At 64.2% G+C, this 115343-nt stretch carries 103 protein-coding genes and 1 pseudogene (1 of these 104 only partly in view); 47 read left to right on the top strand and 57 right to left on the bottom strand.

The window, feature by feature from the left end; genetic code table 11:
* Window positions 1–1022, bottom strand: the 5' portion of a protein-coding gene (locus tag LDZ21_RS21360) for a 4-hydroxybutyrate dehydrogenase (protein WP_244795913.1). Its footprint begins 118 nt before the window's first position; 1022 of the gene's 1140 nt are visible here — the first part of the coding sequence; the start codon lies at window positions 1020–1022; the stop codon falls past the left edge of the window.
* A 95-nt stretch (window positions 1023–1117) separates the two neighbouring features.
* Here LDZ21_RS21360 and LDZ21_RS21355 point away from each other — a divergent pair, with 95 nt between their 5' ends.
* The 3 genes from LDZ21_RS21355 to LDZ21_RS21345 all read left to right on the top strand — a co-directional run bounded on the left by LDZ21_RS21355 (window position 1118) and on the right by LDZ21_RS21345 (window position 6176).
* On the top strand, window positions 1118–2056 hold the full coding sequence (locus tag LDZ21_RS21355) for a LysR family transcriptional regulator (RefSeq protein WP_244795912.1): 939 nt from the start codon (window positions 1118–1120) through the stop codon (window positions 2054–2056).
* A 205-nt stretch (window positions 2057–2261) separates the two neighbouring features.
* Entirely contained in the window at window positions 2262–3446 is a 1185-nt protein-coding gene (locus LDZ21_RS21350; RefSeq protein WP_244796671.1) for a GGDEF domain-containing protein, read from the top strand.
* Window positions 3447–3671: 225 nt separating this feature from the next.
* Window positions 3672–6176 (top strand): hybrid sensor histidine kinase/response regulator, encoded by a 2505-nt coding sequence (locus LDZ21_RS21345; RefSeq protein WP_244796669.1) that lies wholly within the window; start codon window positions 3672–3674, stop codon window positions 6174–6176.
* A gap of 6 nt (window positions 6177–6182) precedes the next feature.
* Here the strand turns inward: LDZ21_RS21345 and LDZ21_RS21340 are convergent, their stop codons facing one another.
* Complete coding sequence (locus tag LDZ21_RS21340; RefSeq protein ID WP_244796667.1) at window positions 6183–6956, bottom strand: DeoR/GlpR family DNA-binding transcription regulator; 774 nt, start codon at window positions 6954–6956, stop codon at window positions 6183–6185.
* Window positions 6957–7229: 273 nt separating this feature from the next.
* Between LDZ21_RS21340 and LDZ21_RS21335 the strand changes: the two genes are divergently transcribed.
* From LDZ21_RS21335 to LDZ21_RS21320, 4 genes are all read left to right on the top strand, one after another.
* On the top strand, window positions 7230–8237 hold the full coding sequence (locus tag LDZ21_RS21335) for a 2-keto-3-deoxygluconate permease (RefSeq protein ID WP_244796666.1): 1008 nt from the start codon (window positions 7230–7232) through the stop codon (window positions 8235–8237).
* Window positions 8234–9541, top strand: coding sequence for a four-carbon acid sugar kinase family protein (locus LDZ21_RS21330; protein ID WP_244796664.1), 1308 nt, complete (start codon window positions 8234–8236; stop codon window positions 9539–9541). The genes LDZ21_RS21335 and LDZ21_RS21330 overlap by 4 nt, the downstream gene beginning before the upstream one ends.
* Window positions 9542–9551: 10 nt before the next feature.
* Complete coding sequence (gene pdxA / locus LDZ21_RS21325; protein ID WP_035960091.1) at window positions 9552–10553, top strand: 4-hydroxythreonine-4-phosphate dehydrogenase PdxA; 1002 nt, start codon at window positions 9552–9554, stop codon at window positions 10551–10553.
* Between the two features lie 94 nt (window positions 10554–10647).
* Window positions 10648–12027 (top strand): CoA transferase, encoded by a 1380-nt coding sequence (locus LDZ21_RS21320; RefSeq protein WP_244796663.1) that lies wholly within the window; start codon window positions 10648–10650, stop codon window positions 12025–12027.
* Window positions 12028–12039: 12 nt separating this feature from the next.
* Here LDZ21_RS21320 and LDZ21_RS21315 read toward each other — a convergent pair whose 3' ends face one another.
* From LDZ21_RS21315 to LDZ21_RS21295, 5 genes are all read right to left on the bottom strand, one after another.
* Window positions 12040–12435: a DUF1801 domain-containing protein gene (locus tag LDZ21_RS21315; RefSeq protein ID WP_244796662.1), complete on the bottom strand. Its 396-nt coding sequence runs from the start codon at window positions 12433–12435 to the stop codon at window positions 12040–12042.
* On the bottom strand, window positions 12435–13544 hold the full coding sequence (gene alr / locus LDZ21_RS21310) for an alanine racemase (protein WP_244796660.1): 1110 nt from the start codon (window positions 13542–13544) through the stop codon (window positions 12435–12437). Before alr ends, LDZ21_RS21315 begins: the two co-directional genes overlap by 1 nt.
* A gap of 114 nt (window positions 13545–13658) precedes the next feature.
* Window positions 13659–15377 (bottom strand): PQQ-binding-like beta-propeller repeat protein, encoded by a 1719-nt coding sequence (locus LDZ21_RS21305; protein WP_404980711.1) that lies wholly within the window; start codon window positions 15375–15377, stop codon window positions 13659–13661.
* Between the two features lie 278 nt (window positions 15378–15655).
* Window positions 15656–15982 carry a hypothetical protein gene (locus LDZ21_RS21300; protein WP_244796659.1) on the bottom strand — a complete coding sequence of 109 codons (327 nt, stop codon included), beginning with the start codon at window positions 15980–15982 and terminating at the stop codon, window positions 15656–15658.
* A 64-nt stretch (window positions 15983–16046) separates the two neighbouring features.
* Complete coding sequence (locus LDZ21_RS21295) at window positions 16047–16295, bottom strand: hypothetical protein (RefSeq protein WP_035960399.1); 249 nt, start codon at window positions 16293–16295, stop codon at window positions 16047–16049.
* Window positions 16296–16419: 124 nt separating this feature from the next.
* Between LDZ21_RS21295 and LDZ21_RS21290 the strand changes: the two genes are divergently transcribed.
* Window positions 16420–16785: a hypothetical protein gene (locus LDZ21_RS21290; RefSeq protein ID WP_244796658.1), complete on the top strand. Its 366-nt coding sequence runs from the start codon at window positions 16420–16422 to the stop codon at window positions 16783–16785.
* Window positions 16786–16791: 6 nt separating this feature from the next.
* Here LDZ21_RS21290 and LDZ21_RS21285 read toward each other — a convergent pair whose 3' ends face one another.
* Together LDZ21_RS21285 and LDZ21_RS21280 are read right to left on the bottom strand one after the other, a co-directional pair.
* Window positions 16792–17988: an amino acid aminotransferase gene (locus LDZ21_RS21285; RefSeq protein WP_244796656.1), complete on the bottom strand. Its 1197-nt coding sequence runs from the start codon at window positions 17986–17988 to the stop codon at window positions 16792–16794.
* Window positions 17989–18017: 29 nt separating this feature from the next.
* Entirely contained in the window at window positions 18018–19421 is a 1404-nt protein-coding gene (locus LDZ21_RS21280) for an amino acid permease (protein ID WP_244796654.1), read from the bottom strand.
* 340 nt (window positions 19422–19761) lie between these two features.
* Here LDZ21_RS21280 and LDZ21_RS21275 point away from each other — a divergent pair, with 340 nt between their 5' ends.
* A complete protein-coding gene (locus tag LDZ21_RS21275) occupies window positions 19762–20013 on the top strand; it encodes a hypothetical protein (protein WP_244796653.1) in 252 nt (83 codons plus the stop codon).
* A 35-nt stretch (window positions 20014–20048) separates the two neighbouring features.
* A complete protein-coding gene (locus tag LDZ21_RS21270; RefSeq protein ID WP_244796652.1) occupies window positions 20049–20225 on the top strand; it encodes a hypothetical protein in 177 nt (58 codons plus the stop codon).
* 26 nt (window positions 20226–20251) lie between these two features.
* Here LDZ21_RS21270 and aroQ read toward each other — a convergent pair whose 3' ends face one another.
* The 8 genes from aroQ to LDZ21_RS21235 form a co-directional block, all read right to left on the bottom strand.
* Entirely contained in the window at window positions 20252–20689 is a 438-nt protein-coding gene (gene aroQ, locus LDZ21_RS21265; RefSeq protein WP_244796651.1) for a type II 3-dehydroquinate dehydratase, read from the bottom strand.
* Window positions 20690–20785: 96 nt separating this feature from the next.
* Window positions 20786–24079 (bottom strand): hybrid sensor histidine kinase/response regulator, encoded by a 3294-nt coding sequence (locus LDZ21_RS21260; protein WP_244796650.1) that lies wholly within the window; start codon window positions 24077–24079, stop codon window positions 20786–20788.
* Window positions 24079–24744, bottom strand: a complete 666-nt coding sequence (locus tag LDZ21_RS21255; RefSeq protein ID WP_244796649.1) for a response regulator — start codon at window positions 24742–24744, stop codon at window positions 24079–24081. The genes LDZ21_RS21260 and LDZ21_RS21255 overlap by 1 nt, the downstream gene beginning before the upstream one ends.
* A gap of 299 nt (window positions 24745–25043) precedes the next feature.
* Window positions 25044–25391: a hypothetical protein gene (locus tag LDZ21_RS21250; protein WP_244796648.1), complete on the bottom strand. Its 348-nt coding sequence runs from the start codon at window positions 25389–25391 to the stop codon at window positions 25044–25046.
* Window positions 25392–25809: 418 nt separating this feature from the next.
* Window positions 25810–28263, bottom strand: coding sequence for a ShlB/FhaC/HecB family hemolysin secretion/activation protein (locus LDZ21_RS21245; RefSeq protein ID WP_244796647.1), 2454 nt, complete (start codon window positions 28261–28263; stop codon window positions 25810–25812).
* A 260-nt stretch (window positions 28264–28523) separates the two neighbouring features.
* Window positions 28524–30413 (bottom strand): peptide transporter, encoded by a 1890-nt coding sequence (locus LDZ21_RS21240; RefSeq protein ID WP_244796646.1) that lies wholly within the window; start codon window positions 30411–30413, stop codon window positions 28524–28526.
* Window positions 30414–30688: 275 nt separating this feature from the next.
* Window positions 30689–32095 (bottom strand): hypothetical protein, encoded by a 1407-nt coding sequence (locus LDZ21_RS31330; protein WP_309775021.1) that lies wholly within the window; start codon window positions 32093–32095, stop codon window positions 30689–30691.
* Window positions 32096–32110: 15 nt separating this feature from the next.
* Window positions 32111–36097, bottom strand: coding sequence for a beta strand repeat-containing protein (locus LDZ21_RS21235; protein WP_309775023.1), 3987 nt, complete (start codon window positions 36095–36097; stop codon window positions 32111–32113).
* A 292-nt stretch (window positions 36098–36389) separates the two neighbouring features.
* On the opposite strand from LDZ21_RS21235, the gene yghU reads away from it, so the two are divergent.
* The gene (gene yghU, locus LDZ21_RS21230) at window positions 36390–37259 is read left to right on the top strand and encodes a glutathione-dependent disulfide-bond oxidoreductase (protein ID WP_244796645.1); all 870 of its coding nucleotides are present in this window, start codon (window positions 36390–36392) and stop codon (window positions 37257–37259) included.
* A 184-nt stretch (window positions 37260–37443) separates the two neighbouring features.
* Window positions 37444–39024 (top strand): catalase, encoded by a 1581-nt coding sequence (locus LDZ21_RS21225; protein ID WP_244796644.1) that lies wholly within the window; start codon window positions 37444–37446, stop codon window positions 39022–39024.
* A gap of 40 nt (window positions 39025–39064) precedes the next feature.
* Here the strand turns inward: LDZ21_RS21225 and LDZ21_RS21220 are convergent, their stop codons facing one another.
* Window positions 39065–39874 (bottom strand): DeoR/GlpR family DNA-binding transcription regulator, encoded by an 810-nt coding sequence (locus LDZ21_RS21220; protein WP_244796643.1) that lies wholly within the window; start codon window positions 39872–39874, stop codon window positions 39065–39067.
* A gap of 289 nt (window positions 39875–40163) precedes the next feature.
* Between LDZ21_RS21220 and otnK the strand changes: the two genes are divergently transcribed.
* Both otnK and otnC read left to right on the top strand, forming a co-directional pair.
* The gene (gene otnK, locus LDZ21_RS21215; RefSeq protein WP_244796642.1) at window positions 40164–41465 is read left to right on the top strand and encodes a 3-oxo-tetronate kinase; all 1302 of its coding nucleotides are present in this window, start codon (window positions 40164–40166) and stop codon (window positions 41463–41465) included.
* A complete protein-coding gene (otnC, locus tag LDZ21_RS21210) occupies window positions 41462–42121 on the top strand; it encodes a 3-oxo-tetronate 4-phosphate decarboxylase (RefSeq protein WP_244796641.1) in 660 nt (219 codons plus the stop codon). The genes otnK and otnC overlap by 4 nt, the downstream gene beginning before the upstream one ends.
* Window positions 42122–42223: 102 nt before the next feature.
* Here otnC and LDZ21_RS21205 read toward each other — a convergent pair whose 3' ends face one another.
* The 4 genes from LDZ21_RS21205 to glcC all read right to left on the bottom strand — a co-directional run bounded on the left by LDZ21_RS21205 (window position 42224) and on the right by glcC (window position 45794).
* Window positions 42224–42487 (bottom strand): DUF6723 family protein, encoded by a 264-nt coding sequence (locus LDZ21_RS21205; RefSeq protein ID WP_342346301.1) that lies wholly within the window; start codon window positions 42485–42487, stop codon window positions 42224–42226.
* A 591-nt stretch (window positions 42488–43078) separates the two neighbouring features.
* Complete coding sequence (locus LDZ21_RS21200) at window positions 43079–43873, bottom strand: enoyl-CoA hydratase/isomerase family protein (protein WP_244796640.1); 795 nt, start codon at window positions 43871–43873, stop codon at window positions 43079–43081.
* Between the two features lie 32 nt (window positions 43874–43905).
* Window positions 43906–44970 carry a tartrate dehydrogenase gene (locus LDZ21_RS21195; RefSeq protein ID WP_244796639.1) on the bottom strand — a complete coding sequence of 355 codons (1065 nt, stop codon included), beginning with the start codon at window positions 44968–44970 and terminating at the stop codon, window positions 43906–43908.
* A gap of 68 nt (window positions 44971–45038) precedes the next feature.
* On the bottom strand, window positions 45039–45794 hold the full coding sequence (glcC, locus tag LDZ21_RS21190; RefSeq protein ID WP_035970016.1) for a transcriptional regulator GlcC: 756 nt from the start codon (window positions 45792–45794) through the stop codon (window positions 45039–45041).
* 243 nt (window positions 45795–46037) lie between these two features.
* Here glcC and glcD point away from each other — a divergent pair, with 243 nt between their 5' ends.
* The 7 genes from glcD (at window position 46038) to LDZ21_RS21155 (ending at window position 54410) form a co-directional block, all read left to right on the top strand.
* Complete coding sequence (glcD, locus tag LDZ21_RS21185; protein WP_244796638.1) at window positions 46038–47537, top strand: glycolate oxidase subunit GlcD; 1500 nt, start codon at window positions 46038–46040, stop codon at window positions 47535–47537.
* Window positions 47537–48610: a glycolate oxidase subunit GlcE gene (glcE, locus tag LDZ21_RS21180; protein ID WP_244796637.1), complete on the top strand. Its 1074-nt coding sequence runs from the start codon at window positions 47537–47539 to the stop codon at window positions 48608–48610. The genes glcD and glcE overlap by 1 nt, the downstream gene beginning before the upstream one ends.
* 36 nt (window positions 48611–48646) lie before the next feature.
* Window positions 48647–49864: a glycolate oxidase subunit GlcF gene (gene glcF, locus LDZ21_RS21175; RefSeq protein WP_244796636.1), complete on the top strand. Its 1218-nt coding sequence runs from the start codon at window positions 48647–48649 to the stop codon at window positions 49862–49864.
* Between the two features lie 35 nt (window positions 49865–49899).
* Window positions 49900–51228 (top strand): MFS transporter, encoded by a 1329-nt coding sequence (locus LDZ21_RS21170; protein WP_404980712.1) that lies wholly within the window; start codon window positions 49900–49902, stop codon window positions 51226–51228.
* Window positions 51229–51304: 76 nt separating this feature from the next.
* A complete protein-coding gene (locus LDZ21_RS21165; RefSeq protein WP_244796635.1) occupies window positions 51305–51706 on the top strand; it encodes a heme-binding protein in 402 nt (133 codons plus the stop codon).
* A gap of 83 nt (window positions 51707–51789) precedes the next feature.
* On the top strand, window positions 51790–52995 hold the full coding sequence (locus LDZ21_RS21160) for a sensor histidine kinase (RefSeq protein WP_244796634.1): 1206 nt from the start codon (window positions 51790–51792) through the stop codon (window positions 52993–52995).
* 119 nt (window positions 52996–53114) lie between these two features.
* Complete coding sequence (locus tag LDZ21_RS21155) at window positions 53115–54410, top strand: sugar efflux transporter (protein ID WP_244796633.1); 1296 nt, start codon at window positions 53115–53117, stop codon at window positions 54408–54410.
* A 17-nt stretch (window positions 54411–54427) separates the two neighbouring features.
* Here LDZ21_RS21155 and LDZ21_RS21150 read toward each other — a convergent pair whose 3' ends face one another.
* Window positions 54428–54622 carry a hypothetical protein gene (locus tag LDZ21_RS21150; RefSeq protein ID WP_244796632.1) on the bottom strand — a complete coding sequence of 65 codons (195 nt, stop codon included), beginning with the start codon at window positions 54620–54622 and terminating at the stop codon, window positions 54428–54430.
* A gap of 199 nt (window positions 54623–54821) precedes the next feature.
* On the opposite strand from LDZ21_RS21150, the gene LDZ21_RS21145 reads away from it, so the two are divergent.
* Complete coding sequence (locus LDZ21_RS21145; RefSeq protein ID WP_244796631.1) at window positions 54822–55313, top strand: hypothetical protein; 492 nt, start codon at window positions 54822–54824, stop codon at window positions 55311–55313.
* A gap of 85 nt (window positions 55314–55398) precedes the next feature.
* Window positions 55399–55638: a DUF2934 domain-containing protein gene (locus LDZ21_RS21140; RefSeq protein WP_244796630.1), complete on the top strand. Its 240-nt coding sequence runs from the start codon at window positions 55399–55401 to the stop codon at window positions 55636–55638.
* Here the strand turns inward: LDZ21_RS21140 and LDZ21_RS21135 are convergent.
* The 3 genes from LDZ21_RS21135 to LDZ21_RS21125 form a co-directional block, all read right to left on the bottom strand.
* Window positions 55635–56843 carry a GGDEF domain-containing protein gene (locus tag LDZ21_RS21135; protein WP_244796629.1) on the bottom strand — a complete coding sequence of 403 codons (1209 nt, stop codon included), beginning with the start codon at window positions 56841–56843 and terminating at the stop codon, window positions 55635–55637. The two genes, LDZ21_RS21140 and LDZ21_RS21135, sit on opposite strands and share 4 nt — an antisense overlap.
* A gap of 99 nt (window positions 56844–56942) precedes the next feature.
* Entirely contained in the window at window positions 56943–58652 is a 1710-nt protein-coding gene (locus LDZ21_RS21130) for a dihydroxyacetone kinase family protein (protein WP_244796628.1), read from the bottom strand.
* A 42-nt stretch (window positions 58653–58694) separates the two neighbouring features.
* Window positions 58695–59402 (bottom strand): MgtC/SapB family protein, encoded by a 708-nt coding sequence (locus tag LDZ21_RS21125; protein ID WP_244796627.1) that lies wholly within the window; start codon window positions 59400–59402, stop codon window positions 58695–58697.
* 105 nt (window positions 59403–59507) lie between these two features.
* Here LDZ21_RS21125 and LDZ21_RS21120 point away from each other — a divergent pair, with 105 nt between their 5' ends.
* On the top strand, window positions 59508–61523 hold the full coding sequence (locus LDZ21_RS21120) for a protein-L-isoaspartate(D-aspartate) O-methyltransferase (protein ID WP_244796626.1): 2016 nt from the start codon (window positions 59508–59510) through the stop codon (window positions 61521–61523).
* A gap of 4 nt (window positions 61524–61527) precedes the next feature.
* Here LDZ21_RS21120 and LDZ21_RS21115 read toward each other — a convergent pair whose 3' ends face one another.
* The 4 genes from LDZ21_RS21115 to LDZ21_RS21100 form a co-directional block, all read right to left on the bottom strand.
* Window positions 61528–62661: an SMP-30/gluconolactonase/LRE family protein gene (locus LDZ21_RS21115; RefSeq protein WP_309775035.1), complete on the bottom strand. Its 1134-nt coding sequence runs from the start codon at window positions 62659–62661 to the stop codon at window positions 61528–61530.
* Window positions 62662–62692: 31 nt separating this feature from the next.
* Complete coding sequence (locus LDZ21_RS21110) at window positions 62693–63718, bottom strand: SDR family oxidoreductase (protein ID WP_244796625.1); 1026 nt, start codon at window positions 63716–63718, stop codon at window positions 62693–62695.
* Between the two features lie 74 nt (window positions 63719–63792).
* Window positions 63793–64206, bottom strand: a complete 414-nt coding sequence (locus tag LDZ21_RS21105) for an NUDIX hydrolase (RefSeq protein WP_244796624.1) — start codon at window positions 64204–64206, stop codon at window positions 63793–63795.
* A 157-nt stretch (window positions 64207–64363) separates the two neighbouring features.
* Window positions 64364–65338: a sugar-binding transcriptional regulator gene (locus LDZ21_RS21100; RefSeq protein WP_244796623.1), complete on the bottom strand. Its 975-nt coding sequence runs from the start codon at window positions 65336–65338 to the stop codon at window positions 64364–64366.
* 147 nt (window positions 65339–65485) lie between these two features.
* On the opposite strand from LDZ21_RS21100, the gene glpD reads away from it, so the two are divergent.
* On the top strand, window positions 65486–67027 hold the full coding sequence (glpD, locus tag LDZ21_RS21095; RefSeq protein WP_244796622.1) for a glycerol-3-phosphate dehydrogenase: 1542 nt from the start codon (window positions 65486–65488) through the stop codon (window positions 67025–67027).
* Between the two features lie 4 nt (window positions 67028–67031).
* Here glpD and LDZ21_RS21090 read toward each other — a convergent pair whose 3' ends face one another.
* Entirely contained in the window at window positions 67032–67493 is a 462-nt protein-coding gene (locus tag LDZ21_RS21090; RefSeq protein WP_244796621.1) for a hypothetical protein, read from the bottom strand.
* A 152-nt stretch (window positions 67494–67645) separates the two neighbouring features.
* Between LDZ21_RS21090 and LDZ21_RS21085 the strand changes: the two genes are divergently transcribed.
* The 3 genes from LDZ21_RS21085 (at window position 67646) to LDZ21_RS21075 (ending at window position 69639) form a co-directional block, all read left to right on the top strand.
* Window positions 67646–68152: a ferritin-like domain-containing protein gene (locus tag LDZ21_RS21085; protein WP_244796620.1), complete on the top strand. Its 507-nt coding sequence runs from the start codon at window positions 67646–67648 to the stop codon at window positions 68150–68152.
* 272 nt (window positions 68153–68424) lie between these two features.
* A complete protein-coding gene (locus tag LDZ21_RS21080) occupies window positions 68425–69294 on the top strand; it encodes a manganese catalase family protein (RefSeq protein ID WP_188885344.1) in 870 nt (289 codons plus the stop codon).
* Between the two features lie 90 nt (window positions 69295–69384).
* Window positions 69385–69639, top strand: a complete 255-nt coding sequence (locus LDZ21_RS21075) for a DUF378 domain-containing protein (protein ID WP_035968788.1) — start codon at window positions 69385–69387, stop codon at window positions 69637–69639.
* Between the two features lie 50 nt (window positions 69640–69689).
* Here LDZ21_RS21075 and LDZ21_RS21070 read toward each other — a convergent pair.
* Window positions 69690–70217 (bottom strand): annotated as a pseudogene (locus LDZ21_RS21070) (phosphatidylserine decarboxylase); the annotation flags it as partial.
* A gap of 41 nt (window positions 70218–70258) precedes the next feature.
* On the opposite strand from LDZ21_RS21070, the gene LDZ21_RS21065 reads away from it, so the two are divergent.
* From LDZ21_RS21065 to LDZ21_RS21055, 3 genes are read left to right on the top strand one after another with little or no spacing between them, the layout of a single operon-like run.
* Entirely contained in the window at window positions 70259–70552 is a 294-nt protein-coding gene (locus LDZ21_RS21065; RefSeq protein WP_244796619.1) for a hypothetical protein, read from the top strand.
* On the top strand, window positions 70549–71151 hold the full coding sequence (locus LDZ21_RS21060; protein WP_244796618.1) for a hypothetical protein: 603 nt from the start codon (window positions 70549–70551) through the stop codon (window positions 71149–71151). Before LDZ21_RS21065 ends, LDZ21_RS21060 begins: the two co-directional genes overlap by 4 nt.
* Window positions 71152–71204: 53 nt before the next feature.
* A complete protein-coding gene (locus LDZ21_RS21055) occupies window positions 71205–71789 on the top strand; it encodes a hemerythrin domain-containing protein (protein ID WP_244796697.1) in 585 nt (194 codons plus the stop codon).
* A 34-nt stretch (window positions 71790–71823) separates the two neighbouring features.
* Here LDZ21_RS21055 and LDZ21_RS21050 read toward each other — a convergent pair whose 3' ends face one another.
* The 4 genes from LDZ21_RS21050 to LDZ21_RS21035 all read right to left on the bottom strand — a co-directional run bounded on the left by LDZ21_RS21050 (window position 71824) and on the right by LDZ21_RS21035 (window position 76245).
* Window positions 71824–74142: an FdhF/YdeP family oxidoreductase gene (locus tag LDZ21_RS21050; protein WP_244796617.1), complete on the bottom strand. Its 2319-nt coding sequence runs from the start codon at window positions 74140–74142 to the stop codon at window positions 71824–71826.
* Between the two features lie 139 nt (window positions 74143–74281).
* Entirely contained in the window at window positions 74282–74779 is a 498-nt protein-coding gene (locus tag LDZ21_RS21045; protein WP_244796616.1) for a YciE/YciF ferroxidase family protein, read from the bottom strand.
* 83 nt (window positions 74780–74862) lie between these two features.
* Entirely contained in the window at window positions 74863–75708 is an 846-nt protein-coding gene (nadE, locus tag LDZ21_RS21040; RefSeq protein WP_404980713.1) for an NAD(+) synthase, read from the bottom strand.
* A gap of 36 nt (window positions 75709–75744) precedes the next feature.
* A complete protein-coding gene (locus LDZ21_RS21035) occupies window positions 75745–76245 on the bottom strand; it encodes a CinA family protein (RefSeq protein WP_035968810.1) in 501 nt (166 codons plus the stop codon).
* 170 nt (window positions 76246–76415) lie between these two features.
* Between LDZ21_RS21035 and coxB the strand changes: the two genes are divergently transcribed.
* Genes coxB through LDZ21_RS21005 form a run of 6 tightly spaced genes read left to right on the top strand, consistent with a single transcriptional unit; the run spans window position 76416 to window position 82567 of the window.
* Complete coding sequence (coxB, locus tag LDZ21_RS21030; RefSeq protein WP_404980714.1) at window positions 76416–77387, top strand: cytochrome c oxidase subunit II; 972 nt, start codon at window positions 76416–76418, stop codon at window positions 77385–77387.
* On the top strand, window positions 77384–79348 hold the full coding sequence (gene ctaD / locus LDZ21_RS21025) for a cytochrome c oxidase subunit I (RefSeq protein WP_244796614.1): 1965 nt from the start codon (window positions 77384–77386) through the stop codon (window positions 79346–79348). The genes coxB and ctaD overlap by 4 nt, the downstream gene beginning before the upstream one ends.
* Window positions 79345–79995, top strand: a complete 651-nt coding sequence (locus LDZ21_RS21020; protein WP_244796613.1) for a cytochrome c oxidase subunit 3 — start codon at window positions 79345–79347, stop codon at window positions 79993–79995. Before ctaD ends, LDZ21_RS21020 begins: the two co-directional genes overlap by 4 nt.
* Window positions 79996–80008: 13 nt before the next feature.
* The gene (locus tag LDZ21_RS21015; RefSeq protein WP_244796612.1) at window positions 80009–80335 is read left to right on the top strand and encodes a hypothetical protein; all 327 of its coding nucleotides are present in this window, start codon (window positions 80009–80011) and stop codon (window positions 80333–80335) included.
* Window positions 80314–81279, top strand: a complete 966-nt coding sequence (locus LDZ21_RS21010; protein WP_244796611.1) for a cytochrome c oxidase assembly protein — start codon at window positions 80314–80316, stop codon at window positions 81277–81279. Before LDZ21_RS21015 ends, LDZ21_RS21010 begins: the two co-directional genes overlap by 22 nt.
* 1 nt (window position 81280) lies before the next feature.
* On the top strand, window positions 81281–82567 hold the full coding sequence (locus LDZ21_RS21005) for a cytochrome c (RefSeq protein WP_244796610.1): 1287 nt from the start codon (window positions 81281–81283) through the stop codon (window positions 82565–82567).
* A gap of 22 nt (window positions 82568–82589) precedes the next feature.
* On the opposite strand, the gene LDZ21_RS21000 is transcribed toward LDZ21_RS21005, so the two are convergent.
* From LDZ21_RS21000 to LDZ21_RS20980, 5 genes are all read right to left on the bottom strand, one after another.
* A complete protein-coding gene (locus tag LDZ21_RS21000; RefSeq protein WP_244796693.1) occupies window positions 82590–83330 on the bottom strand; it encodes a ribonuclease activity regulator RraA in 741 nt (246 codons plus the stop codon).
* An 8-nt stretch (window positions 83331–83338) separates the two neighbouring features.
* Entirely contained in the window at window positions 83339–85084 is a 1746-nt protein-coding gene (araD, locus tag LDZ21_RS20995) for an L-arabinonate dehydratase (protein WP_244796609.1), read from the bottom strand.
* A 142-nt stretch (window positions 85085–85226) separates the two neighbouring features.
* Entirely contained in the window at window positions 85227–85694 is a 468-nt protein-coding gene (locus LDZ21_RS20990) for a G protein-coupled receptor family protein (RefSeq protein WP_244796608.1), read from the bottom strand.
* Window positions 85695–85725: 31 nt separating this feature from the next.
* Window positions 85726–87072 (bottom strand): glycosyltransferase family protein, encoded by a 1347-nt coding sequence (locus LDZ21_RS20985; RefSeq protein ID WP_244796607.1) that lies wholly within the window; start codon window positions 87070–87072, stop codon window positions 85726–85728.
* 184 nt (window positions 87073–87256) lie between these two features.
* The gene (locus LDZ21_RS20980; protein WP_244796606.1) at window positions 87257–88315 is read right to left on the bottom strand and encodes an NAD(P)-dependent alcohol dehydrogenase; all 1059 of its coding nucleotides are present in this window, start codon (window positions 88313–88315) and stop codon (window positions 87257–87259) included.
* 352 nt (window positions 88316–88667) lie between these two features.
* On the opposite strand from LDZ21_RS20980, the gene LDZ21_RS20975 reads away from it, so the two are divergent.
* The gene (locus LDZ21_RS20975; protein ID WP_244796605.1) at window positions 88668–88997 is read left to right on the top strand and encodes a hypothetical protein; all 330 of its coding nucleotides are present in this window, start codon (window positions 88668–88670) and stop codon (window positions 88995–88997) included.
* Here the strand turns inward: LDZ21_RS20975 and LDZ21_RS20970 are convergent.
* A complete protein-coding gene (locus LDZ21_RS20970) occupies window positions 88964–89284 on the bottom strand; it encodes an HNH endonuclease (RefSeq protein ID WP_244796604.1) in 321 nt (106 codons plus the stop codon). The genes LDZ21_RS20975 and LDZ21_RS20970 overlap by 34 nt on opposite strands.
* Before the next feature lie 125 nt (window positions 89285–89409).
* On the opposite strand from LDZ21_RS20970, the gene LDZ21_RS20965 reads away from it, so the two are divergent.
* A complete protein-coding gene (locus tag LDZ21_RS20965) occupies window positions 89410–89712 on the top strand; it encodes a hypothetical protein (RefSeq protein WP_040049062.1) in 303 nt (100 codons plus the stop codon).
* A 7-nt stretch (window positions 89713–89719) separates the two neighbouring features.
* On the opposite strand, the gene LDZ21_RS20960 is transcribed toward LDZ21_RS20965, so the two are convergent.
* The 14 genes from LDZ21_RS20960 to LDZ21_RS20895 form a co-directional block, all read right to left on the bottom strand.
* On the bottom strand, window positions 89720–90151 hold the full coding sequence (locus tag LDZ21_RS20960) for a hypothetical protein (RefSeq protein WP_244796603.1): 432 nt from the start codon (window positions 90149–90151) through the stop codon (window positions 89720–89722).
* 115 nt (window positions 90152–90266) lie between these two features.
* A complete protein-coding gene (locus LDZ21_RS20955; protein WP_244796602.1) occupies window positions 90267–90485 on the bottom strand; it encodes a DUF3079 domain-containing protein in 219 nt (72 codons plus the stop codon).
* 120 nt (window positions 90486–90605) lie between these two features.
* Window positions 90606–91814, bottom strand: a complete 1209-nt coding sequence (locus LDZ21_RS20950; protein ID WP_244796601.1) for an NAD(P)H-dependent flavin oxidoreductase — start codon at window positions 91812–91814, stop codon at window positions 90606–90608.
* Between the two features lie 50 nt (window positions 91815–91864).
* Window positions 91865–92554: a response regulator gene (locus LDZ21_RS20945; protein WP_244796600.1), complete on the bottom strand. Its 690-nt coding sequence runs from the start codon at window positions 92552–92554 to the stop codon at window positions 91865–91867.
* An 11-nt stretch (window positions 92555–92565) separates the two neighbouring features.
* A complete protein-coding gene (locus tag LDZ21_RS20940; RefSeq protein WP_244796599.1) occupies window positions 92566–94467 on the bottom strand; it encodes a type IV pili methyl-accepting chemotaxis transducer N-terminal domain-containing protein in 1902 nt (633 codons plus the stop codon).
* Window positions 94468–94469: 2 nt separating this feature from the next.
* A complete protein-coding gene (narI, locus tag LDZ21_RS20935) occupies window positions 94470–95144 on the bottom strand; it encodes a respiratory nitrate reductase subunit gamma (protein WP_244796598.1) in 675 nt (224 codons plus the stop codon).
* On the bottom strand, window positions 95141–95788 hold the full coding sequence (narJ, locus tag LDZ21_RS20930; protein WP_244796597.1) for a nitrate reductase molybdenum cofactor assembly chaperone: 648 nt from the start codon (window positions 95786–95788) through the stop codon (window positions 95141–95143). Before narJ ends, narI begins: the two co-directional genes overlap by 4 nt.
* A 13-nt stretch (window positions 95789–95801) precedes the next feature.
* Entirely contained in the window at window positions 95802–97346 is a 1545-nt protein-coding gene (gene narH, locus LDZ21_RS20925) for a nitrate reductase subunit beta (protein WP_244796596.1), read from the bottom strand.
* Window positions 97343–101035 carry a nitrate reductase subunit alpha gene (locus LDZ21_RS20920; RefSeq protein WP_244796595.1) on the bottom strand — a complete coding sequence of 1231 codons (3693 nt, stop codon included), beginning with the start codon at window positions 101033–101035 and terminating at the stop codon, window positions 97343–97345. The genes narH and LDZ21_RS20920 overlap by 4 nt, the downstream gene beginning before the upstream one ends.
* A gap of 179 nt (window positions 101036–101214) precedes the next feature.
* Window positions 101215–102600: a NarK family nitrate/nitrite MFS transporter gene (locus LDZ21_RS20915; protein WP_244796594.1), complete on the bottom strand. Its 1386-nt coding sequence runs from the start codon at window positions 102598–102600 to the stop codon at window positions 101215–101217.
* Between the two features lie 55 nt (window positions 102601–102655).
* Window positions 102656–103921: an MFS transporter gene (locus tag LDZ21_RS20910; protein ID WP_244796593.1), complete on the bottom strand. Its 1266-nt coding sequence runs from the start codon at window positions 103919–103921 to the stop codon at window positions 102656–102658.
* Between the two features lie 161 nt (window positions 103922–104082).
* Window positions 104083–104994: a DUF2167 domain-containing protein gene (locus tag LDZ21_RS20905; RefSeq protein WP_404980715.1), complete on the bottom strand. Its 912-nt coding sequence runs from the start codon at window positions 104992–104994 to the stop codon at window positions 104083–104085.
* Between the two features lie 242 nt (window positions 104995–105236).
* A complete protein-coding gene (locus LDZ21_RS20900; protein ID WP_244796591.1) occupies window positions 105237–105890 on the bottom strand; it encodes a PA3715 family protein in 654 nt (217 codons plus the stop codon).
* 280 nt (window positions 105891–106170) lie between these two features.
* Entirely contained in the window at window positions 106171–106431 is a 261-nt protein-coding gene (locus LDZ21_RS20895; RefSeq protein ID WP_244796758.1) for a hypothetical protein, read from the bottom strand.
* Here LDZ21_RS20895 and cyoA point away from each other — a divergent pair.
* The 8 genes from cyoA to LDZ21_RS20855 all read left to right on the top strand — a co-directional run bounded on the left by cyoA (window position 106398) and on the right by LDZ21_RS20855 (window position 113872).
* A complete protein-coding gene (gene cyoA, locus LDZ21_RS20890; protein ID WP_244796590.1) occupies window positions 106398–107285 on the top strand; it encodes a ubiquinol oxidase subunit II in 888 nt (295 codons plus the stop codon). The genes LDZ21_RS20895 and cyoA overlap by 34 nt on opposite strands.
* Before the next feature lie 3 nt (window positions 107286–107288).
* Window positions 107289–109298 (top strand): cytochrome o ubiquinol oxidase subunit I, encoded by a 2010-nt coding sequence (cyoB, locus tag LDZ21_RS20885; protein WP_244796589.1) that lies wholly within the window; start codon window positions 107289–107291, stop codon window positions 109296–109298.
* The gene (cyoC, locus tag LDZ21_RS20880; RefSeq protein ID WP_244796588.1) at window positions 109299–109904 is read left to right on the top strand and encodes a cytochrome o ubiquinol oxidase subunit III; all 606 of its coding nucleotides are present in this window, start codon (window positions 109299–109301) and stop codon (window positions 109902–109904) included. It abuts the gene before it with no gap.
* On the top strand, window positions 109904–110236 hold the full coding sequence (cyoD, locus tag LDZ21_RS20875; protein ID WP_244796587.1) for a cytochrome o ubiquinol oxidase subunit IV: 333 nt from the start codon (window positions 109904–109906) through the stop codon (window positions 110234–110236). Before cyoC ends, cyoD begins: the two co-directional genes overlap by 1 nt.
* A gap of 177 nt (window positions 110237–110413) precedes the next feature.
* Window positions 110414–110941, top strand: a complete 528-nt coding sequence (locus LDZ21_RS20870; RefSeq protein WP_035968793.1) for a 2,4'-dihydroxyacetophenone dioxygenase family protein — start codon at window positions 110414–110416, stop codon at window positions 110939–110941.
* Window positions 110942–111002: 61 nt separating this feature from the next.
* Window positions 111003–112304, top strand: a complete 1302-nt coding sequence (locus tag LDZ21_RS20865; RefSeq protein WP_244796586.1) for an MFS transporter — start codon at window positions 111003–111005, stop codon at window positions 112302–112304.
* 11 nt (window positions 112305–112315) lie between these two features.
* A complete protein-coding gene (locus tag LDZ21_RS20860; RefSeq protein ID WP_244796585.1) occupies window positions 112316–113041 on the top strand; it encodes an SDR family NAD(P)-dependent oxidoreductase in 726 nt (241 codons plus the stop codon).
* 30 nt (window positions 113042–113071) lie between these two features.
* On the top strand, window positions 113072–113872 hold the full coding sequence (locus tag LDZ21_RS20855) for an IclR family transcriptional regulator (protein ID WP_244796584.1): 801 nt from the start codon (window positions 113072–113074) through the stop codon (window positions 113870–113872).
* Here LDZ21_RS20855 and LDZ21_RS20850 read toward each other — a convergent pair.
* Window positions 113869–115296 (bottom strand): AarF/UbiB family protein, encoded by a 1428-nt coding sequence (locus LDZ21_RS20850; RefSeq protein ID WP_244796583.1) that lies wholly within the window; start codon window positions 115294–115296, stop codon window positions 113869–113871. The genes LDZ21_RS20855 and LDZ21_RS20850 overlap by 4 nt on opposite strands.
* Window positions 115297–115343 lie beyond the last annotated feature (47 nt).

The following is a 115343-nucleotide window of genomic DNA, read 5'->3' as shown; positions in this document are numbered from 1 at the left end:
ACGCCGAGTTCCGCGAGGCCGCGCGGCAAGCCGAGCGTCGCGGTCATCTTGCGGATGGCGTCGCCGACGTCATCGCCGGCAGCGAGGCCCATCGCCTGAGCGATGCGCGCGAGCTTGTCCTCATCGGCCATCGACGGGGCCGAGCTGTTGAACGCAATGACCGCCGGCAGGAAGATCGCGTTCAGCGTGCCGTGATGCAGCTCCGGATTGATGCCGCCCAGGGAATGGCTCAGGCTGTGCACGCAGCCGAGGCCCTTCTGGAACGCCAGTGCGCCCTGCATCGATGCGCTCATCATGTTCGAGCGCGCGGCGCGATCGGAACCGTCGCGCGTCGCCCGCTCGATGTGCCGCCACGCGCGCCACAAGCCGTCCAGCGCGATGCCGTCGGCGGGCGGGTTGAACGCGGGGGCCATGAACGTTTCGAGGCAATGCGCGATGGCGTCCATGCCGGTCGCGGCGGTGAGCATCGGCGGCAGGCCGAATGTGAGTTCCGGATCGCAAATCGCCACCTTCGGCACGACATATGGCGAGATCACGCCGACCTTGCGGCCATCGTCGAGAATCAGGATCGCGCCCCGGCCGACTTCGCTGCCGGTTCCGGCCGTCGTCGGAATGGCGATGACCGGCGCGGTCGCCGCCGTGATGCGCGCAAGCCCCCCTTCGATCACCGCGAAGCTAGCGAGCGGCCCTTCGTGCGTCGCGCAGACAGCGACGCCCTTCGCCAGATCAATCGACGAGCCGCCGCCCGCCGCGATCACGCCATCGCAATCATTCGCGCGATACAGCGCGACGGCCGCGCGCACTGCGGCTTCGTTCGGATTCGGCGGCGTCGCGTCGAAAACCGGTGCGGTGAATTGCGGGCCGAGCGCATCGACGACCTTGTCGAGCAAACCCGCCGCGCGGATGCCCGCATCGGTCACGATCAACGGACGGCGAATGCCGAAACGCTCGCACTCGCTGGCGAGCAGGCGCACCGCGCCGAAGTCGAACTGAATCTGCGTGATGTAATTGATCAGGGCCATGTGCAATGACGAAAGGTTATAGCGGTTGACCGAGTATACGGACGCCGTCGCCTCCGCGATACTGACGGCATGTGATACGGGTATAACTTTCCCTCATGACGCCATCGCTCAATTCCATTCTTTCGCGCCTGCACGTCAGGCAGTTGCGCCTGCTCATCGCGCTGGAAGAACGCGGCTCGCTGCTCGGCGCGGCGAAGCAGCTTGCGCTCACGCAGCCGGGCGCGAGCAAGGCGCTGCATGAAATAGAAACGACGTTCGGCACGCCGCTTTTCGTGCGGACGCATCGCGGGCTGGAGCCGAACGCGGTCGGGCATTGCGTGATCCGTTATGCGCGGCTGATTCATACGGATATCGCGCATCTGCGTGAAGAGATCGTCGGCATCATGCGCGGCTATGGCGGGCGCGTGTCCGTGGGCGTGATCATGGGCGCGGTGCCGCTCGTCACCGATGCGATCACCGCCGCGAGCGCGCGTCAGCCGGAGATGTCGGTCGAGATCGTCGAGGATACGAGTGCGAGCCTGCTCGGGCTCATCGACGCAGGACGGCTCGATGTCGCCGTGTGCCGCACGAGCGTGAGCCAGACGCCGTATCTGTACGACAGCGTCGCCGTACAGCAGGAAACGCTTGCGGTGATCGCGAATGTCGATCATCCGCTCGCGAAGCGGCGCCGCGTCGCGCTGAGCGATCTCGCGCGGCATCGCTGGGTGGTGTATCGCGCGAATATGCCGATGCGCCTGCTGCTCGAACGCGAGTTCCACGACGCGGGGCTGCGCTTCCCGTCGCATCTGCTGGAAACCACGTCCGCCTTCGCGACGCTCGCGTTGTTGCAGAAGAATCCGTCGCTCGTGGCGCTCGTATCCGTCGATGTCGCGCGTTTTTGCACGGCGCATGGGGTCGTGTGCACGTTGCCGCTCGCGTTCACATCGAAAAGCGAGCCGTATGAGATGGTCACGCGCCGCGATGCGCAGCTTTCAGCGGGCGTGCGCTTGCTGATGGACGAGATCGTGGAGGCGGGACGCAGCGCCGCCGCATGAATCGCTGACGGCTTTCCTCGCACTCGCTTTCTGGCTCAGCACGCGTGGATTGAACGCCCACAGTCCGCGCAAACGATTGGCAATCCATTCGCCCCTGAAACAAAGGGCGCGACCATAAAGTTCGATCCTTTCCACTCCGTTATCCGATGGGTGGGACACAAGTCCCGAAGGTCACGCAGTCGCCCGACCGCCGCACATCGCACCTATGGACCAACAGATCGAATCCTTCACCCTTCCGCGCGGACGTGCGGCGACGTGGCTGCTGCATGCGGGTCCCGACATTCCGCGTGCGATCCGCGCCGCGCTCGTCGGCAGCCTCTTCGGCACGCTGCCGATTTTTGCGGGCGGCGTCTTCAATACGATTGCGGTCGCGTGGGTGCTGCAGCGGCGGCATCCGTCCTTCGCATTCAATGCGTGGCTCGCGCTGGAAATCGCCGTCTGTCTTGCGCGCCTCGTCGTGCTGATCGTCGCGCGCCGCCGTGCCCGGTCGGGCAAATCGACGCTGACCGACACCTACGTGCTGCTTGCGCCGCTGTGGGGCGCGACAGTGGGCTATGGCGCGCTCGTCAGCGTGCTGTCGGGCGACTGGGTGGCCGCGACGCTCTCCTTCCTCTCCGCGGCCGCGATGGTCGGCGGCATCTGTTTCCGCAATTTCGCCGCGCCGCGTCTCGTCGCCGTGATGATCTTTCTATCGCTCGGGCCGTGCTGCATCGGCGCATTGCTCTCGGGCGAGCCGACGCTCCTTCTCACGCTGCTGCAAATCCCTTTCTATCTTTTCGCGATGAGCGCCGCCGCGTGGCGTCTCAACCGCATGCTCGTCTCGACGATGAAAGCCGAGCAGGAAAACGACCGCCGCGCGCGTCATGACGAACTCACCGGTCTGCTCAACCGTGCCGGGCTGTTTCAGGCGGTGCGCTTTCGCATGCGCTACGGCCGTGCAGACGAGAATGCGTTCGATGCCCTCTTCTATCTGGATCTCGACGGTTTCAAGGCGATCAACGACGCGCGCGGCCACGAAGTCGGCGACACGCTGCTCGCGCTCGTGGCGCGCCGCCTTCGGCACCTCGCGGGCGACGGCGCGCTGGTCGCGCGTCTGGGCGGCGATGAATTCGTCATTGTCGCGCCGCCGCACGCCGATCCTTTCGTGCTGGCGGACCGGCTCGTGATCGAGCTTGGCAAGCCTTTCCATACCGATGGCGACGGCGAACTGGTGATCGGCGCGAGCATCGGCGTTGCCATGTTCGATCGCAATCACACGGAACTCGACGGCGTTCTGCGCGATGCCGACAACGCGCTCTACGCCGCAAAGCGCTCGGGCAAAAGCCGCTGGGTCGCGGCGAGCCGCACGGAAGCGGCACTGCCCGCATCGGATGAGACGGCGGTCGCGTGATATTTACCGCATTGACTGCAAGATAGCCCCGTTCTTACCGTCTCTCCATTGAACAGTCGTTCGATTCTTCAGTACGGCTTACCGATCTTCAATTAGCAGACGAATAAACGTTCTCGCCTCACTTTTAAGCAAACGTTTGACTGTGTTTTGTGTTCCAATTAGCGGACGATATACCGCCGATACTCTCCGCGATTGATTCGCGTTCCACCGATGCATAAACGGGCCATGCGTTTTCAATACGAGACTTCATCAACGGATAGAAGAACCAAGGCCCATCACAATCGTCGCGCGCATTTCGAGCGGTGGTTTGCCACGTTCGCGAGCCTCGCTCATTCCCGGCTGCCCCTGCCGGACTACCTTCAAAAAGTCACCGATACGTTGCGGGAAGTCGCGGACGTCTCTTCGTCCGTGATCGAATGGATTGAAGGCGACGAGCTCGTGTATCGCGCGGCGAGCGGCGCAGCCGCGCGTCACGTAGGCACGAGACTGCCGTCCGCGGGCAGCCTGTCCGGCCTGTGCATCACGCGGCAAGAGGCGCTGGTGAGCCGCAACACCGCGACCGACCATCGCGTGGACCGCGCGGCGTGCCAGGCGGTCGGCGCGGCGTCGATGGTCGTCGCGCCCGTCATCTACGATGGCCGCTCCGTCGCGGTGCTCAAGCTGATTTCCGGCGAGCCCGAACAATTCGGCCAGGCGGATATCGCGATTCTCAACGCGTTCTGCGCGTGCATCGCCGAAACCATCGCGCGTGAAGAAATCGCGCAGGAGCATCGCCGGCTCGTCGAACAGCACGCGAGCGTCAGCGCGACGCTGAGCGTGGAATCGTCGCTGCGCGTCGAGTTCGAGAAAAAGCTCGCGGATGCGCTGCGCCGCCGCCGCACCGTGCTCGACAACGCGCACATTGCGTTCGTTTCCATCGATGAAGCCGGCATGGTCATCTACTGGAACGAGGCGGCGACGAAACTGTTCGGCTGGCGCGCGCAGGAAGTGATGAATCAGGAACTGGCGCAGTTCATCGTGCCCGAACGCCATCGCGCCGCGCATCGCGCCGGGCTCACGCGCTATCTGGCGACCGGCGAGGCGCGCGTCATCGATACGCGGGTCGAACTGCCCGCGAGACGCCGCGACGGCAGCGAGTTCACGGCGGAACTGACGATCAGCGAAGTCTGGTATGAAGGCCAGCGTCAGTTCACCTGCTTCATTCACGACATCACGGACCGCCTGCGCGCCACTGAAGCGAATCAGCGTCTGCGCCTGTTGATCGATTCGGTCAGCGACTACGCGATCTACATGCTGGATTCGAACGGCATCGTGCGCTCGTGGAACGACGGCGCGCACGCGCTGTACGGCTACACCGCCGAGGAGGCCATCGGCCGCCATCTGGCGCTCTTCTATACCCCCGACGAACTGGGCCGCGACCGCCCCGGCGACATCATCCGGCGCGCGATCGAGCACGGCCGCGTCGAACACGAAGGCTGGCGGGTGCGCAAGGACGGCTCGGAGTTCTGGGCGCACGTGACGCTAAGCGCGATGCCGTCGAAAGAAGGCAGCGCGCAGGATTTCGTCGCGATCACGCGCGACATGACTTCGCGCCGGCGCCTCGAAGAACTGGAGGCGTCGAGCCGGCGCATGAACGAGTTCCTCGCGCTGCTCGGCCACGAATTGCGCAATCCGCTCGCGCCCATCCGCAACGCGGTGAGCATCCTGAAACTGAAAGCCTCCGACGATTCCGACGTGATCCGCAGCCGCCAGATCGTCGACCGGCAGCTCGCGCATCTGACGAAGCTCGTCGACGACCTGCTCGAAGCGGGCCGCGTCAGTTCGGGAAAGATTCGCCTGACAACGGATGTCGTCGATATCGCGGACGTCGTGCATCTGAGCGCCGAAGCCAGCCAGCCCTCGTTCGACGCGCGGCAGCAGCGGCTCGTCGTCGAACACACGGGGCAGCGTGTCTTCGTCAACGGCGATCCGACGCGGCTCGTGCAGGCGCTCAACAACTTGCTCAACAACGCGTCGAAGTTCAGCCCGGCCGGATCGACGATCACGCTCGAAGCCGGAGCGCGCGGCGGCACGGCGCTGTTGCGTGTCATCGATCAGGGACGCGGCATTTCCGCCGATGCGCTCGGCGCCGTGTTCGATCTGTTCGTGCAGGAACATCCGCCCGGCGCCCATGCGGACGAGGGCGGCCTGGGCATCGGGCTGACGCTCGTGCGGGCGATCGCGGAACTGCATGGCGGCCACGTCGAGGCGCAAAGCGACGGCCCGGGCAAGGGGAGCGTCTTCAGCTTGTGGCTGCCGCTCGCCCAGGCGGCGGCGCACGAGCCGCCAAAACTGGCCGCGCCTGAACCGTCGGCGAATCGGCAACTGGAGGTGCTCGTCGTCGACGACAATCGCGATTCCGCCGACAGCATGACGCTCGTCGTCGACATGCTCGGCCATTCCGCCCGCGCGGCCTACGACGGCGAAGAGGCGATGCGCCGCTTCGACGAGCGGCGGCCCGACGTGGTGCTGCTCGATTTGTCGATGCCTGGCGTGACCGGCTTCGACGTGATTCGCGGCATTCGCGAGCGGGCGGGCGCAGGCGGCGCGCACGTCATCGTCGCCGCAATGACCGGCCTCGGTTCCGACGAGGACATGGCCCGCACGCGCGCCGCCGGGTTCGACGCGCATCTGATCAAGCCGGTGGACCTCAACGAAGTCGAAGCGGTGCTCGCGCTCGCGGCGCGGTGAGCGCGCCTACCGCGCGTCCATCTCCGCGCGTTCCACGTTCACGCTGCCGCGCTGGCTGAAACGCTCGATGGCGGCGTCATCAGCGATGGAATCGGTGATGAGCGTCCATTCCCGTTCGAGCGGCGTCCAGTGCTGCTGGCTCGCGCGCTCCAGTTTGTCCGACGTCACCAGGACGAACACGCTCGCCGCCTGCGCGACGATGCACTCCTTCAAGAACGCCTGCTCCGCTGTTGCTTCGCACAGCCCCCGCCCGGCGACGACGCCATCCGCCCCGAGAAACGCCTTGTCGAACGTGAGCCGCGATAGCGCGACCTGAGCGATCGGCCCGAGCGTGCTCATGCTCGAAGGCCGCACATCCCCGCCGATGAGCGTCACGCGCACGTCCGCCGACGCCAGCGCGCCGACCGCCAGCAGATTGTTCGTGATGACCTGAATGTCCTTGCGCCCCGCGAGGCAGCGGGCGAGCGCGGCGGTCGTGGTACCGCCATCGAGAAACAGCGTGTCGCCGTCCTGCACGTGCCGCGCCGCCGCCCGCGCAATGGATTCCTTCTGCTCGCGAAAGCTTTCGCGCCGCGTATCGAGCGATTCCTCCGGCTCATGCACGCCGACCGACGCCGCGCCGCCGTAGGTCCGCACGATGCGGCGTTCGTCGGCGAGCGCGCGCAGATCGCGCCGCACCGTCGCTTCCGACATGCCGAAGTGCTCACATAGCGCGGCGACATCGTTCATGCCGGACAGCACGGCCTGCAGCATCGCCTCGCGGCGTTTTTCGACTTTCATGCGATTCCTGTTGATGGCGTGGCGCCTCGCGGGCGGCAAGCCGCCAAGTTTATCGAATCCCGCGGCGCTTCCGGGCTCGCGCGATGCTGAGAAGCCAAGCGTGTGGCTGTGATCGTTTCGGTCATTCCGTGCACCGCGCATTGCTCGTTTCGATCAGTGTAAACGCCTATAGGCCGAGAATTGCGCACAATCCGGTCAAACATTACACTATCGACTGATCGAAACGATCATTTTATGATCGAACCGATAAAAATTCCCCTCCCGGAGACACCCATGGTTCAGATTCCCATCAAGCGCGCAGTGGAGCGCGTACCCGGCGGCATGATGATCGTGCCGCTCCTGATCGGCTCGCTGATCGCAACCTTTCTGCCGGGCATGCCGAAGTTCTTTGGCTCGTTCACGAATGCGCTTTTCACCGGCGCGCTGCCGATCCTCGCAGTGTTCTATGTCTGCATGGGCGCGGGCATCGACGTGAAGGCAACGCCGTATCTGCTCAAGAAGGGCGGCGCGCTGTTCATCACGAAAGTCGGCATGGCGATCATCGCGGGCGTGGTGCTGGGCCATTTCCTCGGCGAGCAGCCGATCAGCTCCGGCATGTTCGCGGGGATTTCGACGCTGGCCGTCGTCGCCGCGATGAACGACACCAACGGCGGTCTCTACATGGCGCTGATGGGCCAGTACGGGCGCAAGGAAGATGTCGGCGCGTACACGATCATGTCGCTCGAATCCGGCCCGTTCCTGACGATGGTCACGCTCGGCGTCGCCGGTCTCTCGGCATTTCCGTGGCCGACGCTCGTCGGCAGCATCCTGCCGCTCGCTGTCGGCATGCTGCTCGGCAATCTCGACCGCGACATGCGCGATTTCCTGGGCCGCGCCGTGCCGGTGATGATTCCGTTCTTCGCGCTCGCGCTCGGCGCGGGACTTGACCTGCACAAGGTATGGCAGGCGGGCCTGCTCGGTATCGGCCTCGGCCTCGCGGTGGTCGTCTTCACCGGCATTCCGCTCTACTTCGCGGACCGGCTGACGGGCGGCACGGGCGTCGCAGGCGCGGCGGCGGCGAATACGGCGGGCAACGCGGCGGCAGTTCCGGCGCTGATCGCGGCGGCCAATCCGGTTTATGAAGAAGCCGCCAAGTCCGCGACGCTGCTGGTCGCAGCATGCGTGGTGGTGACGTCCATCATCACGCCGATCATCACGGCGTCGATTGCGAAGCGCGTCAACGCACGCAACGACGCCCGCGCCACGCTCGACCCAAGCGCGAAGCGCGGAGCCGCTCGATGAGCGCGAAGTCCACGAGCATGCTGATTCTCGCCGACGACCTCTCCGGCGCCGCCGACTGCGCGATCGCGTTCGCCGCAGCGGGCCGCAAGACGGTCGTCACGCTCGACGCGCACGCGCCGGACGAAGGCGCGACGGTCATCGCCGCCGACACCGACACGCGCCGCTACGCTCCCGCCGATGCCGCCGCCCGCGTCGCCGACGCCTTGCAGGCGCTGCGCGCGCCGGGCCGCCGTCTCTACAAGAAGATCGATTCGACGCTGCGCGGCAACTGGACCGCCGAAGTCGCGGCGCTCGCGCGGCTCGCCGGTTGTGCGATCGTCGCGCCCGCGTTCCCGGCGACGGGCCGCGCGGTGCGCGACGGCGGCGTCTTCGTGCATGGCGTGCCGCTCGACGCCACCGAAACGTGGCAACTGGAACACGCCGGACGCGACGCCAGCCTGAGCGCGATGCTTGAAGCAGCGGGCCTGAAGTGCGCGCACATCGGGCTCGCGAGCTTGCGCGACGCGCCGCAGACACTCGCCGCAAGGATCGCGGCGGCGGCAGCGGAAGGCATCGGCGCATTGATCGTCGATGCCGAAACGAGCGACGATCTCGCTGCGCTGGCGCGCATCACCGCGTCGCTCGACACGCCGTTCTTCTGGGTCGGCTCCGGCGGCCTCGCCCGCGAACTCGCCGCGCTGCCCGATCTCTTCGATGCGCCCGCCGCATCGATGGCCCGGCCCGCTTCGGCGGAGGTGGCGCATGGACCGGTGCTCGCGCTGGTCGGCAGCCTGTCTTCGGTATCGGAGCGGCAATGTGCGATGCTGCGCGGCGAAGCGGGCATCGACGAGCTGATCGTGCCGCCCGCGGTGCTGCGCGACGGCGCGCGGCATCCGATGTGGGCCGCATGGGGCGACGACATCGGCGCACGGTTGCGCGGCGGGCAAGACCTGATCGTGCGGATCGGCCGTGACGACGCCTTCGATCCATCGGAAGGCGCGCATCTCTCCAACGCGCTCGCCGCGCTCGTCGCGCCGCACTTCGGCACGCTCGGCGGGCTGATCGCGACCGGCGGCGAAACCGCCCGCGCGATGCTCGCGGCGGCGAACGTCGGCAGTCTCGAACTCGTGCGCGAAATCGAAGCCGGCGTGGCGCTCGGCCGCGCCACCACGGCCAGCGCGGCGAACGGCGCGGCCATCGTCACGAAAGCCGGCGCGTTCGGCAGCGAGCACGCGCTCTACGGCGCATACCGGCATCTGCGCGGCCAGCCAGCCGCAGCCCAGACCGCCGCGCTCGACAAGAACGCACGCGAAACCTCAATCTGAACAGACGACCATGACCAACTATCTCCCCGTAATCGGCATCACGATGGGCGACGCAAGCGGCGTCGGCCCGGAAATCGTCGTGAAGAGCCTCGCGCATGAAGCCGTGTACCAGCAGTGCCGCCCGCTCGTGATCGGCGATGCGCGCCGGCTCGAGCGCGCCATCGAGATCACCGGCGTGCGCGCGAGCGTGAGGCGCATCGAAGATGCATCGCAGGCGCAGTATCAGATTGGCGTGATCGACTGCATCGACCTCGAACTCATTCCCGACGACCTGCCGTTCGGCCAGCTTTCAGCCGTCGCCGGCGATGCGGCCTACCGCTACATCGCGCGCGCCGTCGAGCTTGCGCAGGCAAACCAGATCGACGCGATCTGCACCGCGCCGCTCAACAAGGAAGCGCTGCACGCGGGCGGCCACAAATTCCCCGGCCACACCGAAATGCTCGCGCATCTGACGGGCGTGGACGAAGTGTCGATGATGCTCGTCGCGCCGAAGCTGCGCGTGATTCACGTGACGACGCACATCGGCATCATCGACGCGATCCGCAAGATCGAGCCGGGTCTCGTGCGCCGCACGATCGAGCGCGGCAACGCGACGCTCGTGAAGGCGGGCATCGCGAAGCCGCGCATCGGCGTGTGCGGGATCAATCCGCACGCGGGCGAAAACGGCCTGTTCGGCTACGGCGAGGAAGAAGAGAAGATCATTCCGGCGGTGAAGGCGCTGCAGGAAGAAGGACTCGACGTGACCGGCCCGCTGCCCGCCGATACGCTCTTCTACCGCGCGGGACGTGGCGACTTCGATCTCGTCGTCGCGATGTATCACGATCAGGGCCACGGGCCGGTGAAGGTGCTGGGCCTCGAAGCGGGCGTCAACGTGACGGTCGGGCTCGACGTGATCCGCACGTCGGTGGATCACGGCACCGCGTTCGATATCGCGGGCAAGGGCATCGCCGACGAAGGCAGCATGCTCGAGGCGCTGCGTCAAGGCGCGGAACTGGCGACGCGGCGCGGTTGAAGCGCGTCTCGCGGGCGTGATCCGGCGCGATCTGGAACGCGTTCCAAATCGGCGCGACAATGCGGCATCTTCCTCCGCCCACGCGATTCCGACCATGCCCGACGCTTTCGAGACACTGACGCATCTCTGGCAACTCGCCGGCCTGCCCGGCGACGCGTTTTCCTTCGCCGACCTGCCGGGCCACGAGCCGGTGTTTCCGTCGACGTTCGCGGTCGGCACGGCGGCGCAATCGACCATCGCCGCCGCCGCGCTCGCCGCCTGCGAACTCGCGCACGCGCGCGGCGCGGCGCGTCAGAACGTGTCCGTCGACATGACGCACGCGGCGGTCGAATGCACCGGCCACTTCACGCTCGATGGCCAGGCGCCCGAAACCTGGGGCCCGTTCTCGGGCCTTTATCGTTGCGCCGACGGCTACGTGCGCATTCACGCAAACTTTGCCCATCATCAGGACGGCGCGCTGCGCGTGCTCGGCCTCGATCCCGCCACGGCCAGACGCGACGACGCGGAGCGCGCGCTGCTCGGCTGGCGCGCCATCGATTTCGAGGACGCCTGCGCGCAAAGCGGGCTCGTCGTCACGATGCTGCGCAGCTTCGACGAATGGGACGCCACGCCGCAAGGACGCGCCATCGCCGCGCAGCCGCTGATGACGCTCACCCGCATCGGCGATGCGCCGCCGCGCGAACTGCCGCCGCTATCCGCGAACGATCGTCCGCTCGCCGGCGTGCGCGTGCTGGATTTCACGCGCATTCTCGCGGGTCCGGTCGGCGGACGCGCACTGGCCGCGTTCGGCGCGGACGTGATGCTCGTCAACTCCCCGCATCTGCCGAACATTTCCGCCATCGCCGATACGAGCCGCGGCAAGCGCTCGGCGCATCTCGATCTGCAGAGCGACGACGGCCGCGCGGCGCTGTGGCGTCTCATCGACGGCGCGCACGTGTTTTCGCAGGGGTATCGGCCAGGCGGGCTGGCGGCGCTCGGTTTCGCGCCGGAAGCTGTGACGCAACGGCGGCCGGGGATCGTCTATGTGTCGCTGACGGCGTATGGCACGCAAGGCCCGTGGGCCGGGCGGCGCGGTTTCGATTCGCTGGTCCAGACCGCGATGGGCTTCAACGCAGCGGAAGGCGAGGCGCAAGGCGCGGGCAAGCCGCGTCCGTTGCCGATGCAGATGCTCGACATGGCGAGCGGCTTCCTGATGGCGTTCGGTGCGGCTGCCGCGCTGTGGAAGCAGCAACGGGAAGGCGGAAGCTGGCACGTGCAGGTGTCGCTGGCGCAGACGGGGCAATGGCTGCGCGGCCTCGGGCGGATCGATGGGGGTCTGCGCGCGGCCATCCCCGATTTCGCGCCTTTTCTCGAACGGCAGGCGTCGGGCTTCGGCGAGCTGGACGCGGTACGCCCGAGCGCCCAACTGGCGCGCACGCCGGCGGGCTATGAGCGCGCGTCGGAGCCGCCGGGAACATCCGAGGCGCGGTGGTAAATCGCTTGGTCCTTACGCAGAGGAGCCGCGCTTCTTTTTCTTCGCCTTGCTTCGGTTGAAGTCGATCGCGGCGCGAATCAGACCTTGCAGGCCGTCTACATCGACTTCGTCGCCTTCCAGATAGTCGATCGCGCGCCTCGCGTTGCCCTCCAGCCCCGCGTTGAAGAGCTTGCCGGGATCGGGAAGCATCGCGCCGTGGGCGAACGTCAGCTTGACCTTGCCCTTGTGCGCGTTGGCGACGGCGATCATCCCCTCGCAATACCACACGGGGCTGCCCATGTACTTCCATTCCTCGACGATGCCGGGATCGGCCGCGAGGATTGCCGCTCGCATGTCCGCGAACGTCGCGCCGCGCCAGTCGGCGAGTTCCGCGATCATCTGGTCGATACGTTCGGTCGCGTTCACCATCACGCCTCCGCGCGCAGATCGGCGGCTACCGGCGCATCCACTTCGACAGGCACCCGCCGCGCGAGCGCGCACATCAGTTCATAACCGATGGTCCCCGCCGGCTCGGCCACTTCGTCGACGCGCACCTGATCGCCCCAAAGCTGCACCGATGAACCGATGCCCGCTGCCGGACACGGCGTGAGATCGACGGTCAGCATGTCCATCGAGACGCGCCCGACGAGCCGCGTCCGCACGCCATCGACGACGACCGGCGTACCGGCGGGCGCGTGTCGCGGATAACCGTCCGCATAGCCGCACGCGACGACGCCGATGCGCATCGCGCAATCCGCCGTGAACGGGCGTCCATAGCCGATGGTTTCGCCCGGCGCGAGCGTCTGCACGCCGATGATGCGGCTCGACAGCGTCATCGCCGCCCGCAGCGGCAAGCCGGCGATGTGCCGCGCGCTGCCCGTCGGCGATGCGCCATAAAGGATCGTGCCGGGCCGCACCCAGTCGCGATGTGCACGCGGATGCCAGAGCACGGCCGCCGAATTGGCAAGCGAGCGCGTGCCGGGGAGGTCGCGCGTGGCGGCGTCGAATTCGTCGATTTGCCAGTCGATGCCGCCGTCGTCCGCGTTGGCGAAGTGGCTCATCAGCCCGATCTTGCCGATCTTCCCGGCCGACGCCATGCCCGACGCCCGTTGCCAGGCGCGCGTGAAAGCATCGGGCCGGAATCCGAGCCGGTTCATGCCGGAGTTCATCTTCAACTGGATGTCGACAGGCTGGCGCGGTGTCGACGCATCGAGCAGATCGAGTTGCTCGTCGCAATGCACCGTCACCGTCAGCCGATGACGGTCCGCGACTTCCACGTCGCGCGCATCGAAGATGCCTTCGAGCAGCAGGATCGGTTTGGTCCAGCCGAGTTCGCGCACGCGCACGGCTTCGTCGAGATCGAGCAGCGCGATGCCATCGGACTCGCCGAGCGCCTGATAAATCCTCCCGATGCCATGACCGTAGGCGTTCGCCTTGATCACCGCCCACACGCGCGACGACGCCGCCGTGCGCCGCACGAACGCGATGTTCTCCTGGATCGAATCGAGGTGGATGCGTGCGGAAATGGGACGGGGCATGGGCGTTACTCCTTATTGGCTCGTTGTTAGTCGATCATGGGATCGTATCGAGTCAAACGGAGTGCTTGTTATTCTATTCGGTGATTTTTTTGGTGGAATCGACTGGGTTCGCGCCTAACGCGCCAGCAAGCCGAACACCGCCACGCTGTTCTTCGTGCCCACATAAACCTTGCCGTTGGCGATCGTCGGCGTGATGAACTTGTTGCCCGGACCGAACTGATGACGCGCGCCGGCCTGATTACTGTCGTAGAGCGAGCGCGCGAGATCCGACGCGTCGTACGCATGCAGCGTCGCAATCGTCCCGCTTCGCGCCGCCCACACGATGCCGTTCGCCGCTCCGTTCGCCGATATGCCCGGCGTCGTGCCGGGAAAGCCGAAGGTGGTCGGCGTCTGGCTGGCGGGCGTCGCCGAGAGCCGCGCGTTCGTGATCGCGAACGCCTTGAGGTTGTCGCCGACCGCGCCGAAGTACACCGTGCGATTGAAGTACGCGGGCATGCCGAACATCGCTCCGCGAATCTGCCCGGCCAGCTCCTGATAGATGTGGTCCCCGTTCGAATCGAACTTTCCCATCGAATCGCGGTTGACGACATAGATCACCGCGTTCTTGCCCGCCCCCAGCGCGAGGCGGCGCACCGCGCCGGTGGCATCGACGAGATCGGGCAGCACGAGCGCGCCGCCGGAGCCGAGGTCTTCGTCCACGTTCGACTGCTGCACTGTATTCGACGCCTGGAAGTAATCGGTGACGGCAAGCGCCGGTGTCACGCCCAGCTTCAGAAAGCCATTGCCGAAGTTGCCGTGCAGCGGCATCTCCTGCGCGTTCAGCGTGGCGTCGAAGGTGCCGTTGCCATCGAGGAGATAGATCGACGCGCCATCCGACGCGAGTCCCGCGCCGCTCATCCAGATCGCGCCCATCTGCCCGTTCGGGGTCACGTTGAGCACGCTCGACTGCTGCAGCGTCGCGGCGTCGTAGCCGATCACCCAGCCCGTGTAAGGCATGAAGTCGCAATGCGACGTCCACGCCGTGTAGACGACGCCGTTGAGCAGCAGCAGCGACGCGCGCTCCGCGTACTGTCCGGGATCGAACACCACGCGCCCGTTCTGGCTCGCCGCGCCCGTTCCCGGGTACGACGCGCTGATTTCCGTAGGTCCGCCGAACAGTTCCGCGCCGGTCACGATATCGAGCGCGTGAATTCGCTGGTGATAGCGGCCCGCGCCGTCCTTCGACATGCCGACGACGTACATCGCGCCGTTCGGCCCGCGAGCGCGGTCGATGACCGGCGTCGCCGTAATGCCGATCGTCGGCGTGATCTGGCCGCAGCCGTGGTCGTCGCTCGGCGTTTCGCCGTTGGCGAGCGTCGTGGTCTTCCAGAGCGTCGCGCCGGTATCCGCGTCGAATGCATAGACGCTGGCGTTTTCAGTGGCGACGTACAGCACGTTATGCGTGCCGCCCGCAATCAACACTTTGGCCAGAAAAAGCGGCTGCGCGTCGACGGGGCCATCGACCGGATAGACGGCGAGCTTGCCGAACGTCGTCGAGTTGACGTTGGCCGGCGTGAGCACCGTCTCCGCAAGCTGCTGACCGGTGCGGCCGATATCGTTGTGGTACGTGACGACGTCCATCGCGTTCGCGACGGCGCCGGAAGCCGCCGGCGGGCTCGATGCGCCCGGCGGGCCGGATGCGGCCGGCGGACCGGATGCACCAGCGCCCGCGTCCGATGAAGAGGACGAAGACGACGATCCGCCCCCGCTGCATCCCCCGCCGATGGCGAGCGCGATCATCACAGCGAACAGCAGCGACAGCAGGACGGTACGGCCCGAGAGATTCGGTTTCATCTGCTATCCCCTGCTCTGACGGCACGAGCCGCTTACAGCATCTTTGCCGTCGTGCGACGCCTTTGCTGCGTCGCCATCAACCATGTTAATATAGGGAAACTACCTAGGTAGTTAACCTAGTTCCACGCTTAATCAAGGAGTTGCGCCATGGGAGTCATCCTGTCTGCTTTTTCGATGTTGTCCGCCGCCGTCCGCGACGCACTCGAAGCCCGCGCCAAGGTCAGCGCGCTGATGGCCGAAGCTTATCGCCGCGCGGGGTAATCGCCCGGTTTGCCGATTCATCGGACCGGGCGCGGCCAGCGCCCGAAATGGACCATCGTCGCATGCGTGTCCGATAGCAGCGCGGCCTTCAAATCGCGCCGCTCGGAAAAGCGCGGCGCGTCGTACCACGTTAGGAATTCGTCGCGCCAGAAGGCCCAGGCACTCTCGTCGAAGTCGAAATCTTCGTCGATGCAGCCGTTGTCGCGCAGATACGCTCCGACCACTTGCGTCCCGTTCCAGTAAGCGACGGCCACATCGGTCAGATCGGCGGTCATGCCGCGCGGCAGGTCGCGCAGCAGCATGGCGAGATGCGCCTTGAACGATGCGAAGTCGGTCGGTCTCATCGCGTGTTCCGCCCCAAGAAGTGCGTTGTAAGACGATGCGGCGCGCGGTCTGTCCACGGCACGATCAGCCGAATGCGCCCTTGTTCAAATCTTTCTCGAACATGGCCACCCAGGCGGTGCCGTGTCCGACGCGATACTCGCGCTCCTTGAGCGTCGAGCGCCGCACGATCGTGACGTGTCCCTGCAAAGGATAAACATCGTCGACGACTTCGGATTCCCCCGCTTCCTGCACGAGAAAATCGCCCGCGTCGATACGATGCCGCGCGAGAATGGCCAGAAAGTCCGCTTTCTCGTCCGGTGCGATCACTGACATGGCGGCCTCCACGATCGATTGCTGCTGCATTCAAGGTAGCACACGCAAGAGCGAACGGCGATGCCTATTCGCCGCACGCAAATTGCTTGCAGTCGCCCCGTGATCCGACGGGAGGCGCTCGCCGATGACCCACCCAACCGTTTGCCGCGCGCTGTGTTGCGCGGCGCTTGCCGCGTGCGCGCACGTTCATGCACAGGACCGCGCTTGCGGCGTGCTGCAAGGCGCGTCCGGGGATGTGCTTTCGTTGCGAGAAGGCGAACGCGCCGACCTGATTCAGGGCGGAAAGGCCGTGCATGGCGCGCTGCATGTGTATGCCGACGGCGCGGTGTATCGCGTGTACTGGCAGCCGGACGGGAGCGCCGAGCAGTACGTGCTGGCGAATGCGGGAGAGAACAGCGTGCGGCTGGTGTCGACGCCGCGCGGAGCGAAAGTGGACGCGGGACCGGGCACGCTGCCGCCGCAGCAAGTGCTCTCGTGTCCCGCGTTATGACGCCGATTACTTCGCCAGCACCTTGCCGATCGCATCGGCGACCGTCTGCACGTTGCTTTCGTTCAAGCCCGCCACGCACATGCGGCCGGAGCGCAGGATATAGACGCCGAATTCCTCTTTCAGGCGATCGGCCTGCTCCGCCACGAGACCCGTGTACGTGAACATGCCGCGCTGCTTCAGATAACGCGTGAGCATTTCGCCGCGCACGTGGTCTTCGAGGCCATCGTGAATCGCGCGACGCATCCGCGCGATGCGCTCGCACATCGCCGCCAGCTCTTCGCGCCACGATTGCGCGAGTTCGGGCGTCGTCAGCACCTTCGTGACAATCTTCGCGCCATGCGTCGGCGGATTGCTGTAGTTCGAGCGCACGGCGCTCGTCAACTGGCCGAGCACGCGGTCGGCTTCGGCCGCATCGTCGCAAACGACATGCAGGCCGCCGCAACGCTCGCCGTACAGCGAGAAGTTCTTCGAGAACGAATTGGCGATGAACGCCGGCACCCCGCGGCGCGCCAGCTCGCGCACGGCGAAGGCGTCACCGTCGAGGCCGGAGCCGAATCCCTGATACGCCATGTCGACGAACGGCAGCAGGTCGCGCCGCTTCAGCACGTCGATGACCTTCACCCACTGCGCTTCGTCGAGATCGACGCCCGTCGGGTTATGACAGCACGCATGCAGCAGCACGACGCTCTTCGCGGGCAACGCATCGATGGCTTCGAGCATCGCATCGAAACGCAGGCCGCCGGTGGCTTCGTCGTAGTACGGATACGTGTTCACTTCGAAACCCGCGCGCTCGAAGATGAAGCGATGGTTCTCCCACGTCGGATCGCTCACCCACAGTTTCGACGCCGGAAAGTAGCGCTTGATGAAGTCCGCGCCCACTTTCAGCGCGCCCGAGCCGCCGAGCGTCTGCACGCTCGCAATGCGGCCCTCGGCGCGCGCGGGACATTCCGGGCCGAACACGAGCGCCTGCACGGCATCGCGGTAATGCGCGAAACCGGCCATCGGCAGATACGGCTTCGGGCCGAGGTCTTTCAGGATCGACAGTTCGGCTTCGCGCACGGCCTGCATCACGGGGAGGCGGCCGGCGTCGTCGAAATAGATGCCGATGCTCAGATTGACCTTGTCGGTGCGCGGGTCCTTCTGGAAGTTTTCGTTCAGCGAGAGAATCGGGTCGCCGGGGTAGGCATCGATATGTTCGAACATGGTGTCGGGAGCGGAAGCGAAAGGAAGGATCAGCGGGATGTCACGCGGCGCGTTGCGCCCGCGTCATCGCCGCGACTTTTGAGATAGTAGCCGATTCCCAGAACCGCGAGCCAGATGGGGATCAGGTAGACGGACAGCCGCAGGCCGGGCGTTTCGAACATCACCCAGACGATGCCGGCGACGAACGCAAGGCAAAGATAGTTGGTGAGCGGAAAGCCGATGCTTCGGAACGCCGTGGTCACGCCGCGCTCCTGCTTCTCGCGGCGGAACTTGAGGTGAATGATGCTGATCATCGCCCAGTTGATGACGAGCGCCGATACCGCGAGCCCCATCAGCAACCCGAACGCGCGGCCCGGAATGAAGTAATTGATCAGCACGCATGCCGCCGTGACGATGGCCGAGACGCACAGCGCCGCGATTGGAATGCCGCGCCTGTTCACGCCGCAGAGCGCGCGCGGCGCATTGCCCTGTTGCGCGAGGCCGTACAGCATGCGGCTATTCGCATAGACGCCGCTGTTGTAGACCGACAGCGCGGCGGTCAGCACGATCACGTTCAGCACGTTGGCCACCAGCGTGCTGTTCATCTCGCGGAAAATCAGCACGAAGGGGCTGCCGCCCGTCGCTACCTTGTCCCACGGATACAGCGAAAGCAGCACGCCGAGCGCACCGATATAGAAAATGAGGATGCGGTAGATGACCTGATTCGTCGCGCGCGGAATGCTGTGCGACGGATCTTCGGCTTCCGCCGCCGTGATGCCGACCAGTTCCAGCCCACCGAACGAAAACATGATGACGGCCATCGACATGACGAGGCCGCTCACGCCGAGCGGAAAAAATCCGCCGAGCTTCCACAGGTTCGTGACGCTCGCTTGCGGCCCCGCGTGACCTGAAAACAGCAGATAGCCGCCGAACAGGATCATGCCGACGATCGCCGCAACCTTGACGATGGCGAACCAGAATTCCAGCTCTCCGAACGACTTCACGCTCGTCAGGTTGATCGCATTGACGATGACGAAGCACGCCAGCGCCGATATCCACGTCGGCAGTCCCGGCCACCAGTACTGCATGTAGATGCCGACGGCGGACAGCTCCGCCATGCTGACGAGAATATAGATGGCCCAGTAGTTCCACCCGGAGATAAAGCCCGCCGCACGGCCCCAGTACTTGTCGGCGAAATGGCTGAACGAGCCCGCGACGGGTTCGTCGACGACCATCTCGCCCAGTTGCCGCATGATGAAGAACGCCATGACCCCGGCGATCGCATAGCCGAGCAGCACGGATGGACCGGCGAGCTTGATCGTTTCCGCCACACCGAGAAAAAGCCCGGTGCCGATTGCGCCGCCGAGCGCGATCAGCTGGATGTGACGGCTCTTGAGTCCGCGCCTGAGTGCTTCGGGCGAACTCGCCGTCGCGCCGGTATTGCCTGAAACCATGTGATGCCCGCCTCTCCTGCCAGGTCCGCGCGTCGCCGCGACGCCCGCCGCCGCACCGTCATCAAAACGCACGAAGTGTTGTTTTTCTGCGAGGACGTACTTCCGCCGCACGCATTACGACCGCTTCGCTTCCCGTTCCGCCCGGACCAAAGTACGCGATTTTACCGCTCCGCCGCCCGCAAAGCCTTGTCGAGCGGACCTGCGGGACGTTTGTTCGTGCCGGCTGGCGCGCCCGCGCCCTCGAAGAAGGAGAACTGAGGCCGGAATTGGGGCTTTTTCGGAGGATTGAGTTCGCGGCCCCGCGCGCAGAATTCATTCATCCACTCAACGGGGAAGCGCCATGTTCCAGACGATGCAAAAAAACGCCGCGCCGCATCACATCGCGAATCCGAATGCTTACGCGCACATCGACGCGCCGGCAACGGAAGCTGAACTGCTCGCGCAGCTTCAGAGCGCGTCGGACAAGGTGCTGCGCCTCGCGGGTGAACTGCACGCGAATGCGAACGTAGACGCCGATTCCCTCGCCGAGCAGCACGAGATCGCGCAACGGCTGATCGGCCGGTTGCTCGCCATGCCCGCATCGCAACGCTGATTCACCGCTCACCGCACCAAACTGGAATAACGAGAATGAACTACTTGACCATCATCGCGATTGTCTGGACGGTGTGCGCGCTCTTCGCGGTTCTGTTCATCCGTGGCGCGACGGCGCAAGAGCGGAAGCCGGCGCGCGTTTCGCAGCGCCGCGAACCCGGCAATGCGTCGAATGGCGCAAACGCGGTCAAGACGGCCGGCCGCGCTTCCTGAAAGACGCGCTCGGCGGGCGCGATGCATCACTGAATTGCCGATGCCGCTGCGCGCAATCCGAGCAGGTAGCTGTCCACGCCGAAGCCGCAGATTTGCCCCTTCACGACTTCGGCGAACACCGAGTGGTGGCGGAACGGCTCTCGCGCATGAACGTTCGACATGTGCACTTCGACGATGGGCACGGTCAGAATGGCGAGCGCGTCTCGAATGGCGATGCTGTAATGCGTCCACGCGCCCGCGTTGATGATCACGGCATCGACCTTGTCGGTGAACGCCTGATGGATGCGCGCGCACATCTCGCCTTCGATGTTCGTCTGATAACACTCCACTTCCACGCCCAGTTCCCGGCCGAGGGCGCTCAGTTGCTCGTCGATCTGCGCGAGCGTCGCCGTGCCGTACTGCTTCGGATCGCGCTTGCCGAACATGTTGAGGTTGACGCCGTGCAGCGTCAGGATCTTTGCCATGGTGTGTCCTCGAATGTGGATGCTGCAGGCTGGTAACGGGCAGATTCTGCAGTCCGTGACGCGCGATGACAATAGGCGCGCCCTCGCGATTCGCCGTTAACTCGACTGGGCCTGCAGCGCGGCGTGCAGCATGTCGCGAAGCTCGATCAGGTCGCCACGCAGCAAGGCGGTGAACGTATCGACGTCTTCGACCCACTGCCCCGATTCCCGCAGCACCGTGCGCAGCTCGTCGCACTGGTCGTACAGCATCGACGGACCCAGCACCGTCAAACCGCCCGCCAGCTTGTGCGCCCAGCTGCGCAATTGCTGCACGTCCTTCCGGCGGCTGATGCGGTCCAGCGCGACGATATCCTCATCGATTTGCGCGACGAGATCGCGCATGTAGGCCGCCGGAATCGTCGGGAAGCGCGGCGGCAGGTCGTCGTCTCCGGCGTCATCGCACCGGGGCGTGTCCGGCTGGCCGGCATCGTCTGCGCGAGCGGTCCGCAGCACGCCCGCAAGCACGGAAAGCGGAAGCGGCTTCGTCAGGTAATCGGTGAAGCCTCGTGCGCGGCCTGCTTCCACATCTTGCGTGCTGGCGCTCGCGCTGACCGCATAGACGCGCATCGCCGGGTCCAGCGCACGCGCCGCGACGAGGAGTTCCGCGCCCGACATCTTCGGCATGTCCATGTCAGTGAGCACGAGGTCCACGCGGTTCTTGCGCAGCAAATCGAGCGCCTCTTCGCCATCGGCCGCCTCGAGCACGGTTGCGCCGAGCGTCAGCAACTGATCGCGCAACAGCCCGCGATTGAGCCGGTTGTCTTCCGCGACGACGACCGTCGGCCCCGCCGTGCGCGTGACCGGCAGCGCGGTCCCAGTGCCCGCGCCCGGAAGGGTGACGCCGCGCTCGCGTTCACGGATGATGCCAACCGCGTCCCGGAATCCCTTCACGCTGAAGATACTTACTTCGAGCACGCCATTCTCCCGCTGCACGGGAACGAGCGGTCCGTTCTGCGTCATGCGGATCACCCGCGCGGGGTTGTTCCAGGCCGACTGGATCTCCTCGTCGGAAAACTCGTCGGTGGCGATCAGATAGTCGCAACCTTCCGTCGATGCAGCGCCGGGCTGCTGCATGAACGTGAGCGAACTGCGATCCGGATCATAGAGATTCCCGAGCCATTCGCGATACTCGTTTGCACGGCACAGGATGGCTGGGCGGCCGCCCGGCAGGACCGCATCGCTGCCAGCGCTCGCCGATACATCGACGGCAAGCGGCAGCGACACCCGGATGCGCGTGCCGACGCCTTCGGTGCTGTCGAGTTCGATGCGGCCTTTCATCAACTGGCTGAGGCGCACGCAGATGGACAGCCCGAGGCCTGTGCCACGCGCCTGCGTGAGGCGATGCGCGTCCCCCTGCATGAACGGCTGAAAGAGCTTGTCGCGCTGCGACTCAGGAATGCCGATGCCCGAATCGGCGACGCTCAGTTCCAGCGCGCTCTCGGCCCAGCGCGCCCGCACGACAACCTTGCCCGAATACGTGAACTTGAGCGCGTTGCCGAGCAGGTTGTTGAGAATCTGCGAGACGCGGATCGGGTCGAACAGCAGCTTCGCGGGACACGAGCGGTCGATCACGACATAGAGCCGCAAGCCCTGCCGGTTCGCAAGCGGCGCATGGGCGATGATCACGCGCACGAGGAGCTCGCGTATCGAGCCCCATTCCTCGGCGAGCCGCATTTCGCCAATGTCCATCTTCGAGAAATCGAGTACATCGTTCACCACTTGAAGCAGCGCGCTCGCGGAGGCCTGCATCGCATGGACGCGCGCTTCCTGTTCGGCGGCAAGCGGCCCGAGCGCAACGAGTTCCAGATTGCCGACGAGCGACGACAGCGGCGTGCGGATCTCGTGGCTCATCGATGCGAAAAAACTCAGCTTTGCCTTCGCGGCGGCATCGCTCGTTTCCGTGGCCGCGCGCAGCAAGCGTTCGGCTTCGTAATGCTCGCTGATGTCGGCGATTGCGCAGAAGAGCACGTCGGTCTTGTTCACCACCGCCGACGCATACGAAATCTTGAGATGCATCGTGGCGGCGTCCGCCTTCTCGTGCGAGTATTGAAGCTGCCGGATCATCGCTTCCTGACCTTCCCGAGCGGGCGCAATGCCGTTCGCCTGAAGCGCCTGACACAGCCCGGCGGGCAGGCGCAAGGAGGCGTCGGTCAGATCGAGCACCGAGCGTGCGACCTGATTCGCGGCGATGATGGCGAAATCGCCGCGCATCGCAATGCACAGACCGACCGGCGTCGCGTGCACGAGCAGGTGATTGAGAATCTCGCCTTCGACCGCGCGGCACGCCTGCTCGTACGTGCGCGTGAGAAAGCGGTAGTTCCAGTATCGATACATCGCGATCAGCATTGCAATGAGCGCAGCGGTCACGAGCGCGATGACGATGACCGGATCGCGCTGTGACGCCAGACGCTTTCCAAGCGGCAGCGCAGCGACGATATAACCGATGCCGAGGGCAAGCGGTTCAAGCCGTATGCCCCATCCGCGTCCGGGCAGCCAGTGGAACGTGCCCGTCTCTTTACCCGTAAGATGCGCGTTGGCGTATCGCGTGTACTCGGTGTCGTCGCCGCCGAGAATGTGGCCATCGGCAGCGAAGACTGCTATCTGCGATTCGAGCGTGCTCGAAGTCACGCGGCGCAATGCGGCATCCGGTCCAAGAGTCGTGAATACGAGACCGAGCGGCTGATCGTTTCGAGCGACGACCATGAACAGGACGACCGTCGGCTTCAGAAAACCCAGTGAAGGCGGCGCGATGAACCACATGACGCGCCGCGCACGCGCCGCATCGAGCGGCGCAATTCTGTGCGTGCTCATGTAGATCTTCGCAAACGATACGAGCGCGGAAAGCCTCTGCGCGGGAGCGACCTTATTGTCGGTTTTGTCGAAGAACCCGAAACCGTGCGAAGCGGCGCCGTCGTACGACACATATTGCAGTACAGGCGGCGTGCTTTCTTCCGGGATGAGTTGGCGAGCCGCATCGCAAGCGGTGGCCAGCCCCGCGTCCTGGCGATCGGGCGGGTAGGCTTGGCATCGAGGCTTGTTAGCCAGATCCGGTACGTCCGAGCTTGACGCGACCGCGCCCACGTTCAGCAGCAGGCTGCCCGGCGTGAGAATGTTGTAGCGGCTGAACACCGAGACGTTGATGCCGCGCATGGCGGTCTGCACCGCATCCTGGTCGGCCTTCAGTCCCGCGCTCAGCACGAACACCCCGGTGGCGGCGGCGCCGCATAGCGCGGCGAAGATCAGGAGAGCTACGGCCATCGCAAAGATGCGCCGCTCCCGCTTGAGGTTGTTTTCCAGCATCCGCAGCATCTGCAGAGGGGAGTTCTGCGATGCGGCGAAGAAACGCTCCATCAGGCCAGTCCTGTTTCAGTAGCGTACTTGACAAGGTCCACGTGGTTCTCCACATGGAGCTTGCGCATGGCGGAGCGCTTCTGAGTCGCGACCGTCGGCACTGAACGGTTGAGAGTGCGCGCAATCTCCGTCACGGAAAGCCCTTGCGCGAAGAGGCGCACGACTTCGAGTTCACGCGGCGACAGCGGCTGCACGCGTGCAAGATCCTTCGTCGTCGATCCCTCGCGGGCAAGACGATTCTGGATCTTCGGCGAGATGATGGTTTCCTTCGTGGTGAGCGCACGCACGCTGATCTGCGCGAGTTCGCTCGCTGGCTCTTCCTTGCTGACGATAGCAGCGACGCCGAGCTTGCAGAGTTCGTGGAACATGCCGCCGCTCGTCGTCATCGTAAGGATGACGACCGGAATGTCAGGGTAGGAACGGCGCAGCTTGCTGACGAGACGAAGTCCGTCGAGTTCGACTTCCGCATCGCCCTGCATCACGAGGTCGGTGATGATGAGATCGGCAGGCTGCATTTCGAGCACGCGGATCAGTTCCGCGCCCGAGTTCACCGTGGCCGCAATCTGATAGCCCGGCAGCTTCGCGAACTGATCGGACACGGCCATGAGAACGATGGGATGGTCATCCGCCAGCACTATCCGAATGGTGCGCATCTGCTCATTCATGAATACACCGCCGCTTGCGCATTGCATGTCCATGTCGAAAGATGAAACAGACGAGCGGCCACCCGCGAAAGAAGCAATAGACGGACAGGCCGGTTCGTCACGACGCCCCCCGCACGAGTATGCACATCTTGGTTTCATTCTAGGATAGCTCGGACAGCATTGAAAGACGTGCGGACACGCTCTTAGACACGTCATGGTGGCCCCTGCATCATGGATTTTTTTTTATTCCGGTGTTCACATTAAGCTCTACAGGTCTGCCGGCCGAAGTGCGGGCGACATTCCCCGTCACGGCAAAGGCCTCATCGAATCCGCATGCCTTTGCGTGAAGCATCGCTGTTCGCTTCTTCGCTGCCGCGATGCGGCTTCGGCTGTCCGAACTCGTCGAGCGGCATGGACATGATGCGACGAGCCTTGTCTGTTCCTGACCGCTTGCTCTGCGCGAACAGCACGCACGTGATCACGACCATGCAGGCGACGAACCCGATCGCGATGGATTTGACCGGCAGGGAGCGCCACGTATCGAAGGCGAAGGCCGCAAGGATGATGAAGGATACGGCGAAGAACACCGGCACGAGCACCAGGGAAGCGATGCCTGCAGCGTCGAAAAACTTCTGAGCGATTCGGCGGACCGAATGGATTACGGACATACTGGGCACCCGGCAAGGAACGCGACAGGCGCCATTAAGACGCCTGTCTGCAGAGGAGAATGCAATCTGTCTGGTATCGAAGCCTTCGCCGCTACATCGAGCGCGATCTCGAGTTGTCTCGCAGATCCATTGGCTTCTTATGCGTGACTGTAATCAACGCCTTATGACAAACATATCGAAGAATGTCGAGATGGTTCGATAAACACGATGGACGTCCTTCAACTGGCCGACGCCACGCAAAAAAAAGCCGCCTTGACGGCGGCAAATGGGTCGAACGGTGAAATGCAGACTGCGCCTCGTAGCACGTTGGTCGCGAAGCAGCGCATGAAGCATTCAACGCGGGCGGATCATCGCACCAGGTGCATGTCCGGGAATATAGTAGGAATTCGAAACAATTGCGGACGGCTCGCGATCGCCATCACGCCGCGACTGCGCACGGTGACTTGTCCATCACCGCCTGCCGCATATGTCCGCTGATGCGCGCGACGACCTCCGACCAGTCGCAGTCGAAGCGCCGGCGGAACAGGCGCATCGTCGGATACCACGGACTGTCTTCGCGGGTGTAGTGCCAGCGCCAGTCGCCATAGGCGGGCAGCATCAGCCAGACGGGCTTGCCCATCGCACCGGCCACATGGGCAACGGATGTATCCACTGTCAACACCACGTCCAGTGCTTCGATCGCGCTTGCGGTCTGCGCCATCGTGTCGAGGTCCGGGCCAATGTCGTGGAAGTTGCGAAAGAGCCGTCCATAGCGCGCGGCTTCGTCGGCGCCCGCGCCTTTTTGCAGGCTGAAGAACTCGACATCCGCGAGCTTGATGAGATCGTCCAGCACGTCAAGCGACGGCAGCGAGCGATGGCTGTCGTTCTCGTGCGTCGGATTGCCCTTGAACACGAGCCCCACTTTCAGCTTGTGTGAATCGACGGCGGGCAGCTTCGGCTCGACGCCCTGCGGCGCGCGCAGATACGGAACAGCCTGCGGCATGGCTTCGAGATGCAGGGGCATGTGCGCGGGGATCGCATGCGGGAACACCCAGTAATCGACAGCCGGCATCGACGAGACATCGTTCACGTCGACGACGACATCGGCCGTTCCCGACGCCTCGTATAACTCGACGAGCGGCGCCTGACACACGACGACGACACGTTTCGCACCGCATCGCTCGCGGAACGTCTTCGCGAACCGGAGAAAGAAGATTTCGTCGCCGAGACCGAACTCGCTCCAGATGGCGATGGACTTGCCTGCGAGCGATTCGCCCTTCCACTGCGGCACGTCACGCGGCGGCTCGGCGGTGGTGCGACGCTTCCAGCCCAACGGAGCCATGACGGATTCACGCAGGCTGAAGCCTTCCTGCAATTTGCCACGGGAGATCGCGTGCAACGCCTTGTATAGACGCGGCAGATGCTCGCCGGGCAGGCGCTCGACGCATTGCTTCCAGAGCGGATCCGCTGCTTCGGGTGCGTCCCAGCGCAGCGCTTCGAGCATCGCGCGATGGTATGCCTCGAAGCGATACGGATACAGCCGCACGGCTTTCTGGCCGGCCGCGATGCCTTCGTCACGGCTCCGCGCCCGCCCGATGGCGGTGATCATTTCCCCCGCCGTCGGCACCGCGCGCTTACGCAGCACGATCTCGATCACGCATTCGGCAACGCCGTTGCCCGCGTGATGCACGACCGAATCGAACGGATCGTCGTTGCGCTGATGCCCGAGCGTCAGCGCGATCTGTCCCGTCGCGAGGTTCGTGCGCAGCGCACGGGCGCGATCGCCGTTATCGGCGGTCAGCGAGAGCTGGATCGAGTCGAGCTTGCTGTGCGTGACGGAGCTGTATTCCTTCATGTCCGTCGATGTCTGGCTATGCAGCACCGATGCGCCGCCCCACACGTTCGCATCGAGTCCCCGCGCAAACGGGTATTGCACGCCGAGCTGGCCTGTCGTTGCGACGCCCTTCACCGGTGTGCCTGCATTGATGAAGTATTGCTGACGCGTGAGGCCGCCCGTCATGCGAAGGCCGTCGTCGAAGATGGGCGCGCTGCCGGTGAGCGAACCGGTCCACATCTTCTTGTTGGTGCTGGTAAGGGTGAACGCGTAAGCATCGCCCTGTCCGAACAGGTTGTTCGCCGATGCCGTCATGCCCGCGCGATACGAGCCCGTCGATTCGACACCCTTGTTATCGAGGATCAGATCGGCCGACACCGGCTTGCCGTTCTGCGCGACGCGGAACACGACATCGACATCGCCTACGCCCGCGCCGGGGGAGAAGCTCGGTGCGCCGTCGATTGCAACGCCGGGAATGTCTTGCAGCAGTTGCGTCGCGCGTTCGAGACGGGACGTGCGCAGCAGGCACGCGTTGTTAATCGTGTCGCCGCCGCAAAGCGCGTGCGAGATAAGGCGTTCCAGGCGTGCATCCTTCACGCGCGACTTGTTCTTCACGATGATGTTGCGGATGCGTCCCGGGAACACGGTGAATTGCATCTTGCCGCCCTTCTGCGCGGCCTGCCAGTCTTGCTGCGTCATGAGCACCTGACCGAGCGGAAAGCCGCCCTGACGCAGCGCGACGGTCAGCAGTTGCGACCAGTGATCGACGTCCGCAAGCGTCGCCGGAGCGTCACCGAGTTTCCTGATGTTGGCTTCAAGCAGCTGCTTCACGAGCAACGCGTCGGCGCCTTCAGCCGGTACGACCTTCACATCGACCGCGCGCACATCGGCGGCAGAAGCCTGCTCGGCCGTCGTGGCGACAGGCGCCTGAACGACGGGTTCTGCAGCGGCAGGTTCGGCTGCCGCCGCGCGTTCCGCACTTGCCACACCTGCCAGCACGACGGACCCGACGCACACCATGCGGCGGGCCGCCATCGCTATTTCGCTCATCTTCAACATTGCACGTATCCTTGCATTCAACCAGACGTTGGAACGTTCGCGCCTGGTTCATCGACTCTTGTCTGCGCATCGTTCTCAAATACAAGGTTAAGGATTCGCTTGCCTCATTCGAATAGAACAAGTTCTAAAGTGGCGCGAGACAGCGGGGAAACGCAGTGTTTCGGCACGCGATGCGCGGGCAAGGCGGCCCTTGAATGACCAAAGCCCGGCACGTAGCCGGGCTTTGTTCATTCAGGAGGCAGTCGTTTCAACGAACGTGCTCATGCGGTCTCGGTGGCGCCTCGCACTTTTTTCGCTCCACGGGCGCGCGGCTTTGCACTGGGCAGTTGCTCCTTCCACAACGCTTCCATTCGCTCGCCGAGAATCTCCGGACGGCCCGCGAAGATCAGCTTTTCGATGGCTTGTGGACCTGCGAGCTTCGCCGACAGTTCGGCGCGCTCATCGGCGTTCTCGATCAGACGCAGCGCCGATGCCTTGTACTCTTCGTTCGTCTTCGCAATCATCCAATCGGGGAAGCCGAGACGACGGAACATGCCTTCGTCGATATGCTCGTGCACTTCGCGCCCGGTCTTGCACACGCCGACGAGACCCGCCCACACCGTATCGACGATGCCGTTCGTATTGCCGAACGCGAACGGATTCAGGAACAGTTCGCAGCCAGCGATCACCTTCATGTAACTGCCGTAGTTCTGATGCTTGTGCACGGTGGCCTTGTCGCCCATCAGGCGGCGCACCAGGTTGCGCACTTGCGGATAAATCAGGCCGTTAGCCTGGCCCATCAGGAAGTGGAAATGCACCGGCACCTTCGATTCCCGCGCAATCTCGGCGCACGTGTTGAGGAAGCCGGGGTTCTGCTTGATCGTCGTGCCGGCGACCGCGATCTTCACCACGCCATCCGACGGCTGCTTCTCCGGAAGCTCGAGTTCGAGCAACGCGGCCGGCGCGCGGTACGGCATGCCGTCCTTCGGCAGCTTGAGCAGCTTCTCGCTGAAGCATGCTTCGTCGCCCACGTAGTCTTCTTCGACGACGACATAGTCCATCGCATGACCGTGCGTGGTGGCAGGATGGCCGAGCGCCATCATTTGCAGCGGCGCGACCCGCAGGCAGGCCAGCACCATCGTGATCGGGAACATGCCGACGCTCGGCATGTACATCATCTGCGCGTTGAGCGCTTCGCTGGTCTGACGCACGTGCTTCGCGACTTCCCAGAGATTGCCGCCTTGCAGCGGAATGAACTCGTGGAACACGGCCTTGCCCGCATCGTCCACGCGGCCGTCATAGCCCATGCCGACGAGGTGGAACTTGTCACGCATCGCGACCATCGTCTGCGAGTGCGTGCGATAGATCGAGTGATTCTTCGAGAACCATTCGAGCACGACGAGCACGACGGGCTTCTCGCCGTTCTTCGCCGGCTGCGCCTTGCGCTCGACGTCGTGGATGTCGAGGCTCTTCAGCTTGCGGCGAATCAGCGCATTGATCGGCTTCTTGATGTCGTGCTTGCCGGAATAGTCGGCATAGCTCGAGTGCATGTACATGTCATGGAAGACGCCCATCGGCAGCACGTCGAGGCTTTCGACTTCCGCGAGCCGCTCGGGCAGCCAGCGCAGCAGCATTTCGCGCTTCGAATGCGCGGAAGGCGTGGCGAGGAAGCGGGACGACATGATGGTCGTCGCCATGCTCGCGGTCATCACCTTGTCGTGCTTCCACAGAAGATCCCAGTCGAGACGCACTTCCGACTCGGGCAGGTAGAAAAGCTGGAATTTGCGGAATTCGCTGTTCCGCAGATTGATCGAATTGCGCGATTCCTCGTCCGCACTGAACGAACGCAGGATGTGGTCGGCGTTGCGGAACGGACTGGCGGCGAACATCGCAGCGAGCCAGCGCTGGAACAGCATGAGCTGGCCGATGCCATGATTTGAAATGGTGAACTGAGGGTCGGAAGCCAGCGTGCTGATGGCCGACGTCAGGCGCGTGAGCAGGTGATCGTCCATGATGTCGAACGCTTCGGCGGACTGCGCCCACGTATCCACGTCCATGAGCACGCCGTAGTTCTGGTCGATCTTGTTGAGCAGTTCGATGAGCATCCGGCTCGCCGCTTCGTGTTCGCGGCGATAGCACAAGTGTTCGAACTTTGCGATGCTGAATTTCATGTTGGGTTCCTGAGTGGATTGATCTGGCGCGACGAATTTCGCGATCTGGCTGGTGCCGCATGCGACCGGCTCGTTTGCTTCGATATCGCTCTGGCGCCCTCGGAAACAAGATTAAGGTTTCCCCCGGTCGCATCGAATAGAAGAAGTTCTAATTTGGGAGGACGCATGCGCGCCGGACTGTGCACAAAAATGAAAAAGCCCGGCGCTGTGGCCGGGCCAGGTAATGCCTGATGCTCAGAAAGGCGGCGTTGCACCGCCTTTCTCTTGCCTGAGGCTTACTGCACTACGGCGTTCGCCGTTGCCTGGGCATGCACCGGGTAGAGCGCGCCGGGCTTCAGCCAGCCGTGCGACTTGACGACGTACTCCTTGCCGTCCTTGACGCCGCTTTCCGTATAGAAGTACTCACGCGTCTGCATGTTCACCGCCAGATCGGCCTTCGTATTCGACGACTCGTCTTCGTACGAGTAGTGCTTCACGCCGTCAGCGCCGTCACGGTAAGCCATGTGACGCGACAGATCTCCGGAGCGGGTCACGATGTTCACATCGGCGGTCTCGGTTTGCAGATCGACCCAGACTTCGTCGATGCTTGCATCGGCCCAGAACGCTGCGTCGCCCAGTTCCATCGTCAGCGGCTGCACTTCGTCCAGATACATGTGCATCTCGCTTGCGTAGATCAGGTACGACATGCCGCCTGCCAGACCGATACCGCCCACCACCGCTGCCGCCGTACTCGCGTCCGAGTTGCGGTGCGAACCGCTGCTTTGGGTGTCGGCGCCCGTGCTGGTGCCCGTGTCCGTGCCCGTCCCGGTGCCGGCGCCAGTTCCGCCGCCGTTATTGGCCGAGCCGTTGCCGGGGGTATCCGTGCCATTGCCGCCGTTCACCGCCGGGTTGCCACCCGTCGTGTGGATGATGACGCCGTTGTCGATCACGTTCAACGTGCCATTGCCGTCGCCGTTTTGCGTGAGGGTGTTGTAGTAAAGCGTCGTTGGTGTGCCGTTCAGGTTCACCACGAGCACGCGGTCCGCCGCATTGCTGCCGCTCGTCGTCGAGATGACATCGGCGTCGCTGAAGGTGGCGTCCTGCGGATGCATGTAGGGTCCGTACTCGATCGCATCGGTACAGCCCGCATTCTTGTCGCCGCCCGTCGTGGTGCAGGCGATGTACTTCGACCGCTTGGTCTGGTGGAGCGTTTCGACATCCGTCGTCACCGTCTCGACCGTCGGCGCGGGCCGCGTGTTGTTCAGCGTGTCCGTCGCGACTTCGATATTGCCTTGCGCTTCAATCGTCGATTGATCGTTGGTGACCGTGTTCGCACGATTGGCAAGCAGGCCATTGGCGTCGCGCGTGCCATCGCCCGCGATGTTGATGTCGCCGAGGCTGAAGATATTCGCGCCGTTGGTGTTGCTGATATCGCCGCGGGAGTACAGATTCAGCTCCGATGCTGCGGCCATCACCGCCGCCGCGCCATCATTGACGATCGACTGCGTGCCAGTGAGCGTTACCTGATTGCCGATGATCGTCGCCGTATTGACGAGCGTGGCGCTGGTGGTTGCGACCGTATCGCCTTCGATGCGTCCTTCGTTCGTGATGGCGTTGGCCGCGTTCACCGACGTCGCCGCGGAGTTCAGGTCCGCGCCCGCCTGATTGTCAACGTTCTGCGCGTTCACCGTCAGCGCGTTCACTGCCGCGAGCGTGCCTTAATTCGTGAAGCTGCCCGCCGTGGTGAAAGTGAGATCGTGATTGGCCTGGATCACGTTCGCGCCGTCCAGCGTGTAGTCGCCGTTGATCGTCACCGCGCCGTCGTTGCCCGCGATGATGCGGCCATCGCCATTCAGCGTATTGGTCGAGAGCACCAGGTTCTGGTCGCTGCCGATCGCACCGTTCTGGTTCGCCAAGGCACCGGTCGCGATCGCGACACTCCCACCGCTGCCCTGATCGTTGCCGATGCGCCCGTTCGTGTTGTCGATCGACGCCGTGTTCAGCACGATTGCGCCGTTACCGTGGACCGAACCGTTCGTATTCGCGAGCGTGGCGTTCGGTCCGTTGAGCGTGAGGTTGTTCGCGCCCGACAGCGTCGCGTTCGTGTTGTCGGCCGACTGCGCTACGTTCAGCGCCAGGTCGTGCCCGGCGAGCACTTGGGCGCCGTTCGTGTTCGAGAGCGTTTGCGTCGTCAGCGCGACATCGCCATTGCCGCCGATCATGCCGGCGCCCGCCACGCCGCCCGCATTGCTGTTGACGATCGTCCCGGCGTTGATGCCCATCGCGCCGCTTCCGCTGTTCGCGATCCGTCCACCCGTGTTGTCCAGCGATGCGCCCGACATCGACAACGCCGAATCTGAGCCGTCCGCTTCGATCTGGCCGCCGGTATTGTCGATCGCGCCGGCCGCAGCCACGGAAACGTCTGCGCCTGCCTGAATCAGCCCCGCGCGGTTGATAAACGTGCTGTTCGATTGCGTATTGATCGATCCGGCAGCGACCAACGTGCCACCGGAATTGTCGACGCTTGCGCCCGCGACCGACACATCGCCATTGCCGCCGATCACGCCATTGTTCGTGTTGGTCAGCGCCCCGCGCGCCGCGACCGTCGTCGCACCCATGCCGCCGTTTGCAATCGTGCCGCTGTCGTTGGCGATGTCCTGGGCCGCCACGGCTAGCACGCCGTTGGCCTGCACCGTGCCGCCGGTGTTGTTCAACGAGCCGGCATCGTCGATGGAGACGTCCTTTGCGCCGACATAGCCGCCCGCGCTGTTATCGAGCGATGCAACCGCCAGCCCCGCCGACGTCTGCGCCGCGAGCGTGCCGCCGCGATTCGACACCGCGCCGCTCTGCACATCCAGCGCGCCGTTCGTCGCAATCGTGCCGCCGTTGTTCGACACGCTGCTGCTGTTGATAGCGAGCGTGCCGTTGCCGGAACTCGTGATGGTGCCGTTGTCGTTCAGAAGCGCGGCGGGCGCAAGCGTCAGATTCGCCGCGTTGGTCTGAATCGTGCCCGACGTATTATCGAGCGTGCCAGTGACGGTGAACGTCGTCGGCGCCGTGCCGGCCTGCGCGATCGTGCCGCTACGGTTCACGAGGTCATAAGCCGAGAGCATGAGCTGAGTGCCGGCGATCGTGCCCGCGTTCGTGAGCGTGGTGCCTGCCGTCACCTGCGTGGTCCCGTTCGCTGCGAGCGTTCCGCTATTGAACAAGGTCTGCACCGCACGCGCGATCAAGCCTTGCATCGCGGTGATGGAACCCGCGTTGGCCAGTTGAGCGGCCTGCAGCGTGACGACGCCGTTGCCCGCGATCTGTCCGTTCGAGCCGTTATTGAGTAGCCCCGTCGTGCTGATTGCAAGCCCGTTCGCACCCAGCGACGTGATGCGCCCATTGGTATTGTCGAGGCTCGCCGCTTGCGCGTTCAACGCACCGCCGGCCTGCAGCGTGCCGCCCTGATTGGACAGCGCGCGATTGACCGTGGCGTTCAGCGCCCCGTTGGTCGCGATGGTGCCGCCGTTGTTCGACACGCTGCCGCTGTTGATCGACAGCGTGCCCGCGCCCGAACTCGTGATCTTGCCGTTGTCGTTGAGCAGTGCGGCGGGTGTCAGCGACAGATCCGCCGCGTTCGTTTGAATCGATCCGCTGGCGTTGTCGAGCGTCCCGGTGACCGCGAGCAGCGTCGCGCCGGCGCCCGTTTGCGTCGCACTGCCGTTGTGATTGACGAAATTGCCCGCCGTCAGCGCGAGTTGCCCGCCGGTGATGGTTCCACTGCTGTTATCGAGCGTCGCGGCCTTGACATTCACGAGCTTGCCGGCAGAGATGGCGCCGCCTGCATCAGTGAGCGTTGTGCCTGCCGTGACGGTCGCGTTGCCGTTTGCGGCGAGCGAGCCGGAGTTCGCGAGCGATTGCGTGGCCGTCGCGCTCAGGTCTTGCACGGCCGTGATCGCGCCCGCGTTGACGAGTTGGCCCGCCTGCACGACGACGTTTCCGTTGCCGCCGATCGTGCCGCCCTGCGCGTTGTTCACGAGGCCCGAGGCGGTGACGTTCAGGCCGTCCGCGTTAAGCGATGCGATATGACCCGCGCTGTTGTCGACGCTCGCGGCACTTGCGGCGAGCGCCCCTGCCGCCTGCATGGTGCCGCCCTGGTTCTGCAAGGCCGAGGCGACGGTGGCCATCAGCGTGCCGCCTGACACGAGTTGCCCGTTGCGGTTCGACAGCGCACCGGCGGTGATGGTCTGCGCGGCGCCTGACTTCATCGCGCCGCTATCGATGACAAGGGTGCCGGTGGCGGTCGCGTCGATGCGGCCACCCGCCGTCGCCGTCGCGGACGACAGATTGATGTCGCCCGAAGACGCGACGAGCGCGAGATTGCCGTTGGCCGTGGTGGAACTGCCGGCAAGGTTCACCGAAGATCCTTGCACGACTGCGTTGGCACCTGCTGCATTGCGACCGGTCGCCGATACTGCGCCGTTTGCGAGCACGGTTAGATCGCCTTGCGTGGCGATCGTGCCATCGCTATTGACGCCTGCGCCGAGCGTGCCCGACGAGGCGACACTGCCTGCGTTGACCGTCGTATTGTTTTGCGCGGCCAGCACGCCCGTGTTCGACAAGGTGCCGCCCGTTGCGACGCTCACGTTGCCTTGCGCGTAGGTCGTGCCGCTATTGTCGATGCCGTCGCGCGCGTTCGCGTTGATCGTGCCGCTTGCGTTGGTCTGCCCGGCGAGCACGAGTCGTCCGCTCGATTGCAGCGTCAAGTCGCCTGCCTGCGCGGCCAGGACTCCGCGTGTGCTCACACCGACGCCGAATTCGTTCGACGCCAGAAAGATGCGATTCGAGTACATCCCGCCCAGCGCGCCGACATCGATCGCCATCGCTGGCGCAGCGCCATTACCGGCGATTGCCGTCGCCGACAGCGTGTTGTGGTCGATTTGATTCGCGCCAGCGATAACGTTCAGGTTGTTCGCGTAGATCGCGGCATTGACCTGAATTGCGCGGGCGAGCAAATCGACCTGATCGACGTTCTTCGTATTCAGCCCCGCGCCTTGAACCGTGATGTTGCCGCCCGTCACGGTGAAGCCTGACAGACTGCCGTTTGCGCCAAAGTTCGGCGTGCCAGTCGTCAGGATGGCGCGCGACGTGTTGATGAAGCCGCCACCGTCGACCACGATCCCGTTCGGGTTGGCAACGATGACCTCGGCTCTCTGCCCCACGACCTCGAGATACCCTCGCAGTTGCGAAGGCGAGTTGCTCATCACCTGGTTGACGATGATCCCCGCCGACTGCCCCGGCCCGAAATTGGGATTGCCATTGATGTAGCCCGCTTGTTGCGATTGGACAATGGTCGGCGAGTTGTTCAGGATCGCGCCTTTGCCCGGCACATCGAACTGTGAAAATGTGTTCAATGACACGCCGGCCGCACTCGGACGGGCGACGTTCACTTGATCCAGCCCATTCTGTGTCTGAATGACCTGTGCGCCCGATCCCGGTGCGGCGACGATCTGCGCATCGGCCATCGTCGAGACGGTGCCAAGCAGCAGCATCGCGGCGAACGCCGTTGTGCGCAGCACCGGCACAGCGCCCGAATGACTGCCGACCGCGTGACGCACGCCACTGCGCGGAGCGCTCCCATGCGATGTGGCGAAGTCAGCGACGGCAATCATCATGCGCCGCACGCGACAGAAGATTGCCTTGTACAAACCTTTGTTCATTTTTCTTGTGCAGCGGCGAAACCAGTCGAACCTTCAATTGTCGTTGTCCTAATGGTCTTTCACAGTCAGCCAACTCTGAATTCGCTCTTGAACGCTTACCGCACTAGTCGGGAAATCGGGAGCATTGAGCAAGACGCTCCGTTGCCTGACTCGCCAACGTCGCCGCACACCGCAGCACGCACTTTGCTGAAGCGCTGCGGGCGACCCAACTCCGCAGCCCGCAAAAAGCACGATCACCCCGGACCTGCTAACCTCAACCGACCCCACCCCCATCCGCGAAGGAGCCTGAAGCATGAGCGACCCGTCCGACTACGTACCACCGGCCGTATGGACCTGGAACAAGGAGAGCGGCGGGCGTTTCGCCAACATCAATCGCCCGGTTTCCGGTCCCACGCATGACAAGCCATTGCCGGTCGGACGTCATCCGTTGCAGCTTTATTCGCTCGCGACGCCCAACGGCGTCAAAGTGACGGTGATGCTCGAAGAGTTGCTCGCGCTCGGACACGAAGGCGCGCAATACGATGCATGGCTCATCCGCATCGGCGAGGGCGAGCAGTTCGGCAGCGGCTTCATCGACGTGAATCCGAACTCGAAGATTCCCGCCCTGCTCGACCGCAGCCACACCAAGCCCGTACGCGTATTCGAATCCGGCGCGATCCTGCTGTATCTCGCGGAAAAGTTCGGCGCGTTCCTGCCGACCGATCCCGGCCAGCGCGCCGAATGCCTCTCGTGGCTGTTCTGGCAAATGGGCAGCGCCCCGTATCTCGGCGGCGGCTTTGGCCACTTCTACGCCTACGCGCCGGCGAAAATGGAATACCCCATCGACCGTTTCGCGATGGAAGTCAAGCGCCAGCTCGATGTCCTCGACAAGCGGCTGGCGGACAGCGCCTTTATCGCAGGGGACGCGTACACCATCGCGGATATCGCCATCTGGCCGTGGTATGGCGGCCTCGTCAACGGCTGGCTCTACGATGCAGCCGAGTTCCTCTCCGTACACGAATACACGCACGTGCGCCGCTGGGCCGACATCATCGGCGCGCGTCCCGCCGTGCAGCGCGGCCGCATGGTGAACCGCACCTTCGGCGAGCCGTCTAGCCAGCTGCACGAGCGTCACGATGCATCCGACTTCGAGACGCGCACGCAGGACAAGCTCGCCGGGTGATGCGCGCATCACGAGACACGTGGATGAAACGTGGACGCATTACCGTGCAGGGTTGCGTCCACGACGTTGCGGGCATCGGTATGGTGTTTGCTTCCCCGGACAACGGGCCGGCGCATGACTGTGCGCGCCGGAGCAAACGGTCAACTATGAGGCTGCCAGTCCAGCCACGAGCAAGGAGCGAGATATGAGCGACGAGAAAGTCCTGACGACGCGACAGGGACATCCTGTGCAGGACAATCAGAGCATGCGAACCGTCGGCGAACGAGGTCCGGCGACGCTGGAGAATTATCCGTTCATCGAAAAGATCACGCACTTCGATCGTGAACGCATTCCGGAGCGCGTGGTGCACGCGCGCGGCACGGCGGCGCTCGGTTACTTCGAGGCCTACGGCAAGGTCGGCAACGAACCGGCCGAAAAGTACACGCGCGCCAAGGTGCTGACCAAAGCCGGCGTCAAAACGCCCGTGTTTCTGCGCTTTTCCACCGTGATCGGAGCAAAGGAATCTCCGGAGACGGCACGCGATCCGCGTGGCTTCGCCATCAAGTTCTATACCGAGGATGGCAACTGGGACCTCGTCGGCAACAACCTGAAGATCTTCTTCATTCGCGATGCGATCAAGTTCCCCGACATGATCCACGCGTTCAAGCCCGACCCGCTGTCCAACCGTCAGGAGCCGTGGCGCTTCTTCGACTTCGTCGCGCATCATCCGGAGTCGCTGCACATGGTCACGTGGGTAAAGAGTCCGTGGGGCATTCCGGCGGACTATCGTCACATGCAGGGGTCGAGCGTCAACACGTACAAGCTCGTCAACGACCAGGGCGAAGCGGTGCTCGTTAAGTTCTCGTTCGAGCCGAAGCAGGGTGTGAAGAATCTGACGTCCGCGCAGGCTGCGGAAATTCAGGGGCGCGATGTCGGGCACGCGACGCGCGATCTCTACGATGCCATCGAACGCGGCGATCATCCTGAATGGGAAATGTGCGTGCAGATCATGTCCGACGACGATCATCCCGAACTGGACTTCGATCCGCTCGACGATACCAAGCGCTGGCCCGAGGACAAGTTCCCGCTGCTGCCGGTCGGCCGGCTCGTGCTGAATCAGAATCCGAAGAACGTGTTCGCCGAAACGGAGCAATCCGCGTTTGGTACCGGCGTGCTGGTGGACGGCATCGACTTCTCCGACGACAAGATGCTGCAAGGCCGCACGCTCTCTTATTCGGATACGCAGCGGTATCGCGTGGGGCCGAACTATCTGCAATTGCCGGTCAACGCGCCGAAGAACGGTGCGCAGACCAATCAGCGCGACGGGGAGATGGCCTATTACGTCGATAACGCAGGAGAGAATCCGCACGTGAACTACGAGCCGAGCATGATGGGCGGCCTGAAAGAAGCGCCGAAGAAGCAGCATGACTATCACCCGTGGGTCGAAGGCCATCTCGGGCGCTATCAGGCATCGCGCACGCAGGACGACTACAAGCAGGCCGGCGAGCGTTATCGCAGCTTCGAAGACTGGGAGCGCGACGACCTGATCGCCAACCTCGTCGCCGACATGAAGGCGTGCCCGAAGCCCATCGCGCTGCGCATGGTGTGGCACTTCTGGCATTGCGATCCGGACTACGGCACGCGTGTCGCCGAAGGCGCAGGCATCGATCTGGAAGAGGCAAAGAAGCTGCCGCCGCTCGAAGGAAAACCCGCACCGGGCGAGCGCCGCGAAGCGCAGCTTTATACGAGCAATGAGCCGGAAGAAGCAACGCCTGCGATGAAGTAAGCCAGCAGTCCTTCCAGCGCGTCGCTGGTCTGGCCGAAGCCTAGCGAGCTTCGGCCAGCACCAGATCGATGCCCTGTTGCCGGATGCCGTTCGCCGCTGCAGGCGCGAGCGCATCGTCAGTGATGACCTGATCGAAGCGTTCCAGACTCGCCACCTTGTACAGGCCGACAGTCCCGTACTTCGAACTCGCGACGGTCAGCATGGTGCGCGATGCCGCGTCCATCGCCGCGAGCTTCACCTCCACTTTCGGCGGGGAAGGCGTGGTCACACCGCGCCGCAAATCCCACGAACTCGCCGATATGAACGCCACGTCCAGCACGAGCTGACGCAGCGTCGCCGCCGCGAGCGAACCGACGCTCGACAGGTTCGCGTGATCCAGTTGCCCGCCGATATGGATGACATTGACGTGCGTCGCGCTCGCGAATTCGCGCACGATCTCGAAGTCGTTCGTCACGACCGTCATGTTCGATAGCTCGACGATATGCGGCACGAACGAGAGCATCGTCGTGCCCGCATCGAGATAGATGGACATGCCCGGGCGCAGCGTTTCTGCCGCCCGCCGCGCGATGGCCTGCTTCTGCGGCAGTTCGACGACCGCCTTCAACTGATGACTCGGCTCCGCGTTCACATGATTCGCGATACGCACGCCGCCCGGCACGGTATAGACGAGCCCCGCTTCTTCGAGCGCGGCGATATCGCGCCGCACCGTCATATGCGAACAGTTGAACGATTCCATCAACTGGTGCACCGACAGCACCTTGTCCCGCCGCAATTGCCGCAGCATGGCTTCGCGCCGCTGATCGGGAATCAGCGGCACATCGGCGGCATCGGGTTTGGCTTGACTCGACATGGAAAGACCTTCGATGCGGGCATGAGCGCCATGACGGCAGCCCGCGAAATCAACGCGTATCTTAGCCGATGCACAGGTACGCCAGTTCGTAGCTCAACTTGGCATACGCGCGAGAAAACCATTGCCGGCAACGCGTTCGCCGGCTAACGATGAGCGTGGGCGCGGGCAAACTCCGGCTGCTCATCGCGATCACAGACATTAACTTTTATTATCGCCGTCGTCAATCGGCGTAACATGGATTAACATCGACATAGCAAACGCCCGTACAGTCGACACATGGAGACCCGACATGCAGACATCTAACCGGCGTCCCGTTCTGGGATGCATCGCCGACGATTTCACCGGCGCCACCGACCTCGCGAGCATGCTCGTGCGCGGCGGCATGCGTACGATTCAGACCATCGGCGTGCCGGGGTCGGCGGAGCCGATCGACGCAGACGCGCTCGTGGTCGCGCTTAAGTCGCGCACCATCGATCCCGCCGACGCGGTCGCCCAGTCGCTCGCCGCGCTCGACTGGCTGCGCGCGCAGGGCTGCCGCCAGTTCTTCTTCAAGTATTGCTCCACGTTCGATTCGACCGATGCGGGCAACATCGGCCCGGTCGCCGAAGCATTGCTCGATGCGCTCGCCAAATTCGGGGGCGACGACTTCGCGATCGCCTGCCCCGCGTTCCCCGAGAACAAGCGCACGGTGTATCGCGGACATCTGTTCGTCGGCGATGCGCTGCTCAATGAATCGGGCATGGAGAATCATCCGCTCACGCCGATGCGCGACCCCAACCTCGTGCGCGTGTTGCAGCGCCAGTCGAAGTCGAAAGTCGGCCTGATTGCCAGCGAAACCGTCGCAGCGGGTGAAGCGGCCGTTCGCGATGCGATCGCGCGGCTGCGTGCGGACGGCGTGCGCCTCGCCATCGCCGACGCGCTCACCGACGCCGACTTGGGCACCCTCGGCGCGGCATGCGCGGACCTTCCGCTGATAACGGGCGGTTCGGGCGTCGCCATCGGCTTGCCGGAAAACTTCCGGCGCGCGGGACTCATCGAGTCGAACGACAAGGCCGCTGAATTGCCCGCTGTCGACGGAGCGGCGCTCGTGCTGGCAGGCAGCGCGTCGAAGGCGACGAACGCGCAAGTGGCCGAATGGGTCGCATCGCGGCCCGCGTTTCGCATCGATCCGCGCGCGCTATCGCGAGGCGAACCGGTCGTCGACGCGGCGCTCGCTTTCATCGATGAAAACGCGCCTCAGCCGGTCCTCATCTATGCGACGGCCACGCCCGACGAAGTGAAGGCAGTGCAGCAGGAAATCGGCGTGGCCGCCGCGGGCAAGCTGGTCGAAGATGCGCTCGCCGCGATCGCCCGCGAGGCGAAGGCGCGCGGCGTGCGGCGCTTCGTGGTGGCGGGCGGCGAAACGTCGGGCGCGGTGGTGCAGGCGCTCGGCGTCGACATGTTGCAGATCGGGCCGCCGATCGATCCGGGCGTGCCGGTCACGGTGACGGTCGGTGAAACGCCGCTTGCGCTCGCGCTCAAGTCGGGCAACTTCGGCGCGGGCGATTTCTTCGCGAAGGCGCTGCGCTTCACCGAAGGGGAACGCGCATGAGCGGCAATCTCATCGGCGCGAACAGCGATGCGAAGCTGCGCGAGGAAATCTGCACGGTCGGCGCAAGTCTCTATGCCCGTGGTTATACGGTCGGCACGGCGGGCAACATCAGCGCACGATGCGACGACGGCTGGCTCATCACGCCCACGGATGCGTGTCTTGGCCGGCTCGATCCCGCCGACATCGCGAAGGTGGACGAAAGCGGCCAGCATCTGTCGGGCGGGCGGCCATCGAAGACGCTGGAGCTGCATCGCCGGATCTACGACGCCAACGCGGAAACGCGCGGCGTCGTGCATACACATTCGACGTCGCTCGTCGCATTGACGCTCGCCGGTGTATGGCGCGACGACGACGTGCTGCCGCCGATCACGCCGTACTACGTGATGAAGGTCGGCCATGTCCCGCTCGTGCGCTATCGCCGCCCGGGCGATCCACAGGTCGCCGCTGAAATCGCGCAGCTTGCGGGGGACGTGCGTGCGGTGCTGCTCGAACGGCTCGGGCCGGTGGTGTGGGAGCGCAGCGTATCGCATGCGTCGTATGCGCTCGAAGAACTGGAGGAGACCGCGCGCCTTTGGCTCATGTCGACGCCGCGCCCCGCTCCGCTCGACGAAGCCGCGATCGATGAACTGCGGCGAACCTTCAGCGCGCGTTGGTGACGCCGTGTCTAGACGAGTCGGGTATCGCGCAGACGCATGATGGTCTGACGCGATGTATCGAACGAACGCGCCCATTTCCTCGGCAAGGAACCACAACTGCAGTCAAAGCTCGGGGCGCGCGAGGTCGGCGCGGACGACTTCATCGCCACGCCGTTGCGCCGCTTCGATCGCCTCCCCTTTCGCCGGATAGGGACCGATTGTATCGGCGCCATCGAACGGAAAAAGAAGCCGGCCGTCCGTTTTACGAACGACTTTCAGTGTGCCGTAGTAACCGCTCGCACTCGTCCCGCGATAAGAAGCGTAGACATGGAAATCGTCCTCGCTCGCTCCGGGGGCAGGCAAGACTCTTCGCGTCGGGAACAACACGAGCTTCGGGCGCCTTCCAGTGATATGCGTCATGCACAACTCCCAATCCATCGAAACGTTACCTAACCAATGCTCGTTTTCCCGCTTCAGACGACGTGCCGGCCGTGTAGGGCGCGCGGGTCTCTTTGAACAATTGGGCAATGCATCGTGACGCGGCCGGTCCTCGTTCGCCACTGACTGAGCGATCCATACGCCGGGCCACTGCCGCGCTTCGCCCCCATTGAACCGCGACACGTGGATGAAAGCTCGTTGCGCACCGGAACTTCGCAGGCGGTAAAAGCAGTACTGCATCGAGATGGCAACTCTCTGTGCTCTTCCAGGCGCGCGTCTACATCGCGATAGGTGCGCATTCCCTGTGCCCATGCGCGTCCTCGCGCGGACCACATGGCGCATGCGGTTCGTTAGGCATCCGACTTTGCTTTGTGTAATCGCCCGGGCGTGCGTCCGAAATCCTTGCATTACGTACGCATTCTTACCGGTGCAAGGTACGGCGCAGAGCAAGCCATCTCGACGGGCGATAAACACGCACGTACAACGGCAACGCGGCTCTTGCTGAGCGCTTTGACACGAAATCGACACGCTTCCTGCGCGTCAAACACCCTTCCACGCCGGCGGGCGCTTTTCGGTGAACGCTGCGACGCCTTCGTGAAAATCCTGGCTGCCGTAGCAATCGCGGACCAGATCATCGCCTTCGAGCGGCAGTGCCGCCAGCATGCGCGACATCGACTGCTTGCTCACGCGCATCGTGATCGGCGCATTGCGCGAAAGACGATCGACGAGCGCCGCCGCGCGCGCATCTAGTTGATCCGGCTCGACGCTTTCGATCACGAAGCCCGCCGCGATGGCGTCCTCTACGTCGAGCATGTCGCCCAGCACGAGCATGCGCTTTGCGCGTCCGATGCCGAACTCCGCAACGAGCCGCGCCGTATTACTGATCGCAAGGCAGTTGCCGAGCGTGCGTGCAATCGGCACGCCGAACTGTGCACGCGGCGTCGCGATGCGCAGATCGCAGCATGCCGCAATCGCGAGGCCGCCGCCGACACACCAACCATCGACGATGGCGAGCGTGGGCATCGGCAACGCATCGACCTTCTTCAGCACGCGCTCGATGCGGCGCTCGTAATTCACACCATCTTCGGCGGTCTTGAACGCGCGGAATTGCTGAATGTCCGTGCCCGCCACGAAGGCTTTGCCGCCCGCGCCGCGAAACGTGACGACGCGCACATCGTGCTCGTTCGCAAGACGTTCGCAGATTGCTTCGAGCTGCTCGTACATGTGCCACGTCATGGCGTTGTGAGCGTCGGTGCGATCGAAGACGACATGCGCCGCCGCACCATCGATGGTCAATCGGACTTCGCCTTGCGTGCTCTTGTCGTTGTCGTTCATCCGCTGCGTCTCCTTGTCTTGTGATCGAACGTTCAGCCGATGCGCGCCGCCACCGCTTCGCCCACTTCGGCCGTGCTTGCCTTGCCGCCGAGATCGCCCGTATGCGGACCTTCCTTCAGCACAGCGGTGATCGCATCGAGCATCGCGTCGTGTGCCTCGCGTTCGCCGAGGAAGTCGAGCATCATTGCGGCGGACCAGATCATCGCGATCGGGTTGGCGATGCCTTTGCCCGCGATGTCGGGCGCGGACCCATGCACCGGCTCGAACAACGAAGGGAACGTGCGCTCCGGATTCATGTTGGCCGATGGCGCGATGCCGATTGTGCCGGTGCATGCGGGCCCGAGATCGGAAAGAATATCGCCGAACAGGTTCGTCGCGACGACTACATCGAACCGGTCGGGACTCAGCACGAAGCGCGCGCTGAGTATGTCGATGTGCTGCTTGTCCCACTCGATGTCAGGATACTGCTGCGCCATTTCAGCGGCACGCGCGTCCCACCACGGCATGCTGATCGAGATGCCGTTGCTTTTCGTCGCGACCGTGAGCTTCTTCTTGCGCTGCTGCGCGAGATCGAACGCGAACTTCAGCACGCGCTCCGCACCCTTGCGCGTGAAAATGGATGTCTGCGATACGAACTCGCGCTCCGTGCCTTCGAACGACACGCCGCCGACCGACGAATATTCGCCTTCGGTGTTCTCACGCACGATCATGAAGTCGATATCGCCCGCCTTGCGATTCGCGAGCGGCGAAGGCACGCCCTCGAAAAGACGCGCGGGACGCAGGTTGATGTACTGATCGAATTCGCGCCGGAACTTGAGCAGCGAGCCCCACAGCGAGATGTGATCGGGCACCTTGTCGGGCCAGCCGACCGCGCCGAAGAGAATCGCGTCGCATGATTCGAGCCGGCCCTTCCAGTCGTCCGGCATCATCTGGCCGTGCGCGAGGTAGTAGTCGCAACTCGCCCAGTCGATACGGTCGTAGTCGAGCGCAAGGTCGAAGCGTCTTGCGACGGCATCCAGCGCGCGCAGGCCCTCGGGCATCACTTCCACACCGATGCCGTCACCGGGAATCACGGCGATGCGATAACGTTTGGTCATTGCTGGCTGTCTCCTCGTTAATGGATACGCGTTCGACGCGAGTCATTCTATATGGCTTGCCGGCTGGCTCACGCCCAGCCTTCGAGCCGCAAGGTCGATCGCACGAGCCGCTGCTCTTCCTGTTCGATCTCGGCGAAACGCTCGCGCACGCTGCGAATATGCTGGCTCGCGGCGCGGCGCGCCTGTTCGGGCAACTGCCCCGTCACCGCGTTATAGAGCCGCGCATGCTGGCGGTCGATCACGCGCTTGTGCTGCTCGCGGTGATAAAGATTGTTCACGGACGCAAACACGGAACTTAGCATCAGGTCGTTGAGGATGCCGAGCGTATGCACGAGCACCGGGTTATGCGACGCCTCGCAGATCGCGAGATGGAACGCGTGATCGAGCCGCGCATGCGTGGTCGCGTCCGTTTCCTTCGATTGCGCGGCCATCATCTCTTCATAGCGCCGCTTGATGAGGATATGGTCGGCCGGCGTGCCGCGCATCGCGGCGAGGCGGGCCGATTCCGCTTCGATCATCTCCCGCACTTCGAGCAGGTCGTAGAGCGTGCGCGGTTGCGAGCCGAGCAGATGCATCATCGGCGTTTGCGCGGGCTCGACGGTCAGCTTCGCGACGAACGAGCCTTTTCCATGCGATGTCTCGATCAGTCCGCGCGCACGCAAAATCCTCAATCCTTCGCGCAGCGCCGTGCGCGACACGCCGAGCTTTTCGGTCAGACGTCGTTCCGAGGGCAACGGCTCGCCCTCTTTCAACACGCCATCGACGATAAGACGCTCCACACGCTCGACGACCACATCCGCGAGTTTGCGCTTGTCCGCTTCCATGCCGCCACCTCCGGTTTCCGCACTGGTATGACCAGCTTCAATGGTAGCACCATCCACTAACCCAAACGCCACCGAGATGGCCGTTTTCAGGGCATCGGCCGTCAGAAGCCCGAGTTGCACGCGAAAGAAACTGGTCATACCAGCACGAAAATCATCGACATGCACACATGCGAGCCGCAAAAATGCGCAAACCATGCAATCGGACAGGCGACGAAATGAACGCCGTCCGCACGGAGACACCGCATGACCTACGCCTACGACGAAAGAATCGACGGCCCGCTGCGCGATCAAGACAAGTCCGCCATCGTCCGCGATCTTCGGGCGCTTCTGCCCGATCTTCAACTCCTGCACGATCAGGAAGACCTGCGCCCGTTCGAATGCGACGGCCTTTCCGCGTATCGCATCACGCCGATGCTCGTCGCGTTGCCCGGCAACGTCGATGAAGTCCAGGCGCTGCTCAAGTACGCGTCGGCGCATCACATTCCGGTGGTTGCGCGCGGCGCGGGCACCGGGCTTTCCGGCGGCGCATTGCCGCTAGAGAAAGGCATCCTGCTCGTGATGGCGCGCTTCAACCGTATCCTCGAAATCGACGCCGAAGCGGGCATGGCGCGCGTGCAGCCCGGCGTCCGCAACCTTGCGATTTCGCAAGCTGCCGCGCCGCATGGCCTCTATTACGCGCCCGACCCGTCGTCGCAGATTGCGTGTTCCATCGGCGGCAACGTCGCGGAGAACGCGGGCGGCGTGCATTGCCTCAAGTACGGCCTCACGGTTCATAACATCCTGAAAGTCGATATCGTGACCATCGACGGCGAGCGCGTGACGCTCGGCTCCGAGGCGCTCGATTCACCCGGCTTCGATCTGCTTGCGCTGATCACCGGTTCGGAAGGCATGCTCGGCGTGGTCGTCGAAGTCACCGTCAAGCTGCTGACCAAGCCGCAAAGCGCGAAAGTGCTGCTCGCAAGCTTCGACGATGTGGAACGCGCCGGCGACGCCGTCGCGCAGATCATCGCGGCGGGCGTCATTCCCGGCGGCCTCGAAATGATGGACAACCTCGCGATCCGCGCCGCCGAGGACTTCATTCACGCGGGCTATCCCGTCGATGCCGAAGCGCTGCTGCTCTGCGAAGTGGATGGCGTCGAATCCGACGTGCAGGAAGATTGCGAGCGCGTCGAAGCGCTGCTGCGCGCGGCGGGCGCGACCGATATCCGGCTCGCCGCGAACGAAGCGGAGCGCCAGCGCTTCTGGGCGGGCCGCAAGAACGCGTTCCCGGCGGTGGGCCGCATCTCGCCTGATTACTACTGCATGGACGGCACCATTCCGCGCCGGGAGCTGTCGCGCGTGCTGCGAGGCATCGCGGCGTTATCGCAGGAGTACGGGCTGCAAGTGGCCAACGTCTTTCATGCGGGCGACGGCAACATGCATCCGCTGATTCTCTTCGATGCCAACGCGCCCGGCGAAACGGAACGCGCCGAGACGATTGGCGCGCGCATCCTCGAACTGTGCGTCGAAGTGGGCGGCAGCATCACCGGCGAACATGGCGTGGGCCGCGAGAAGATCAATCAGATGTGCGCGCAGTTCAACGCGGACGAACTCACTTTCTTCCATGCGGTCAAGGCGGCATTCGACGCCAACGGCCTGCTCAATCCCGGCAAGAACGTGCCGACGCTGCACCGCTGCGCCGAATTCGGCGCGATGCACGTGCATCACGGCGCACTGCCCTTCCCTGAACTGGAGCGGTTCTGATGCGGCGCGATTCCTTATCCTTCGATGACAGCGCGCGCCTCGTCGACGAGGTTCAACATGCGATTGCGCGCCACGAGCCGCTTTCGATTCGCGGCGCGGCGACCAAGGCGTTCCTCGGCCGTCCGGCGACGACGCCCACGCGCGAGATCGACACGCGCACGCATCGCGGCATCGTCGGTTACGACCCGAGCGAGCTGGTGATCACCGCGCGCGCCGGCACGCCGCTCGCCGAAATCAACGCGGCGCTCGACGAAGCGAACCAGATGCTGCCGTGCGAGCCGCCGACCTATGACGGGATGGCGACCCTGGGCGGCGTCGTGGCGAGCGGGCTCGCCGGCCCGCGCCGGCCGTGGGCAGGCTCCGTGCGTGACTTCGTGCTCGGCTGCCGCGTCATCACCGGTGAAGGCAAGCATCTGCGCTTCGGCGGCCAGGTGATGAAGAACGTCGCCGGTTTCGATGTATCGCGTTTGATGAGCGGCAGCTTCGGCTGCCTCGGCCTCATCACTGAAGTATCGCTGAAAGTGCTGCCGAAGCCGCGTGCCGGCGCGAGTCTCGTCAGCGCGATGGACGCCAGCGAGGCGATGCGCGAGTTGTCGGCATGGCGGCGCGCGGCGCTGCCCGTCAGCGGCGCGTGCTTCATCGACGGCGCGTTGCACGTGCGGCTCGAAGGCGGCACGGGATCGGTGCGGGCGGCGGTGGATCGCATCGGCGGCAGCGCGCTCGATCAGCGCTTCTGGGAAGACCTGTGCGAGCAACGTCTCGCCTTCTTCGACGATCCGCGCCCGCTCTGGCGCTTGTCGCTTCCCAATGCGACGCCGCTCATGGAACTGCCCGGCGCGGCGCTGCTCGACTGGGCCGGCGCGCAACGCTGGCTCAAGAGCGATGCGCGCGCCACCGATATTCGCGCGATCGCGAGCGCGGCGGGCGGTCATGCGACGTGCTTCGCCGCGCATCGCGATGCAGAGCCGTTTCATCCGCTGCCCGCGCCGCTCATGCGCCTGCACGAGCAACTGAAAGCGCGCCTCGATCCGCACCGCATCTTCAATCCGGGGCGCATGTACGCCGAGTATTGAGCACGAAGCCCCACGCGATCTCATCGACTAATCGACATGCAAACGAATCTCAGCGACCAGGCTCTCACGCTGCCGCGCGCGAAGGAAGCGGAGGACATTCTCCGGTCGTGCGTGCATTGCGGCTTTTGCAACGCGACGTGCCCGACGTATCAATTGCTCGGCAATGAACTCGATGGCCCGCGCGGGCGCATCTACCTCATCAAGCAGATGCTCGAAGGCCAGCCGGCGAGCGACAAGACGCAATTGCATCTGGACCGCTGTCTCACGTGCCGCAATTGCGAAACGACGTGTCCATCGGGCGTGAAGTATCACGCGCTGCTCGATATCGGCCGCGACATGCTGGAAGCGCGCGTCGAGCGTCCCATCAGCGAGCGCGTGATGCGCGCGGGACTGCGAAAGGCGATTCCGAGCCCGCGCACGTTTGGCGCCCTGCTGAAGGCAGGCCAGTTGATGCGCGGCGCGCTGCCCGCGAAGATCGGCGACAAGATTCCGCGCGAGATCGCGAACGCCGCGCCCCGCCCGCCGATCCGTCACGCCCGGCGGATGCTGATGCTCGAAGGCTGCGCGCAACGCTCGCTGTCGCCGAACACGAACGCGGCGACCGCGCGTGTGCTGGATCGGCTGGGCGTCAGCATCGAGGCCGCGCACGAGGCCGGCTGCTGCGGCGCGGTCGACTATCACCTCAACGCGCAGGACGCCGGGCTCGATCGCGCACGGCGCAACATCGACGCGTGGTGGCCGAAGATCGAAGCCGGCGCGGAAGCGATCATTCAGACCGCGAGCGGCTGCGGCGCGTTCATCAAGGAATACGGTCATCTGCTGCGCAACGATCCCGCCTATGCCGCCAAGGCGGCTCGCGTGAGCGAACTGGCGCGCGACATCGGCGAAGTGCTTGCTGCATTGCCGGTCGAACATCTGCGTGTAGAGGCCGACCAGCGCGTGGCCTTCCATTGCCCCTGCACGCTTCAGCATGCGCAGAAGCTCGGCGGATCGGTGGAAGCGATATTGAGCCGCCTCGGTTTCTCGCTGACGTCCGTGCCCGACGCGCACTTGTGCTGCGGATCGGCGGGAACGTATGCATTCACGCAGCCCGAGCTTTCACGCCAGCTGCGCGACAACAAGCTCGACGCCCTGGAAAGCGGGCAACCCGATATCATCGCGACCGCGAACATCGGCTGTCAGACGCATCTCGGCGGCGCAGGACGCACGGCGGTGCGCCACTGGATCGAGATCGTCGACGAGGCCATCGCGTAAGCACACATCATTCATAAAGAGACTGGAGACACACTGTGGCAAGCAACAAGTATCCCGACAGCGAGGCGCGCGGCTCCTCCGCGATCGAAGCGCGCGCCTATTCGAAAGCCGCATGGCGGCTCCTGCCCTTCCTCTTCCTCTGTTACGTCGCCGCATATCTGGACCGCGTGAACGTCGGCTTCGCCAAGCTGCAGATGCTCAACGACCTCGCCTTCAGCGAGACGGTGTATGGCCTCGGCGCGGGCATCTTTTTCATTGGCTATTTTTTGTTCGAAGTGCCAAGCAATATCATCATGCACCGCGTCGGCGCGCGGGTATGGATCGCGCGGATCATGATTACGTGGGCCGTCATTTCCGCCGCGTCGCTCTTCGTCAAGACGCCGACGATGTTCTACGTCATGCGCTTTCTGCTCGGCGTGGCCGAAGCGGGCTTCTTCCCGGGCATCGTGCTGTACCTGACTTACTGGTTCCCCGCCGTGCGCCGCTCGCGCATGAACGCGCTCTTCATGATGGGCATTCCGGTGGCGGGCGTCGTCGGCGGGCCGTTGTCCGGATGGATCATGGCGGCATTCCAGGGCGTGGGCGGCTGGTCGAACTGGCAATGGCTCTTTCTGCTCGAAGCCATTCCGTCGGCGGTGCTCGGCGTGGTCACGCTGTTCTGCCTCCCGAACAATATTCGGGCGGCGAACTGGCTGAGCGAAGAAGAGAAGCGCGTGCTCGAAGCGAACATCCAGCGCGACGACGCCGGCAAGACGCATGGCTCGCTCGGCAAGGTGTTCACGGATCTGCGCATCTGGAAGATGGCCGTCATCTACTTCTGCTGCATGATGGGCCTCTATGGCATCAGCTTCTATCTGCCGACGCTCGTGAAGGCAAGCGGCGTGCAAGGCGCATTGCAAGTCGGCTTGCTGACCGCCATTCCGTACGCGGTCGCCGTGGCGAGCATGTTCTTCGTTGCACGCAGTTCGGACCGCACGGGCGAACGCCGCTGGCACTTCGCCATTCCCGCTGCGCTCGCGGGCGTCGGGCTCTATGCCAGCACGCAACTCACCGGCAACATTCCGCTTGCGATGCTCGCGCTCACTGTCGGCACCGCCGGCATGCTCGCGACGATGCCCGTCTTCTGGACCTATCCCAGCGCGATTCTCGCGGGCGGTTCCGCAGCAGCGGCCATCGGCATGATCAACTCGGTCGGCAATCTCGCGGGCTTCGTCAGCGCGTCGATCATCGGCTGGCTGAAGGACGTCACGCATAGCACGAACGCGGGCATCTATTGCGTGTCGGGCGCGCTCGTCTTCGGCGCGGTGCTCGCGCTGCTGCAAACGCGGCAGGCGGCTCGCGGCTCGGAGCGCCTCGCGGGATAAGCCCAGAAGGTCCATACTTACCGCGCCGCCTTCGAACAGGCGGCGCTTCTATTTCCCACCCTTAATCGAGCGAAGCATGAAAACCAAACCGATCCTCGGCATCGCCGAAACGACACGTATTCTCGACGCAGCGCGCGCCGAAGCGGAAAAGAACGGCTGGCCGGTGACGATCGTCGTGACCGATGACGGCGGTCATCCGCTCGGCCTGTTGCGCCTCGACGATTGCGCTCCTGTCGGCGCGTATATCGCAACCGAAAAGGCACGCACGGCCGCGCTCGGCAGGCGCGAATCGAAGCAATACGAGGAGATGATCAACAACGGCCGCACGGCGTTCCTCAGCGCGCCGCTCGCGGGCACGCTCGAAGGCGGCGTGCCGGTCGTGGTGGATGGCGTTGTGATCGGCGCAGTGGGCGTGTCGGGCGTCAAGGCCGATCAGGATGCGCAGGTCGCCAAGGCGGGGGCGAGTGCGTTGCAATAGCCGCATGCGCTGCGGCCCGCCGTATGCGCCGCAACGATCTCTGTCAGAATAACGCGAGTGCCAGCCACCTATCTTCAGAGCAAATGAGCTTCGCGCGCAGAGCAACGTGGGCCGCGTCGATACGCGACCTCCAGTTCGCGGACAACGCTACCGTGCCGGTCGCATCGCTGCTGCGGCAACGGAACGCGTTAGCCGTCATGCACGACGCCTTTCAGGGCGAGTGCTCCATCGCGCGGCTGCTCGATGCCGCCGTGCAATGCGCGGCCACCGGTTGCGATGCCCCGATGGCCAAGGTTCTGGAATTACGGCTTCCTGATAATGTGCTGATCGTCAAGGCGCAGGTTGGCCTCGGTGAATCGGCCATCGGGCGCGACGCGGGCACGGCCGAGGCGGGCAATCCGCCCGGACAGGCATTGATCACCGCACGGCCCGTCGTCGTGGCGGATGTAATGAAGGAACGCGGCGACAGCGTGCCCGACATCTTGCGCGAGCGTTCCATCGTCACGACGATCAATCTGCCGCTCATCGCCGCCGAGGGCGCGTACGGCATCCTCGAAGTCGATTACGACCAGCTGCACGAGATCGATGCGTCCCATGTCTCCTTCCTCGCGTCCGTTGCGGCGATTCTCGCCGACGGCATCGAATCGCGGCAGCAGCGCGCGGCGTTGATCGAAGACCGCGACGCGAAGGTCACGCTGTTGCGTGAACAACAGCATCGCATCCGCAACAACTTCCAGATGATCGCCGCGCTGCTCGCTCAAAAGGCGATGAAGTCGCAAGACCCGTCCGTGCAAAAGGCTTATCACGATGTCGAGCGGCGCGTGTTCGCCATGGCCTTGCTCTACGATCACCTGCTCGGGCTTGGCGAGCATGGCGAATCGGTGGACCCGGGTGTCTATCTCGAGTCGATGTGCGCGAGCTTCGACGACTTCTACGACTTTGCCGGCCATCACATCACGCTCGTGCGATCCATCGAGCACGGCGCGATCATGCTGGGCATCGATACATGCACGGCCATCGGCACCGTGGTCAACGAACTCGTCGCCAATGCAGTCGAGCACGCGTTCAATGGCGCGGCAGGCGAGATACACGTGTCGGCGCATCACACCGCGCAGGCGCTGATCGTCGAAGTGCGCGACAACGGGCGCGGCTATGCAGCCGAGGCAAGCGAAGGCACCGGCGTCGCGACCGCGCGGCGTCTGATCGGCAGCATTGGCGGCCAGCTTGCGGTCGACACGCAGGCGGGCGCGGGAACCAGATGGCTGCTGTCGATGACTCTGCCCGCTTAGCGTTCGCTTGAGCGTCGGTTAGGCGTCCTTCTTCAAACTTCCACACTCCCGGAACGTCGATTGCGATAATCTGCGGCACGTTCCCGCAGCCCTCACGTATTGCAAGGACATTCCCGCCGATGGACGCACGCATCTTCCGCCTCGCGCGCCTGCATTCCTTCTTGCCTCTCGCCGCCGCGACGCTGATGCTGGGCGTCGCAATGTCGTTCACCGCGCCTTATCTGTCGCTCTTCGGCGTGCAGGAAGCCGGCATGACGCCGCTACAGCTTGGACTCTTCATGACGCTGATTGCGGCAAGCGGCGTGCTGGCGAGCGCCGTGGCGGGCAAGTGGACAGACAGGCACGGGCGTCATCGCATGCTGTTGACGAGCGCGTTGATGGCGTCGTCGCTCGGCTTCCTGCTGCTGTGCCTGCTGCGCAGCTATACGTCGCTGCTCGTGATCGGCATTCTGTTCCTCGGCGTCGGCAGTTCGGCGATGTCGCTCGTGTTTTCGTTCGCACGCGTCGCGCTGCCGGTCACGAGCCATGCGGAGCGCTCGCTCGCGCTTGCCACGCTGCGCACGGTGCTCTCCATGGCGTGGGTCTTCGGGCCATCGGTCGGCGCGCTCGTGCTGGCCGGAGCCGGATTTCACGGGCTATTCGTGTTTGCAGCCGTGTCGTTCGCTGCGTGTTCGGGCATCGTATGGCGCATGAAGGATGCGGCGAGAATCCCTGCGTCGACCGAGCCGCATTACGCGGGCGACCCGGCATCGTCGCTGGAAGTGACGACGATGACCGAGCACGAACATCCGCCGGAACCGCATCCAGAGATGGCGGGCACGCGCGGGCAAATATGGCGGGCGACGATCGCGCTGACGCTCATCGGTCTCGCGGCGAACGCCACGATGATCGTGTTGCCGCTCTATGTCGTGCAGCATTTGAGAGGCACGCAGCTCGATGTATCGATCATGCTGGGGCTCGGCGCGTTGCTCGAAATCCCGATGATGCTGGCGCTTGGCGCACGCGGTGCGCGCCTCGACAAGCGGCGCTGGCTCGCCGCATGCGCCGCCGTGCACGTCGTCTACTTTGTCGCGGTGAGCGCGTCGCAGACGGTGCATTTTCTGATTCCGATGCAGGCGTTCAACGCGTTCGTCGTCGCGGTGACATCGTGCCTTGGCATGGTCTATATCCAGGACATGATGCCGCGCAACCCCGGCGCGGCGACGGCGCTTTTCTTCAACGCGTCGCGCGTCGGGTCCATTCTTTCGGGCGTGCTGTCGGGGGCGCTCGTCGCCGCGATGGGCTATCGCGTGACGTTTCTCGCTTGCGGCGGCCTTGCGCTGGGTGCGTTCGTGCTGTTCGCCAATCCGCCGTTCAAGTCGATCGCGCTGCAATTGCGCGGCCGGTGGAACCAGTGGCGCGAGCCTGCGCAATAGGCAAGCGACGCGAACCGTCATTCCCCCTTGACGGAAGCCGCGCCGTCGTCGTTGCTGCCGCCTTCCTGCCTCTGGGTTTGGGCGCCTTCCGCTCCGCCGATTGTATCGTCCTCGCTCGACAACTCGACGAGTCCTTCTTCCTTCTCGATCTCCGACGTTTCGACGGCTGTCGGCTTGCCGGGCCCCGATGGGCTATTCGCATGTCTTGCCATGACTGACTCCGTTCAGATGATGCCGCGGGCGCTGCCTGGCAGAGCGCCTCGCTCGGACGTTCGACGGGTATCGCCCAGGCGAGGAGCACGCCGCAATGGCTATGCCCACGTCGCCGGCGCGCGGGCACGGGCGATGCGCCCGCTGTGGCTCTCGTCCAATGGAGCGGAGTCACGTCATGGACCACATGCGGCGCATGTCGTGAAGCCCTCGATCGTTCTGCTGCGGGCGACGGCCATTCCCGGCACGCCCGGCCGTGTGGTGCTAATCGTCGGCAATCGCGGGCAGACGCGTGCAGAGATCGTGCGCAGCATCTTCGAGTTGAAGCGCGCGTATGCCGGATCTCCACACGCGCTGCCGCGCACCGGCTGGGGCTATCCCGTGACATCCGTGATCGCCGAAGGCACCCTGCTCGTTGCCGGCGCGGAGCTATGGTCCGCCATCGATGGCGACATCCACACGGCTTCGGGCGGCGCCATCCCCTCGAAGGCCCCGCGTGCAGACGCCGCGCAGCCTTATCTCGCGGGCCGCATCCTCTATCGACGCGCGGAAGGCGAACTCTTCGAGACCGCTTCCTATCGAAGACTGAGTTACCCGGATCTGTCGTTTCGCGACATTGACGCGCACGATCTGGCGCTGAATTATTGCGGGAGAGCCGTCCGCGCAGAAGCCCCCGATGACGACGCCGGATAGCGCAAAGATCCGCCTCGCCGCTGCACGCGCGTGGCACGACGAATGCACCAATCTCGCCTGCTCAACTCCACCGAGGACGATAGGAATGTCAGACACACCCAGCAAGCCCGAGGCTCAAGCGGAAGTCCCGATGGAGGGCGAACTGCTCGAACAACGGATTCGCACGCTTGCGTATTACATGTGGGAAGCGGACGGCAGGCAGCCGGATCGCGCGGACGAGTATTACCATCGGGCGCGACAGCAGTTGTTAGCGGAATCGGCGCACGCCGATGCGAACGACAATTCGTCCGATGGCGCCAAGCGCAGGAAAAAACGGGCGCTCTAGCGGTGCGCCGCGTGCATCGGCAGGGGTTCTGTCAAAAGCTCATCGCGATCCGTTGACATTGCGGATTCGAGCCGATTCCCGCCCAGTGCTTTCGCGCGATACAGCGCGTGATCGGCGGACGCCAGCAATTCCGCGAGCGAGGGCGCATCGTTCTGCGACACCGCCAGGCCGATGCTCGCCGTCGCGCGAATCACCGTTGCATCGGCTCCGCGCACGGCAGCCTCCGCGAAACGCCGAACGACGGATTCGCCCGCCGCCCTTCCCGCAACCTCGTCATGGCCGCGAAGGACGGCGGCAAACTCTTCGCCGCCGATACGCGCGAGCGTAGCGTGCGGTCCCAGCACGTTCCGGGCAGTCGCTGCGAACACTTTGAGGACATCGTCACCGGCTTGATGCCCGTGCCGGTCGTTGATGCCCTTGAAGTGGTCGAGGTCGATCGCGAGCACCGCGACAGGCCGCGCGGCCTCCGGATCACGAACGATTCGCGCGCCTTCTTCGAAGAACCATCGGCGATTGCCGACACCGGTCAGATAGTCGGTATTCGATTCATGCACGAGCTGGCCGTGCGCTTCGTCGCGCACTAGCCTGAGCAGCGTCATCGGCAACACCACCGAATAGAGCACGCCCTCGTACATCGTTATCTTGCCGACGACGAGCAGCACGCCGTGCCCGAACTGCGCGACCGCCCACGGCAGAACGAAAGCGCGCGCCGCGTAGAACAACGCGTGACCACCGGAGACGATCGCAGCGATGCGCCTCGCCTGCAGGCCCGTGCCGCCGCTCTTGATCAGCAGCTCGCGCGACGTCAAGCCGCACGCAATCGCGATCGGAACCGCGCTCGCATAGCTCCAGACGAGCTCGAGCCACCGGCCGCCGCCGAGCGTCCACGTGATCGCGAGCGCCACCAGGATGCCGATGGACGTCCACCGATGCTGCCGTCCGTTCAACGAGGCGGCGCCGTGCAGTATCAGCAGATAGCCGCTCACGATGATGAGGTTGCTCGTCGCGGCACCCCACGCGCCGGGCAAGTCGCGGCGCATCGACGCCGCCGCGCATCCGAGCGCCAGCGTCGCATAGCCCGCCGCCAGAATCTTGAGTTGCCGGCTGCGTCCGGGATTCGTCCGATGCTCCCATAGCGTCATCGCAGAACTGGCGAGAAGCGTTCCGATCGCTAGGAAATAAAGGGTAATAAGGTCGACATGCACTCGCTTGCCTATTCGTTCTGGATTGACGCTTCACATAGGGCGAGTTAACGGCCAGAAAGCGGAAGTCTTGAACCGGAGCGCATGTTGGAACCCGGGTTGTCATCCGCCGCGAACGTGCGGCGTCAACGCGGCAAGCCAGCATGCGACCGCCACCGCGCCGCCATCCGGAATGCCGACCGCCCGCGCGCCGAGATAGCTCGCGCGGCCGGCGCGCGGCGTCATCTTCGCCGTCTCCTGCGCGCCCTGCTGCGCGGCGGCGACGCCTGCCGCCCACGCATCGCCGGGAGCGCGGCCTGCGTTCAGCGCATCCTCGAACGCGGATACCGCCGGCAGCAATGCATCGAGCATCGTGCGATCGCCGGCTTTCGCGCCGCCGAGTTCGCCAATGGCCTGCACCGCATGCGCGAAGGCCGCCGCCCAGTCTTTCGCCGCCGGTTGGTCGATGCCCGCCAGATGCCGCGATGCGCGCATCAGCGCCGTGGCGTAGAACGGGCCGGAACTGCCTGCGATTGCCCGCCGCAAGGCAGCGCCGAGCGCGGCCAGCGCACCGTCGGGCGTGTCGAGCGCGGCTTCGGGGACATCGCGGATCGCGCGGGCCGCGCGTGTCATGCTGACGCCGAGATCGCCGTCGCCGGCTTGCGAATCGAGATCGGTGAGCGTCGGTTCCTGGGCGACGAGCGCATCGGCGACGGCGTGCAGCGCGGGCGCGATCCGCCGCGCCCAGCCGCTTCCCGACGCGCGTTCGACGGCTGGGCGCGCGTCGAGCGGCGCGGCCGGCACATCGATACGGATATCGCCATTCACCGCGCCGCCGCCGGGCCACGCGCGGGCGTCGGTCGGCGCGTCGAGCAAATCGAGCGTGGCGTCGTCGACGCGCAGCAGCGAAATCGAGCAGCCCGGCATGTCGAGCGCCGACAGCAATGTGCCCGACCACGCCCGCGCCACGCCGATATCGCGGCGCGAAAGATTGTCGAAGGCCGCGCGCAGCACGATGTCCAGCTCCATCTGCGGCGTCGCGCCGAGGCCGTTGACGAGCAGCGCGACACGTTCGCCCGCGCGAAGCGCCATGTCGTCGACGATGTTGGCGATCAGCACGTCCGCCAGCGCATCGGCGGATAAGGGCGCGGTTCGCTCCACGCCCTTTTCGCCGTGGATGCCGAGGCCCAGCTCGATCTCGTCGTCCGCGAGCGTGAAGCCGGAATGGTCCGCGCCGGGCAGCGTGCAGCCGTCGAGCGCGACGCCCATCGTGCCGAGCGTCGCCGCCGCCTGCCGCGCGACGCCCGCGACTTCATCCAGCGCGAGACCGCGCGCCGCCGCCGCGCCCGTGATCTTGTGGACCAGCACCGTTCCCGCGATGCCGCGCCGCTGGCTGCGATCCGCCTGCTTGCGCAAGGCGACATCGTCCGCGACGATGACCGCTTCCACCGGGATGCCCTCCGCCCGCGCAAGCTCCGCCGCGAGTCCGAAGTTCAGGCGATCGCCCGTGTAGTTCTTGACGATCAGCACGGCCCCGCGCGGGCCGGCCGTCGCACGGATGGCGGCGAGCACCGCATCCGTCGAAGGCGAGGTGAAAACTTCGCCGCATACCGCCGCGCTCAACATGCCGTTGCCGACGTAGCCGCCGTGCGCCGGTTCGTGTCCGCTGCCGCCGCCGGAGATGATCGCGACCGGCCGATTTGCCGCATCGGGTTCGGGCCGCCGCACGAGCACGTTTTCATCGCCGAGAATGGCGACGTGCGGCGCTTGCCGGGCGATGCCTTCGAGCATCTCGCGCACGACGCTGGCGGGGCGGTTGATCAGCTTCTTCACGGGGGTCTCCTTGAGCGTTGGTCGGCTCAAGGGTAAAGCATTTCACCGCATGAGCGCCCACTCCACTTGCTCCACCCCCGGCACCGATGCCGCCTCGACGAGCGGCGGCGTGTCCGGCGCACCCGGCGCGCGGCGCCACCGGACTTCGAACCGCGCCTCCACCCGGTCCCCCGTCGCGCCCGCCGATCCTCCGACCGCCGAGAGGTGGCAGCCGCACGCGCGCATCGACTGAACCAGCGATTCCTTCGTGAAGCGTCCGCTTTCATAGACGATTTTCAGTTCCGCCTGCTGTTCGCGCGGTATCCGCATTTCGACGGCCTTCATGAACCACAGCACCACGATGCCGAGCGCCAGTCCGATCGCCCCGAGCGCAAGCTGCCCGCCGCCGAAGCACAGGCCGACGACGGTCACGAACCACAGCGTCGCGGCCGTCGTCACGCCGACGACGAGCCCATCCTTGCGCAAAATCGCGCCCGCGCCGATGAAGCCGACGCCCGACAGTATCCCGAGTGGCAGGCGCATGACGTCCAGCTGGATCATCGACTGTGCGGTCTTGCCGGACTGCGCAAGAAGGGCATTGACCTGCAGCATCGCAAGACAGGCGGCGAGGCAAACGAGCAGCGTCGTTCGCAGGCCCGCCACCTTGCCGGATTCGCCGCGGTTCAGTCCGATCAGGATGCCCGCCGCGATCGCAAGCGATATGCGGATGCAGACATCCGGCCATTCAAGGACGAGCGGCATCGGCGACATGAAACGTTTCTCCGGGGCTTCGACGCTCGTTGTCGAGCAAACGTCGAACCTGGGACCGTTGCTTGCTGGCCCGAACGAAAGTCCGTGTTCGCAGAAGGAGCCGCGATGGACAGCTTCGAGGCTGCGCGCAACCGCATGATCGAGCGTCAGCTCAAGCGGCGCGGCATCACCGACACGCGCGTGCTCGACTGCATGGCGAAGGTGCCGCGCCATGCGTTCGTCGATTCCGCGCTCGCCGAGTTCGCCTACGACGACGCCCCGCTGCCCATCGCCGCGAACCAGACCATCTCGCAGCCGTACATCGTTGCGCTCATGCTCGAAGCCGCCGGCTTGCAGCCGGGCGACCGCGTGCTCGACATCGGCACGGGCTCGGGCTACGCGGCGGCTGTGATGGCGTGCGTCGGCGCGCATGTCGAATCGGTGGAGCGTCATCGTGAACTGGCCGATGCCGCCCGCGCCACGCTCGATGCGCTCGGCGTCGCGAACGTCGCCGTGCATCATGCGGACGGCACCGAAGGGCTGGCGCAGCACGCGCCGTTCGATGCGATCCTCGCCGCAGCCGGCGGCCCGTACGTGCCAGCGGCGTGGCGCGAGCAATTGCGCATCGGCGGACAGCTCGTGATGCCGGTCGGCGATGCGCGCGAGTCCCAGCGTCTCGTCAGGTTCGTGCGCGTGAACGAACACGATTTCGAGCAGGAAGACCTGGGCTCCGTGATGTTCGTCCCGTTGATCGGCACGGCCGGCTGGACAGACGAACCGGAGATTCGCCCCGCCTCGCCATCGATGCCGCGGCAGGCTGCATCCGCCGCTCCGACCGCCGCGCGTTCGCTGCCTGACCTGATTCGAGCGTCCGCCGTGCGCCTGCCCGCGCCGGCGGCGCCGGATTTCGCCCGAGCCTTCGACCGTTTCGCGGACAAGCGCGTCGTGCTGTTCGGCGAGGCGAGCCACGGCACCGCCGAGTTCTACGAAGCGCGCGCCGCGATCACGCGACGGCTCATCGAGAGGCACGGCTTTCGCTTCGTCGCGGTCGAAGCGGACTGGCCGGACGCCGCGATCATCGACGAACACGTGCGGCATCGGCCACGCGCCCGGCCCGATGCAAAGGCGTTCCAGCGCTTTCCGCAATGGATGTGGCGCAACGCCGAGTTCGGCGCATTCGTCGCGTGGATGCGGGAGCACAACGCCGCGCTGCCCGCCGAGCGCCGCGCCGCGTTCTATGGCCTCGATCTCTATAGTCTCTCGGAGTCGATCGGCGCCGTGCTCGCCTATCTCGACTGCGAGGACCCGGCGTCCGCGCGCATCGCCCGGGAGCGGTACGGCTGTCTCACGCCGTGGCAAAAGAACCCGGCGGTGTACGGGCGCGCGGCGTGGCAAGCGGGCTACGGCAAATGCGAGCAGGCGGTCATCGCCCAGTTGCGCGATCTGCTCGACAAGCGGCTCGGATCGCCCGCCGCCGATCCCGGACTGCTCGATGCGACGCACAACGCGCGGCTCGTGGCATCGGCGGAACAGTACTATCGCGCGATGTATAGCGGCTCGGCCGAAAGCTGGAACCTGCGCGACACCCACATGTTCGACACGCTGACGAGCCTGCTCGACGCATGGGCCCCGGATGCACGGGCCGTCGTGTGGGCGCACAACTCGCATCTCGGCGATGCCTCCGCCACCGAAATGGGCCGCGTGCGCGGCGAACTGAACGTCGGCCAGTTGTGCCGCGAACGCTTCGGCGACGACGCCGCGCTGATCGGCTTCGGCACGCATACGGGGACAGTCGCGGCGGCATCCGACTGGGACGAGCCGATGCAGGTGATGAACGTCCGGCCATCGCGCGCCGACAGCTACGAGCAGCAGTTCCACCTGGCGGGCGTGAAGCGGTGCATGGTCGATCTGCGTCGCGGCGTCGACAACACGCTGCACGAGGCGCTCTCGAAAGAGCGGCTGGAGCGCTTCATCGGCGTAATTTATCGGCCGGACACGGAGCTATACAGTCACTACGCGCAAGCCGAGTTGCCGGCGCAGTTCGACGCCTTCGTGTGGTTCGACACGACGCGCGCCGTTCACGCGATGCCCGCCTCGCAGAAATCGGCCGACGCGCCGGAGACCTTCCCGTTCGGCCTCTGAAACGCTATCGGCGGCGGATCGCGTAGAGCGATGTTGGCAGCGCGATCGGGTTGTCGGGCTTGAACCAGCTCATGTCCGGAATGCGCGAGTCCGTCACGTACACGGTGCCGTCCGGTCCCTGCGTGAAGGTGTCGGGCCAGCGCAGTTGCGGGTCGCGCAGCAGTGTCCAGAGCCGGTCGCCGTCCCGGACGCGCACCGCGTGATGCTCCACCGCCGAGATGTAAAGGCGGCCGCGCTCGTCGAAGAGAAGACCATCGGCGGGACCGTCGATGCCAACCGTCTCCACGCGCGACGACACTTGCTGCGGGCTCAGTTGCGCGTTCTGCAGCGCGTCGGTGGGAATGCGATAGAGCGTCTTGCCCTTGACCGCCTGCCAGTACAGATAGCGCCCGTCGGGCGTGAGCGCGATGCCATCGGACGAGAAGTTCACGCCGCGTCCATCGGTCTGACGCAGCGGCTTGCCGTCCACTTTCACAGTGACGGTCTTGTCCGCCTGAGTGCTCGGATCGCCGTCCAGAACGCGCCTCGCGACGCCCGTCGTCCGGTCGATCACGACGATCGCGCCACGCGCGCCCGAATCGGTCATATAGATGAAGCGGCCATCCGGGCTCAGGCGCAGATCGTTCAGATAACTGCCCTGCGGCGCAATGGTTTCATCGAACGCGAAGACATGCGCAATCTGGTTCGTCCGCAGATCGATTTGCGCGAGCTTCGGCGCGCCCGGAACGATCAGCGATTGCGCCGGCGCGCCCGGATCGAGCACCCAGAGATTGCCTTGCTTGTCCGCGACGACCGATTGCACGCACACCCAATGATCCGCTGGCGACAGTTCATCGCGGCGGGCATTGCGCCAGGCGTTCCATTCGGCATCGGGGAACGGGCGCAGGTCCCCGTTCGGCCCGAGTTCGGCGACCGAGACCGGCGCGTCTTCCGTCCAGCGCGGGAAGTTGACGAAGGTCCGGCCATCGGGCGATACCGTCACGCCCGTGACCTGATGCTCGAAACGGGCGATCAATTGCAGCTTCGCGCCGCCCATGCGCGCGTAGGCCGCTGTGTCGTTCGGCAGGGTCTGGGCGACACTCGCCTGCGTCAGCATGGCGAGGCTCATGGCGGCGAGACAGCGGTTCAGTCGGTGCATGGCGGATCCTGATTGGATGAAAGCCGTTCGATCAATAGGCGTCGCGCGAGAGCCGCACAAAACGCCGCGCGGCCATTACGAGCATCACCGCAGCCACGCCAGTCAGCGCCGCGCGTGCGCCGGCGGGTTGCAAGCGCGCGCTGGTATAAAGGCTCGTTTCGCGCACGCGGCCGTTGCGGCCCGAGCGTTCCCGCACCGTGCCGGAGCCTTCGTAGAGCGCATCGCCGCTGCTGCGCGGTTCGTCCTTCAGTTGGCTCCTGATGCCGAGCTTGCTCGCGATCGCATCGTAAAGACGCGGGGCTCGCTGGCCGAAGCCGGCCATCATGCGCGACGCTCCGCCGACGTAGATATCGCGTTCCGGATGCGTGGCCGCGTGCAAAATCGCCTTCGCGACGATGTCCGGCGCATACACCGGAGGCGGCAGCTTCGGCTCCTGTTCGAGGTAGTTCTTCGCATGCTCGACGAACATCGTGTCGATGCCCGCGGGCTTGATCAGCGTCACCGAGACGGGCGCGCCGTCGTCCTTCAGCTCGATGCGCAGTGAATCGGTGAAGCCCTTCACCGCATGCTTCGACGCGACATAGGGGCCTTGCAACGGCACGGCGACGTCCGACAATTCACTGCCGAGATTGATGAGTGCGCCGCCGCGTTCGCGCAGATGCTGCACGGCAATGCGCGATCCGTTCACGACGCCCCAGTAGTTCGTGTCGAACAGCTTGCGCTGGTCTTCGAGCGTGACGTCCACGCAGCGCCCATAGATAGAGACGCCCGCGTTGTTGATCCAGGTATCGAAGCCGCCGAAGCGCTCGATGGTGGCGTCGGCGGCCGCCTGCAACTGGCTTTCGTCGCCGACGTCCGCTGCCGTGTACGCGACGTCCGGGCCGCCGTCGTTCGACAATTCTTCCGCAAGCGATTTCAGCGCAGCCTCGTCGCGCGAAATCAGCATGAGCCGCGCGCCGGCCTTCGCGGCGCGGCGGGCGGTGGCGAGTCCGATGCCGCTCGTGGCGCCAGTAAGGACGATGGTCTGTTCACGCAGGGGCTTGAGTCTGGTTCGCATGGCGGTTCCGAGGTAAGAGGGTTGTGCGACTCTCAAGCATCCCCCGTTCCCCGTTCCCCTGTTTGTTCAGTACTTCATGCGATCGCGTCGATTGCGCCCCACGTTATTTCGACATGCGCCGCAGCCGATGCACGGCTTTTCGTCAGCGCGACGATCTCCCGCGTCGGCACGCTGGTGCTCAGCGTGGCGATCTGTACTGCGCTGAACCACTCGCACCGCGCGATCTCATTGCGCGGCTCCGGCCTTGCATCCAGCGCGATGTCCGCGCTGAACACGTGATGATGCTTGTTCACGCCGCCGAAGAGGAACAGATACTTCAACTCGCCCACGACGAGGCCGGTCTCCTCCTCCAGTTCGCGGCGCGCCGCGTCCTCGGGCGACTCTTTCCTGCGTATCGTTCCGCCGGGCAGCGCCCAGCGCGAACGCTTGCGTCCGACGAGCAATATATTCCCGTCGCGGTGGCAAATGATGGTGGCCCGTTCTCTCATCGTTTATGCAAGTCATGCCGATGCGGCGTTTGTCATCGAGCATCCTCTAGCGAGCGCCGTGCCGCGCCGCTTCGGACAGTCGGGAAGCCGCGAAGCATTGCACATCGGCATGTCCGTTTTGCAACCATGTGCAAAGGCGATGGACCGCAGCATTCGGTTACTTCTCAAGCAACGCACGCGCCGTCGGCTCGTCGATGATCAGCTCCTTGATGAAGCCGCCTCGCAGTGCGCCGCGCAAGCCTTCGACCTTGCGCCGCCCCGACACCACGCACAGCGTATGTTTCGCGCGGCGCAAAAGGCCCAGGTCCGGCCCGCTCGCCCGGCGATTGAGCGCAATATCCTGATACGTCCCGTCCGCGCGAAAAAACACGGTGGCAATATCGCCGACGACCTCGTCCTTGCGCAGCGATTCCAGTTCGCTGTTCTCCAGAAAGCCGCCGCTATAGACATGGCTCGTCATGTGCGGCGACATCACGCCGACGCTGCACAGCATGATGTCGGCACGGCTTTGCAGATCGAGGATTTGCCGCACGCTGCGCTCGCGCCACAACGCACGCCTTGTTTCGGCATAGTCGAAAAACGCGGGTACGTGGAACGGATGCGGCCGCGCGTCGAAGTTGACCGCGAAGCGCATGATGAGATTGCTGCTGAACGTGCTCGTCACGCCTTGAGCATTGCCCGCGCCGTTCAATTGCACGATGTCCACGTTCGCGGTCGATTTCGGAATCAGATGGTCCGATACCGCCGCCATCGTCGTGCCCCATGCCACGCCGACGACCATGCTCGAGTCGACCACGGTGTTCAGGTAGCTCGCGGTGAACATCGCCACGCGGCGCAGCCATTCCGCCTCGCCGGCCGCTTCGGGCACCGGCACGACGCGCGCCGCGACGAGGCGGAACCGCTGCGTAAGTTCGAGTTCGACGCTTTTTGGCCGCTCGCTCGGATCGTTGATGCGGATTTCCACCAGCCCGTTCGCATGCGCGACGCCGAGCAGCCGCGACACCTTCGAACGCGACAGTTTCATGTCCTGCGCGATCGCATCGGTGGTCATGTTCTGGTAGTAGTACATCTTCGCCACCTGCACGGCGGCGGCGAACTGGCTAGCTTCGTCCTTGAAGACAGGGGTGGGCATGGGCGGCGCTCTGAATTCGCATCGATACGTCATTACATCACGTCGCCGAACCGCTATATAGTGACGATTGCACGAAATTGCAGACGCGTTGCAAAAACGTGCAGTCGGGCCTATAACGCAGTAACGACGGCGAATACGGGGGAAAGCATGGCTGAACGCGAGGCACGCGTCGATTGCGACGTTCTCGTGGTGGGCGGCGGGATCAACGGGGCGGGCATCGCGCGGGACCTGTCGGGGCGCGGCGTGCGCGTGATGCTCGTCGAGCAGCACGATCTCGCGGAGCACACGTCATCCGCGAGCACCAAGCTCATTCATGGCGGGCTGCGGTATCTGGAATACGGCGAGTTCGGCCTCGTCAGAAAGGCGCTGCAAGAGCGCGAAGTGCTGCTCTCCGTCGCGCCTCATCTTATCGCGCCGCTGCGGTTCGTCATGCCGCACGTGCCCGCGCTGCGCCCCGCGTGGATGATCCGCGCGGGCCTCTTTCTCTACGATCACCTGAGCCGCCGCGCCGTGCTCGAAGGCTCGCGCAGCGTGAATCTGCGCACGCATGTGGCGGGCGCGCCGCTCGTCGACTCCATCAGGCGCGGCTTCATCTATTCCGATGCCGCCGTCGACGACGCGCGTCTAGTCGTGCTCAATGCGCTCGGCGCGCACGAACGCGGTGCGCAGATTGCGACCCGCACCCGCTTCGTTTCGGCGTCGCGCGGAGAAAACGAGTGGCGCGTGCTGATCGCCGATGCGGCCGGGCATCAGCGCGAAGTCAGCGCCCGCGCGCTCGTCAATGCGGCCGGCCCGTGGGTCAACGCGCTTGCCGCTGGAGAAACGAGCACGCGTGCGATGCGGCTGGTGAAGGGAAGCCATATCGTCACGCGCAAGCTGTTCGATCACGATCACGCGTACATTCTTCAGAACGACGACCGCCGCATCATCTTCGCCATTCCGTGGCAACGCGATTACACGCTGATCGGCACGACGGATGTCGATTACAAAGGGCCGCTCGCGGACGTGCGCATCGCACCGGAGGAGATCGATTATCTTTGCGCGGCGGTGAACCGCTATTTTCGGAAGCCTGTTTCAGCGAGCGACGTGGTGTGGTCCTACGCGGGCGTGCGGCCCTTGCTGGCGGACGGTGCGGACGATGCGGCATCGGCCACGCGCGATTACGAGCTTCAACTCAATACGGCCCACGCGCCGCTGCTCACCATATTCGGCGGCAAGATCACGACGTACCGGCGGCTCGCGGAAGAAGCGGTCGAGCGACTCGCCGGACCGCTTGCGATCACCGCCCCCGCATGGACGCATGCTGCGCCGCTTCCCGGCGGCGAGATGCTTCATGCCGACTTCCCGCAGTTCGTGCGCGGGCTCGGCGAGCGGTATCCGTTCTTGCCGCCCGACCTGGCGCAACGCTATGCACGCGCATACGGCACGCGCGCCGACGTGATGCTCGCGGGCATCGAGTCGATGCCCGCGCTGGGCGCACCGCTGACGCCGGGGCTTTACGAAGCGGAGGCGCGCTATCTCGTCGAGCATGAATGGGCGCTGACTGCAGACGATATCCTGTGGCGTCGCACAAAGCTGGGACTCGAAGCGAGCGCCGAAGATATCGAGAGGCTCGAAGCATGGATATCCGCTCGCCGGCGCGGGCCGGGGCAACTCGGCGACGCGCCGTGCGCCCCGCTTTCCGCGTGAGCCTCTAGCGCGACGTTTCCGTGCGCAGCAGCCCGGCGACCGCGAAGCCCGCTGCCAGCGCGAGATAAGTCATTGCGAGCGATCGTTTCGACAGATGCGCCTCGAAGCCCGGCGTGAGGCGCTGCGGCACGACGTGGTAATCGACGACATAGGCCACTGCCGCTGTCGTCGCGGCGGCGGCGATGACCTTGTCGACACGCGGACGCCGCCCGCAGAGCGCTTCGAACAGCACGCCCCAGAACACCGCGCTGCCCAGGTGGATGCCTGCGCCGGTTGCCGTGTATTTCGCACTCAGGCCCTCTTCGCGTTGCGCCGTATCGGGCCATAAACAGTGCGCGACCGCGTTGATCGCCGCATACGGACGACGACCCGACGCCGAGGCGCCCGCTCCCGCCGCAACCGCCGATGTAATGCCTGCCATCCCGCCCGAGCAGATGGCGCGCACCAATGCGCTATCCGATTTCATTTTCGCCCCTCCTTTGGCTGCTCATTGCGAGCAAACACCATTCCCCATTTAGTAGGGAATGCGACGTTTCCCGAGACCGCTCGCGGCACAACGATTGCGAAATGAAAACTACGCGCGTCTTGTCGCGCCCCATCACTCGTCAGGAGCACATCATGACCGACCCCGCTGAACACCTTCTCGACTGGCTGCGCGACGCTCACGCGATGGAGCAGCAAGCGGAGCAGATGCTCCGCGCGCAGTCCGGCCGCCTGGAACATTATCCCCAACTCAAGGCGCGCATCGATCAGCATCTGGAAGAAACGCTCGGCCAGCAGAAGATCGTTGCGGAATGTATCGAACGTCTCGGCGGCTCGACATCCATCGTCAAGGATCTGACTGCGAAGATGATGGCGTTCGGCCAGGCAGCCGGCGGCATGACGCAGACCGACGAAGTCGTGAAGGGCGCGAACATGAGTTACGTGTTCGAGAACCTCGAGATCGCTTCGTACACGTCGCTCATCGCGGCCGCCGAGCGCTGCGGCGATGCGCAGACGAAGGCTGCCTGCGAACGCATCCTGCCGCAGGAGCAAGCGATGGCACAGTGGCTGCTGGAGCATATTCCGCTGATCACCACGCAGTACCTCGATCGGTCTGCCGCTGGTCAGGAAGCGAAGAAATAAAGGCGCGTTGGCACGTGCGTTGCTGCAAGAGAAACGCCTGCCCGTCCAACGCTCCGAGGCAGAGGCCGGGCAAGCTCAGTTCACCACGCGGCGTTTGTCAGCCGCATCACGCCAGCGCGAGTTGCAATGCGCTGAGACTCGCGGCACCCAGGGCGTGCGCGACGCATTCGCGTTGCGCACGCCGCTGCGAGACCCAAGAGATTGATATAAGCCCCATAGCGCGCCTAACCGCCGCAGGGAAGCGTTCGTCCCTAAAACAAGGAGCCGTTGATATGTTCGTACATAACAAACGCCTGCAATACACCGTCCGCGTGGCTGCGCCGAACCCTGGTCTTGCCAATCTGATGCTGGAACAGTTCGGGGGTCCGCAGGGTGAACTTGCCGCTGCAATGCGTTACTTCACGCAAGCAGTCACCGAAGACGACGCAGGCCGCAAGGACTTGCTGTTCGATATCGCCACCGAAGAACTGAGCCACCTGGAAGTGATCGGCAGCATCGTCGCGATGCTGAACAAGGGCGCGAAAGGCACGCTGGCGGAAGCCGTCGAGGAAGAGGCGGAGCTGTATCGCACCATCACGAACAACGGCAACGATTCGCACACCACGTCCATTCTGTATGGCGCGGGCGCACCGCTGACGAACTCGGCCGGCGTGCCGTGGACTGCTGCATACATCGATACCATCGGTGATCCGACCGCCGACCTGCGCTCCAACATCGCGGCCGAATCGCGTGCGAAGATCGTCTATGAGCGTCTTATCAACGTCACCGACGATCCGGGCATCAAGGATGCGCTCGGCTTCCTGATGACGCGCGAAATCGCGCATCAGAAGTCGTTCGAGAAGGCGCTGCATTCGATTCAGCCGAACTTCCCGCAAGGCAAGCTGCCGGGCAAGCCGGAGTTCACGAGCGTGTACTTCAACATGTCGAAGGGTGAAGACATGCGCGGCCCGTGGAACGAGGGCGGCGACTGGGAGTTCGTCGCGGATCCGCAGCCGGCTGTCGATGGCGGCGACGGCACCGCGAGCGTGCAGGTGACGCAAACCGAAGTTGAAGCGCTGCAGGCTCTCGCCACCCGCACCGCTTCCGACCCGACGTCCGATCCGACCACGGGCGCCGATCTCGGCTCGGGTCAGGCAAGCTAAGGCAGTTGTTTGAAAGTCGATGCCGCCTCCACCGAGGCGGCATCGACGAAAGTAAGGGCTGTCCAATAATCGTCTATATGGAGTTTAGTCATGCCAACTGTTTCTTCGAATGGTACCGTCGCGGTTCGCCGCAGCCCGGTTGACTGGATCGCCGGTGCGCTCGTCATCATCGGCGCGCTGAACTGGGGTCTCGTGGGTCTTCTGAACTTCGATCTCGTCGCGGCTATCTTCGGCGCCGGATCGCCGGGTGCGCGTATTGTCTATATTCTGGTCGGGCTGGCAGGCATCTACTCACTCGTTCGGGCTTTCATGCCGGCGCGCGAGCATGGTCTTGCACATCGCTGATGAACGCGCCGTGCGTTGCTTTCTCGATAACGCGCGGCGCATCCCTTTTTTCAACGCGCCGTGGCGAGATGCGCGTTGACCTTAAGCGGTAAGTCGTCTTTGCTAGACGGCGACTGCACGACGAAGCTGTCGATCACGCCGGGCCTGAAGATCAGGCACATCGAAGAACCGCCGTACTGGAAGTAACCCAACTCGTCGCCCTTGCGCACGCGTTGCCCCGGCAGCGCCTCGATCATGCATGACGATATGTCCGCCATGCCAAAGAACACACACACCACTTCACCGATAGCCGGATCGTCGCAATCGATCACGATGATCGCGCGTGCCGCGACCGCCGTGATATAGCCTTGCGAGTCGTTGAGGCCACCGGGGTCTTCGCCTTCCGATTCCGCGTCCGAGTAATGCGTGGCGTCGACCAGGTACGCTTTCACGATGGTCCCGCTGACCGGCGCGTGCCAGCGATGGTGGTAAAACGCGCTCAGGAACACCTGGTAGATCGTGCCGCCAACGAAACAGTCGGCCAGCGCCGTCTCCTTCGCCGTGAAGATTTGCTTCAGTGAATATCGTTGCAATTTGATCCTTCCGCGAGCGCTTCACCGATGGCACGCGCGAAGTTCATATGGATGACCGGGACCTCGCCTATGAACGATGCGAACTCTTCGATCACGCTGCTCGCCTTTGCCATCGCCGCGCGCTGCTTGGCGTGCGCGGCGAATTCCTTGCGAAACCGCTCGACGACGTCTTCCTGTTATGGAAGCCAGCCACCGAGCGGTTGCCTTTGTGTTGCGACGAGCCGATTCAAGCGCCAAGCGCGGGCCATACGTCGCTCGGGCATACCCCATCAGGAAGCGGAATGACCATTGCTTTGAAGGTCGACGTCCCCCGCCTTCCCTGCAAAGAGGTGAATCCATGAGCGACGCCCCGTTTCCGTTTCCAAAGTCCCCATCCACACAGCGCGAATCTCGCAGCAAACCAACGTCGATTGCGCGCGGGCTCGGCTGGTACAGCCTCGCGCTCGGCGCTGCGGAGCTGCTTGCTCCGAACGCCGTCGCTCGCGCAGCTGGCGTGCGCACGAACTCCGCGCTCATGCGTCTCTACGGGTTGCGTGAGATCGCATGCGGCATCGGCATTCTGATGTCGCGTAACCCCGCGCCTTACCTGTGGGCGCGCGTCGGCGGCGATGTGCTCGATCTGGCGACGCTCGCTTCTGCATCCGACATGAGTCGAGAGGACAGCCGCACGCATGCGCTCGGCGCGATCGTCAATGTCGTGGGCGTCACGGCGCTCGACGTGCATACGGCCTTGTCACTATCGAAGCCCGACGACGAAGAGTCGCAGATGCGTACTCAACGCTATGTGTCGATGTATCGAAACCGCAGCGGGTTTCCGCGTTCGCCGGGCGCGATGCGCGGCGAAGCGCTGCGCACCTTCGAAACGCCGCGCGACATGCGCGCGCCCGATGCGCTGTTGCCCTACACGCATCCGCGTTTCAAGGAAGCCAGGAGCGCCTGACCTTCATAAAAACCGACACGTCCCCATCTACAAGCGAAGGAGTCACCGTGGATATGCCCTCTGTCTCGCCCTCCATCACGACGATGATCCGCATGGATCACACGCACGTCATGGCCGCTTTTCATCGCTATCACGCAGACAGTCCGTGGTGGAGAAAGCGCGCCATCGTCGAGCTTGCCTGCACGGCGCTTGAAATACATGCGCAGCTCGAAGAAGAAATCTTCTATCCCGCACTCGGCGAAGCGTTGCCGGGCGACGACACGCTCGCGAAGAGCAAGCCTGAACACGACAAGATGCGGGAAGACATCGCGAAGCTGCGAGCGATGGGTCCCGACGATGCCGCCTACGACGCGCGCTTCATGCAACTCATGCGCGAAGTGATTCATCACGTCGCGGATGAAGAGACCGTGCTGCTGCCTACCGCCGAGCGCGCGCTGGCTTCGCGGCTCTCTGAGCTAGGGGCCCGCATGACCAAGCGCAGGATGCAGCTCGTCGGACAGAAGCAGCCCGCGGCGATCGCGGCGAACACAATGGGCACGTTCCCCCTCGCATCGCTCGCGCTGGTTTCGCTGGGGGCGCTTGCGATCGCGCATTGTCTGAAGCCGGCAACGCCGCGCCGGATGAAACATTACGCATGAAGCGTCGCGTTCGACAGCACGACGCCGCGTGACTTCAAGCTGCGCGCGGCGTCCCGTTCACTTCGACGATATGCACCGGGATCGACTTGGCCGCCGGCACCTTGCTCTCCTTCGCGTAATGCCATAGCGGCAGAAGCGGGTTGCACTCCGGGTAGTAACCGGCGATGCAGCCGACCGGAATGTCATACGGCTGGATGCGCAAGCCGGCGACGCGCCGCTCGAAGCCGTCGTCGGCGATGGTCTGCACCGTCACGCGATCGTCTTTCTTGAGACCGTGAGTCTGCATGTCGGCCTCGCACATGAAGATCACCATGCGGTCGTCGCTGATGCCGCGAAAGCGGTCGTCGAGCTTGTAGATCGTCGTGTTGAACTGGCTGTCGCTGCGAAGCGTCATCAGCCGCAGCGCCTGCGCGTCGCGCTCGGGCATGTCCGGATCTTCGCCGATGGATTCCGGCACGAGGAACTCCGCCTTGCCGCTCTTCGTCTGCCATTTGCGTTCGCGTGCGGGCAGATCGCGCGGAAAGCCGCCGGGCGTCCACATGCGCTCGTTGAAATCGTGGAAGGTCTCGGGATAGGTCTTCGCGATCTCATCGCGCACGAGCGCATAGTCGCCGACCCAGCGGTCCCAGTCCACGGTCGGACATTCGCCGAGTGTGTGCTTCGCCAGTCCCGCCACGATATACGGCTCTGATCGCGCGTCGGCCGACGCGGGCTCCGCGACGCCGCGCGAACCGTGGATGCAGCCGGTGCTGTCTTCCATCGACACGGCCTGCGGGCCGCTTCCCTGCGTATCGATCTCGATGCGGCTCAGGCACGGCAGGATATACGACTTCTTGCCGTGCACGAGATGACTGCGATTGAGCTTGGTCGCGATATTCACGGTGAGCTTGAGATCGCGCCACGCCGGCTCGATGCGCAAGCGGTCCGGCACCGAGCGCACGAGGTTGCCGCCGAGATTGATGACCGCGTTCACCTTGCCATCGAGCATCGCCTCGAAGGCTTCGACGATATTCAAGCCCTTCTCGCGCGGCGGCTCGAAGCCGAACTGGCTGGCGAGCTTGTCGAGCGGCGCAAGTTCCGGCTTCTCCGTGATGCCGACCGTGCGCTGCCCCTGCACATTCGAATGCCCCCGCACCGGCGACGGCCCCGCGCCCGGCTTGCCCACGTTGCCGCGCAAGAAGAGCAGATTGCACAGCATGCGCACGTTCTGCACGCCTTCCCTGTGCTGCGTCATGCCCATGCCGTAATGCGCCATGACGGCGCTCGCGCGCATGTATTCGTCGGCGGCGGCTTCGAGGTCGCGGCGCGCGAGGCCCGATATCCGTTCGATATCGTCCCACGACGCAGCGCGCGCATAATCGGCAAACGCTTCGAAGCCCACCGTATGCTGCTCGATGAATTCGGTATCGAGAATGCGCGGCTCGCCGCTCTCCTTCGCGCGATCGTCCGCATGAATGACGGTCTTGCAGATGCCGAGCAGCGCCGCCGTATCGCCGCCCGTCTTCACCTGATGATATTGCGTGCTGATGACCGTGTGCGCGGGCGTCATCATTTCCACCGGCGATTGCGGATTCACGAACTGCAGCAAGCCCGGTTCGCGCAGCGGATTGAACGTGATGATCGGCACGCCGCGCTTGCGTGCGTCCTGCAATTGATGCAGCATGCGCGGGCTGTTGGTGCCGACGTTCTGCCCGATGAAAAACATCAGATCGGTTTTCTCGAAGTCGTCGAGCGTGATGGTGCCGACGCCTACGCCGATCGCTTCCTTCAGTCCGACGCTCGTGCTCTCGTGGCACATGTTCGAGCTATCGGGAAGATTGTTGGTGCCGTACATCCGCGCGAACAACTGGAACATGTAGGACGTTTCGAGCGATGCGCGCCCCGACGCATAGAACACGACGCTGTTCGGATCGAAGCCGCGCAACTCGCGGCCGATGTCTTCGAACGCTTCTTCCCAACTAACGCTTACGTACTTGTCGGTGGCCGCGTCATAGCGCAACGGCGCGGTAAGGCGTCCGGCTTCTTCGAGGTCGTGGTCATGCCATGCGCAGAGCTGCGTGACCGTGTGCAATTCGAAGAACTGCGGCGTCATGCGCTTCGCGGTCAGATCCCAGGCGGTCGCCTTCGCGCCGCTTTCGCAGAACTCGAACACGTGGGGATCGGCGGGCTTGGCCCACGAGCAGCTCACGCACGCGAAGCCGTCCGGTTTGTTCTGCTTGAGCAGGACCGTCGCGTCCTTCAGCGGGACTTTCTCCTGCGCGAGCACGCTCGCGACTGCCTTGAGCGAGCCCCAGCCGCCGGATGAAAAGGGATACGCTTCGCTCTTGCGGGCGCCATTGTCGGAGTCGGCCATGTCGTGCCTCGCGTGTTGTGGGTTGTGCTTTGTAGTCGCGAAAGCAAGGGATATTCCCTTTCTAACGGCCTACTATCGACACCCCAAAAAAACGCGCCGGCGATGCGGCGCGTCTCACGGCTGATCCGGCATCGGCGCGTTAGCCCGCAGCCTTGGTTTCTTCGGCAAGTTGCGCCTTGGCGAGCTGCGTCAGTTTCTCATCGGTCGACTTTTCTTCCTGGAGCGTTTCGAGGAGCAGGTTCATCGCCTCTTCCTGGCCGAGCTGCTTCGCGAGCGTGGCGAGCGTGCCGTACGTCGCGATCTCGTAGTGCTCGACCTTTTGCGCAGCGCCGATCAGTGCGGCATCGCGAATCGGGCCTTGTTCGAAGTCTTCGATCTGCTCCTGACCTTCCTCGACCAGCCCTTCCATCGCTACGCACTTGATGCGCTTGAGCTTGAACCCGGTCACCTCGACGACCTTGTCGATCCGTTCGATCTGACCATTCGTCTCTTCCAGATGCTGCTGGAATGCCTGCTTCAACTGCTCGTTAGTGCTGGCGCGTGCGAGCTTCGGCAGCGCCTTCGTCAATTGCTTCTCGGCGCTATACACATCCGATAGCGAATGAATGAAGAGGTCCTGCAAGGTTTTCGATGCCATGTTGCCTCCATTGCGAAGTGGGTTGGGTTCAGACAGGCTTGCAGCCATCGTGCGGCTTTCGTTTTGCAATCACCGTTCCAGCGTCAGCCGCGCGGCAATTCGACGGGAAGCGCCCGCTTGTGACGCGTTGCCGTGTAGAACCGGCGAATCGTCGTGAGCACTTCGCCGCTGACTTCCTTGCCTTCCAGGAAGTCGTCGATGTTTTCATATGAGATACCGTAGCTATCCTCGTCCGGGCGCTGCGGCGTGAGCGTTTCGAGATCGGCTGTCGGCACCTTCATCACGAGACGTTCGTCGGCGCCCATCGCGCGCGCGAGCGCTCGCACGCGGCGCTTCGTCAGGCCCGACAGCGGCAGGATGTCCGCGCCGCCATCGCCGTACTTCGTGAAGAAGCCCATCAGCGATTCAGCCGCGTGATCGGTGCCGACGACGACGCCGCGCCGCGCGCCCGCTATCGCGTATTGCGCGATCATCCGCTGGCGCGCCTTGATGTTGCCGAGCACGAAGTCTTCCTGGAAATCGTCGGTGTACTGCGCGCCGCCCTGCTTGAGCGCCGCGAGCATCTCGTCCGATGGCCCCTTCACATTGACCGTGTAACTCTCGTCGGGACGGATGAACTGGAGCGCGAGCCGCGCGTCGTCCTCGTCGCGCTGCGTGCCGTATGGCAGCCGCACCGCAACGAAGTGCGCCTCGTAACCGCCGGCGCGCAAACGCTCGACGCTCAATTGCGCGAGCCGCCCCGCCGTCGACGAATCCACGCCGCCGCTGATGCCGAGCACGTAAGTGCGAAGCCCACTCGACTTCAGGTAGTCCGCCAGAAACGCGACGCGCCGCTCGAGCTCGGCGTCGGCATCGAAGTGATCGCGCACGCCCAGTTCCTCGATGACTTGCCGCTGCCACTGCTGCATATCGCCGTCGTTGTCCTGCATGCTCGCCTCCGGTTGCGTTCGTTGAGTGTCCGCGGTTCAGTGCCGCGGCAGACGGTCGTAGTAGTGCTCGATGCGCGACAGCGCGTAGTGCGCCGCGGCGCTACGAACCTCGTTGCGGTCGCCGTCGAACACCTTCGTTTCGCTGAAGGTCACGACTTGCCCGTCGCGCAGCTTGTATGACCATGCGAAACATTGCGTGCCGGCCGGCGGCCCGTCTCCCGGCGGCTCGTCCGCGACACCCGTGTTCGACACGGCGACGTCCGCGCAGCACGCTTCCTGTTTCAGCGCGCCTTCCGACATCTCGCGCGCGACTTCCTCGCTCGTCAGGCCGTACTGCTTCATGGTTTCTTCGCGCACGCCGAGAAAGCCGGCCTTGCCCGTCGGCGAATAAGTGACGAAGCCGACATCGAGGCAACTGCCGCTTCCCGGTACCGACGAAACCAGCGATGCGATATAGCCCGCCGTGCACGACTCGGCCGTCGCAAGCATCAAGCCACGGGAACTGAGAAACGAAACGACTTGTCTGGCGATATCCATGCTGTCCGACCTCCATTCATGTTGCTGATGATCCGCTTGCAATGCGCTTGCAGCCATTCGGGTCGAGCAAACCGCGCTCCACATGCCGGGCGTCCATGGAATGTCTATTGCTCGGTACGCGTCGAACCGCCCTGTGAGGCTGGACATACAACCATAATGCGAACGTCTTTATGAATCCGGCAGCCATGCAGAGCGCGCTTAGTCCAGCGGGCATCCAGGCGAGCCGCGTGCTCGACCTCTGGCATCTGACGCTCACGGTTTGCTGCATCGTCTTTGCGGCGGTGCTGCTCGCCTGCATGATCGCGTTGATGCGTGCGCCGCGCGGCACGCAGTCGACGCCGGCCGATTTGAGCGGCAACGAACGGCCCGAACGGGGCATCAGCCGCTCGGTGATAGCGGGGACGATCGTCTCGGCGGCGCTGCTCGTCGGGCTGCTCGTGGCCGACGTCCTCACCGATCGCGCGCTGTCGCGGCTGCCTGTCGACAACGCGCTGCATATCGAAGTGACGGGGTATCAATGGTGGTGGCAGGCGCGCTATGCGCCCGAGGGCGGCGACGAGGGATTCACGCTGGCGAACGAACTGCACGTACCGGTCGGAAGGCCGGTTGTGGTGTCGCTCGTCGCGGGCGATGTCATTCATACATTTTGGGTACCAAATTTACACGGGAAGAAGGACATGATTCCCGGCCAGCAGACGACCATCGCGTTCCGGGCGGATCGCGCGGGGGCGTATCGCGGGCAATGCGCCGAATTCTGCGGCTACGAGCACGCGTTGATGGCGTTCTCCGTCGTCGCCGATCCGCCCGCGCAGTACGAAGCGTGGGCGGCGCGGCAGCGTCAGGCCGCGCCCGTGCCGCCCGACGCACTCGCCCGCCAGGGACGCGATGTCTTCCTGAACAACGACTGCGCCCGTTGTCACGCAGTGCGCGGCACGCCCGCCAACGGCTCGCTCGGTCCCGACCTCACGCATCTCGCGAGCAGGCAGACCATTGCGGCGGGCACGCTCGTCAACGATGCAAAGAATCTGTCCGCGTGGATCGCCGATCCGCCCGCGCACAAGCCCGGCGTGATGATGCCGGCGACGCGGCTTTCCCCGCCCGACCTTCAGGCTCTCGTCACCTGGCTAGGCACGCTGAAATGAGCGACAACCGATCTCCGTCCGGCTACAGCGCATCCGATGCGAGCGGCTCGCGCCCCGTCGATGGCCCGCACGCGCCCGAGGCCGTGCGCCGCGCGCTGGCGCAAACATGGAGCGATCCGCCGGGTTTCACCGGCGCATTAAAGGCGCTCAATCACAAGACCATCGCGCGGCGCTTCATCATCACGACGTTCGTGTTCTTCGTGCTGGCGGGCATCCTTTCGCTCGTCATGCGGACGCAGCTCGCGCGGCCCGATGCGCGGCTCATCGGTCCCAATCTGTACAACGAACTCTTCACGATGCACGGCACGACGATGATGTTCCTGTTCGCCGTGCCGGTGATGCAGGCCGTCGCCGCGTATCTCGTGCCGCTGATGATCGGCGCGCGCAGCATCGCGTTTCCGCGGATGAATGCGTACGCGTACTGGGTTTTCCTGTTCGGCGGGATACTGTTGTTCGGCTCGCTCGCGCTCAACAGCGCGCCGGCTGCGGGATGGTTCAGTTACGTGCCGCTCGCGGGCCCCGACTATTCGCCGGGCAAAGGCTCCGACATCTGGGCGCAGATGATCACGTTTACGGAGCTATCGGGCCTGCTCGAAGCCATCGTCCTCATCACGACGATCTTCAAGATGCGCGCGCCGGGCATGTCGCTCAACCGCATGCCGCTCTTCGTCTGGGCGACGCTCGTCACGCAGTTCATGGTCATCTTCGCGATGCCATCCGTCATGCTGTGCAGCACCGCGCTCATCCTCGACCGGCTCGTCGGCACGCACTTCTATAACCCGGCGAAGGGCGGCGACGTGCTGCTCTGGCAGCATCTCTTCTGGTTCTTCGGGCATCCCGAGGTCTATCTCATCTTCATCCCGCCGCTCGGCTTCATCTCATCGATCATTCCGACCTTCGCGCGCCGCCCCGTGTTCGGCTATCCCGCGATGGTCCTCGCGCTGATCGGCACCGCGTTCCTCGCGTTCGGCTTGTGGGTGCATCACATGTTCGCGACGAACCTCCCCGAGCTCGGCAAGAGCTTCTTCACCGCGGCAAGCCTGATGATCGCGATTCCTTCGGGCCTTCAGATCTTCTGCTGGATCGGCACGCTATGGACGGGCCGCCTGAACCTGCGCACGCCGCTGCTGTTCGTGCTCGCGTTCTTCTTCATCCTCGTGATCGGCGGGATGACGGGAGTCATGGTCGCGTCGGTGCCGCTCGACCTGCAAGTGCACGATACGTACTTCGTCGTCGCGCATCTGCATTACGTGCTGATCGGCGGCGCGGTCTTCCCGCTCTTCGGCGCGTTCTTCTACTGGTTCCCCAAGTTCGCGGGCCGCATGCTGTCGGAGCGGCTCGGACGCTGGCAGTTCTGGCTGTTCTTCATCGGCTTCAACGTCACCTTTTTTCCGATGCATCTGCTCGGTTTGCATGGCATGCCGCGCCGCGTATGGACGTATCCGTCCGGCATGGGCTGGGACGGCATGAACTTCGCCGCCACGATCGGCGCGTGGACTATCGCGCTCAGCGTGCTGCTATTTATCGTCAACGTGGTGCTGACGCTGCGGCGCGCAGAACCGGCGCCCGCCGATCCGTGGGGCGCGGGCACGCTCGAATGGAGCGTGCCGTCGCCGCCGCCGCCGCATAACTTCGATGCGGTGCCCGTCGTGCATGGCCGCGATCCGCTCTGGGAGCCGGGCGCGCAGCCGCGCTTCGTCGGAGGTCTCGCCGCCGACGCGCGGGAAGTGCTCGTGACGAGCGTGCTGGATGCGAAGCCGGATCATCGGCCGCTGTTTCCATCGCCTTCGATCTGGCCGTTCATCAGCGCGCTGGCGACGACGGTGCTCTTCATCTGGTCGATCTTCACGCCGTGGGCGGTCGTGTATGCGTCGCTGCCCGTCGCCGTGGCGATGATCCTCTGGTTCTGGCCGAAGCGCGCGAGCAACGCATTCGCCGCGGCACGGGAGCAGCGTCCATGAGCGCGACCGGCGACCTCAAGAGCCCGCATACGCGTCCCGACGATGCGCGGCCATCGGAGTACCTGCTCGATGTTCGCGATCTGCCGACGTTCGCATTCGGGCATCGCAGCCTGATGTGGTGGGCTACGGGCGGATTGATGCTGATCGAAGGCACGGTGTTCGGCATTGGCATCATGATGTACTTCTATCTGCGCACTCACGCCCCCGCGTGGCCGATGGCCGCCGATGCGCCCGAACTGCGCTGGGGCACGCTGAATACGTTGATCCTGCTCGCGAGCCTGTTGCCGAACCAGCTCGCGAAGCGTGCGGCGGAACGCAGCGATCGCGGCGCGGCGAAGCTATGGATGACGGTCTGCCTGCTGATGTCGTTCGCGTTTCTCGTCGTGCGCGGCCTTGAATTCGCGACGCTCAACGTGAGCTGGTATGCAAACGCGTATGGATCGGTCGTTTGGCTGCTGCTCGGATTGCACACGACGCACCTGATTACCGACACCATCGACACCGCCGTGCTCACGGTGCTCCTGTTCACGGGGCCGTTCGAAAGCAAGCGCTTCGTCGATGTCAGCGAGAATGCGATCTACTGGTACTTCGTCGTCCTGAGCTGGCTGCCGATGTATGGCGTCATCTACTGGGCGTCGCGTTTTTAGTGTGGTCACGATCATGCTTACATGGCCTGCGCTCCTCTTCGCTCCGTCGCTGCTGCTCGGGTTCCTGAGCGTGAACTACGCGCTCGTCGAACCGTCGTGCCATCTGCAAAGCACGGCCCTGCTCAATGGCGTCAGTGCGGCGAGTCTCGCGGTCAGCGTGATCTGCACGGCGCTCGCATTCGGCCGATGGCGATCCGCGCGACGCCAGGCCGATCCATCGGCGCCCGGCCTGACGTCGCAGCAAGGATTCTTCGCTGCCGTCGCAACGGGCGTCGGCGCGCTTTCGTCGCTGGCCATCTTCGCTATCTCGCTACCGCAATGGCTGCTTTCCGCGTGTTGATTCTCTTCGCCGCCGTGCTGTCCGCCGCCGTGCTGTTCGCCGATCCAGCATCGGCGCATGTCGCCACGCCGGCCGCGAGCGACGCGCAAACCTTCGGCTGGACGTTCGAGCCGTGGGTCGTCGTGTTGCTTGCGTTGAGCATCGGGCTTTATATCGCCGGCTATGCGCGATTGCGTCATCGCGGATCGCGGGGGCGCGCGGATCGGTCGAGGCGCCTTGCCGCGTTCGTCACCGGATGGATCGCGCTCGCTATCGCGCTGGTTTCGCCGTTGCATGCGCTCAGCGAAGCGCTGTTTTCCGCGCATATGCTGCAACACGAAATCTTCATGCTGGTGGCCGCGCCGCTGCTGGTGATCGGCCGGCCCCTCGCGGTGTGGATCTGGGCGTTTCCGCCGCGCGCGCGGGCGCGGATCAGCATGGCGACGCGCAGCGCGTGGATCGGCGCGCCGTGGCGATGGCTGACCCTGCCCGCCGTCGCCTGGGGCCTGCATGCTGCCGCGCTATGGTGCTGGCACGCACCGCGTTTCTTCGAGGCCGCGCTGGCGAGCGAATGGGTGCATACGTTCCAGCATGCGAGTTTCCTCGGCAGCGCGCTGCTCTTCTGGTGGACCGTCTTCCGTCCCGCTGCCGCCGATGGCTCGCGCACCCATAGCGCACACGCCATGCTCTCGCTCTTTACGACGATGGTCCACACCGGCGCGCTCGGCGCGCTGCTGACACTCGCGCCGGCCGTGTGGTATCCGTCGTGCATCGAAAGCACGCTTGCGCTCGGCTTCGATCCGCTGCAGGACCAGCAACTCGGCGGCCTCGTGATGTGGGTGCCGGGCGGTCTGGCGTATCTCGTCGGCGGGTTATTGATCGGCGCACGCTGGCTGGCGAGGCGGCCGGCCCGCGAGCTGACGAGCGTGGTGCGAACCGCCGTGCCGGCGCACGAGGAGCCCTGACATGCGCGCGATATCACGACGCTGCCGGCAGGCGATCGCCTTTGCCGTTCTGGGGACAAGCGCCAGCGTGACGCTTGCGGCGCCATCGGCAGATCTGATTGCGCGCGGCGCGTACATCGCGAAACTCGGCGACTGCGCGGGTTGCCATACCGCGCCGAACAAAGGCGCGCCGTACGCGGGCGGCCTGGGCATGGCGTCGCCGTTCGGGACCATTGTCAGCAGCAACATCACGCCCGACCCGGAGACGGGGATCGGCAAGTACAGCTACGAAGACTTCGCGAAGGCGCTGCGTGAAGGCGTCGCGCCGGGCGGCAAGGGGCTTTATCCGGCGATGCCCTACACGTCCTTCGTGAAGATGACCGACGACGACATGCGCGCGCTCTACGCCTACATGATGCATGGCGTGCCGCCGGTGCATTACCGTCCGCCGCCGACCGACGTGCCGTTCCCGTTCAATCAACGATGGGCGCTTCGGGTGTGGCGCGCGGCGCTCGCGCCGAAGGACGTCTATACGCCGCGTCCCGATCGCGATGCGACGTGGAATCGCGGCGCGTATCTCGTGCAGGGACTCGGGCATTGCGGAGCGTGTCATTCGCCGCGCGGCCCGGCGCTTCAGGAGCGCGGCTACGATGAGTCGTCGAAAACGTATCTATCGGGCGGCGTCAACGACAACTGGTTCGCGCCGAATCTTCGTGGCGATCCCGGCTCGGGACTCGGGCGAATGTCGCGCGAAGAGATCGCGACCTTGCTCAAGACCGGTCAGGGCGGCGGGACGGCGGCTATCGGCAGCATGGTGCAGACGATAGAGGACAGCCTGCAGTACGTTAGCGACGACGATTTGCTCGCGATCGCGACTTACCTGAAGAGCCTGCCGGCGACGGGTGCGGCGGACGGCTCATATGATCCATCGAACGCGAAGCCGGGGCACCTCAAGACGCGTGCGCCCGACGTGCCGCCGGGTCAGGGCGCGGGCGTCTACGCGACGTTCTGCGCGCAGTGTCATCTGGACACGGGCGAGGGCGTGCCAAAGGTGTTTCCGAAGCTGGCGGGTAATCAGGCGGTCATCAGCGACGATACGACGTCACTGATTCGACTGCTCGTCGAAGGCGGGAACAGTCCCGCGACCAAAAACGGACCGCCGCGCCAGAACATGCCGGGGTTTGCGGGCAGACTGTCGGACTTGCAGATCGCGCAAGTGCTCAGTTATGTCCGTTCGTCGTGGGGAAATGACGCACGCCCCGTGACGACGAACGACGTGGCTTCATTGCGCAGCAAGCTGCATAAGTGAGCGGAAACAGCGGGTACGGACCTTACTTGCGCCCTTTGCGCCACTCCGCATACTCGCCAAGCGTCGCCTCGTTCGGCGGATACGTGCCGCGCAAGGCCGCGCCGGCCTCCACGCGCATCGCGATGAATTCTTCGAGCCGTTCCTGCTCCGCCGCATCCTTCGCCACTTGCTCGGCCATATGACGCGGCACGATGACGACGCCATCCACATCGCCGACGACGATATCGCCCGGATACACCGCCACGCCGCCGCACGCGATCGGCACGTTCATATCGACCGCGTGATGCTTCGCGAGATTCAGCGGCGCGCTCGCGCCCGCGCAGAAGAGCGGCAAGCCGATATCGCCGATGGTCCCGCTATCGCGCACGCAGCCATCCGACACCATGCCCGCGACGCCGCGCACCTTGAGGCGCGTCGTGAGAATCGAACCGGTCGATGCCACCGTGCGATCGCCGCGGCAATCCTGCACGAGCACGCTGCCGGGCGGCGCGCTCTCGACGGCCTTGCGCTGCGGATGATCGGGATTCTGGAACACGCCGAGGTGATCGATATCCTCGCGCGCCGGAATGTTGCGCAGCGTGAACGCCGGTCCGACGAGATTCGGCGCGCCCTTCGCCGGTTTCACAAGCGGCGCGACGCCTTGCAGGAACACGTTGCGCAAGCCGCGCTTGAAAAGCTGCGTCGTGAGCGTCGCGGTGCTGACGTGGCGCAGCAGTTCGAGCGTCTCGTCGGAGACGGCGATGTCTTGAGTCGTCGTATCGATGATCTCGTTCAGTGGATTTCAGGCTCGCCGCCATCCGCGACGGAGCGTTCTTCGAGGAAATCGAAGTCGCAACCCTTGTTCGCCTGCGTCACGTGCAGTTGATGCATCACGCCGAAGCCTCGTTCGAACGGCCGCTTGGGCGGCGCCCACGCGGCTCGGCGGGCGGCGAGTTCATCGTCGCCGACGTCGAGATGCAGCCTGCGCGCGGGCACGTCCAGTTCGACGATATCGCCGTCCCGCACCAGCGCGAGCGGCCCGCCCACGAACGATTCCGGCGCAACGTGCAGCACGCACGCGCCGTAGCTCGTGCCGCTCATGCGCGCATCAGAGATGCGGACCATGTCGCGCACGCCCTGTTTCAAGAGCTTTTGCGGAATCGGCAACTGGCCCCACTCCGGCATGCCGGGCGCGCCGACCGGTCCTGCATGCTGGAGCACGATGACGGAATCGGCGGTTACGTCGAGCGTTTCATCGTCGATGCGCGCGGCCAGGTCCGCGTAGTCCCTGAACACGACCGCCGGCCCGCGATGCTGCAGCAGATGCGCTTCCATCGCCGCGGGCTTGATGACGGCGCCGTCGGGCGCGAGGTTGCCGGTCAGCACGGCGAGGCCATCGTTCGGCACGAGCGGGTTGTCGCGCCGGCGAATGACGTCGTCGTCGAAAATCTCCGCGCCCGCGATGTTCTCGCCGAGCGTCGCGCCATTGACCGTGAGCTGTGCGCCGTCGATCAGATCGCCCAGTTCCGCCAGCAGCGCGCGCAAACCGCCCGCGTAGAAAAAGTCCTCCATCAGATACTTGCCCGCCGGACGCACGTTGCCGATGACAGGCGTCACGCGCGCAAGTTCGTCGAAGCGCGCGGTCGTGAGCGGCACGCCCGCCCGGCGCGCAACGGCCACCAGATGCACGATCGCGTTGGTGGAGCCGGACAACGCGAGCACGGTGGTGACCGCGTTGTCGAACGACTTCGCCGTAAGCACGTCGGACGGCTTCAGATCCGTCCACACCATCTCGACGATGCGCTGCCCCGTCAGCGACGCGAATTGCGCATGCCGCGAATCCACGGCCGGAATCGACGCGAAACCCGGCAGCGTGAGACCGAGGGCTTCGGCGGCGCTCGTCATCGTGGAGGCGGTGCCCATCGTCATGCAATGGCCCGGCGAACGCGCAATGCCGCTCTCGACGCCCTTCCACTCGTCCTCGGTGATCCTGCCCGCGCGCAGTTCGGCCCAGTATTTCCACGTGTCGGAGCCGCTGCCGAGCGTGCGGCCGTTCCAGTTGCCGCGCAGCATCGGGCCGGCGGGGAGGAAGATCGCGGGCAGATTCATGCTGATCGCGCCCATCAGCAGGCCGGGCGTGGTCTTGTCGCAACCGCCCATCAGCACGCAGCCATCGAATGGATAGGACCGCAGCAGTTCCTCGACTTCCATCGCGAGGAAGTTGCGGTAGAGCATCGTCGTCGGCTTCTGGAACGGCTCGGCGAGCGTCATCACGGGCATTTCGACGGGAAAGCCGCCCGCCTGCCAGACGCCGCGTTTGACTTCCTCGACGCGCTGCCTGAAATGCGTGTGGCAGGGGTTGATCTCGCTCCACGTATTGACGATGGCGATGACCGGCTTGCCCATGTAATCGGACGGGTGATAGCCCATCTGCGCCGTGCGCGAGCGGTGGCCGAAGGAGCGGAGATCGTTCACGCCATACCAGCGATGGCTGCGCAACGCTTCCGGCTTCTTGCGGATGGTCGGGTCGTAGGCCAAGCGATGTCTCCTCGCGCGTAACGTCTCCACTTCGATGTGGGCGATGGTAACGTGGCCGACCGGCGTCGTCGCTTGGGGTTTTTGCGAGAACGCTTAATTTGCGATGAGGAAGGCTCGGGCGGCTGATTCGAAGCCGGGCGCGTTATCCGGCTATCAGCGGCGCGGTCAAGATCAGCGCGCACTCGGTGACAAACGAACCGAGGCCGACGCCGATCAGCACGCGCGCCACATACGTCCAGACGCGGCGGTCGACGTTAGCCGCGCATCGCCACGCCGCCGTGCACCACGCCAGATACAGCGCCCCGCACCCGGCGAACAGGCCGAGCATGCCGGGCCAGAACCAGATGGTCATCAGCAGGAACGATTCCGGCGGGACGCCGGTGCCCCACAGGTACAGATAGACGGCCCACCATGCGAGATGCAACGGCAGGCCGAGCAGCCACCAGACTTTCCAGAAGCGTTCTTCCCCGCGCCAGGCCTTGCGCAACATGCGTCGTCTTATCGTGGAATGAGGTCCGCATTTTACTTCACGCGCGGCGGCGGGCGGCCCGCCATCGGTGAAAGTAACGACTAGGTTCTTCAGGCTTTTCAGCGTTTTGCGTTGCAGCAAGCGGCGCTTTCTTTCGAATTGCTTTCCGTACTCAGGCCCGCCGCTCGGTCAGCATCTGGCTCGCAAGATCGCCGTGATGCATGACGAGCGCGCGCAGCGACGGCCACATGTGCATGTAGTGGACCATGAAGCTGTCCGGCTTCTGCAACTGATAGGGCGTGTTCAACGTGATGCAGTCGACGAGTTCCGCGTCGTTCGCCATGCCGTGCCGCGCGAGCACCTTGATGAACGCGTCCTGATCGCCGCCGCTCGCGTATGTCGACGACTTGTCCGCGACGCCGCCGATAGCCTGCTCGACTTCCCCGAGAGCATCGAAGTTCGCCTGCGTGCGTCGAAAGCCCATGATGCCCGAGTTGAACTGCCAGCTCATGTCCATCGCGATGAGGCGATCGCGATTCGCGAGCAGCGCATCGAGCGGCATCGACTGATCGATGACGAGCACGTCCGCATCGATCCACATGACCCACTCATGCGCAGGCAAATGGCGGCGCAACACCCACGGCTTCAGCCAGTTGCCGCTCGCGTTCTGTCCTGCCTCCTGCGGCGCATCGCGGTACGCATGCAATGCGTAGCCATGACGCGCGCAATAGCGGCGCAAGTTGCGCTCGGCGATTTCGCCATACGCGCGGATGTTCGGCGTGTAAAGGACGACCAGCGCGATCGGCGCGTCGGGATTCAGCGCCTCGTAGGGCGTATTGGCTGCTTGCGATTCCGGCTGCGGCGGAAGAGTGACATAAGGCTGTCCTTTCGCCTGACACTCGTTGATGTGCTCCGCGAAGAGGTCGCGCAGATCGGCATGAACCGGCTGATTGGGCGGCGCCGCGGGAAGATCCTCGAGCGCGATCGCAAAGGCGCGCCACTCGGTCCAGACCGGATGGATATGCCACGCCGCGGGCACCACGGGATGCACGCCATGAAAGCGCGTCGCAAATGCGAACGGCGACGTCGTGCGAAGCAACGCTGACTCGCTGACGGTCGTCGCGCCGAACTTGGTGCGCTGGCACAGTCGTTCCACCATCTCGCGCGATGCAGCCGTATTGCGCCAGAGTTGGAACGCCCCGATGACCGTGTCGCTTTCGGCGTCGCCGGTCGATACGGTGATATGGTCGTGGCCCGCGTCCATCATCGCTTCGCACGCGATGTCACGCACGATGAGGCAGTCCTGCGTCAGCAGCAGAACGAGCTCGCCTTCGGGCATTGCGCGCAGGGTGCGCAGCAAGGTCTGGTATTTCAGCAGTAAGCGCAGATGCGCCCAGCCGATACGGCTGGCATCCACGAATTCGTGCATGTACGCGCGGCTCGCGCAGTATCGTCGATGGTTCTCGAAGGACGCGTGCGCGTCGCGGGTCGCAAAGAAACTGATCAGCTTCGTCGTCATGAGAGGCGCGGGAGAATTGCAGAGCAGGTCTTGATTCTGCGTCCCGTTGGCGCTTGCATGCAAGGCGAAGGACAGTTTGTTTCATGTAAGGGAACGACTGCGCGGAACGTTACATACATCGACCGCGCCGTGTGGTTCACATGAAGAAGGGCTCCGCGAAGCGGAGCCCTTCTCACATCACGCCTTAGCGCTCCATCGTCCCCATGTCGATCACGAACCGATACTTCACATCGCTCTTCAACATGCGCTCATAAGCGGTATCGATCTCATCCATGCGGATCATTTCGATGTCCGACGTAATGCCATGCTTGCCGCAGAAATCCAGCATTTCCTGCGTCTCCGCGATACCGCCGATCAGCGATCCCGCGAGCGAGCGCCGCTTGAAAATCATGTTCATCACCGACGGCGACGGATGCGGATGCTCCGGCGCGCCGACCAGCGTCATCGTGCCGTCGCGCTTGAGCAGCGCAATGAACTGGTCGAGGTTGTGCGACGCCGCCACCGTGTTCAGAATGTAGTCGAAACTGTTCGCGTGCGCGGCCATCTGATCCGGGTCCTTCGACACGACGACCTCATGTGCGCCAAGCCGCTTCGCATCCTCGGTCTTGTTCGGCGACGTGGTGAAGAGCACGACATGCGCGCCCATCGCCGCTGCGATTTTCACGCCCATATGTCCCAGACCGCCCAGGCCCACGATGCCCACTTTGTCCCCCGGTTTCACGTTCCAGTGGCGCAGCGGCGAATACGTCGTGATGCCCGCGCACAGCAACGGCGCCACCGCGGCCAGTTCGAGATTCTCGGGGACGCGCAGCGTGAAGGCTTCATCGACGACGATCGACGTGGAATAGCCGCCGTAAGTCACGCCGCCCGACTTTTTGTCCGGCGAGTTATACGTTTGAATGAAGCCGTCCGGACCTTCGCAATACTGTTCGAGACCTTCCTTGCAGGATTCGCAGACACGGCACGAATCGACCATGCAGCCGACGCCCGCGAGATCGCCCGCCTTGAACTTCGTTACCTCCGATCCGACTTCCGCCACGCGCCCGACGATCTCGTGACCCGGCACGACCGGATAGTTCGTGCCGCCCCACTCGTTGCGCGCCATGTGCAGATCGGAGTGGCAGACGCCGCAGAAAAGAATGTCGATGCGCACGTCGTTCGGGCCGACGTCCCGGCGTTGAATCTCGAGCGGGACGAGCGGCTTGTCGGCTGCGGATGCTGCATACGAATACGCTTTGAACATGGACGAATTTCCTCTTTGATTTGTGTGTATCGGCATGAGACTCGCGTCTTCAACCGTTGGAAGACGCAGCCAGATCAGGCGGGTCCGCGCCTGTTGCGCGGCACTTTATGTGCGGGAGCGAACCTTCGCCACCACGCTTTGGATCCGTTGCTGCTTCGTTGCCGATGCCGCCGATACTTCGGCGTCAGAACGCAACCTCATTACTGTATGCCTATCGGAATATCTCTGCATGAACGGCGGGGCGGCAACACATGCGCCCCTCCTTAAGCGGGACTATTCGAGAGCGGACGGGCGTCATAACGTTGTCACGAACGTGCGGGCACCGTATCGGAACCACAAAGAGGGCGAGACCATGCAAGCGAATGCGACGAGGGTGCACATCGAACTACCGGGCGGAACCGTCACCGCCGAGTTTCACCCCGACACGGGAAGGCTCAGGATATTGCAGGACGACATGCTGCGCGTCGAGCTGTTTCCGCCGCACTCGTGGTTCACGGTGGCGTCGGTGGCGGGCAACAGCCGCTGGGGGACTCGGCCGCGCGAAGCGGATCTTTATCTCGTGCTGGAGAGCTTCGTCATGCAGCGCTTCGGCATGTCGGCGCTGAACAAGGACGTGCCATGCGCACAATGGACGCCCGGGCCGCGCGGCTACGACTTGCGCGACGACCGCCGCGTGCGCTGATAGAAACCGTTCGGCTTCGTTTTGACCCACTCGACGAAGCCGCGCACGGTGTCATCGGCAAGCAGTGCTTCGACGGTGGAGAACTGCTGCGCCAGTTGCTTCTCGGTGAACAACGCATGCAGTTGCCGATGACAAATACGATGAAACACCGCCGTCTCCTTGCCGCCCTGCGACTTCGGCACGAGATGATGCAAGTCGTGCTCCGAAGGCGGCACGGGACGGCCGCACAACGCGCAGACTTCTTCCTGCGGCGGGTGATACCACGGTTCGGGCGCGCGCCTGGGCATCGTGCTGATCGGTCGGACAAAGTGGACGATTCAGTCTACCGCTCATCGCGCGATGATGCCGCCGGCCGACACGTGGCATCATGGAGACGCTGTCGCCCTCCACGCATGCTCACGCCGGAGACGTCATGGAAGTGACCATCAGCGAATTGACAGGCCTGCTCGCGGAACTCGAACGGGAAGATCCGGTCGATTACGGCGATCTGCCGTTCGGTGAACCCGAATTGCGCAGCCTCGTGTTGACATCGCTACTGGAGAAGCATCGGAATCTGCAGGCCAGCGGCCTCAATGCGGGCGATGTCAATCTCACCTACATGCTCACGACCGCGCTGCTTTTGATTGAAAACCTGGTATTGCACGCGCGACTGCTTCTGCTGCAAGGGCAGCGCATCGACGTCAATGCGCTGCTTCGGAAATACTCGGGGGGATGAAGGCGCGTCAGCCGATCGCGCGCTTTGGCGGCGTGTAGCCCGGAATCTGGCTCAACGCCTGATGACACGCCGCCGACAACGCGGCCAGCCGATCCACGCTCTCGCGCATCTGCCGATGCGTCCGCGCAATGTCCTCGCGCAAGATCTCGAGCCGGGGCGTGATGGTGTCCGCCATCGCATCGCCTACGGCGCCGCATGCTAGCAGCGTTTGGGCGTCGTCGTGGGCCTCGCGCAGTTCCATCACGTTGACGCGATTCTGCGCGAACACGCGCGCATGCGTTTCAGCGAGGCCGCCCAAGCCCATGTCGCGCATGCGCTCGACGAACTTGTACATCGACTTCATCGCGGTTTCGGCGGCGTCGTAAGCCATGAACTGCACATCGTCAACATGCAGGGAAAGACGGCCTTCCGGTGATTCGAATTCGAGCTTGGTGCGCATGGCGGGCAACGGGGTGAGTTGGATTGCCGAGATTCTAGGCAGCCACCCGTCGCCGGCGCGTAGGAACAGGACGAATACCCGGCGCGCGTTCGAATTCAGTCCGTTTCGCGCCGCGTCACCCCTTGGCTGCGGACGGCTCGATCGAAGTCGCGCCGTCCGCGACATCGAGGCCCCAGTCGCCGCACTCGTACCAGTCTTCGCCCAATAGCTCGGCCGGATGCTGCGTGCGGTTCGATCCGTTGCCGCAGCGCATGGCGTCCGCCGCGCAATAGTGGTCGCAGCCCCAGCAATTGCGCTCGGGGTGCTTCGGATGGAGGGGAAATCGCTTGGCCATGATGTCGTACTCTTCGATTGATCGCCGCTAGCGTATGACGCTAGCGGCCGCGCGCCCATCGGACGACTTCCATTCGATGAACACGCGTCCGAAACGCGGCGTTTCGATGTGAAACGTGAATCAGCACCCGGCGGCGACCGTGTTGGTCGTACCCGTGAGCAGCAGTTCGATCAACTCACGCACGCTGCGAATCGCCGCGCCGAACGGCAGCTTCTCGCGGCCACGGAAGAAGAGCCCGTTGCCGACATCGCCGCGCAGCGCCGCCGCAAGCCGCGTATCGATACAAAAGTGACCGAACTTCTCGATCCCGTCGCGCAAACCGCACACGCTCAGGCATTCGAGCGCGGTCGGGCAAGTCTGCTTGCGCGCGCCGATTTTCGTGCGGATGCGGTCCTCGTTGCGCAGATAGCGCATGAGCCACGGCGTCTTGACCGCACGCGCCGGCAATCCCGTGACGCTGACGAATTCGACGATGTCTTCCGGCGTCGCTTCGGTCAGCACGCGTTTGAACTCCGGGTGCGCGTCGCCTTCCTCCGTGACGGCGAACGGCGTGCCGATCTGCACGCCATCCGCGCCCGCCGTCAGCCATTTGCGCACCGCCTCGTGACTGTTGATGCCGCCCGCGACGATCACCGGCACGTCCGAGCGCGCGACGCCGAGCGTGGCGAACACGGTCTCCAGTTCTTCGAGCACGCGCGCAAATTCAAAGCGCTCGTTGTTCATATCGGCCACGTCCGTCACGCCGAGGTGGCCGCCCGCATGCGCCGGATGTTCGATCACGATCGCATCCGGCAAGCGCCCTTTCTTCATCCACTTCTTGAGGACGAGATTGACGCCACGGCTGTCGGAGAGAATCGGGATCAGCGCGATATCGTGGCCAGCCGTGAGATCGGGCAAGTCGAGCGGCAGGCCCGCGCCCATCACGATGGCGTCCGCGCCTTCCTCGCAGGCCACGCGCACGTAATCGGCGTGCGCGCTGACCGCTTTCATCACGTTCACGGCGATCATGCCGCGTCCTTCCGACAACGCTCGCGCGCTGCGAATCTCGCGGGCAAGCGCGGCGAGATTGGCCTGCTCCAGCGTCTCGCGCGACGGATCGGCCTTGCACGCGGCCGTCAGATCCGCGTGATGATGACGCAAGTCGATGCTCGCGATCGTCCCGACGGCGCCTTCCCGCGCGACGCTGCCCGCGAGCCGGTGCGCCGAGATGCCGACGCCCATGCCGCCCTGCACGATAGGCAGCACGCTGCGCCCGCGAATCTTGAGCGGCGCGAAGCCGTGATACGCGGACGTCGAAGAAGACGGAGTTTCAGCTTGATTTCGATTCATGATGTGACTGCCTGACAACGCACTCATGACATGCCCGACGCATGAGGCGTTCAATTGGATTCGGAAAGCACGGACGCGGCATCGTGCCCGGCTGCATAGAGCGCGACCTGAACGCGGCTCGTGAAATTGAGTTTGCGCAGAATGTTGCGCACGTGGATCTTGACGGTGCTCTCCGCGAGCGACAGCGTGCGCGCGATTTCCTTGTTGCTTCCGCCGCGCGACAGTTCGCGGATGATGTCGCGTTCGCGCGAGGTAAGCGGATCGGCCGCCGCCGATGCGCTGACAACCGGCGCGGCGTCGCCTTGCATTGCCGGCGCGGGACGGCGCATGCTCGCGACGAGCTTGACGGTCATGTCGTCGGCGATGACGGGCTGGCCCGCCGCCGCCTTGCGGATGGCCGCCGCGAGCGTGTCCGCTTCGATGTTCTTCAGCAGATAGCCGCACGCGCCGTCGCGCAGCGCGACGGTCAGCTCATCGACATCTTCGGAGACCGTCAGCATGACCACCGCCGTCTGCGGCAAATCCTGCACGAGCAGCCGCAAGGTTTCGAGGCCCGACAGTCCCGGCATGTTGATATCGAGCAGGATCACATCGGGGCAGAACTGCTTCGCCCGCTTGATGCCCTCGAGCCCGTCCGCCGCTTCACCGACGATCTCGAAATCGGGCGTGCGCTGCAACAGCGCGCGCACGCCCGAGCGGAACAGCGTGTGATCGTCGATGAGCAGGATGCGGATGGCCATGATAAGAAGCGTCAGACGGCCTGACGCGCGTGAGTGGGCAGCACGAGCTCGACGCGCGCGCCACGCCCCGGCGATCCGGTCAGTTGAAGCCTGGCTGACAGCCGTTCCGCGCGCTCTCGCATGATGTGAAAACCCACGTGCCTTTCGTCCAGGAAACCCATATCGTCAGGATCGTAGCCTTGGCCGTCGTCTTCGACCAAGAGCCGGAATTCGCTATCGTTGACGATCGTCACATGAACCTGACTTGCTTCCGCATGCTTGCGCACGTTCGACAACGCTTCCTGCAGGATGAAGATGATCTGTAACTGATGGTCGGCCGCGAGCGGCCGCCCGCCTGCTTCCCGATACTCCAGCGCCACCGGCATGCCCGCCTGCGAGCGAAAGCGCTCGATCGTGCTTTCCACCGCGTAGCGAAATTTTCCGCTGCCGAGCTTCGAGCGGAAGTTGTTGAGCAGTTCGCGCACGTCGTCGTAACTTTCCGCCACGCCGCCCTGCAGCAGCGGCACGATCTCGCGTATTTCGTCCATGCGTGCGTCGCGGGCGGCGGCATCGAGCAGATGCACCTGCATCTTCAGGAAGTTGAGGCTTTGCGCGATGCTGTCATGCAAGCCCTGAGCGACGAGGTTCCGTTCTTCCGATACCGCGAATTGCCGTTCGAGCGCCGCCAGCCGGCGGTTCTTGAGCGCAGTGCCGAAGTGCTTGCCGAGCGTTTCCAGCAGCTTCATCTCAGATGCGGGGATCGGGCGCTCCGTGTCGAAGTGCAGCGAGAACGAGCCGAGCTTCTCGCCCTGCGACACGATGCCAAACGCGGCCACGCCCGCCGATGCGTCGCTCTGACACGGCCGCTGACTCGTGCGCCCTGCGTCGTGCACGACGCCCGCGCCTTGGGTCGCGGCATCGCCGCACAGGCAATCGTCGACGGGCATGCAGCGTTCGGCGTCGAGCAGTTCGGGCGGCACGCCGTGCGATGCAACGAGATGCAGGCGATCGTCTTCGTCGGAAATGAGGCGGACCGTCGCGCCCGATGCGTCGAACTGATGCGTGAGACGCGCGATGAAACCCTCGCATAGCGCGGGCACGTCGTTGGACAAATTGAGAAACACGGTCATCTCATATAGCGCGGTCAGCTCGCGATTCTGCGCCGCGAGCTCCGCCGTCTTCGCTTCGACGCGCCCGGCCAGATCGCCGTAAAGCGCCTGCAATTCGGCGGCCATCCGGTTGAAGCCCTCGGCCAGGTTGCCGAACTCATCGTGCGATTCGACCGGCAGCCGAACATCGAATTCGCGCCGCTGAATGCGCGCGAGCCCGTCCTGCAGGCGCTGCACGGGCGCGACGAACCACAAATAAAGCAAATATACGATCGCCACCGTGCCGAGACACGACAGCGCCGCGAGCGCCATCTGCGACATGCGCAGCCACGCGGTCTTGCGCGCGTTCTCCTGTTCGATGAGCTTCACGAGCGTGTCCGCGCCCGCGACGAACGAAGGCAACGCCGCCAGATAGCGCGATGCGTTCGCCGTAACGCGCGCCTCCGGTTCCAGGCGCTTGTGCCACGCATCGGCGACGTTGCCGAATTGCTGGCGAATGCCCGCATCGTCGGGAAGGAAAAGCGGACGCGCCGCGTCGCCGCGCCGCAGACGATCGAGCGTCGCGTTCATCAGCGCGATATGCTCGTCCGCCGCCGATGCGTCGCCATCGCGCTGCGCCGCAAGCAGCGCAATGCCGACGGCGTTCGCGCGCATGCGCAAGCTGCCCGCATCGTTGATCGCGGCGCCCGCGCCCTGAAGCTGCCACGAGAGCCAGAGCGTGCCGCCGATCATCGTCAGCACGAGCACGAGCGCCACCGCCGACAACATGACAATGCGGGTGGCGAGCCGCTCGCGCATCGGCGGATGAACCGCGACAGTCTCCATGCTCAGCGGCTGCGCACGAGCTGCCACGCGCGCGCGACGTACGTCAGCGACGCGAAGCCGCTCCATACGTGCACGAGGCGCGTGAACGGAAAGATCACGAACAGGCTCATGCCCATGAAGAGATGCACGCGGAACAGCAGCGGCGCGTTCGCGACATAGCTCGCGGCATCGCCTCGGAACGTGACGATGTGCTGCGCCCACGTCATCAGCCTGACCATCATCGCGCCGTCCATGTGGCCCGCGGATTCGCCGATGGTCGACAAGCCGAGCAGCAGCGTGATGAAGATCCACAGCAGCAATACGCGGTCGCCGGTCTTCGTGATAGCGGAAAGCCGCGCGCTCGTCAGACGGCGATGCAGCAAGATGACGAGGCCCGCGAGACACATCGTGCCCATCACGCCGCCGGCGATCATCGCGACCGCCTGCTTCACGCTATGCGCGACGCCGAGCCAGTCCCATACCGCGACGGGCGTGAGCAGGCCGAACAGATGCCCGAAGAACAGCCCCAGAATGCCGATATGAAAGAGGATGTTCCCGAGCCGCAGATTGCCGCGATCGATGAGTTGCGTGCTATCGGCTTTCCAGCTGTATTGCTCGCGCTCGAAGCGCATCAGGCTGCCGAACAGAAAGATGCACGCCGCGATATACGGGTAGATGCCGAACAGAAAGGTGTTCATCGGGCCTCCTTTACGGTCGGATGAAAACGGATGGTCTGCGTTGAAGAACCGCGCGACGGCACGAGCAACGGCTCGACGCCATCGTGGCCGGGGCCGAACAATTCGAGCGCCTCGTCCATGTCGCGCACGGGCGGTTGCGTGAGCGGGCGAGGCTCGACGGAAGCGAGACTGCGCAGCACGTCGAACACGCCCGCATAAGGACTCTCGTTCTTCGCGAGGCGCTCGCCGATGGCGTTCAGCACGTGAATCGCTTCATCGAGCAACGACTGCGCCTTCGCGGGGTCGATCAGACCGAGCACTTCGAGAAAGAGCGGCACGTAGTCCGGTAATTCGTTGCTCGTCACTTCGAGCCCGAGCGCACGATACTCATCCAGAAGATCGACCATCGCGGGGCCGCGGTCGCGGCTTTCGCCGTGCACGTGCTCGAACATATGCAGCGATTGCGACGGCGTGCGATCGAAGGTCGCGACGTAGGTTTCCTGCGATTGGATCAGCGAGCGCGACTTCAGCGCATCGACGAGCGGCGACAGGCTCGCCCGCGCACGCGGCGACGCGGCGAGCGCGCCTTCGATTTCCGGCAGCGCATCGATCAGCGCGGCTTCCGGATAGTCCAGCAAAGCGGAAAGTGTGGGATAGAGCGACATCGTCATTCCTTCGTCAGACGGCTTTCTTGCGCGACTTCGGCAGGTCCGCGTAAGCGAACTCGCCGTGCGCCCGCGTGCCGAACAGCGATCCATTCGATACACCCGACGTACAGCCGTTGCCGAACGAGAAACCGCAACTGCCCTTCTCGTCGAAACTGTCCTCGGCCATTTCCTTGTGCGACGACGGCACCACGAAGCGGTCCTCGTAATTGGCAATCGCCATCAACTGATACATTGCTTCGACTTGCGACGCGGTGAGGCCGGCATCGCGCAGAATTGCATCGTCGGCCACGCCATGCACCGTTTCCGCGCGCTTGTAGGCGCGCATCGTCAGCATGCGGCTGAGCGCATCAACAATCGGCGCTTCGTCGCCCGCCGTCAAGAGATTGGCGAGATAGCGCATCGGAATGCGCAGGCTCTGCACATCCGGGATCATGCCGTTCATGCCCATATGGCCGGCGTCGGCGGCGGATTGAATCGGCGAGAGCGGCGGCACGTACCAGACCATCGGCAGCGTACGATATTCCGGATGCAGCGGGAACGCGATCTTCCACTCGACCGCCATGCGATACACCGGCGAGCGCACCGCGGCATCGAGCCAGCTCTGCGATATGCCCTGTCGCAGCGCTTCGGCTTGCACCTGCGGATCGTTCGGATCGAGAAACACGTCCAGTTGCGACTGATACAGGTCCGTCGTCTGCTCGACCGATGCCGCCTGCTCGATGCGATCCGCGTCATACAGCATCACGCCGAGATAGCGAATGCGCCCGACGCACGTTTCGGAACAGACGGTAGGCTGTCCCGCTTCGATGCGCGGGAAGCAGAACACGCACTTCTCCGCCTTGCCCGACTTCCAGTTGAAGTACATCTTCTTGTACGGGCAGCCGGAGATGCACATGCGCCAGCCACGGCACTTGTCCTGATCGACGAGCACGATGCCGTCGTCCTCGCGCTTGTAGACCGAGCCGGACGGGCACGACGCCACGCACGCCGGATTCAGGCAATGCTCGCACAGGCGCGGCAGATACATCATAAAGGTGTTCTCGAAGCTCGAGTACATCTCCTTCTGCACGTTGTCGAAGAGCTTGTCGCGGCTGCGCGAATCGAACTCGCCACCGAGGTCGTCTTCCCAGTTCGGCCCCCAATGGATCTTGTCCATCTTCTTGCCGGTGATGGCCGATACCGGGCGCGCCGTCGGCGGCGTCTGCGACAGCGGCGCTTTCTGCAAGTGCTCGTAGTCGTAGGTGAACGGCTCGTAATAGTCGTCGATGGCGGGCAGGTTCGGATTCGCGAACATGTTGGCCAGCACCTTCAGCTTGCCGCCCTGACGCGGCTTGATGCGCCCGTCGCTCTTGCGCACCCAGCCGCCGTTCCACTTCTCCTGGTTCTCCCATTCCTTCGGGTAGCCGATGCCCGGCTTCGTCTCGACGTTGTTGAACCACGCGTATTCGACGCCATCGCGCGACGTCCACACGTTCTTGCACGTCACCGAGCACGTATGACAGCCGATGCACTTGTCCAGATTCAGGACCATCGCCACCTGGGCGCGGATCTTCATGATGCTGCTCCTTCCTTGAGCGGGCCTTCGAGCCAGTCCACTTTCTTCATCTTGCGCACGATCACGTATTCATCGCGGTTGCTGCCCACGGTGCCGTAATAGTTGAAGCCATACGCCTGCTGCGCGTATCCGCCGATCATGTGCGTGGGCTTCAGCACCGTGCGCGTCACCGAGTTATGGATGCCGCCGCGCATGCCGCTCGTCTCCGCGCCCGGCACGTTGATGATCTTTTCCTGCGCGTGATACATGAGGCACATGCCGCGCGGCACGCGCTGGCTCACCACGACGCGCGCCGTCAGCGTGCCATTCGTGTTGAACACTTCGACCCAGTCGTTATCGGCAAGTCCGGCTTCTTTCGCTTCCGCCTCCGATACCCACACGTGCGGCCCGCCGCGCGACAGCGTGAGCATGCGCAGGTTGTCCGTATAAGTCGAATGGATGCCCCATTTCTGGTGCGGCGTGATCCAGTTGAGCACCAGCTCGTGCTCGCCGTTGGACTTCGCACCGAGCATCGGCGCGATGGTCTTCGTATCGATCGCGGGCTTGTAGACGCACGAGCCTTCGCCGAAATCCAGCATCCAGCGGTGATCCTGATAGAACTGCTGCCGGCCCGTCAGCGTGCGCCAGGGAATCAGCTCGTGAACGTTGGTATAGCCCGCGTTGTAGCTGACTTCCTCGGATTCGAGGCCCGACCACGTCGGCGCGGAGATGATCTTGCGCGGTTGCGCCTGCACGTCGCGGAAACGGATCTTGTCGTGCTCGCGGCCCGCCGCCAGATGCGTATGATCGCGGCCCGTGATCTTCGAGAGCGCTTCCCACGCCTTCACCGCGACGTGGCCGTTGGTTTCGGGCGCGAAGGTCAGGATCATCTCGGCGGCATCGACGGCCGTCTCGAGACGCGGGCGGCCCTGCTTTTCACCGGACAGCCCCGCGAGTTCGCGCACTTCATGCGCGGTGTTCCAGTTGATGCCCTTGCCGCCGTTGCCGAGCTTCTCCAGCAACGGTCCCACGGATGTGAACTTGTCGTAAATCGCGGTGTAGTCGCGCTCGACGAGCGTCATCGAAGGCGCCGTCTTGCCGGGGATCAGATCGCATTCGCCCGCGCGCCAGTCCTTCGGCTCGAACGCCTGGCCCAATTCACCCGGCGTGTCGTGCATCAGCGGCGTGGTTACGATGTCGGTGCGCGTGCCGAGATGCTTGCCGCCGATCTCCGCGAACTTCTTCGCGATGCCCTTGTAGATTTCCCAGTCGGTCTTGCTTTCCCACAACGGCTGCACCGCTTCGGACAGCGGATGAATGAACGGATGCATGTCCGACGTGTTGAGGTCGTCCTTCTCGTAGAACGTCGCGCTCGGCAGCACGATATCGCCGTAGAGACACGTCGTGCTCATGCGGAAATCGAGCACGGTCAGCAGATCGAGCTTGCCTTCGGCGGCTGCGCGCAGCTTCACTTCGCTCGGCTTGATCGCGGTCGATTCATCGTCGAAAAGCGCGTTCTGCGTGCCCAGCAGATACTTCAGGAAGTATTCGTGACCCTTGCCCGAACTGCCGAGAATGTTCGAGCGCCACACGAACATGTTGCGCGGAAAATTTACGGGATTGTCGGGATCGTCGCATGCGAAGTTCAGCGCGCCGGACTTCAGTTGCTCGACCGTGTATTCGACCGGATCGCGGCCTGCGCGCTTCGCGGCATCGACGACATCGAGCGGATTCGCGCCCAACTGCGGCGCGGAGGGCAGCCAGCCCATGCGCTCGGACTTCGCGTTGAGGTCGATCATCGAGAGATTCGTGTAGCGCGACTGGTCCGCGCCCGGACCGAGAATCTCGCCGACGCTCACCTTCTCGTGCCGCCACTGGCTCGTGTGGTTATAGAAGAACGACGTGCCGTTCATCTGACGCGGCGGGCGCGACCAGTCGAGCGCGAATGCGAGCGGCGCCCAGCCGAACTGCGGACGCAGCTTTTCCTGGCCGACGTAATGCGCCCAGCCGCCGCCGCTCTTTCCGACGCAGCCGCACATCATCAACAGGTTGATGATGCCGCGATAGATCATGTCGTTGTGATACCAGTGATTCAGCGCTGCGCCGACGATCACCATGCTCTTGCCCTGCGTGCGGTCCGCATTGTCGGCGAACTCGCGCGCCACCTGAATGACGAGATGGCGCGGCACCGTCGTGTGCTTTTCCTGCCATGCGGGCGTATAGGGCACGTCGTCATCGAACGATGCAGCGACGTTCGGACCGCCGAGCCCTTGATCGACGCCGTAGTTCGCGAGTTGCAGATCGTAGACGGTCGCGATCAACGCGGACGATCCGTCCGCGAGCGTGATGCGCTTCACCGGCACGCGCCGCGCGAGCAAGGCCTCGTGCTCGCCGCAGAAGTACGGGAAGCTCACCTCGGCGACGTCATCGTGCGCGCCGATCAGCGACAGGCGCTGATCGATTTCGCGGCCCGAGCCGGCATCGTTCTGTTCGAGATTCCAGCGGCCCGCCTTCGCCTGCTCGCCCCAGCGGAAACCGATCGTGCCATTGGGCGCGACGATATCGCCGGTCTTTTCATCGATGACGAGCGTCTTCCATTGCGGATTGTTCGCCTCGTCGAGATTGCCTTGCAATTGCGAGGCGCGCAGGAATTGATCGGGCACGAGCGTGCCTTCGTGCTCGCGCAACACGACGAGCATGGGCATGTCCGTGTACTGCTTGATGTAAGCGCGGAAGTAGGCGGACTTGCCGTTCGCGTGAAATTCCTTCAGGACGACATGGCCCATCGCCATCGCGAGCGCGGCATCGGTGCCCTGCTTCGGCGCGAGCCAGATGTCGCCGAACTTCACCATCTCGCCGTAATCCGACGACACCGCCACCGTCTTCGTGCCCTTGTAGCGCACTTCGGTGTAGAAGTGCGCGTCCGGCGTGCGCGTTTGCGGAACGTTCGAACCCCAAACCATCAGATAGGTCGAGTTGTACCAGTCCGCCGATTCGGGCACGTCGGTTTGTTCGCCCCAGATTTGCGGCGATGCCGGCGGCAGGTCGCAATACCAGTCATAGAACGACAGGCACGCGCCGCCGATCAGACTGAGATAGCGCGCGCCGGCCGCGTAGGAGACCATCGACATCGCGGGAATCGGCGAGAAACCGATCACGCGATCCGGCCCGTATTTGGCGATCGTATGCGCGTTCGCCGCCGCGATGAGCTCGGTCGCCGTGTTCCAGTCCACGCGCACGAATCCGCCCAGGCCGCGCACGCTCTTGTAGCGTTTCGCCTTCACCGGGTCTTCGCAGATGGACGCCCATGCTGCGACGGGATCGAGCGTCTTGCGCGCCTCTCGCCACATTTCTACGAGCCTGCCGCGAATGAGCGGATACTTCACGCGCTGCGCGGAGTACACATACCAGCTATACGACGCGCCGCGCGGGCAGCCGCGCGGCTCGTGATTCGGCAAGTCGGGGCGCGTGCGCGGATAGTCCGTCTGCTGCGTCTCCCAGGTGATCAGGCCGTTCTTGACGTAGACCTTCCACGAGCACGATCCCGTGCAATTGACGCCATGTGTCGAGCGCACGATCTTGTCGTGCTGCCAGCGGCTGCGATAGCCGTTTTCCCACTTGCGGTCCTCGTCGACGACCGCACCGTGTCCATCGGCAAACGTGGACTTGACGCGCGACATGAACTTCAGCCGGTCAAGAAAGTGACTCATCCGATTCTCCGGGCTTTGCGGCCACGCGCGGCTTTTCATGAGGCGCGCGGCGATTGAATGTATGGTCCGAGTGTAGAGGCGCGGCGCTCGCGCGCCCATTCACCGAAGGGAGCAGTTGACGTTCGCCAGGAGGCGTAGTCGTCGTGCCGATCGACTACGCCTTTGGTAGTAGTCCGCAATCAGCAGGGCATCGGCGCGTTACGGCGCGCGTAGCACCACCACGTCACGACCGCGCAGACCGCATAGAACGCGATGAAGCAATAGAGCGCCATGTCGGGCGAGCCGGTCGCGCTGATCGACGTGCCGAAGCTGCGCGGAATGAAGAAGCCGCCATAAGCGCCGATCGCACCCGCGAAGCCGAGCACCGCCGCCGATTCCTTGCCGGCCTCATGAAGCGCCTGCTTCTTCGCGGCTTCCGTGCCGCGCGCCGATTCGCGCTGCTTCTGCGTGAGGAAGATCACCGGGATCATCCGAAACGTCGATCCGTTGCCGATGCCCGTCAGCGCGAACAGCACGATGAACATCGCGAGGAAGCCGGCGAAGCTGCCGCCCGCGCCGCCGTGCGGCAACGAGAAGATCACGCCGACGACCGCTGCGATCATCGCGACGAACGTGTACAAGGTCACGCGCGCGCCGCCGATGCGGTCTGAAACCCAGCCGCCCAACGGCCGCGTGAGCGCGCCTGCGAGCGGTCCGAGGAACGCATAGGCGGTCGGATTCACGGACGGAAACTCCGCCTTCGTCAGCAGCGCGAGCCCGGCCGAAAAGCCGATGAACGACCCGAACGTGCCGATATACAGCAGGCACATCAGCCAGTTGTGCTTGCGCTTGAAGATGACCGCTTGCTCGGCGAAGGAAGCCTTCGCATCGGCGATATCGTTCATGCCGAACCACGCGGCGAGCGCCGACACGACGATGAACGGCACCCAGATGAAGCCCGCGTTCTGCAGCCAGATGCTGCGCTCGACGCCCTTGGCCGCGTAGGTCTGCCCTTCGCCGCCGAGCACGCCGAAGACGGACGCCGCGATCACGAGCGGCGCGACGAACTGCACAACCGACACGCCCAGATTGCCGATGCCCGCGTTCATGCCGGTGGCGAAGCCCTTCTTGGCCTTCGGAAAGAAGAAGCTGATATTGGCCATCGACGAACTGAAGTTCGCGCCGCCCAGGCCGCACAGCAAGGCGAGTGCGAGCAGCGTAGGATAACCGGTCGACGGGTCGCGCAGCGCGAAGCCCATGCCGAGCGCGGGAATCAGCAGGCTCGCGGTCGAAAAGGCGGTAAAGCGCCGGCCGCCGAAGATCGGCACGAGGAACGAATAGAAAATGCGCAGCGTCGCGCCCGAAAGCGCGGGCAACGCAGTCAGCCAGAACAACTGGTCCTTGGAAAAGTGGAAACCGCCCTTGTCGAGATTGACGGCGACGACGCTCCATAACGACCACACCGCGAACGCCAGCATCAGCGCCGGAATGGAGATCCACAGATTGCGGCGTGCGATGCTTTCGCCGGTCCCTTGCCAGAAGCCCGCGTTGTCGGGCTCCCATTGAGTGAGTAGATAGCGTGACATGAGATGTGCTCGATGATGACGGCGCGGCTTTCTTCAAGCCGCGCCCTGGGTTGCGTCAGGCAACGCGCCCGATGCGAACTGACTGAACGGTGAAGTGCATGCAGATGAGACTGACTGCGGTTGCGCCGAACATCAGCATGAAACAGGTGGTGCGTATGCCGGTGACGTCCATCAGGATGCCGAACAGAATCGGCAGGAGGAAGCCGGCGAGCCCGCCCGCGAGTCCGACAACTCCCGATACCGCGCCGATGTTCGACGAGAAGTCGTCGGAGATGTACTTGAACACCGACGCCTTGCCGACGGCCATCGCCACGCCCACGACGAACATGACGACCGTGTAGGCAGTCGGTCCCATCGCGATATGGAAGGTGCGCGGGCCGCCGCTCGTGTGGATCGTGAAATCGGTGACGGGATAGCTCAGGACGAAGAAGCACGCCAGCGTGACCCACATCACGAGCCATGTCGTGCGATGTGCGCCGAAGCGGTCGGACATCCAGCCGCCGAGCGCGCGCAGCACGCCGCCGGGCAGTGAGAAGCACGCGGCAAGGAACGCCGCCTGTTCGATACGAAAGCCATACTGGTTCACGTAGTACTGCGGCATCCACAGCGACAGGCCGACATAGCCGCCGAACACGACGGAGTAGAACTGCGCATAGCGCAGCACGCGGCGGTCCTTGAGCACGGCCATTTGCGCGGCGAAGCTCTGCGCGTTCGCGCCGCGGTGCGCCGGGTTCGACGCCGACAGCAGCCAGAACAGGATCGCGGTGACGCCCATTGCTATGGAATAGACCTTCGGCACGATGGTCCATGTGCCGGCAGCGAGCATCATCACCGGGGCGACGAACTTGTTCAGCGCGGCGCCGGAGTTGCCCGCGCCGAAGATGCCCATCGCGAGGCCCTGTCGCGACTTCGGGAACCAGCGCGCGACATAGGGCGTCCCCACGGAAAACGACGCGCCCGCGACGCCGACGAAGAGCCCGAGCACGAGGAACTGCCATAGCTCCGTGGCGTAGGTGATGAGCCAGATCGGCACGATGGTGACGGCCATCGTGAAGAAGAACACGACGCGTCCGCCGAAGCGATCGGTCCAGATGCCGAGCGGCACGCGGGCAAGCGAGCCGGTAAGCACGGGCGTCGCGGCGATGAGGCCGAATTCGGTGTCGGTGAGATGGAGTTGCTGCTTCAGCGGAATGCCGAGGATGGCGAACATCATCCAGACGGCGAAGCAGATAGTGAAGGCGAACGTGCTCGCAGAGAGCACGCGCCAGGCGGTGGTATCGGTCGGGGCCGTAGACGTGACAGGTGGGTTGACGACGCTCATCGTCCTATCCTCGTGATGAAAGACTTCACCACGAGGATAGGGATTGGGTCAGGGAGCCGGTATCCGCCGGGCGGAGGGGCGCGGCGGTTAGTCGCTAGTCAGGAAGGAGTAGATGGACGGGCGATGCTGCGCCCGCTTCATCTGCCCGACCTGTCGACGGATTACGACGCCGGGCTCTTGCGCTTGAACAACTTCTTGGCGGCGACGCCCAACGCGGCGACGCCGATCGCGACGAGTTTGAACGACTTCGCCAGGAACGCCCCGATGATGGCGAGCAAGCCGAGCTTCTTGATGGCGATGCCGCCAACCAATGCAGCGAGACCGTATTCCGCGACCTTGTCGGTACCGGCTTTGAAGTCGGCATAACGCTTTCCGCTCTTGAACTCGAGGCCGCCGAGCAGCGCCTGAACCGCCTTCTTGTCGGCGGCGAGCGCCGGTTCGTCCGTAATGAGGTCTAGGCTCACGTAGCCCTCGCGGCCCAGCGCGTAGGTGTTGTAGTTGATGCCGTGCGGGGCATCGGCGGCATCGCCTTTGGAGCGCGAGGACATCGACCAGACGAGCTGGCGCTTCGCTGCGTCATAGTGCGGGCGCTCCGCCCAGCCGATGATCTCCATCTCCGCGATACCGCGCTCGCGGCGATCCTCATTCGCCGCTTCGGTGCTATCCTTGAGCGACTTGAACAGGTCATCGACGTTCCAGTTCTTTGCGTCGTCGTCCTTGATATAGCCGGACGCGACGTACTGGGCATCGACGACCCACTCCTCGTCCGTTGTGGGAAGCACGAGGCCCACGCGATCCGGATCGTCGCCATTGCCCTGCGCCTTCATCAGCCGGCCAGCCTGCGGTTGAGGAATGAAGGCTTGGCCCTTGCCGATTTTCAGTGTGGCTTGGTCGCGAAGCTCGATCGTGGCTGGACCCATGACCGCCGCGCCGCGCGCAGCCGCCCAGGCGGCTTCTGCTTCTCCTGCGTGACTGCCCGTTTCCGCATGCGCCGTTGCAGTACCCCACTGCAAGACAACGCCGAACAACATGCTCAATGCAGCCAATTTTAGTTTTTTTCTTTCCACGCTCATATCACCGTCGAAACATTAGGTTTACGAATCTCTGTAGGCGTGCGGCGCGGAACGCGGGTCGACAAGTTCCTGACGCACGTTGCGGGCAATCCGACGCCGATGGTCACGAGCGTCTTCATTCGAATAGCAAGCCTAATCTTTGTAAGCTCGACTTGGGCGCGAGATGGTAGAGATTTACCCGCCCGCTTCGTATCAGCGGACTCCCAATAGCGGCGGCAGCAGACAGGCGCGCGGCGGCAATATCAGCCTTGCAGCCGCAAGCCCTGCGGCACACTGTATTTACCGTCGCGGTATTCGAGCGTGAATTCCTTCTGCTTCGGCGCGCCGTCCCGGTTCACGCATTCGTCCTTCACCATGCGCGTGACGCTGCGAACCGTCTTCTCCGTCACCTTCAGCGACGCATAGCCTTCCCGGCCCGCGGGACCCGTTGCGATGGTCCGCTTCGTCGAGTCATAGAAGCCCTCGCATCGATCGTCCCATTCGCCGTTCGCCTGCTCTACCGCCAACCCGTCGAGGACCGGCCGCAATGTCTCGTTCTCCAGTACATACAGGCGCAGTGAGATTTCGCCGCTCGGGGCGACGCGCGACAGACCCCGGTAGCTCACACGCACGCCGAACGCGCGGATCGCCGGCGAGATGTCATAGCGCGCGGTATCGAGCGCAATGTCGGTGAACGCCATTCCTTGTTCAACGATTGCATCCCTCTGGTAGAAATGCGCGATGACCGCGCCTGACGCGCTGTCCGCTACGACCAGTTCGGCATCCTGTCCGCTGACGCTCTCGTCGCTCGCATCACGCGCCATTGCCATCACTGCCAGCGTCAATTGCGGATTGGCAGGCCACGCCTTGGCGCTGTATTCGGCGGCGAGTTCGTTATCCGGATGCAGCGTTTTCATCCACCCGGACATCATATCTTCACAACCCGCATGAGCCAGCATTGGGGCCATCAAACTGGCGGCCACAATGAGTATTTTCTTTTTCATGTCGTTCAGTATCGAGCCTTTGACCTCCAGATGACTCATCGAATAAGAGCCAGCCGGGGTTCGCATTTTGAAGGCTCTTATCTATCCGATAAACCGCCGCGACATGATTTGACAGGCATGCGATGCAATATGCCGCCGATGCAAAATTTTGATGCCTGACAAAGAGTGTGTTTGGCACGCACTCCTCAAGCCTTCACGATGCAGTCAGAATGATGAGTTCGCAACGCTTCGCATCTTTCGACGTGACTCGTCCAAGCGAAAATAGCGCGCGACACAGCGTCGCAATGCCCGTTTCTGAGACCAAATTCCATACATTCGCAACATCGCGATAAATCTCGCGTGGCATGATCGCGTCGCGGCGCAACGCCGTGAAACGGCGTTCTCCAGAGGACGCTTCGATCCAAAAAACCAGCGAATGCAATGAATGAAAATACTCACCGTTTAGCAGCGCCATTGTTATCGGGTTTGTTGGGCAGTGTCTGTCTCTCGGGATGCAAACTCGAGGTGCTCGATTCGAAAGGTCCTATCGGCGTAGCGGAAAGCGCGCTGATCGGCACCGCGACGTTCACGATGCTCCTCGTCGTCGTTCCGGTGATTCTGCTCACCCTGATCTTCGCCTGGCGCTATCGCGCATCCAACAAGAACGCGACCTACGCTCCGAAATGGGCGCACTCCACGGCCATCGAGGTCGTTGTGTGGGCGATCCCCGCGGTCATCATCCTTTATCTCGGCATGCTGACGTGGAGGACTTCTCACGAACTCGACCCGTACAAGGAAATCAAGGTCGAGAACGTGAAGCCGATCAACGTCGAAGTCGTCGCGCTCGACTGGAAGTGGCTCTTCATCTATCCGGATCTGGGCGTCGCGTCCGTCAATCAGGTCGCGTTCCCGGTCGGCACGCCGGTCAACTTCCGCATCACGTCAGACTCGGTGATGAACTCGTTCTTCATCCCGCAGCTCGGCGGCCAGATTTACGCGATGGCGGGCATGCAGACGAAGCTGCATCTGCTGGCCGATCACGCCGGCGACTACGCGGGCATCTCGGCGAACTATAGCGGCGCAGGCTTCTCCGACATGAAGTTCCGCGCGCTCGCCATGTCGCAGGCCGAATTCGATGCGTGGGTCCAGAAGGTCAAGACCGCGCCCGAAGGCCTCGACATGAACGTCTATGCCGGCGTCTCGCGCCCGAGCCAGAAGGAAGCGGTGCGCTACTTCTCCACCGTCGATCCGAAGCTCTTCAACAACATCGTCGGCAAGTACAACAACGGGAATGTCGCCGTTGGTGCGAATTGTGTAACCAAGGGGTAAGCCATGTTTGGCAAATTAACGCTTGAGGCGATCCCGTATCACGAGCCGATCATCATGGGGGCGACTGTCCTCATGGCGATCCTCGCGCTCGGTACGGCCGCCGCTCTCACCAAGTTCGGAAAATGGGGCTGGCTCTGGCGCGAGTACCTGACGTCGACCGACCACAAGCGCATTGGCGTGATGTATCTGGTCGTCGCGGGGCTGATGCTCGTGCGCGGTTTCGCCGACGCCGTCATGATGCGCGTGCAGCAAGCGCTCGCGATGGACGCGCCCGGCTATCTGCCGCCGCATCACTTCGACCAGATCTTCACGGCGCACGGCACCATCATGATCTTTTTCATGGCGATGGCCCTGCTCGTGGCGTTCTTCAACCTCGTGGTGCCGCTGCAAATCGGCGCGCGCGACGTTGCGTTCCCGTTCATCAACTCGCTCTCGTTCTGGATGACGGCCATGGCCGCTATCCTGATCAACCTGTCGCTCTTTATCGGCGAGTTCTCGGCGACCGGCTGGCTCGCATATCCGCCGCTCTCCGAGACGCAGTTCAGCCCGGGCGTTGGCGTCGATTACTACATCTGGGCGTTGCAGTTGTCCGGTGTCGGCACGCTTCTGACCGGCGTGAACTTCTTCGTGACCATCGTGAAGATGCGCGCGCCCGGCATGACGTGGATGAAGCTGCCCGTCTTCACATGGACGGCGTTCTGCTCGAACGTGCTGATCATGGCGACGTTCCCGATCCTGACCGTCGCGCTCGCGCTGCTCGGCCTCGACCGCTACATGGGGATGCACTTCTTCACGAATGACGGCGGCGGCAACCCGATGGTCTATCTGAACCTGATCTGGGCCTGGGGTCACCCCGAGGTCTACATCCTGGTTCTGCCGGCATTCGGCATCTACTCGGAAGTCGTGTCGACGTTCTCGAAGAAACCGCTGTTCGGCTACAAGACGATGGTGTGGGCCACGTGCTGCATCATGGTGCTGTCGTTCCTCGTGTGGGCGCACCACTTCTTCACGATGGGTTCGGGCGCGAACGTCAATGCCTTCTTCGGCATCATGACGATGATCATCTCGATCCCGACGGGCGTGAAGATCTTCAACTGGCTGTTCACGATGTTCCGTGGCCGTGTGCAGATGACCACGCCGGTTCTCTGGACCATCGGCTTCATCATCACCTTTACGCTGGGCGGCATGACGGGCGTGATGCTCGCCATTCCGGGCGCGGACTTCGTGCTGCACAACAGCCTGTTCCTGATCGCGCACTTCCACAACGCGATCATCGGCGGCGTGGTGTTCGGTTACTTCGCGGGCGTGCAGTACTGGTGGCCGAAGGTGTTCGGCTTCAAGCTCGACGAAAAGCTCGGCCGCAACGCGTTCATTTGCTGGTTCGTGGGCTTCTTCGTCGCGTTCGTGCCGATCTACATCCTCGGCTTCATGGGCATGACGCGCCGCCTGCAGCACTATGACAACGCCGCATGGCAGCCGTACCTGGTCGTCGCTGCATGCGGCGTGGGCATCATCGCGCTGGGCGTCGTGTTCCAGGTCGCGCAGATCGTGGTCAGCGTGATTCGCCGCAATCAACCGGCTTATCGCGATGTCACCGGCGATCCGTGGGATGGCCGCACCCTCGAATGGTCGATCAGCTCGCCGCCGCCGGTCTACAACTTCGCACACGTCCCCGACGTGCGTGAACTCGACGACTTCGCTCACGCGAAGGAAACGGGCCGCGTCGAAACGCGTCCGCTGCGCGACATCCATATGCCGTCCAACACGAGCGCGGGCTTCCTGATCGGCGTCTTCGCGCTGGTCTTCGGCTTCGCGGCGATCTGGCACATCTGGTGGCTGGCTATCGTCGGTCTGATCGGTGTTGCAGCGGTCGCCATCGGCTACAGCTTTGCGGAGAACGCGGGCTACATCATCCCCGCCGCCACCGTCAAGGCGACCGAAGAGCGGAACCGCCCGCCCAAGGCGCCGGCCAAGACGGGTGCCGGCCGCGAAATGGAACTGGAGGTTCTGTAAATGTCGCAATCGACACTTTCCGCGCATCGCGCGCACGAGCACGAACACCAGCCGTCTCATTCGGTGTTCGGCTTCTGGTCGTATCTGATGACCGACTGCCTGCTGTTCGCTTCGCTCTTCGCGACTTTCGCGATGTTTGCGAATCAATACGCAGGCGGCCCGACGGCGAAGGACCTGTTCAACCTGAAGGATGTCGCGATCGAAACCGGCCTGCTGCTCGCGAGCAGCCTGACGTTCGGCTTCGCGATGATCTCCGCGGTTCGTCAAAAGAAAAGCGGCGTTCTGCTGTGGTTGTTCGTGACGGCGCTGCTGGGCGCGGGCTTCCTGTGCCTGGAACTGCAAGAGTTCTCGCATCTGGTCGCTGAAGGCGCGGGTCCGCAACGCAGCGCGTTCTGGTCGGCATTCTTCACGCTGGTCGGCACGCACGGACTGCACGTCACGCTCGGTCTCGTGTGGCTGGTCGTGCTGGCGGTGCAGATCGTGAAGAAGCCGGCAATGGGCGAGCGCGAACTGCGCCGGCTTGCTTGCCTGAGCCTCTTCTGGCACTTCCTCGACATCGTCTGGATTTGCGTGTTCTCCTTCGTCTACCTTGGGAGCATCGTCTAATGGCACATTCGCATACAACGCATAGCGATATGCCGCACGTCACCGTCCGCGGTTATCTGATCGGCTTCCTGCTGGCTGTCGTGCTCACGGTGGCGTCGTTCTGGCTCGTGACGGCGGGCAAGCTGTCGGGCGAGCAAGGCCTCGTGTGGCTGGCGGTGCTGGCGGCGGTACAGGTCGTCGTGCACGTGGTGTTCTTCCTGCACGTGAACACGTCGAAGGGTCAGCGCTGGAACGCCATGTCGTTCGTTTATACGATCACGATGTCGCTCGTGATCATCGTCGGTACCGTGTGGGTCATGCATAACGTCCACATGTTGATGATGGCGCGATAGGCGAGCGCAACTTAGCTGCCAGTTCATCGGCGTTAAAAGCGGGTCCGAAATTCGGACTCGCTTTTTTTATATTCGCGTTTTCCCTGACGGCTACAAATCTTGACAATGAAGCTGTCGGGCGACAAGATTTGTCCATAATTTGATTCATTCATCCACATTATGGACAGAGGAGCCGCGATGCCCGCGCCCAAACCCACGGCGGACGCAATGACGCCGTATCAGTATCCCAATCCCAAGGAAGCGCAGAAGGAGATCGTCGTCGGACACGCGATTCCTACCGACGAGCGCGAGTGGGTCCCGCAAGCCGAGAACGTCTGGTTTCGCCCGCTGTGCCTGAACGTCTCGACCGGCTACTGGATGAACCTGCTGCGCGTGCGCAAATCCGGCGTGCTGTCGCGGCATCGTCATCCGCAAGCGGTGCATGGCATGGTGCTGAAAGGACGCTGGCGCTACCTCGAGCACGACTGGGTCGCGACGGAAGGCAGCTACGTCTTCGAGCCGCCCGGCGAAACGCACACGCTTTACGTGCCGGAAGACGTCGAAGAAATGATCACGTACTTCCAGGTGAACGGCGTGATGTTCTATTGCGATCCGCACGGCAACTACACCGGCTACGAAGACGTGTTCACCAAGGTCGACATGTGCCGCAAGCACTATGAATCGGTCGGGCTGGGCGCTGATTTCGTCGATCAGTTCATCCGCTAACCATTCGCCTAATCGCCACAGCCAACCGAAGCGCCATCGAAGCGCATTCGGAGGAGACAACATGCAGAGCAAATCACCGCGCCTCAAGCGCATTCAATGGGTCGCGCTCACCTTTCTGACGCTGGCCGGTATCGTCAACTATCTGGACCGCAGCACGCTGTCCATCGCCAATCACTCGGTCACGCAGGAACTCGGGCTCTCCGCTTCGCAGATGGGCCTGCTGCTGTCCGCGTTCTCGTTCGCGTATGCGTTCTCGCAATTGCCGATCGGCGTGATGCTCGACCGTTTCGGCGCACGCATCATGCTCGGCCTCGGCATGTTCGTGTGGTCGGTCGCGCAGTTATTCGGCGGACTCGTTACGAACCTTCAGCAGTTCCTCTTCGCGCGCATCGCGCTCGGCATCGGCGAGGCGCCGCAGTTTCCGGCCGGCGCGAAAGTCGTCTCCGAATGGTTCGCGCAACGCGAGCGCGGCAAGCCGACCGGCATCTTCGTCACGTCGTCGACGATCGGCCCCGCACTCGCGCCGCCGATCCTCACCGTGCTGCTGCTCAACTTCGGCTGGCGCAACATGTTCGTGATCATGGGCGTGCTGGGCATCGCGGTGGCGATCGGCTGGTACATCGTCTATCGCAATCGCAAGGATGTCGCGCTCGAGCCGCAGGAACTCGCGCATCTGACCGAAGGCGAGCCGGCGCAGCGCAGCGAACGCAACATGAGCTTCGCCGAGTGGCGCGGCCTGTTCGGCAAGGCAACTACGTGGGGCATGATCTTCGGCTTCATGGGCGTCATCTATATGGTGTGGCTGTATTTGACGTGGCTGCCGGCGTATCTGGAGCATGAGCGGCATCTGACCATCGCCAAGACCGGCTGGATCGTGTCGATTCCCTATCTCGCGGGCACGCTCGGGATGCTGTCGTCGGGCTTCATCGCCGATGGCCTGATGGCCCGCGGCGTCGCGCCGATCCGCAGCCGCAAGTGGCCGATCTGCTCCGGCCTCATCGGCGCGGCGCTGTTCACCGTTCCTGCCGCGTTCACGCCGAACCTGACGCTCGCAATTGTCTACCTGTCGGCCGCGATGTTCTTCGTCAACATGGCGAGCGGCGCGGCATGGGCGCTCGTTTCGGTGGCCGCACCCCGCCACATGGTCGCATCGCTCGGCAGCATCCAGAACTTTGGCGGCTATTTCGGCGGCTCGTTCGCGCCGTTCATCACCGGGCTCGTGGTCGACAAGACGCATTCGTTTGTGAACGCGTTCCTGATCAGCGCGGGCGTCGCGTTCGCCGCTGCGCTCGTGTACATGTTCGTCGTTCGTTCGCCGATTCAGGACAGCGAGCAACAGGCGTCGCCCGCTCCCGTCGTTTAAATTTTCCAGACATGACTTTCCAAGCTGATCTCTTCAAGGGCAAGACCGTCGTCGTGACCGGCGGCACGCAGGGCATCGGCGCGGGGATCGCGCAGCAGTTCGCGGCGCTCGGTGCGCGCGTGATCGCTGCCGGCATCGCGCCGACCGATGCGCAACGCGACGCGCTCGCCGGCATCGAAGTCGCCGCGCTCGATGTCGCCGATGCCGCCAGCACCGCCGATCTCTTCGCCCGTCTCGACACGCTCGACGTGCTCGTCAACTGCGCGGGCATGATCAAGCGCGGCGACGAGCACGACATCGAGACCTTCGAGCGCGTAATCGCCGTCAATCTGAACGGCACGATGCGCATGTGCGCCGCCGCGCGTCCGCTGCTCGCCAAAACGGGCGGCGCGATCGTCAACACCGCGTCGATGCTGACCTTCTTCGGCGGCGGCCTCGTGCCCGCGTACAGCGCGAGCAAGGGCGGCGTGGCGCAACTGACGAAGTCGCTTGCCATCGCGTACGCGGCGGAGGGCATCCGGGTGAACGCGGTCGCGCCCGGCTGGATCGCGACGCCGCTCACGCAGGCGCTTCAGGACGATGGCGGCCGCTCGCAAGCGATCCTCGATCGCACGCCGATGAAGCGCTGGGGCCTGCCCGAAGACGTCGCGCGTGTCGTGGCATTTTTGGCGTCGCCAGCGGCGTCGTTCATGACGGGCGCGATCGTCCCAGTCGACGGCGGCTATCTGGTGGCGTAAATTCGGGCGTCGCTTTTCATTTCGTCGCATATGTCCATCGATCCCGCCTCTCTCGACACCGCCAAGGCAACCGGCACGGCCGCATTCTCGAAGTTCATGGCCGTGCTTCAGTTGATCGCCGATGCCGCCGAGCCGCCGACCATCGCGCGCCTCGTCACGCTGAGCGGCTATCCGCGTCCGACGGTGTATCGCATCGTCGGCGCGCTGATGGCGGAAGGGCTCGTCACCGAAGGCGCGCGCGTCGGCTGCTATGCGCTCGGCCCGCGTCTGATGTCGCTCGCGAGCCGGAGCTGGGAACGCTCGGATTTGCGCATCGCCGCCGCCGACGCGCTTCAGACCTTGCGCGACGCCACACAGGAAACGGTGCACCTCGCCGTGCGCAGCGGCGCGGAGATGGTGTACGTCGAAAAGCTCGAAAGTCCGCATGCGGTGCGGATGGCCTCGCGCATCGGCACGCGCGTCACGCTGTATTCGAGCTCCGTCGGCAAGGCGTATTTGTCGACGCTGCCGCACGCCGAACGCGATGCGCTGCTGCACGGGATCGCGCTCGAACGCTTCACGCCGAATACGATCATCGAGCGAAGCGCGCTCGACGCGGAACTCGATGCGTGTCAGGCGCGCGGCTATGCGGAAGATCGCGAAGAGAACGAAGCGCAGATCTTCTGCTACGGCAGCGCGATCGTCGGCGCGAACGGCGCGACGCTCGGCTGCGTGAGCGTGAGCATTCCGCTGTTCCGCAAAAGCGGAACGCCGATGGAAACCTACGTCACGCCGCTGCGCAACGCGTGCCGCGCGATTGCCGAGCGGATGAGTCCCGGCACGCGCGTCTAGCCTTTTTGCGCCGCCCCGGCTCGTTTGGCGATGAGCGTCGGCAGACGCGGCAACATCCGCGGCCAGTGCGTCGCTTCCCGCGCGAGGTGCGCGACGAGGCCGTGACAGCCGAATTGGTCCGCCGCGAGCCGCGCGATCACGCGGCGCGCGATCGGCCAGACATCGACATCCGGTGCGACGGCGTGCGCCATTCGCTCGATCGTCTCCATCGACCGCGACAGCAGCACCGCCCGCGATGCGATCCGCGCGTGCGCGGCGCTGAACCTGTGCTCGGCGGGCGCGGCGCCGAGGGCATCGAACAGATTCGAGACGTCCGTTCCCCTGCTCGCTTGCGGCGATGAGAACCGCTCGGCCTCACGCCGATACGTCGATTCCACACGCACTTCGTGATGCGCCGCGTGCGCATCCGGCCTTCCGTGCTCGAGATGCATGCGCGCCGCCGCCTTGTGATCGCCTTCGAGCAGCGCATTCGATACGCCGACCATGAATTCGCGCTCATGCGCGGCGAGGAACGTCATCGGGTTGTCGGCTTCGAGCACGATCTGTCCGAGCGTCGCCGGCTCGATGCTCACGCGCGCGCCCGCCGCTTCCAGTCCCGCGTGATAAAAGCCCTGGCCGAGCGCCATTTCGAAGAACGCTTCGATGAGCGTCGCGACGAGATCGGCCTGCTGCAAGCCATGCGATGCGAGCGCGTGAGCATCCGATAGCGGCACGGTGTCGATCGCGCGCGTCGTGAGCACCGCGTCGCTGCAGAAATCCCAGAGCACCTCGGGCACAGCGATGCGGTCGTCGTCGCGCAGGCGATAGCGCAGATAGCTTTGATCGGCGGCGCGCTGGCGCAGGTCGATCATCGGATGGACATTTTCCTGGACCAGGCGCACGCATTCCGCCGCGTGAAGTTCGCGCGCCGTGGCCGAACGCCGCTCCGCGAAGCGCGCGGCGGCGAGCGCGAGGTCGAGATCGTCGATGAGTTCCTGGCGCGCATCGGCGCGCAGCAGCGTGATGCGCACCGGAACGCCATCGATGCGTGCGGCGTGCGTCTGCTCGGCGATGCCCGAGCGCACCGGCACCGGACTGATGCCGTCAATATCGGCGCGAGGCGCGGCGGCCATCGACAAAGCGCACGCGGCGCGGAACTGGGCGGCATCGTACGGCGCAAAGAGGCCGTCCATTTCGGTCAGCGCCACGCGCACCGCCGTCTCCGCAAGCGCGGGATGGCGCGTGAGCACGCCCGACGCCACAGTCATCACGCGCGGCAATTGCGTCAACGCCGGCATGCCCGCGCTGAGCGGCGCGGCGCGCGCCCCATGCAGCGCGAAGAAGCGGGCGATGCGCTCCATCGACGCGCCGCCCTGCGTCGAGCGGCTCTCGCGCACGAACGCCCTGCCAAGTCGCCACAGCGTCGCGAGTCGTCGAACGGGCACGGTTGGGTTCCTGAAAGAGACTGAATGATGAGATGCGGCATCGCGCT

This window comes from Caballeronia grimmiae, from assembly GCF_022879615.1.
In the GTDB taxonomy this organism is placed as follows: Bacteria; Pseudomonadota; Gammaproteobacteria; order Burkholderiales; family Burkholderiaceae; genus Caballeronia; species Caballeronia grimmiae.
Note: the sequence above shows the minus strand (reverse complement) of the source record. Positions and strands in the feature narration are given on the sequence as shown.

Excerpts from the sequence above, each read along its gene's own strand:
- LDZ21_RS21355 (WP_244795912.1), top strand. The coding sequence starts at position 1,118 with ATGACGCCATCGCTCAATTCCATTCTTTCGCGCCTGCACGTCAGGCAG.
- LDZ21_RS21350 (WP_244796671.1), top strand. The coding sequence starts at position 2,262 with ATGGACCAACAGATCGAATCCTTCACCCTTCCGCGCGGACGTGCGGCG.
- LDZ21_RS21345 (WP_244796669.1), top strand. The coding sequence starts at position 3,672 with ATGCGTTTTCAATACGAGACTTCATCAACGGATAGAAGAACCAAGGCC.
- LDZ21_RS21340 (WP_244796667.1), bottom strand. The coding sequence starts at position 6,956 with ATGAAAGTCGAAAAACGCCGCGAGGCGATGCTGCAGGCCGTGCTGTCC.
- LDZ21_RS21335 (WP_244796666.1), top strand. The coding sequence starts at position 7,230 with ATGGTTCAGATTCCCATCAAGCGCGCAGTGGAGCGCGTACCCGGCGGC.
- LDZ21_RS21330 (WP_244796664.1), top strand. The coding sequence starts at position 8,234 with ATGAGCGCGAAGTCCACGAGCATGCTGATTCTCGCCGACGACCTCTCC.
- pdxA (WP_035960091.1), top strand. The coding sequence starts at position 9,552 with ATGACCAACTATCTCCCCGTAATCGGCATCACGATGGGCGACGCAAGC.
- LDZ21_RS21320 (WP_244796663.1), top strand. The coding sequence starts at position 10,648 with ATGCCCGACGCTTTCGAGACACTGACGCATCTCTGGCAACTCGCCGGC.
- LDZ21_RS21315 (WP_244796662.1), bottom strand. The coding sequence starts at position 12,435 with ATGGTGAACGCGACCGAACGTATCGACCAGATGATCGCGGAACTCGCC.
- alr (WP_244796660.1), bottom strand. The coding sequence starts at position 13,544 with ATGCCCCGTCCCATTTCCGCACGCATCCACCTCGATTCGATCCAGGAG.
- LDZ21_RS21305 (WP_404980711.1), bottom strand. The coding sequence starts at position 15,377 with ATGAAACCGAATCTCTCGGGCCGTACCGTCCTGCTGTCGCTGCTGTTC.
- LDZ21_RS21300 (WP_244796659.1), bottom strand. The coding sequence starts at position 15,982 with ATGAGACCGACCGACTTCGCATCGTTCAAGGCGCATCTCGCCATGCTG.
- LDZ21_RS21295 (WP_035960399.1), bottom strand. The coding sequence starts at position 16,295 with ATGTCAGTGATCGCACCGGACGAGAAAGCGGACTTTCTGGCCATTCTC.
- LDZ21_RS21290 (WP_244796658.1), top strand. The coding sequence starts at position 16,420 with ATGACCCACCCAACCGTTTGCCGCGCGCTGTGTTGCGCGGCGCTTGCC.
- LDZ21_RS21285 (WP_244796656.1), bottom strand. The coding sequence starts at position 17,988 with ATGTTCGAACATATCGATGCCTACCCCGGCGACCCGATTCTCTCGCTG.
- LDZ21_RS21280 (WP_244796654.1), bottom strand. The coding sequence starts at position 19,421 with ATGGTTTCAGGCAATACCGGCGCGACGGCGAGTTCGCCCGAAGCACTC.
- LDZ21_RS21275 (WP_244796653.1), top strand. The coding sequence starts at position 19,762 with ATGTTCCAGACGATGCAAAAAAACGCCGCGCCGCATCACATCGCGAAT.
- LDZ21_RS21270 (WP_244796652.1), top strand. The coding sequence starts at position 20,049 with ATGAACTACTTGACCATCATCGCGATTGTCTGGACGGTGTGCGCGCTC.
- aroQ (WP_244796651.1), bottom strand. The coding sequence starts at position 20,689 with ATGGCAAAGATCCTGACGCTGCACGGCGTCAACCTCAACATGTTCGGC.
- LDZ21_RS21260 (WP_244796650.1), bottom strand. The coding sequence starts at position 24,079 with ATGGAGCGTTTCTTCGCCGCATCGCAGAACTCCCCTCTGCAGATGCTG.
- LDZ21_RS21255 (WP_244796649.1), bottom strand. The coding sequence starts at position 24,744 with ATGAATGAGCAGATGCGCACCATTCGGATAGTGCTGGCGGATGACCAT.
- LDZ21_RS21250 (WP_244796648.1), bottom strand. The coding sequence starts at position 25,391 with ATGTCCGTAATCCATTCGGTCCGCCGAATCGCTCAGAAGTTTTTCGAC.
- LDZ21_RS21245 (WP_244796647.1), bottom strand. The coding sequence starts at position 28,263 with ATGTTGAAGATGAGCGAAATAGCGATGGCGGCCCGCCGCATGGTGTGC.
- LDZ21_RS21240 (WP_244796646.1), bottom strand. The coding sequence starts at position 30,413 with ATGAAATTCAGCATCGCAAAGTTCGAACACTTGTGCTATCGCCGCGAA.
- LDZ21_RS21235 (WP_309775023.1), bottom strand. The coding sequence starts at position 36,097 with ATGAACAAAGGTTTGTACAAGGCAATCTTCTGTCGCGTGCGGCGCATG.
- yghU (WP_244796645.1), top strand. The coding sequence starts at position 36,390 with ATGAGCGACCCGTCCGACTACGTACCACCGGCCGTATGGACCTGGAAC.
- LDZ21_RS21225 (WP_244796644.1), top strand. The coding sequence starts at position 37,444 with ATGAGCGACGAGAAAGTCCTGACGACGCGACAGGGACATCCTGTGCAG.
- LDZ21_RS21220 (WP_244796643.1), bottom strand. The coding sequence starts at position 39,874 with ATGTCGAGTCAAGCCAAACCCGATGCCGCCGATGTGCCGCTGATTCCC.
- otnK (WP_244796642.1), top strand. The coding sequence starts at position 40,164 with ATGCAGACATCTAACCGGCGTCCCGTTCTGGGATGCATCGCCGACGAT.
- otnC (WP_244796641.1), top strand. The coding sequence starts at position 41,462 with ATGAGCGGCAATCTCATCGGCGCGAACAGCGATGCGAAGCTGCGCGAG.
- LDZ21_RS21200 (WP_244796640.1), bottom strand. The coding sequence starts at position 43,873 with ATGAACGACAACGACAAGAGCACGCAAGGCGAAGTCCGATTGACCATC.
- LDZ21_RS21195 (WP_244796639.1), bottom strand. The coding sequence starts at position 44,970 with ATGACCAAACGTTATCGCATCGCCGTGATTCCCGGTGACGGCATCGGT.
- glcC (WP_035970016.1), bottom strand. The coding sequence starts at position 45,794 with ATGGAAGCGGACAAGCGCAAACTCGCGGATGTGGTCGTCGAGCGTGTG.
- glcD (WP_244796638.1), top strand. The coding sequence starts at position 46,038 with ATGACCTACGCCTACGACGAAAGAATCGACGGCCCGCTGCGCGATCAA.
- glcE (WP_244796637.1), top strand. The coding sequence starts at position 47,537 with ATGCGGCGCGATTCCTTATCCTTCGATGACAGCGCGCGCCTCGTCGAC.
- glcF (WP_244796636.1), top strand. The coding sequence starts at position 48,647 with ATGCAAACGAATCTCAGCGACCAGGCTCTCACGCTGCCGCGCGCGAAG.
- LDZ21_RS21165 (WP_244796635.1), top strand. The coding sequence starts at position 51,305 with ATGAAAACCAAACCGATCCTCGGCATCGCCGAAACGACACGTATTCTC.
- LDZ21_RS21160 (WP_244796634.1), top strand. The coding sequence starts at position 51,790 with ATGAGCTTCGCGCGCAGAGCAACGTGGGCCGCGTCGATACGCGACCTC.
- LDZ21_RS21155 (WP_244796633.1), top strand. The coding sequence starts at position 53,115 with ATGGACGCACGCATCTTCCGCCTCGCGCGCCTGCATTCCTTCTTGCCT.
- LDZ21_RS21150 (WP_244796632.1), bottom strand. The coding sequence starts at position 54,622 with ATGGCAAGACATGCGAATAGCCCATCGGGGCCCGGCAAGCCGACAGCC.
- LDZ21_RS21140 (WP_244796630.1), top strand. The coding sequence starts at position 55,399 with ATGTCAGACACACCCAGCAAGCCCGAGGCTCAAGCGGAAGTCCCGATG.
- LDZ21_RS21125 (WP_244796627.1), bottom strand. The coding sequence starts at position 59,402 with ATGTCGCCGATGCCGCTCGTCCTTGAATGGCCGGATGTCTGCATCCGC.
- LDZ21_RS21120 (WP_244796626.1), top strand. The coding sequence starts at position 59,508 with ATGGACAGCTTCGAGGCTGCGCGCAACCGCATGATCGAGCGTCAGCTC.
- LDZ21_RS21115 (WP_309775035.1), bottom strand. The coding sequence starts at position 62,661 with ATGCACCGACTGAACCGCTGTCTCGCCGCCATGAGCCTCGCCATGCTG.
- LDZ21_RS21110 (WP_244796625.1), bottom strand. The coding sequence starts at position 63,718 with ATGCGAACCAGACTCAAGCCCCTGCGTGAACAGACCATCGTCCTTACT.
- LDZ21_RS21105 (WP_244796624.1), bottom strand. The coding sequence starts at position 64,206 with ATGAGAGAACGGGCCACCATCATTTGCCACCGCGACGGGAATATATTG.
- LDZ21_RS21100 (WP_244796623.1), bottom strand. The coding sequence starts at position 65,338 with ATGCCCACCCCTGTCTTCAAGGACGAAGCTAGCCAGTTCGCCGCCGCC.
- glpD (WP_244796622.1), top strand. The coding sequence starts at position 65,486 with ATGGCTGAACGCGAGGCACGCGTCGATTGCGACGTTCTCGTGGTGGGC.
- LDZ21_RS21090 (WP_244796621.1), bottom strand. The coding sequence starts at position 67,493 with ATGAAATCGGATAGCGCATTGGTGCGCGCCATCTGCTCGGGCGGGATG.
- LDZ21_RS21085 (WP_244796620.1), top strand. The coding sequence starts at position 67,646 with ATGACCGACCCCGCTGAACACCTTCTCGACTGGCTGCGCGACGCTCAC.
- LDZ21_RS21080 (WP_188885344.1), top strand. The coding sequence starts at position 68,425 with ATGTTCGTACATAACAAACGCCTGCAATACACCGTCCGCGTGGCTGCG.
- LDZ21_RS21075 (WP_035968788.1), top strand. The coding sequence starts at position 69,385 with ATGCCAACTGTTTCTTCGAATGGTACCGTCGCGGTTCGCCGCAGCCCG.
- LDZ21_RS21065 (WP_244796619.1), top strand. The coding sequence starts at position 70,259 with ATGGATGACCGGGACCTCGCCTATGAACGATGCGAACTCTTCGATCAC.
- LDZ21_RS21060 (WP_244796618.1), top strand. The coding sequence starts at position 70,549 with ATGAGCGACGCCCCGTTTCCGTTTCCAAAGTCCCCATCCACACAGCGC.
- LDZ21_RS21055 (WP_244796697.1), top strand. The coding sequence starts at position 71,205 with ATGCCCTCTGTCTCGCCCTCCATCACGACGATGATCCGCATGGATCAC.
- LDZ21_RS21050 (WP_244796617.1), bottom strand. The coding sequence starts at position 74,142 with ATGGCCGACTCCGACAATGGCGCCCGCAAGAGCGAAGCGTATCCCTTT.
- LDZ21_RS21045 (WP_244796616.1), bottom strand. The coding sequence starts at position 74,779 with ATGGCATCGAAAACCTTGCAGGACCTCTTCATTCATTCGCTATCGGAT.
- nadE (WP_404980713.1), bottom strand. The coding sequence starts at position 75,708 with ATGCAGGACAACGACGGCGATATGCAGCAGTGGCAGCGGCAAGTCATC.
- LDZ21_RS21035 (WP_035968810.1), bottom strand. The coding sequence starts at position 76,245 with ATGGATATCGCCAGACAAGTCGTTTCGTTTCTCAGTTCCCGTGGCTTG.
- coxB (WP_404980714.1), top strand. The coding sequence starts at position 76,416 with ATGAATCCGGCAGCCATGCAGAGCGCGCTTAGTCCAGCGGGCATCCAG.
- ctaD (WP_244796614.1), top strand. The coding sequence starts at position 77,384 with ATGAGCGACAACCGATCTCCGTCCGGCTACAGCGCATCCGATGCGAGC.
- LDZ21_RS21020 (WP_244796613.1), top strand. The coding sequence starts at position 79,345 with ATGAGCGCGACCGGCGACCTCAAGAGCCCGCATACGCGTCCCGACGAT.
- LDZ21_RS21015 (WP_244796612.1), top strand. The coding sequence starts at position 80,009 with ATGCTTACATGGCCTGCGCTCCTCTTCGCTCCGTCGCTGCTGCTCGGG.
- LDZ21_RS21010 (WP_244796611.1), top strand. The coding sequence starts at position 80,314 with ATGGCTGCTTTCCGCGTGTTGATTCTCTTCGCCGCCGTGCTGTCCGCC.
- LDZ21_RS21005 (WP_244796610.1), top strand. The coding sequence starts at position 81,281 with ATGCGCGCGATATCACGACGCTGCCGGCAGGCGATCGCCTTTGCCGTT.
- LDZ21_RS20985 (WP_244796607.1), bottom strand. The coding sequence starts at position 87,072 with ATGACGACGAAGCTGATCAGTTTCTTTGCGACCCGCGACGCGCACGCG.
- LDZ21_RS20980 (WP_244796606.1), bottom strand. The coding sequence starts at position 88,315 with ATGTTCAAAGCGTATTCGTATGCAGCATCCGCAGCCGACAAGCCGCTC.
- LDZ21_RS20975 (WP_244796605.1), top strand. The coding sequence starts at position 88,668 with ATGCAAGCGAATGCGACGAGGGTGCACATCGAACTACCGGGCGGAACC.
- LDZ21_RS20970 (WP_244796604.1), bottom strand. The coding sequence starts at position 89,284 with ATGCCCAGGCGCGCGCCCGAACCGTGGTATCACCCGCCGCAGGAAGAA.
- LDZ21_RS20965 (WP_040049062.1), top strand. The coding sequence starts at position 89,410 with ATGGAAGTGACCATCAGCGAATTGACAGGCCTGCTCGCGGAACTCGAA.
- LDZ21_RS20960 (WP_244796603.1), bottom strand. The coding sequence starts at position 90,151 with ATGCGCACCAAGCTCGAATTCGAATCACCGGAAGGCCGTCTTTCCCTG.
- LDZ21_RS20955 (WP_244796602.1), bottom strand. The coding sequence starts at position 90,485 with ATGGCCAAGCGATTTCCCCTCCATCCGAAGCACCCCGAGCGCAATTGC.
- LDZ21_RS20950 (WP_244796601.1), bottom strand. The coding sequence starts at position 91,814 with ATGAATCGAAATCAAGCTGAAACTCCGTCTTCTTCGACGTCCGCGTAT.
- LDZ21_RS20945 (WP_244796600.1), bottom strand. The coding sequence starts at position 92,554 with ATGGCCATCCGCATCCTGCTCATCGACGATCACACGCTGTTCCGCTCG.
- LDZ21_RS20940 (WP_244796599.1), bottom strand. The coding sequence starts at position 94,467 with ATGGAGACTGTCGCGGTTCATCCGCCGATGCGCGAGCGGCTCGCCACC.
- narI (WP_244796598.1), bottom strand. The coding sequence starts at position 95,144 with ATGAACACCTTTCTGTTCGGCATCTACCCGTATATCGCGGCGTGCATC.
- narJ (WP_244796597.1), bottom strand. The coding sequence starts at position 95,788 with ATGTCGCTCTATCCCACACTTTCCGCTTTGCTGGACTATCCGGAAGCC.
- narH (WP_244796596.1), bottom strand. The coding sequence starts at position 97,346 with ATGAAGATCCGCGCCCAGGTGGCGATGGTCCTGAATCTGGACAAGTGC.
- LDZ21_RS20920 (WP_244796595.1), bottom strand. The coding sequence starts at position 101,035 with ATGAGTCACTTTCTTGACCGGCTGAAGTTCATGTCGCGCGTCAAGTCC.
- LDZ21_RS20915 (WP_244796594.1), bottom strand. The coding sequence starts at position 102,600 with ATGTCACGCTATCTACTCACTCAATGGGAGCCCGACAACGCGGGCTTC.
- LDZ21_RS20910 (WP_244796593.1), bottom strand. The coding sequence starts at position 103,921 with ATGAGCGTCGTCAACCCACCTGTCACGTCTACGGCCCCGACCGATACC.
- LDZ21_RS20905 (WP_404980715.1), bottom strand. The coding sequence starts at position 104,994 with ATGAGCGTGGAAAGAAAAAAACTAAAATTGGCTGCATTGAGCATGTTG.
- LDZ21_RS20900 (WP_244796591.1), bottom strand. The coding sequence starts at position 105,890 with ATGAAAACGCTGCATCCGGATAACGAACTCGCCGCCGAATACAGCGCC.
- cyoA (WP_244796590.1), top strand. The coding sequence starts at position 106,398 with ATGAATGAAAATACTCACCGTTTAGCAGCGCCATTGTTATCGGGTTTG.
- LDZ21_RS20895 (WP_244796758.1), bottom strand. The coding sequence starts at position 106,431 with ATGGCGCTGCTAAACGGTGAGTATTTTCATTCATTGCATTCGCTGGTT.
- cyoB (WP_244796589.1), top strand. The coding sequence starts at position 107,289 with ATGTTTGGCAAATTAACGCTTGAGGCGATCCCGTATCACGAGCCGATC.
- cyoC (WP_244796588.1), top strand. The coding sequence starts at position 109,299 with ATGTCGCAATCGACACTTTCCGCGCATCGCGCGCACGAGCACGAACAC.
- cyoD (WP_244796587.1), top strand. The coding sequence starts at position 109,904 with ATGGCACATTCGCATACAACGCATAGCGATATGCCGCACGTCACCGTC.
- LDZ21_RS20870 (WP_035968793.1), top strand. The coding sequence starts at position 110,414 with ATGCCCGCGCCCAAACCCACGGCGGACGCAATGACGCCGTATCAGTAT.
- LDZ21_RS20865 (WP_244796586.1), top strand. The coding sequence starts at position 111,003 with ATGCAGAGCAAATCACCGCGCCTCAAGCGCATTCAATGGGTCGCGCTC.
- LDZ21_RS20860 (WP_244796585.1), top strand. The coding sequence starts at position 112,316 with ATGACTTTCCAAGCTGATCTCTTCAAGGGCAAGACCGTCGTCGTGACC.
- LDZ21_RS20855 (WP_244796584.1), top strand. The coding sequence starts at position 113,072 with ATGTCCATCGATCCCGCCTCTCTCGACACCGCCAAGGCAACCGGCACG.